Annotated in this window: 82 protein-coding genes, 3 tRNA genes, 3 rRNA genes and 24 pseudogenes (2 of these 112 only partly in view); 38 read left to right on the top strand and 74 right to left on the bottom strand. The window is 73.0% G+C overall.

Going from position 1 to position 115,343, the window contains the following annotated elements; all coding sequences use genetic code 11:
* Nucleotides 1–463, top strand: the 3' end of a protein-coding gene (locus tag QQK45_RS15320) for an N-acetylglucosamine kinase (protein ID WP_284294026.1). 491 nt of this gene lie to the left of the window's left edge; only the last 463 of its 954 coding nucleotides appear in the window; its start codon lies beyond the left edge, outside the window; its stop codon occupies nt 461–463.
* 30 nt (nt 464–493) lie between these two features.
* Here the strand turns inward: QQK45_RS15320 and QQK45_RS15315 are convergent.
* The 16 genes and pseudogenes from QQK45_RS15315 to QQK45_RS15240 form a co-directional block, all read right to left on the bottom strand.
* Nucleotides 494–2,111: pseudogene (locus QQK45_RS15315) on the bottom strand (ABC-F family ATP-binding cassette domain-containing protein).
* 105 nt (nt 2,112–2,216) lie between these two features.
* Complete coding sequence (gene arfB / locus QQK45_RS15310) at nt 2,217–2,663, bottom strand: alternative ribosome rescue aminoacyl-tRNA hydrolase ArfB (protein WP_284294025.1); 447 nt, start codon at nt 2,661–2,663, stop codon at nt 2,217–2,219.
* 104 nt (nt 2,664–2,767) lie between these two features.
* A tRNA-Ala gene (locus tag QQK45_RS15305) sits at nt 2,768–2,840 on the bottom strand.
* 44 nt (nt 2,841–2,884) lie between these two features.
* Nucleotides 2,885–3,586, bottom strand: a complete 702-nt coding sequence (locus QQK45_RS15300) for a histidine phosphatase family protein (protein ID WP_284294024.1) — start codon at nt 3,584–3,586, stop codon at nt 2,885–2,887.
* Nucleotides 3,587–3,593: 7 nt separating this feature from the next.
* Nucleotides 3,594–3,976, bottom strand: a pseudogene (gene rsfS / locus QQK45_RS23600) (ribosome silencing factor).
* Nucleotides 3,973–5,154: a hypothetical protein gene (locus tag QQK45_RS15290; RefSeq protein WP_284294023.1), complete on the bottom strand. Its 1,182-nt coding sequence runs from the start codon at nt 5,152–5,154 to the stop codon at nt 3,973–3,975. The pseudogene rsfS and the gene QQK45_RS15290 overlap by 4 nt, the downstream one beginning before the upstream one ends.
* Nucleotides 5,151–5,722, bottom strand: a pseudogene (gene nadD / locus QQK45_RS15285) (nicotinate-nucleotide adenylyltransferase). The gene QQK45_RS15290 and the pseudogene nadD overlap by 4 nt, the downstream one beginning before the upstream one ends.
* A gap of 98 nt (nt 5,723–5,820) precedes the next feature.
* Entirely contained in the window at nt 5,821–5,964 is a 144-nt protein-coding gene (locus tag QQK45_RS15280; protein ID WP_284294022.1) for a hypothetical protein, read from the bottom strand.
* Nucleotides 5,965–6,107: 143 nt separating this feature from the next.
* Nucleotides 6,108–7,451 (bottom strand): glutamate-5-semialdehyde dehydrogenase, encoded by a 1,344-nt coding sequence (locus QQK45_RS15275; RefSeq protein ID WP_284294021.1) that lies wholly within the window; start codon nt 7,449–7,451, stop codon nt 6,108–6,110.
* 9 nt (nt 7,452–7,460) lie between these two features.
* On the bottom strand, nt 7,461–8,543 hold the full coding sequence (locus QQK45_RS15270) for an LLM class flavin-dependent oxidoreductase (RefSeq protein WP_284294020.1): 1,083 nt from the start codon (nt 8,541–8,543) through the stop codon (nt 7,461–7,463).
* Between the two features lie 80 nt (nt 8,544–8,623).
* Complete coding sequence (locus QQK45_RS15265; RefSeq protein WP_284294019.1) at nt 8,624–9,178, bottom strand: dihydrofolate reductase family protein; 555 nt, start codon at nt 9,176–9,178, stop codon at nt 8,624–8,626.
* Nucleotides 9,179–9,263: 85 nt separating this feature from the next.
* Nucleotides 9,264–10,426, bottom strand: a pseudogene (proB, locus tag QQK45_RS15260) (glutamate 5-kinase).
* Nucleotides 10,423–11,993, bottom strand: a pseudogene (obgE, locus tag QQK45_RS15255) (GTPase ObgE). Before obgE ends, proB begins: the two co-directional pseudogenes overlap by 4 nt.
* Before the next feature lie 94 nt (nt 11,994–12,087).
* Complete coding sequence (rpmA, locus tag QQK45_RS15250) at nt 12,088–12,345, bottom strand: 50S ribosomal protein L27 (RefSeq protein WP_036949482.1); 258 nt, start codon at nt 12,343–12,345, stop codon at nt 12,088–12,090.
* Between the two features lie 73 nt (nt 12,346–12,418).
* Nucleotides 12,419–12,727, bottom strand: coding sequence for a 50S ribosomal protein L21 (gene rplU / locus QQK45_RS15245; protein WP_227994653.1), 309 nt, complete (start codon nt 12,725–12,727; stop codon nt 12,419–12,421).
* Between the two features lie 205 nt (nt 12,728–12,932).
* Entirely contained in the window at nt 12,933–13,139 is a 207-nt protein-coding gene (locus tag QQK45_RS15240; RefSeq protein ID WP_284294018.1) for a dodecin family protein, read from the bottom strand.
* A gap of 264 nt (nt 13,140–13,403) precedes the next feature.
* Here QQK45_RS15240 and QQK45_RS15235 point away from each other — a divergent pair, with 264 nt between their 5' ends.
* Nucleotides 13,404–13,835: a protein-L-isoaspartate O-methyltransferase family protein gene (locus QQK45_RS15235; protein ID WP_348525254.1), complete on the top strand. Its 432-nt coding sequence runs from the start codon at nt 13,404–13,406 to the stop codon at nt 13,833–13,835.
* Nucleotides 13,836–14,618: 783 nt separating this feature from the next.
* On the opposite strand, the gene QQK45_RS15230 is transcribed toward QQK45_RS15235, so the two are convergent.
* From QQK45_RS15230 to QQK45_RS15215, 5 genes are all read right to left on the bottom strand, one after another.
* Nucleotides 14,619–15,197 (bottom strand): thymidine kinase, encoded by a 579-nt coding sequence (locus tag QQK45_RS15230; RefSeq protein ID WP_284294017.1) that lies wholly within the window; start codon nt 15,195–15,197, stop codon nt 14,619–14,621.
* A gap of 116 nt (nt 15,198–15,313) precedes the next feature.
* Nucleotides 15,314–15,934 carry an alpha/beta hydrolase family protein gene (locus tag QQK45_RS22450; RefSeq protein ID WP_348525253.1) on the bottom strand — a complete coding sequence of 207 codons (621 nt, stop codon included), beginning with the start codon at nt 15,932–15,934 and terminating at the stop codon, nt 15,314–15,316.
* Nucleotides 15,895–16,770, bottom strand: a complete 876-nt coding sequence (locus QQK45_RS22445; RefSeq protein WP_348525252.1) for a hypothetical protein — start codon at nt 16,768–16,770, stop codon at nt 15,895–15,897. Before QQK45_RS22445 ends, QQK45_RS22450 begins: the two co-directional genes overlap by 40 nt.
* 537 nt (nt 16,771–17,307) lie before the next feature.
* Nucleotides 17,308–17,454 carry a hypothetical protein gene (locus tag QQK45_RS15220; RefSeq protein ID WP_284294016.1) on the bottom strand — a complete coding sequence of 49 codons (147 nt, stop codon included), beginning with the start codon at nt 17,452–17,454 and terminating at the stop codon, nt 17,308–17,310.
* Between the two features lie 54 nt (nt 17,455–17,508).
* On the bottom strand, nt 17,509–19,623 hold the full coding sequence (locus QQK45_RS15215) for an Rne/Rng family ribonuclease (RefSeq protein ID WP_284294015.1): 2,115 nt from the start codon (nt 19,621–19,623) through the stop codon (nt 17,509–17,511).
* 216 nt (nt 19,624–19,839) lie between these two features.
* On the opposite strand from QQK45_RS15215, the gene QQK45_RS15210 reads away from it, so the two are divergent.
* The 11 genes and pseudogenes from QQK45_RS15210 to QQK45_RS15160 all read left to right on the top strand — a co-directional run bounded on the left by QQK45_RS15210 (nt 19,840) and on the right by QQK45_RS15160 (nt 36,842).
* Nucleotides 19,840–20,031: a hypothetical protein gene (locus QQK45_RS15210; protein WP_284294014.1), complete on the top strand. Its 192-nt coding sequence runs from the start codon at nt 19,840–19,842 to the stop codon at nt 20,029–20,031.
* A 1,279-nt stretch (nt 20,032–21,310) separates the two neighbouring features.
* Nucleotides 21,311–22,800 (top strand): annotated as a pseudogene (locus QQK45_RS15205) (cytochrome ubiquinol oxidase subunit I).
* Between the two features lie 24 nt (nt 22,801–22,824).
* Nucleotides 22,825–23,910 (top strand): cytochrome d ubiquinol oxidase subunit II, encoded by a 1,086-nt coding sequence (gene cydB / locus QQK45_RS15200; protein ID WP_284294013.1) that lies wholly within the window; start codon nt 22,825–22,827, stop codon nt 23,908–23,910.
* Nucleotides 23,911–23,983: 73 nt separating this feature from the next.
* Complete coding sequence (cydD, locus tag QQK45_RS15195; RefSeq protein WP_348525251.1) at nt 23,984–25,615, top strand: thiol reductant ABC exporter subunit CydD; 1,632 nt, start codon at nt 23,984–23,986, stop codon at nt 25,613–25,615.
* Nucleotides 25,612–27,264, top strand: a complete 1,653-nt coding sequence (cydC, locus tag QQK45_RS15190) for a thiol reductant ABC exporter subunit CydC (protein ID WP_284294012.1) — start codon at nt 25,612–25,614, stop codon at nt 27,262–27,264. Before cydD ends, cydC begins: the two co-directional genes overlap by 4 nt.
* A gap of 102 nt (nt 27,265–27,366) precedes the next feature.
* Nucleotides 27,367–30,786 (top strand): GH92 family glycosyl hydrolase, encoded by a 3,420-nt coding sequence (locus QQK45_RS15185; RefSeq protein WP_284294011.1) that lies wholly within the window; start codon nt 27,367–27,369, stop codon nt 30,784–30,786.
* Nucleotides 30,787–31,159: 373 nt separating this feature from the next.
* Nucleotides 31,160–31,933: a DeoR/GlpR family DNA-binding transcription regulator gene (locus tag QQK45_RS15180; protein WP_284294010.1), complete on the top strand. Its 774-nt coding sequence runs from the start codon at nt 31,160–31,162 to the stop codon at nt 31,931–31,933.
* 128 nt (nt 31,934–32,061) lie between these two features.
* The gene (locus tag QQK45_RS15175) at nt 32,062–33,417 is read left to right on the top strand and encodes an ABC transporter substrate-binding protein (protein ID WP_284294009.1); all 1,356 of its coding nucleotides are present in this window, start codon (nt 32,062–32,064) and stop codon (nt 33,415–33,417) included.
* Nucleotides 33,418–33,512: 95 nt separating this feature from the next.
* The gene (locus tag QQK45_RS15170) at nt 33,513–34,454 is read left to right on the top strand and encodes a carbohydrate ABC transporter permease (RefSeq protein WP_284294008.1); all 942 of its coding nucleotides are present in this window, start codon (nt 33,513–33,515) and stop codon (nt 34,452–34,454) included.
* Between the two features lie 384 nt (nt 34,455–34,838).
* A complete protein-coding gene (locus QQK45_RS15165) occupies nt 34,839–35,360 on the top strand; it encodes a carbohydrate ABC transporter permease (protein ID WP_284294006.1) in 522 nt (173 codons plus the stop codon).
* 4 nt (nt 35,361–35,364) lie between these two features.
* Nucleotides 35,365–36,842 (top strand): annotated as a pseudogene (locus tag QQK45_RS15160) (mannitol dehydrogenase family protein).
* Nucleotides 36,843–36,927: 85 nt separating this feature from the next.
* Here the strand turns inward: QQK45_RS15160 and QQK45_RS15155 are convergent.
* From QQK45_RS15155 to gadC, 3 genes and pseudogenes are all read right to left on the bottom strand, one after another.
* Nucleotides 36,928–38,316 carry a dipeptidase gene (locus QQK45_RS15155; RefSeq protein ID WP_284294005.1) on the bottom strand — a complete coding sequence of 463 codons (1,389 nt, stop codon included), beginning with the start codon at nt 38,314–38,316 and terminating at the stop codon, nt 36,928–36,930.
* A gap of 6 nt (nt 38,317–38,322) precedes the next feature.
* Nucleotides 38,323–38,811 carry a hypothetical protein gene (locus tag QQK45_RS15150; RefSeq protein WP_284294004.1) on the bottom strand — a complete coding sequence of 163 codons (489 nt, stop codon included), beginning with the start codon at nt 38,809–38,811 and terminating at the stop codon, nt 38,323–38,325.
* Between the two features lie 97 nt (nt 38,812–38,908).
* Nucleotides 38,909–40,192, bottom strand: a pseudogene (gadC, locus tag QQK45_RS15145) (glutamate/gamma-aminobutyrate antiporter GadC); the annotation flags it as partial.
* 237 nt (nt 40,193–40,429) lie between these two features.
* On the opposite strand from gadC, the gene QQK45_RS15140 reads away from it, so the two are divergent.
* A complete protein-coding gene (locus tag QQK45_RS15140) occupies nt 40,430–41,371 on the top strand; it encodes an NAD(P)-dependent oxidoreductase (RefSeq protein ID WP_284294003.1) in 942 nt (313 codons plus the stop codon).
* 3 nt (nt 41,372–41,374) lie between these two features.
* Here QQK45_RS15140 and mutM read toward each other — a convergent pair whose 3' ends face one another.
* The 6 genes and pseudogenes from mutM to coaD all read right to left on the bottom strand — a co-directional run bounded on the left by mutM (nt 41,375) and on the right by coaD (nt 45,198).
* Nucleotides 41,375–42,313: a bifunctional DNA-formamidopyrimidine glycosylase/DNA-(apurinic or apyrimidinic site) lyase gene (gene mutM / locus QQK45_RS15135; protein ID WP_284294002.1), complete on the bottom strand. Its 939-nt coding sequence runs from the start codon at nt 42,311–42,313 to the stop codon at nt 41,375–41,377.
* A gap of 3 nt (nt 42,314–42,316) precedes the next feature.
* Nucleotides 42,317–43,093 carry a ribonuclease III gene (gene rnc / locus QQK45_RS15130; RefSeq protein WP_284294001.1) on the bottom strand — a complete coding sequence of 259 codons (777 nt, stop codon included), beginning with the start codon at nt 43,091–43,093 and terminating at the stop codon, nt 42,317–42,319.
* A gap of 7 nt (nt 43,094–43,100) precedes the next feature.
* The gene (gene rpmF, locus QQK45_RS15125; RefSeq protein WP_284294000.1) at nt 43,101–43,292 is read right to left on the bottom strand and encodes a 50S ribosomal protein L32; all 192 of its coding nucleotides are present in this window, start codon (nt 43,290–43,292) and stop codon (nt 43,101–43,103) included.
* A 2-nt stretch (nt 43,293–43,294) separates the two neighbouring features.
* Nucleotides 43,295–43,881, bottom strand: a pseudogene (locus QQK45_RS15120) (YceD family protein).
* Between the two features lie 222 nt (nt 43,882–44,103).
* Nucleotides 44,104–44,517, bottom strand: coding sequence for an ATP synthase subunit B family protein (locus QQK45_RS15115; protein WP_284293999.1), 414 nt, complete (start codon nt 44,515–44,517; stop codon nt 44,104–44,106).
* Between the two features lie 192 nt (nt 44,518–44,709).
* On the bottom strand, nt 44,710–45,198 hold the full coding sequence (coaD, locus tag QQK45_RS15110; RefSeq protein WP_284293998.1) for a pantetheine-phosphate adenylyltransferase: 489 nt from the start codon (nt 45,196–45,198) through the stop codon (nt 44,710–44,712).
* A 77-nt stretch (nt 45,199–45,275) separates the two neighbouring features.
* On the opposite strand from coaD, the gene QQK45_RS15105 reads away from it, so the two are divergent.
* Nucleotides 45,276–46,031, top strand: a complete 756-nt coding sequence (locus QQK45_RS15105; RefSeq protein WP_284293997.1) for a GNAT family N-acetyltransferase — start codon at nt 45,276–45,278, stop codon at nt 46,029–46,031.
* Here QQK45_RS15105 and rsmD read toward each other — a convergent pair.
* From rsmD to QQK45_RS15090, 3 genes are read right to left on the bottom strand one after another with little or no spacing between them, the layout of a single operon-like run.
* Nucleotides 45,956–46,567 carry a 16S rRNA (guanine(966)-N(2))-methyltransferase RsmD gene (gene rsmD / locus QQK45_RS15100; RefSeq protein WP_284293996.1) on the bottom strand — a complete coding sequence of 204 codons (612 nt, stop codon included), beginning with the start codon at nt 46,565–46,567 and terminating at the stop codon, nt 45,956–45,958. The genes QQK45_RS15105 and rsmD overlap by 76 nt on opposite strands.
* A gap of 28 nt (nt 46,568–46,595) precedes the next feature.
* Nucleotides 46,596–48,884 carry an ATP-dependent DNA helicase RecG gene (locus QQK45_RS15095; protein ID WP_284293995.1) on the bottom strand — a complete coding sequence of 763 codons (2,289 nt, stop codon included), beginning with the start codon at nt 48,882–48,884 and terminating at the stop codon, nt 46,596–46,598.
* The gene (locus QQK45_RS15090; protein WP_284293994.1) at nt 48,881–50,542 is read right to left on the bottom strand and encodes a DAK2 domain-containing protein; all 1,662 of its coding nucleotides are present in this window, start codon (nt 50,540–50,542) and stop codon (nt 48,881–48,883) included. Before QQK45_RS15090 ends, QQK45_RS15095 begins: the two co-directional genes overlap by 4 nt.
* 231 nt (nt 50,543–50,773) lie before the next feature.
* Between QQK45_RS15090 and rpmB the strand changes: the two are divergent.
* Nucleotides 50,774–50,964, top strand: a pseudogene (gene rpmB / locus QQK45_RS15085) (50S ribosomal protein L28).
* 165 nt (nt 50,965–51,129) lie between these two features.
* Entirely contained in the window at nt 51,130–51,654 is a 525-nt protein-coding gene (locus QQK45_RS15080) for a GNAT family N-acetyltransferase (RefSeq protein WP_284293993.1), read from the top strand.
* Between the two features lie 41 nt (nt 51,655–51,695).
* On the opposite strand, the pseudogene QQK45_RS15075 reads toward QQK45_RS15080, so the two are convergent.
* Nucleotides 51,696–52,732: pseudogene (locus QQK45_RS15075) on the bottom strand (thiamine-phosphate kinase).
* Between the two features lie 201 nt (nt 52,733–52,933).
* Here QQK45_RS15075 and QQK45_RS15070 point away from each other — a divergent pair.
* Nucleotides 52,934–53,290 carry a DUF3515 family protein gene (locus QQK45_RS15070; protein ID WP_284293992.1) on the top strand — a complete coding sequence of 119 codons (357 nt, stop codon included), beginning with the start codon at nt 52,934–52,936 and terminating at the stop codon, nt 53,288–53,290.
* A gap of 6 nt (nt 53,291–53,296) precedes the next feature.
* Here the strand turns inward: QQK45_RS15070 and QQK45_RS15065 are convergent.
* Nucleotides 53,297–54,438, bottom strand: a pseudogene (locus QQK45_RS15065) (D-alanine--D-alanine ligase family protein).
* A 74-nt stretch (nt 54,439–54,512) separates the two neighbouring features.
* Between QQK45_RS15065 and QQK45_RS15060 the strand changes: the two are divergent.
* Nucleotides 54,513–55,671, top strand: a pseudogene (locus tag QQK45_RS15060) (trans-sulfuration enzyme family protein).
* A 17-nt stretch (nt 55,672–55,688) separates the two neighbouring features.
* Here the strand turns inward: QQK45_RS15060 and QQK45_RS15055 are convergent.
* The 3 genes from QQK45_RS15055 to murA are packed head-to-tail and all read right to left on the bottom strand — an operon-like array spanning nt 55,689 to nt 58,850.
* The gene (locus QQK45_RS15055; protein ID WP_284293991.1) at nt 55,689–56,744 is read right to left on the bottom strand and encodes an NAD(P)H-dependent glycerol-3-phosphate dehydrogenase; all 1,056 of its coding nucleotides are present in this window, start codon (nt 56,742–56,744) and stop codon (nt 55,689–55,691) included.
* Nucleotides 56,741–57,502, bottom strand: coding sequence for a lysophospholipid acyltransferase family protein (locus tag QQK45_RS15050; RefSeq protein ID WP_284293990.1), 762 nt, complete (start codon nt 57,500–57,502; stop codon nt 56,741–56,743). Before QQK45_RS15050 ends, QQK45_RS15055 begins: the two co-directional genes overlap by 4 nt.
* Nucleotides 57,503–57,533: 31 nt before the next feature.
* Complete coding sequence (murA, locus tag QQK45_RS15045) at nt 57,534–58,850, bottom strand: UDP-N-acetylglucosamine 1-carboxyvinyltransferase (protein WP_284293989.1); 1,317 nt, start codon at nt 58,848–58,850, stop codon at nt 57,534–57,536.
* A gap of 280 nt (nt 58,851–59,130) precedes the next feature.
* Here murA and QQK45_RS15040 point away from each other — a divergent pair, with 280 nt between their 5' ends.
* The gene (locus tag QQK45_RS15040) at nt 59,131–60,036 is read left to right on the top strand and encodes an LLM class flavin-dependent oxidoreductase (RefSeq protein WP_348525250.1); all 906 of its coding nucleotides are present in this window, start codon (nt 59,131–59,133) and stop codon (nt 60,034–60,036) included.
* Between the two features lie 42 nt (nt 60,037–60,078).
* On the opposite strand, the gene leuD is transcribed toward QQK45_RS15040, so the two are convergent.
* Together leuD and leuC are read right to left on the bottom strand one after the other, a co-directional pair.
* A complete protein-coding gene (gene leuD / locus QQK45_RS15035) occupies nt 60,079–60,717 on the bottom strand; it encodes a 3-isopropylmalate dehydratase small subunit (protein WP_284293988.1) in 639 nt (212 codons plus the stop codon).
* Nucleotides 60,718–60,743: 26 nt separating this feature from the next.
* Nucleotides 60,744–62,278 (bottom strand): annotated as a pseudogene (leuC, locus tag QQK45_RS15030) (3-isopropylmalate dehydratase large subunit).
* Nucleotides 62,279–62,416: 138 nt separating this feature from the next.
* Between leuC and QQK45_RS15025 the strand changes: the two are divergent.
* The gene (locus QQK45_RS15025; protein ID WP_284293987.1) at nt 62,417–63,136 is read left to right on the top strand and encodes an IclR family transcriptional regulator; all 720 of its coding nucleotides are present in this window, start codon (nt 62,417–62,419) and stop codon (nt 63,134–63,136) included.
* Here QQK45_RS15025 and QQK45_RS15020 read toward each other — a convergent pair.
* The 4 genes from QQK45_RS15020 to QQK45_RS15005 all read right to left on the bottom strand — a co-directional run bounded on the left by QQK45_RS15020 (nt 63,029) and on the right by QQK45_RS15005 (nt 64,705).
* Entirely contained in the window at nt 63,029–64,036 is a 1,008-nt protein-coding gene (locus QQK45_RS15020; RefSeq protein WP_284293986.1) for a PH domain-containing protein, read from the bottom strand. The genes QQK45_RS15025 and QQK45_RS15020 overlap by 108 nt on opposite strands.
* Before the next feature lie 69 nt (nt 64,037–64,105).
* Nucleotides 64,106–64,276, bottom strand: a complete 171-nt coding sequence (locus QQK45_RS15015; RefSeq protein WP_194174195.1) for a hypothetical protein — start codon at nt 64,274–64,276, stop codon at nt 64,106–64,108.
* Nucleotides 64,277–64,466: 190 nt separating this feature from the next.
* Nucleotides 64,467–64,539: transfer RNA gene (locus QQK45_RS15010), tRNA-Glu, on the bottom strand.
* 94 nt (nt 64,540–64,633) lie between these two features.
* Nucleotides 64,634–64,705: transfer RNA gene (locus QQK45_RS15005), tRNA-Gln, on the bottom strand.
* Nucleotides 64,706–64,834: 129 nt separating this feature from the next.
* Here QQK45_RS15005 and QQK45_RS15000 point away from each other — a divergent pair.
* A complete protein-coding gene (locus tag QQK45_RS15000; RefSeq protein WP_284293985.1) occupies nt 64,835–65,608 on the top strand; it encodes a class I SAM-dependent methyltransferase in 774 nt (257 codons plus the stop codon).
* Nucleotides 65,609–65,612: 4 nt separating this feature from the next.
* On the opposite strand, the gene QQK45_RS14995 is transcribed toward QQK45_RS15000, so the two are convergent.
* Entirely contained in the window at nt 65,613–66,740 is a 1,128-nt protein-coding gene (locus QQK45_RS14995; RefSeq protein WP_284293984.1) for a YeiH family protein, read from the bottom strand.
* A 70-nt stretch (nt 66,741–66,810) separates the two neighbouring features.
* Here QQK45_RS14995 and QQK45_RS14990 point away from each other — a divergent pair, with 70 nt between their 5' ends.
* Nucleotides 66,811–67,734 carry a LysR family transcriptional regulator gene (locus QQK45_RS14990; protein WP_284293983.1) on the top strand — a complete coding sequence of 308 codons (924 nt, stop codon included), beginning with the start codon at nt 66,811–66,813 and terminating at the stop codon, nt 67,732–67,734.
* Between the two features lie 163 nt (nt 67,735–67,897).
* On the opposite strand, the pseudogene QQK45_RS14985 reads toward QQK45_RS14990, so the two are convergent.
* From QQK45_RS14985 to QQK45_RS14975, 3 genes and pseudogenes are all read right to left on the bottom strand, one after another.
* Nucleotides 67,898–68,398 (bottom strand): annotated as a pseudogene (locus QQK45_RS14985) (HAD family hydrolase); the annotation flags it as partial.
* 80 nt (nt 68,399–68,478) lie between these two features.
* The gene (gene gltX, locus QQK45_RS14980) at nt 68,479–69,933 is read right to left on the bottom strand and encodes a glutamate--tRNA ligase (RefSeq protein ID WP_284293982.1); all 1,455 of its coding nucleotides are present in this window, start codon (nt 69,931–69,933) and stop codon (nt 68,479–68,481) included.
* A gap of 151 nt (nt 69,934–70,084) precedes the next feature.
* Nucleotides 70,085–70,606: pseudogene (locus QQK45_RS14975) on the bottom strand (GntR family transcriptional regulator); the annotation flags it as partial.
* Nucleotides 70,607–70,691: 85 nt separating this feature from the next.
* On the opposite strand from QQK45_RS14975, the gene QQK45_RS14970 reads away from it, so the two are divergent.
* A complete protein-coding gene (locus tag QQK45_RS14970) occupies nt 70,692–71,909 on the top strand; it encodes an amidohydrolase (RefSeq protein ID WP_284293981.1) in 1,218 nt (405 codons plus the stop codon).
* A gap of 22 nt (nt 71,910–71,931) precedes the next feature.
* On the opposite strand, the pseudogene QQK45_RS14965 reads toward QQK45_RS14970, so the two are convergent.
* Nucleotides 71,932–72,722, bottom strand: a pseudogene (locus QQK45_RS14965) (fumarylacetoacetate hydrolase family protein).
* Nucleotides 72,723–72,760: 38 nt separating this feature from the next.
* Here QQK45_RS14965 and QQK45_RS14960 point away from each other — a divergent pair.
* Nucleotides 72,761–73,228, top strand: coding sequence for a GNAT family N-acetyltransferase (locus QQK45_RS14960; RefSeq protein WP_284293980.1), 468 nt, complete (start codon nt 72,761–72,763; stop codon nt 73,226–73,228).
* A 15-nt stretch (nt 73,229–73,243) separates the two neighbouring features.
* Here QQK45_RS14960 and QQK45_RS14955 read toward each other — a convergent pair whose 3' ends face one another.
* Nucleotides 73,244–74,155: a methyltransferase domain-containing protein gene (locus QQK45_RS14955; RefSeq protein WP_284293979.1), complete on the bottom strand. Its 912-nt coding sequence runs from the start codon at nt 74,153–74,155 to the stop codon at nt 73,244–73,246.
* 95 nt (nt 74,156–74,250) lie between these two features.
* On the opposite strand from QQK45_RS14955, the gene QQK45_RS14950 reads away from it, so the two are divergent.
* Both QQK45_RS14950 and QQK45_RS14945 read left to right on the top strand, forming a co-directional pair.
* Nucleotides 74,251–74,400 carry a hypothetical protein gene (locus QQK45_RS14950; RefSeq protein ID WP_284295152.1) on the top strand — a complete coding sequence of 50 codons (150 nt, stop codon included), beginning with the start codon at nt 74,251–74,253 and terminating at the stop codon, nt 74,398–74,400.
* Nucleotides 74,343–75,286 (top strand): annotated as a pseudogene (locus QQK45_RS14945) (aldo/keto reductase). Before QQK45_RS14950 ends, QQK45_RS14945 begins: the two are co-directional and overlap by 58 nt.
* Nucleotides 75,287–75,295: 9 nt before the next feature.
* Here the strand turns inward: QQK45_RS14945 and QQK45_RS14940 are convergent.
* Entirely contained in the window at nt 75,296–75,922 is a 627-nt protein-coding gene (locus QQK45_RS14940; RefSeq protein ID WP_284293978.1) for a hypothetical protein, read from the bottom strand.
* A 285-nt stretch (nt 75,923–76,207) separates the two neighbouring features.
* Here QQK45_RS14940 and QQK45_RS14935 point away from each other — a divergent pair, with 285 nt between their 5' ends.
* The 3 genes and pseudogenes from QQK45_RS14935 (at nt 76,208) to ybaK (ending at nt 80,566) form a co-directional block, all read left to right on the top strand.
* The gene (locus QQK45_RS14935) at nt 76,208–77,161 is read left to right on the top strand and encodes a 3-methyladenine DNA glycosylase (protein ID WP_431310284.1); all 954 of its coding nucleotides are present in this window, start codon (nt 76,208–76,210) and stop codon (nt 77,159–77,161) included.
* A 196-nt stretch (nt 77,162–77,357) separates the two neighbouring features.
* Nucleotides 77,358–80,023: pseudogene (locus QQK45_RS14930) on the top strand (DEAD/DEAH box helicase).
* 39 nt (nt 80,024–80,062) lie between these two features.
* The gene (ybaK, locus tag QQK45_RS14925; RefSeq protein ID WP_284293977.1) at nt 80,063–80,566 is read left to right on the top strand and encodes a Cys-tRNA(Pro) deacylase; all 504 of its coding nucleotides are present in this window, start codon (nt 80,063–80,065) and stop codon (nt 80,564–80,566) included.
* A gap of 6 nt (nt 80,567–80,572) precedes the next feature.
* Here ybaK and QQK45_RS14920 read toward each other — a convergent pair whose 3' ends face one another.
* Nucleotides 80,573–80,995, bottom strand: a complete 423-nt coding sequence (locus tag QQK45_RS14920) for a YccF domain-containing protein (protein WP_284293976.1) — start codon at nt 80,993–80,995, stop codon at nt 80,573–80,575.
* On the opposite strand from QQK45_RS14920, the pseudogene QQK45_RS22440 reads away from it, so the two are divergent.
* A pseudogene (locus tag QQK45_RS22440) lies at nt 80,994–81,820 on the top strand (YggS family pyridoxal phosphate-dependent enzyme). The gene QQK45_RS14920 and the pseudogene QQK45_RS22440 overlap by 2 nt on opposite strands.
* 10 nt (nt 81,821–81,830) lie before the next feature.
* Here QQK45_RS22440 and QQK45_RS14910 read toward each other — a convergent pair.
* Nucleotides 81,831–82,565 (bottom strand): MIP/aquaporin family protein, encoded by a 735-nt coding sequence (locus tag QQK45_RS14910; RefSeq protein ID WP_284293975.1) that lies wholly within the window; start codon nt 82,563–82,565, stop codon nt 81,831–81,833.
* A gap of 74 nt (nt 82,566–82,639) precedes the next feature.
* On the bottom strand, nt 82,640–83,710 hold the full coding sequence (gene lplAB, locus QQK45_RS14905; RefSeq protein WP_284293974.1) for a lipoate-protein ligase LplAB: 1,071 nt from the start codon (nt 83,708–83,710) through the stop codon (nt 82,640–82,642).
* A 106-nt stretch (nt 83,711–83,816) separates the two neighbouring features.
* Between lplAB and QQK45_RS14900 the strand changes: the two genes are divergently transcribed.
* A complete protein-coding gene (locus tag QQK45_RS14900) occupies nt 83,817–84,497 on the top strand; it encodes a hypothetical protein (protein ID WP_284293973.1) in 681 nt (226 codons plus the stop codon).
* Here the strand turns inward: QQK45_RS14900 and cimA are convergent.
* Nucleotides 84,481–86,178: a citramalate synthase gene (cimA, locus tag QQK45_RS14895; protein ID WP_284293972.1), complete on the bottom strand. Its 1,698-nt coding sequence runs from the start codon at nt 86,176–86,178 to the stop codon at nt 84,481–84,483. The genes QQK45_RS14900 and cimA overlap by 17 nt on opposite strands.
* Before the next feature lie 612 nt (nt 86,179–86,790).
* On the opposite strand from cimA, the gene QQK45_RS14890 reads away from it, so the two are divergent.
* The 6 genes from QQK45_RS14890 (at nt 86,791) to QQK45_RS14865 (ending at nt 91,689) form a co-directional block, all read left to right on the top strand.
* Nucleotides 86,791–87,231: a hypothetical protein gene (locus QQK45_RS14890; protein WP_284293971.1), complete on the top strand. Its 441-nt coding sequence runs from the start codon at nt 86,791–86,793 to the stop codon at nt 87,229–87,231.
* 109 nt (nt 87,232–87,340) lie between these two features.
* Nucleotides 87,341–87,973 (top strand): PadR family transcriptional regulator, encoded by a 633-nt coding sequence (locus tag QQK45_RS14885; protein WP_284293970.1) that lies wholly within the window; start codon nt 87,341–87,343, stop codon nt 87,971–87,973.
* Nucleotides 87,970–88,767, top strand: coding sequence for an ABC transporter ATP-binding protein (locus QQK45_RS14880; RefSeq protein ID WP_284293969.1), 798 nt, complete (start codon nt 87,970–87,972; stop codon nt 88,765–88,767). The genes QQK45_RS14885 and QQK45_RS14880 overlap by 4 nt, the downstream gene beginning before the upstream one ends.
* Nucleotides 88,764–89,411: a hypothetical protein gene (locus QQK45_RS14875; RefSeq protein ID WP_284293968.1), complete on the top strand. Its 648-nt coding sequence runs from the start codon at nt 88,764–88,766 to the stop codon at nt 89,409–89,411. Before QQK45_RS14880 ends, QQK45_RS14875 begins: the two co-directional genes overlap by 4 nt.
* Entirely contained in the window at nt 89,408–91,231 is a 1,824-nt protein-coding gene (locus QQK45_RS14870; protein WP_284293967.1) for an FtsX-like permease family protein, read from the top strand. Before QQK45_RS14875 ends, QQK45_RS14870 begins: the two co-directional genes overlap by 4 nt.
* Before the next feature lie 23 nt (nt 91,232–91,254).
* The gene (locus QQK45_RS14865; protein WP_284293966.1) at nt 91,255–91,689 is read left to right on the top strand and encodes an FtsX-like permease family protein; all 435 of its coding nucleotides are present in this window, start codon (nt 91,255–91,257) and stop codon (nt 91,687–91,689) included.
* 70 nt (nt 91,690–91,759) lie between these two features.
* Here the strand turns inward: QQK45_RS14865 and QQK45_RS14860 are convergent, their stop codons facing one another.
* The 19 genes and pseudogenes from QQK45_RS14860 to QQK45_RS14775 all read right to left on the bottom strand — a co-directional run.
* A complete protein-coding gene (locus QQK45_RS14860; protein ID WP_284293965.1) occupies nt 91,760–92,860 on the bottom strand; it encodes a branched-chain amino acid aminotransferase in 1,101 nt (366 codons plus the stop codon).
* 77 nt (nt 92,861–92,937) lie between these two features.
* The gene (locus QQK45_RS14855; RefSeq protein WP_284293964.1) at nt 92,938–94,008 is read right to left on the bottom strand and encodes a 3-isopropylmalate dehydrogenase; all 1,071 of its coding nucleotides are present in this window, start codon (nt 94,006–94,008) and stop codon (nt 92,938–92,940) included.
* A 58-nt stretch (nt 94,009–94,066) separates the two neighbouring features.
* Nucleotides 94,067–95,245, bottom strand: coding sequence for an isochorismatase family protein (locus QQK45_RS14850; protein ID WP_284293963.1), 1,179 nt, complete (start codon nt 95,243–95,245; stop codon nt 94,067–94,069).
* A gap of 248 nt (nt 95,246–95,493) precedes the next feature.
* Nucleotides 95,494–96,522 (bottom strand): ketol-acid reductoisomerase, encoded by a 1,029-nt coding sequence (gene ilvC, locus QQK45_RS14845; protein WP_284293962.1) that lies wholly within the window; start codon nt 96,520–96,522, stop codon nt 95,494–95,496.
* Between the two features lie 48 nt (nt 96,523–96,570).
* Nucleotides 96,571–97,095, bottom strand: coding sequence for an acetolactate synthase small subunit (ilvN, locus tag QQK45_RS14840; protein WP_036949314.1), 525 nt, complete (start codon nt 97,093–97,095; stop codon nt 96,571–96,573).
* Nucleotides 97,096–97,118: 23 nt separating this feature from the next.
* A pseudogene (locus QQK45_RS14835) lies at nt 97,119–99,028 on the bottom strand (acetolactate synthase large subunit).
* A gap of 249 nt (nt 99,029–99,277) precedes the next feature.
* The gene (locus tag QQK45_RS14830) at nt 99,278–99,739 is read right to left on the bottom strand and encodes a hypothetical protein (RefSeq protein WP_284293961.1); all 462 of its coding nucleotides are present in this window, start codon (nt 99,737–99,739) and stop codon (nt 99,278–99,280) included.
* Nucleotides 99,740–100,262: 523 nt separating this feature from the next.
* Nucleotides 100,263–101,255, bottom strand: a complete 993-nt coding sequence (locus QQK45_RS14825) for an ABC transporter ATP-binding protein (protein WP_284293960.1) — start codon at nt 101,253–101,255, stop codon at nt 100,263–100,265.
* Nucleotides 101,256–101,365: 110 nt separating this feature from the next.
* Nucleotides 101,366–103,059, bottom strand: a pseudogene (ilvD, locus tag QQK45_RS14820) (dihydroxy-acid dehydratase).
* A gap of 38 nt (nt 103,060–103,097) precedes the next feature.
* Complete coding sequence (locus QQK45_RS14815) at nt 103,098–104,642, bottom strand: peptide MFS transporter (RefSeq protein ID WP_284293959.1); 1,545 nt, start codon at nt 104,640–104,642, stop codon at nt 103,098–103,100.
* Between the two features lie 56 nt (nt 104,643–104,698).
* Nucleotides 104,699–105,280 carry a GNAT family N-acetyltransferase gene (locus QQK45_RS14810; protein WP_284293958.1) on the bottom strand — a complete coding sequence of 194 codons (582 nt, stop codon included), beginning with the start codon at nt 105,278–105,280 and terminating at the stop codon, nt 104,699–104,701.
* 13 nt (nt 105,281–105,293) lie between these two features.
* Nucleotides 105,294–106,798: pseudogene (gene gatB / locus QQK45_RS14805) on the bottom strand (Asp-tRNA(Asn)/Glu-tRNA(Gln) amidotransferase subunit GatB).
* Nucleotides 106,795–108,310 (bottom strand): annotated as a pseudogene (gatA, locus tag QQK45_RS14800) (Asp-tRNA(Asn)/Glu-tRNA(Gln) amidotransferase subunit GatA). The pseudogenes gatB and gatA overlap by 4 nt, the downstream one beginning before the upstream one ends.
* 1 nt (nt 108,311) lies before the next feature.
* Nucleotides 108,312–108,608, bottom strand: coding sequence for an Asp-tRNA(Asn)/Glu-tRNA(Gln) amidotransferase subunit GatC (gatC, locus tag QQK45_RS14795; protein WP_284293957.1), 297 nt, complete (start codon nt 108,606–108,608; stop codon nt 108,312–108,314).
* Between the two features lie 149 nt (nt 108,609–108,757).
* A 5S ribosomal RNA gene (rrf, locus tag QQK45_RS14790) occupies nt 108,758–108,874 on the bottom strand.
* Nucleotides 108,875–108,959: 85 nt separating this feature from the next.
* Nucleotides 108,960–112,069, bottom strand: a 23S ribosomal RNA gene (locus tag QQK45_RS14785).
* A gap of 534 nt (nt 112,070–112,603) precedes the next feature.
* Nucleotides 112,604–114,122, bottom strand: a 16S ribosomal RNA gene (locus QQK45_RS14780).
* Together the 16S, 23S and 5S rRNA genes form the textbook arrangement of a ribosomal RNA operon.
* A 552-nt stretch (nt 114,123–114,674) precedes the next feature.
* A complete protein-coding gene (locus tag QQK45_RS22430) occupies nt 114,675–114,866 on the bottom strand; it encodes a hypothetical protein (RefSeq protein ID WP_348525247.1) in 192 nt (63 codons plus the stop codon).
* Nucleotides 114,800–115,343 carry the 3' portion of a 5-oxoprolinase subunit C family protein gene (locus tag QQK45_RS14775; protein WP_348525246.1) on the bottom strand. 254 nt of this gene lie beyond the right edge of the window, so the window shows 544 of its 798 coding nt (coding positions 255–798); its start codon lies beyond the right edge, outside the window; it ends in the stop codon at nt 114,800–114,802. The genes QQK45_RS22430 and QQK45_RS14775 overlap by 67 nt, the downstream gene beginning before the upstream one ends.

Genomic DNA, 115,343 nt, shown 5'->3' with positions numbered 1-115,343 from the left:
CCCCCGGTACTTCGGGGAGCACGACCTCACCGCCGTCGTCGAGGGGCTGCACTTCGGCCGGATCGCGCATGACGACCTCACCGGCCTCGCGCCGGTCGTCCTCGCCGCAGCCCGCGACGGCGACCCGGTGGCGCGGTCCATCGTCGACCGCCTCGGCGACGAGATCGGGCTCCTCGCTCGGGTCGCGCTCGACCGGCTCGATCTGCACGACGCCCGCGTCCCGGTCGTCCTGGGCGGTGGCGTGCTCGCGGCCGAGGACCCCGGCCTGCTCGCGCGCGTGCACGACGCCCTGACGCCTACGTTCCCGCGCGCCGAGCTGCGGCCCACGCGGGAACGGCCGATCGTCGGCGCGGCCGCCCTCACGCTCGCCGACGCCGGCGCGGACCCCGGCGCGGTCGCCCGCGCCCGGGCCCGGGTCGCCGCGGTCGCGAGCACACCCGTGGGGGACGCGCCGGTCCGCTGACCGGGTCGGGGCCGGGCGCCTGCGCGCGCCTCAGCGCACGCGCTCGACGCGCCGCTCGTCCCAGACCGGCTCGTCGGACTCCCGCACCACGCCGTCCGCCCCGAAGACGAGGAACCGGTCGAAGGACTTCGCGAACCAGCGGTCGTGCGTGACGGCGACGACCGTCCCGTCGAACGCCTCGAGCCCCTCCTGGAGCGCGTCCGCGGACTCGAGGTCGAGGTTGTCGGTCGGCTCGTCGAGCAGCAGCGCGGTGCAGCCGCTGAGCTCGAGGAGCAGGATCTGGAACCGCGCCTGCTGACCGCCCGAGAGCTTCTCGAACGGGCGGTCCGCGGCGACGATCAGCTCGTACCGCCCGAGGACCGGCATGGCGCGGCCCTTGTCGTGGGCGTGGTCCTCCCACAGGATCTCGAGCAGCGTGCGGCCGACGAGCTCGGGGTGCGCGTGGGTCTGCGCGAACGAGCCCGGCACCACGCGGGCGCCCAGCCGCCACGACCCGCTGTGCGCGACGTCACCGCCGCCCAGCAGCCGCAGGAAGTGGGACTTGCCCGACCCGTTGGAGCCGAGCACCGCGACCCGTTCGCCGTAGAAGACCTCGAGGTCGAACGGCTGCATCAGGCCGGTGAGCTCGAGCCCTCGCACGTGATCGCCCGCACGCCCGTCCGGCCGCCGCGCAGGCGCATCGTGATGTCCTGCTCGCGCGGCGGCTCGGGCGGCGGGCCCGCCTCCTCGAACTTCCGCAGCCGCGTCTGCGCGGCACGGTAGCGCGACGCCATGTCCGGGCTGTTCGCGGCGGCCTGGCGCAGGTCCCGCACGAGGCGCACGAGCTGCGCGTGCTTCTCCTCCCAGCGTCGACGCAGCTCCTCGAACCGCGCGAACCGCTGGCGGCGGGCGGCGTGGAACGTCGCGAACGAGCCGCCGTGCACCCACGCGTCCGCGCCGCCCGGCCCCGGCTCGAGCGCCACGACCCGGTCCGCGACCCGGGCCAGCAGCTCGCGGTCGTGGCTCACGAACAGCACGGTCTTGCGGGTGCCCCGGAGCGCGTCCTCGAGCCAGCGCTTGCCGGGGACGTCGAGGTAGTTGTCCGGCTCGTCGAGGAGCAGCACCTCGTCCGGGCCGCGGAGCAGCGCCTCGAGCACCAGCCGCTTCTGCTCACCACCGGACAGCGTCCGGACCTCCCGCCACTGCGCGCGCTCGTACGGGACGCCGAGCGCCGCCGTCGTGCACTCGTCCCACAGGGTCTCCGCCTCGTAGCCCCGGGCATCGGCCCAGTCCGCGAGCGCCTGCGCGTACGCCATCTGGGCGGCCTCGTCGTCGACCTCTATGACCGCGAGCTCGGCCCGGTCCACGGCCCGCGCCGCGTCGCGGACGCGGTCCGGTGCGACCGACACGAGCAGGTCGCGGACCGTGGTCTCGTCCCGCACGGAGCCCACGAACTGAGGCATCACACCGAGCCCGCCGCTCCGCGTGACCGTGCCCGACGACGGCGCGAGCTCCCCGTGAGCAGCCGCAGGAGGGTGGTCTTCCCGGCGCCGTTGGGGCCCACGAGAGCCGTCGCGCTGCCGTCGCCGACACGGAACGACACGTCGTCGAGAAGGATCCGGCCGTCGGGCAGCACGTACTCGACGTGCCCGACCTCGAGGTGGCCCACGGTGGTTCCTTTCGGCAGAGCTGACGGCCAAGGATCGCACGACGCGGCGGGTCGGGTCGCCCGGATTTCCGCCGCCGCGGACTCGCCGCGGGAGCGGGCGCGTCGTCAGTCCTCGCGTCGAGGCCTCGCCGAACGGAGGCTCTTGGTCGCCGAGCGCTGCTTCTTGGCGGCCAGGCGTCGCTCCTGGGAGCCGCGGGTCGGGCGCGTGGGGCGCCGGCTCCTCGCCGGGGCGGCGAGCGCGGCGGCGACGAGGGCGACGAGCCGCCGGGCCGCGGCGTCCCGGTTGCGGAGCTGCTCGCGGTGCTCGGAGGCGACCACGGTCAGGACGCCGTCGACGAGCCGCGCACCGAGCCGCGTCTCGAGCCGGTCCCGCTGCGCCTGAGTCAGGACGGCGGACCGGCCGACGTCCCAGGACAGCTCGACGCGCGAGTCCGTGGTGTTCACGCCCTGCCCGCCCGGTCCCGACGAGCGCGAGAACCGTTCGGTCAGCTCGGCCCGCGGGATGGTGAGCGCGGGGCTCACCGGAAGACCGGGGCGGGCACGAGCGGGCATCGTCCCATCGTGCCGCATGCGGGTGCACCGGCCCACCAAGACACCGGCCCACCAAGACGACGAGAGCCCGGCCGTTCGGCCGGGCTCTCGTGCATTTCTCTCGGTGGAGCTGAGGGGACTCGAACCCCTGACCCCCTGCATGCCATGCAGGTGCGCTACCAGCTGCGCCACAGCCCCGAGACGTCCCGCCTGACGTTTCCGTCCTGCGGAGCGTCGTCAGTCTAGGCGGAACTCGGGGCGGAAATCCAATCCGCGTCGTCGCCCAGGTCGGCCGGTCCGGCGTTCCACTCGTCGAGCGGGTAGTCCGGCCCCGCGTTGTGCGTCACGAGGCGCCAGTCGGGGGTCGCGCCGGCTGCCGCACGGCTCAGCTGGGACCAGTGCACGTTGTTGAGACCGGCGATCCCCCGCCAGTACGACGCGTCCTGCCCGAGCAGCTTCGCGATCGCGAGCGAGATGGCGGCGCCGTGTGAGACCACGGCGAGCGTCTGCCCGGCGTCGAGGTCGTCCGCGTAGCCGCGGATCGCCTCGACCATGCGGTCCGCCACGGTGGCCTTGCTCTCGGCACCGATCCCGACGGGCTCCTCGCCGCGACGCCAGGCCCCGTACTGCTCGGGCCAGCCGTCGACGAGCTCGTCCTGGGTCAGCCCCTCCCACTGCCCGAACCCGCGTTCGCGGAGCCGTGGGTCGAGCACGACGCGAACGCCCGCGGCGTCGGCGTACGCCTGGGCGGTCTGCGCGGCGCGCTTGAGGTCCGACGCCACGACGAGCGCGGCCTGGTGCCGACGGAAGAGCGTCTGGGCGCCGCGCCGGGCCTGCCAGCGCCCGACGTCGTCGAGCGCGACGTCCGCGTGGCCCTGCAGGCGTCCGGTGGCGTTCCACTCGGTCCGGCCGTGCCGGACGAGGACGAGGGTGCGCGCGCTCACCGGCGCGTCACTCGGCGGCCGTGGCCGCGACGACGTCCGCGGGCAGCTCGACCAGGGGGCAGTCCTTCCACAGCCGCTCGAGCGCGTAGTACACGCGGTCCTCGGCGTGCTGCACGTGCACGACGACGTCGCCGAAGTCGATCAGGACCCAGCGCCCCTCCCCTTGCCCTCGCGGCGCAGCGGCTTGGCGCCGAGCTTGTGCAGGGCCTCCTCGACGGCGTCGACGATGGCCCCGACCTGCCGCTCGTTCGTCCCGGACGCGATGAGGAACACGTCCGTGAGGACGAGCTGCTCGCTCACGTCGAGGGCGATGATCTCCTCGGCCTTGAGGTCGGCGGCAGCGCGGGCTGCGGCGACGGTGAGCTCGACGGCACGGGCGGATGCGGTCACAGGGATCCCTCGGGGTCGTGGCGCACGGTGTCGTGCGGGGTGGTGTGCAGGACGGTGACGGCCGAGGCGGCGGCGCCGGGCGCCGTCGACGACGGCTTCCCGATGAGCTGCCAGATCAGCAGGCCGAGCACGAACGCGACCACGACGAGGATGAGGTAGTGCAGCCACGTGTAGGCGTGGCGGGGCTCCTCGATCTCGTCGTCGTCGTAGTCGTCGACGTCCTCGCCGAACGCGGACGTGGCGCCGGGCACGGGGGCGGGAGCGCCGCTCGTGGGCGCGAACGCCATCGCCGAGGCCTGCTGCTCGGCGCCGACCGCGCCCCACGGGGCGACGACCGTCGCCGCCGGGTCGTAGCCCGCGGACGGGTCGGGCGTGTCGGACGGGCCCGGGACCGTGGCCGGGAAGGCTTGCGGTGCGGCGTCCGCCGCCCAGGCGGACTCCGCCGCCCAGGCGGGAGCAGCCGGCGTCGGGGCGGCCGGGCCCGCGGGCGTCGCACCGCTCGTCGACGCCCAGGGCGCCGCGGCCGGCCCACCGGTGGTCGCGCCGAACGCGGGTGCGGGCGCCGGGCCACCGCTCGTCGGACCGAACGCCGGAGAGGCGGGAACCGGAGCGGCGGGAGCCACGGGGGCGGCCGACGGCCCGGGCCGCATCGAGGTCCGCGTCGGAGCGGCGGACGGCTGCGCCGACGGGGGCGTCGTGGGCGGTGCGGCCGTCGGAGCCACGGGCTGCACCGGCATGAGGCGGCCCGTCGCGTCGACGGCACGCGTGCTCGCCACGCCCGCGGGCGGGCGGACCACGGGGGCGGGCTGGCCGCCGTCTCGCATGGAACGCCGGGCGGGCGGCGCCGCGGGAGCGGGCGGTGGCGAACCGGCGGCGGGACCCCACGGCGCGCTCACGCCGGACGCCTGGTAGCCGGCGCCCGGCGCCGGGTAGGACGTCGGTGCCGGGCTCGGCGCGGGGGCGGCAGGCGCGGCCGCCGGACGCGCCGGCGGGGCGGGGCGAGGCGTCGGCGGCGACTGCTGCGCGGCTCGCTCACGAGCGAGCCGCTCGAGCGTGGCGCGGCGTTCCGCGGCACGCTGCTGCTCCTCGCGGGCCGCCGCGAGCGCCTGCTCGCGCTCCCGGAGCTCCCGGCGCGTCAGCGGCGCGCCACCCGGCATGGATCCACCCTGATCGCTCATGCGTGAGGACCTTCGTACAGACCGTATTTGTTGATGTACTGGACGACGCCGTCGGGCACCAGGTACCAGACGGGCAGACCGGACGCGGCGCGCTCGCGCACGCCGGTCGAGGAGATGGCGAGGGCAGGGACCTCGAGCATGGTCACCCGGTCGGCGGGGAGGCCCTCGAGCGACAGCTGGTGACCGGGGCGCGTCACCGCCACGAAGTGAGCGAGCTCGAAGAGCTGCTCGGCGTCCTTCCAGCGCACGATCTGCTCGATCGCGTCGGCGCCGGTGATGAAGAAGAGCTCGGCCGCCGGGCGCTGTGCCTTGAGGTCGCGCAGGGTGTCGATCGTGTAGGTCAGGCCACCCCGGTCGACGTCGACCCGGCTCACGGTGAACCGGGGTTCGACGCGGTCGCGACGACCGTCATGAGATAGCGGTGCTCGGCGGCGGTGACGCGCTGGTGCTGCTTGAAGGTCGGCTGCCCCGTGGGGACGAACACGACCTCGTCGAGCGCGAACCGCGCGGCGACCTCGCTGGCCGCCACGAGGTGCCCGTGGTGGATGGGGTCGAACGTCCCGCCCATGACGCCCAGGCGCACGGGCGCGTCGCTCATCGGTACCACGGGTGACATGCCTGCAGCGGCGTCCAAGAGTGCACTCGCACCCTGTGCCTCAGCGCCTCTCAGTGACGCGTGCCGACGCTGCGGAACGCGAACGTCACCGCGAGGAGGGCGACCAGCACCGCCAGGGCCGTCCCGCCGTAGACGTACGGGGAGACCGGGAGCTCGTTGACGACCTTCTCAGCGACCAGAACAGCTGCGGACACGAGTCCTCCTACGCTCTCGCGACGCCGCCGCGTCGCGCCTGACAGTTTGTCGCCCACCACCGACCCGGAGGCCACGGACTGGCGGGCGGCACAAGTGTCTCACGTCCGCTGGGTCGGGCGACCCACTGGTTCCCGCGGCCGCGTCAGGGGCGCACGTGGCCGTCGCCGTGGACGACCCACTTGGTCGTCGTGAGCTCCGCGAGCCCCATCGGGCCGCGCGCGTGCAGCTTCTGGGTCGAGATCCCGATCTCGGCGCCGAGGCCGAGCTGGCCGCCGTCGGTGAACCGCGTCGAGGCGTTGACCATGATCGCGGCGGAGTCGAGCTCGGCGACGAACCGCTCGGACGCCTGCAGGTCCCGCGTCACGATCGCCTCGGTGTGCCCCGACGTCCACGTCCGGATGTGCTCGATGGCCGCGTCGAGGTCCGGCACGACGCGCACCGCGATCTCGAGCGCGAGGTACTCGGTCGCCCAGTCCCGGTCGGTCGCAGCCAGCACGTCGACGCCTTCGGGCGCGAGCCGAGCCGTCTCGTCGTCCCCGTGCACGACGACGCCCGCACCGGCGAGCGCGGCGAGCGCGGCGGGGAGGAACGTGGGCGCGGCGTCCGCGTGGACGAGCAGGGTCTCGGCGGCGTTGCAGACCCCGACGCGCTGCGTCTTGGAGTTGAGCAGGATCTCCAGGGCCATCGCCTCGTCCGCGCCCGCGTCGACGTACACGTGGCAGTTGCCCACGCCGGTCTCGATCACGGGCACCGTCGACTCGCGGACCACCGTCTGGATGAGGTCCGCCCCGCCGCGGGGCACGAGCACGTCCACGAGCCCGCGCGCGTGCATGAGCGCGACCCCGCCCGGACGGCCGTGCTCGTCGACGGACTGGACGAGGTCGGCCGGCAGCCCGACGCCCTCGAGCGCCCGCCCGAGCACGCCCACGATCACGCGGTTGGACTCGGCCGCGGCGGACCCTCCGCGCAGCACGACGGCGTTGCCGCTCTTGAGCGCGAGACCCGCGGCGTCGACGGTCACGTTGGGCCGCGCCTCGTAGATCATCCCGACGACGCCCATGGGCACGCGCACCTGGCGCAGCCGCAGCCCGTTGGGCAGGGTCTGGCCACGCACGACCTCGCCCACCGGGTCGGGGAGCCCCGCGAGCTCGCGCAGCGCGTCGGCGATGCCGACGATGCGTTCGGGCGTGAGCGCGAGCCGGTCCAGCAGCCCGTCGGGGAGCCCGTTCGCCCGGCCGCGATCGAGGTCGAGCGCGTTGGCCGCGACGATCTCGTCGGTGGCCCCGACGAGCGCGTCGGCGAGAGCCTCGAGGGCCGCGTCCTTGGCCGCGCGCGTCGCGGTCGCGAGCGCCCGCGACGCGACCTTGGCGCGTCGCGCGACGCCCCGCACGGCCTCCTCGACGTCGACCGCGGGCGCGCCGCCCGGCGCGGGGGCCGGAGTCGTCGTCGTGCCGGGGGTCGGGGCGTCGTGGGCGAGCGTCGTCATGGGTCCAGCCTACGGGCGGGAGACGACGTCCGGGGAGGCCGGTGTCAGCACGCGAGACGCGGGTGCCGCATCCTCGGGGCGCCAGCCCAGCGCGGGGGCGATCGCGGTCGCGACGTCCGTGAGGATCTGCTCGTAGTCGTCGCGCTCGAGCTCGTAGGGCAGCTCGAGGCGCAGCTCGCCTGCCTCGCGCAGCGCGACGTCCGCGGCGAGCGCCTCGAGGATCTGCTCGGACGTGCCGACGAGGTCGCGGGCGAACAGCGTCCGACGCTCGCCCTGCGGGCCGAGCGTGCGCGCCCGCCGGCTCTCCTCGTACGCGAGGTACCGCCGACGGGTCGCGCGGTCGGCGCCGTCGAGCGGGAGGACGACGCGCCCGAGCGCGACGCGGGGCGTCCGGCCGCCCACGAACTGCTCGCGGTAGCGCCGCACGTTGAGGCGCTGCTGGGTCGCGAAGTCGTCGCTGTCCTCGCCCGCGACGATGTTCCCGCTCAGCAGGTTGAGGCCGGTACGCGCGGCCCACGCGGTCGAGCGCCACGACCCGGCCCCGTACCAGAGCCGGTCCACGATGCCGTCGGCCCGCGGCTGGAGCCGCGGACGCTGGACGTTGCCGGGCGAGCGCACGACCGTGTCCTCGTCCCCCAGGTACTCCGAGCGCAGGTTCTCCGCGAGCCGTTCGATCCGGGCGTGGGAGAAGTCCTGGCCGGACCAGTCGCCGTCGAACACCCGCTCGCCGATGAGCTCGACGTGGGGCGGCGTGCCCGCCGAGAGCCCCACCTGGAGCCGCCGGCCGGACAGCACGTCCGCGGTCGCGACGTCCTCGGCGAGCCGCCACGGGCTCTCGTACCCGACGGGGATGACGGCGGTCCCCAGCTCGACGCGGGTCGTACGCTGCGACGCCGCGGCGAGGAACACCACGGCCGACGACACCCCGTGCTCGAGGTGCCGCTGGCGCACCCACGCGCCGCCGTAGCCGAGCCGCTCCCCCGCCTCGAACACCTGGAGCGTGTGCTCGAGGCCCGTGGCCGGGTCGTCGTCGGGGAAGTTGCCGGGAGTGAGGAAGGCGAGGCGCGTGATGCGGGGGAGGTCGGTGGTCACGCCGCGCAGTCGAGCCGCGACCGGGGCTCCGCGTCAACGCGCGCGGCGTTCGTCTCGCGCTCCGGACGGTTGTGACGCCGTCAGGCGCGGCCGTACCGCAGCAGCGCGACACCACCCTCGAACGTCCGGGCCTCGAGGAGCCGGAGGGCCGGGATCCGTGTCCCCTCGGGGAACAGGCGCCGGCCGCGTCCCTGGACGACCGGGTAGACGAAGAACCGGTACTCGTCGACGAGGTCGGCGGCCACGAGCGCATGGCACAGCGTGATGCTGCCGGTCACCACGACGTCCTGTCCCGGCGCCTGTAGGAGGGCCCGGACCTGCTCGACAGGGTCGCCGTCGAGCACGGTCGTGTGCTCCCAGGCGGGCTCGGAGAGGGTCGACGAGACGACGTACTTCGCGACCTCGTCGAGGTAGGCGCCGATGCCGGTCGGGTCGTCGTCACGGTGGCGCCAGTAGCCCCGGAAGTCCTCGAACGTCCGGCGGCCGACGACCATCGCGTCGGCCGTCTCGTCCTGGCGCAGCAGCTCCGCGAGCAGATCGGACTGGTCCGCCTGGGCGGTGGGCTCGAACCAGTCGTCGAGCATCTCGACGGCGCCGTCGAGGGTGAGGTTCTGGGTGATCACGAGCGAGCGCACGCTGGGTCTCCGGTCGGTCGGGGAAGCTGTCACCCGGGTAGGCCGTCGTGGTGCGCCGGAGTCATCGCCGCGGCGCGCCCGGGACTCAGGAGGCGGCGCGCCGCCCGCGCACGAGCACCAGGTCGTCGCGGTGGACGAGCTCCCGGTCGTACCCCTCGCCCAGGTCGGCGCGCAGGTCGTGCGTCGAGCGGCCCAGGAGCTGCGGCAGCTCGGACGCGTCGAACGCGACGATCCCCCGCGCGACGACGCGCTCGTCCTCGGTCACGAGGTCGACGACGTCGCCCGTGTCGAACTCGCCCTCGACGCGCACCACGCCCGCGGGCAGCAGCGACGCCCGGCCGCCCTGGACGGCGCGGACGGCACCGGCGTCGAGCACGAGGCGCCCCTGGGAGCGCGCGGCGTACCCGATCCAGAGCCGGCGCCGGCTCGAGCGCTTGCCGAGGATCGCGAAGAACGTCCCGACGTCCTCGCCCGCGAGCGCGTCGGCGACCTGGTCGGAGCGCGCGAGCACCACGGCGACCCCCGACGCCGACGCGATCCGCGCGGCGTCCAGCTTGGTGATCATCCCGCCCGTCCCGACGGACGAGCCCCGCCCCGTGACCTCGACGCCGTCCAGGTCGTCGGGCGAGCGCACCTCGCGGATGCGCTGCGCCCCGGGCTGGCTGGGCGGCGCGTCGTAGAGGCCGTCGACGTCGGTCAGCAGGACCATCGCGTCGGCGCGCACCAGGTGCGAGACGAGCGCGGCGAGGCGGTCGTTGTCGCCGAACCGGATCTCGTGGGTCGCGACGGTGTCGTTCTCGTTGACGATGGGCACGATGCCGAGGTCGAGCAGCGTCTCGAGCGTGCGCTGGGCGTTGCGGTAGTGCCCGCGCCGGACGGTGTCCTCGACGGTCAGCAACACCTGGCCGACGCGCAGGTCGTGCGCTCCGAACGCCTGGGTGTACCGCGCGACGAGCAGACCCTGCCCCACGCTCGCCGCGGCCTGGGCGGTCGCGAGGTCCTTGGGGCGCCCCGACAGCCCGAGGGCCCGACGCCGGCCGCGATCGCGCCCGACGTCACGAGGACCACCTGGGTGCCGTCGGCGCGGCGCGCGGCGAGCACCTCGACGAGCCGGTGCAGCGCGTCGACGTCGAGCAGACCGTCGGCGCCCGTGAGGGACGACGAGCCGATCTTCACGACGACGCGGCGCGCCCCCGCGACGTCGGCGCGCGAACCCGTGCCCACCACGGGCGCGACGGTCGCCGTCATGCCCGGTCGTCCCCGGCGTCGTCGGACGCGGCGCGGGCCTCGTCGGCCGGGTCGGACCAGTGACCGGAGGACCGCTCGGTCCACAGCTCCTCGCGCGCGGCCGCCTTGGCGTCCATGCGCTCGTGGAACTCGGCGCGCTTCTCCTTGCGCGACGGCCGCAGGCGGTCGTCGAGACGCAGGTCGGTCCCGCGCGGGCCGCCGAGCAGCTCGGAGCCGGTGAGCAGCGTGGGCTCCCAGTCGAAGACGACGGCGCCGTTGCCGGACCCGATCCGCACCTCGTCGCCGGCGACGGCACCCGTCGCGAAGAGCTTCTCCTCGACGCCGAGCCGCGCGAGGCGGTCCGCGAGGTAGCCGACGGCCTCGTCGTTCGAGAAGTCGGTCTGGCGCACCCAGCGCTCGGGCTTGGCGCCGAGCACCTCGAAGTAGACGCCGTCGGCGTCCTGACGGCGGGTGACGGTGAAGCCCTTCTCGTCGACCGCGTGGGGTCGCAGCACGATCCGGGCAGGCTCGGGCGCGGGTGCCTCGGCACGCGCCTGGTCGACGATCTCCGCGAGGGCGAACGTCAGAGGGCGCAGGCCCTCGTGGCTCGCGGTCGAGATCTCGAACACGCGCAGCCCACGCGCCTCGAGCTCCGGGCGGACGAAGTCCGCGAGCTCGCGGGCCTCGGGCACGTCGATCTTGTTGAGCACGACGACGCGCGGACGCTCCATGAGCGGGACGCGCCCCCGGCGACCCCGGCTTCCTCGTCCAGGTCCCCCGCGTAGGCGGCGAGCTCGCTCTCGATGACGTCGAGGTCGCTGATCGGGTCGCGGCCCGGCTCGAGCGTCGCGCAATCGAGCACGTGCACGATGACGGCGCAGCGCTCGATGTGCCGCAGGAACTCCAGGCCGAGACCCTTGCCCTCGCTCGCGCCGGGGATGAGCCCGGGGACGTCGGCGACGGTGAACCGCGCCTGCCCGGCCTGCACGACGCCGAGGTTCGGCACGAGCGTGGTGAAGGGGTAGTCCGCGATCTTGGGGCGGGCCGCGGAGATCGCGGCGACGAGGCTCGACTTGCCGGCGCTCGGGTAGCCGACGAGCGCGACGTCGGCGATGGTCTTGAGCTCGAGGACGACGTCCCGCTCGTCGCCCGGCTCACCGAGGAGCGCGAAGCCGGGCGCCTTGCGCCGCTGGCTCGCGAGCGCCGCGTTGCCGAGCCCGCCACGGCCGCCCTCGGCCACCATGAACTCCGCACCGGCGCCCACGAGGTCCGCGAGGATCTCGCCGTCGGTCGAGGTCACGACCGTGCCGTCGGGGACGCCGAGGACGAGGTCGGCGCCGGTCGCGCCCGCACGGTGGTCGCCCATCCCCTGGGTGCCCGACGGCGCGTGCCGGTGCGGCCCGTGGTGGTACTCGAGCAGGGTGGTGGTCTGCGGGTCGACGCGGAGGATCACGGACCCGCCGTTGCCACCGTTGCCCCCGTCGGGGCCGGCGAGCGGCTTGAACTTCTCCCGGCGGATGGACGCGCAACCGTTGCCGCCGTCACCGCCGTGAGCGTGGAGCACCACGCGATCGACGAACGTCGCCATGGGAAGAGTCCTCTCGAGCAGGGGGAAGAAACGAACCGAGGGGCGCACCGCCGAAACGGTGCGCCCCTCGGGTCAAGCCGGCTGGTCGGCCCGATCAGGCCTCGGCCGGGACGATGTCGATGACCTTGCGGTCACGGCGCGTACCGAACTGGACGGCGCCCGCGGTCAGCGCGAACAGCGTGTCGTCGCCGCCACGGCCGACGTTGTTGCCGGGGTGGAAGTGCGTGCCGCGCTGGCGCACGATGATCTCGCCCGCCTTGACCTGCTCGCCGCCGAAGCGCTTGACGCCGAGGCGCTGCGCGTTGGAGTCACGACCGTTGCGCGAGGAGCTCGCGCCCTTCTTGTGTGCCATGTCTGATGACCTGCTCTCGTGCCGAGGGAGAAGTGGGAGGAGTGAGGCCCCGTCGCGGTGCGACGGGAGTGACTCACTTGATGCCGGTGACCTTGAGGCGGGTCAGCTGCTGACGGTGACCCTGGCGACGGCGGTAGCCGGTCTTGTTCTTGTACCGGAGGATCGCGATCTTCGGACCCTTCTCGTCCCGAACGACCTCGGCGGTGACCTTGACCTTCGCGAGCTTCGCCGCGTCGGTGGTGACCTTCTCCCCGTCGACGAGCAGGAGCGCGGGCAGCTCGACCGAGTCGCCGACCCCTGCGGACAGACGGTCCACGACGACGACGTCGCCGACCGCGACCTTCTCCTGGCGGCCGCCAGCCTTCACGATCGCGTACACCACGTTGCTGCTCATCTCTACTCGTCTGGGCGTGCTCGTCATGGTCGATCGTCTTGGAGACTGCGACACGCCGCGGCGTGCGAGTGCGACCGCCCCATGGGCACACGGGACCAGCGCGTATGACACGCGCCGACGTTCAAGGGTACGGGGCGGGGCTGTCCCGGGTCAAACCGCCCGACGGCGGGGATGCGCCGCGAAGCGCCCGCCGTCACTCGAGCACGAACGAGACCTCGAGCACGACCTGCCAGGAGACGATACGCCCGTCCTCGACCTTGACCTTCTGGTCCTTGACCCACGCCCCCGACACGTTCCGCAGCGTCTGCGCGGCCCGCTCGACCCCGATCCTCACGGCGTCGTCGAAGCTCGTGTCCGAGCGTGCCGAGATGTGCGTGATGCGTGCGACCGACGTGCTCATGGTGACCTCCTCGTCGAACCGTCCGGAGCTTCCAGCGTGCGCCGCCCGATCAGGCCGCGCACGCCGGCGCTACGGTCGGACCATGAGGTCACGGTCCGGCCGGCCCGTCGGGGCCGGCCGCCTGGACGACGCGGTGACCGACGCGTTCCGCGCGGTGCCGCGGCGCGACTTCCTGCCGGGCGCCGTCCGCGGGCGTGCCGACGACGACGTCGCCCTCCCCTGGTTCGCGGCCAGACGGGCTCGCAGCCGTCGACGGTCGCGGCCATGCTCCGGCTGCTCGACGCCCGATCGGCGCAGCACGTGCTGGACGTCGGTTCGGGATCGGGCTGGACGACGGCGCTGCTCGCGCACCTCGTCGGGCCGGACGGGGAGGTGCTCGGGCTCGAGCTCGAGCCGGCGCTCGTGGCGTTCGGCCGCGCGAACGTCGGAGCCCAAGGGACGCCGTGGGCGCGCGTGGAGGCCGCCGACCCCACGCAGCTGGGCCGGCCGCGTCCGGGCGGCTGGGGCCGGATCCTCGTCTCGGCGTCCCCCGACGAGCTCCCGCGGGCGCTCGTGCGCCAGCTCGCACCCGGCGGCCGCCTCGTCGTCCCGGTGCGCACGACGATGGTCCTCGTCGAGGTCGACCCCGCCGGCCGAGCGCAGGTGAGCGAGCACGGCTCCTACTCGTTCGTCCCCCTGCATGGCCCGCTCGCGTGACACCCGCCCGCCGACGGCGACGCTCGCGTGGTCGGGTGGGGCGGGTGGGGTGCGCGCGGTCTTCCATCCGCCTCGCTCGTTCCTCGCTTCGGCTCCCGCCAGACCCGCCACGACCGCGCGCACCCCACCCGCCCCACCCTTCGCCGTCGGGCCACGTCCACAACCGGTCGCCCACCCACGGCCCGCTCCGGCGACGAGTTCGCCGTCAGTCCGCCGTCGGCGACCCCGCGGCTCCCAGCTTCCAAGCGCCGCCGACCATGCGATCAGCCACCCCAGGGCTCGCCGACCATGACGTTGCCCACCACCTCAGCGTTGAAGAGGGACACAACCCCATGCTCGGCCCGAGGGAACGTGCACAACCGCATGGCCGGTGGTCGGACCTGCACCGACGACGGCGTCATCCCAGCCCGAGAGGTCAGGACCGGCGGCCTCCGAGCGGGCCCGATGCCGGTCGTGACCGCTCACGTCCCAGCACCGAGGGACCCAGACGCCGCCGAGTCAGCGCGAATCACCCGAGTCAGCGCGAACTTCGCGCTGACCCGAACGAAACGCGCTGACTCGCGACGAAGGCGGAAGGCGAGACGACGGCCGCGCGGATGCCGGGACACGGGGAAGGTGAGACGACGGCCGAGCGGGTGGGTGCGGGGAGGTGGTGAAGGGCGTAAGAGAGTGCGCACGGCCCCCGGGCCGAAGCACGACAGCCCGAACCGGCTCGCCGTGCCCGCCCGCGAACCCGACCACAGACACGTCACCACGTCACCGTCGGCGAACCGAACGTCACCGTCAGCGCCAGGGCGGGGCGTCGAGGTGCGCGCGGCACCGCGCCTGGTACTTCTCGGAGCCGCCGACGTGCTCGGCGGTCGGTTCCGCCGCGTCGTCCGCGGGGCCTGACGGCGGTGCCACGACCCGGACGTGGAACGGCGCGTCCTCCCCGCACACCGCGCACACGGCGAGCAGCCGGTCGGTGCGCTCGGCGAGCGTCGCGAGCGTGGCCATCGGCTCGAACGGCCGCTGGTCGTAGGTCACGTCGAGGCCGGCGACCACGACGACGACACCCTCGTCCGCGAGCCGCTCGACGACGTCGACGAGCTCGGGCCCGAAGAACTGCGCCTCGTCCACCGCGAGCAGCTCGGTGGACGAGGCGCGCGCTTCCCCGAGCTCGGCGGCGTGCGACGCGACCCGCGACGGTACCGCGAGCCCGAAGTGGGTGCTCACCCGCCCGGCCCCGCGGCGCACGTCGAGCGCGTGGCTCACGACCTCCACGGCCCGCCCGGCGACCTGGGCCCGGCGCACCCGTCGGAGCAGCTCCTCGGTCTTGCCGGCGAACATCGGCCCGACGACGACCTCGACTCGTCCCGTCATGCTCCCATCCAACCCGCCGGAACCGCTGTGGGCAGGTCAGACGGGCAGGTAGCGGCTGAACCAGTCGAGGATCGCGTCGAAGCGCTGCACCCGGTGGCGCGGCCTGCCCGCCCGGCTCAGCTCGTGGTTCTCCCCGGGAACACGAGGAGCTCGGCGTCGACCCCGCCCCGGCGCAGCGCCGCGTAGTAGCGCTCCGCCTGGGACAGCGGGCAGCGCAGGTCCTGCTCGGAGTGCACGACGAGCGTCGGGGTGCGGACCTGGTCGACCACGGCCTGCGGGCTCTGCGTCACCCGGTGCGCGGGGTCGGCGCCCGTGTACTCCTGCGAGAAGAACGAGCCGATGTCGCTCGTCCCGATGAACACCTCGGGGTCGAGGAACCCGCGCTCGACGACGGCCGCGGCGAAGCGGTGGTCGTGCGCGATCGTCCACGCGGTGAGGTACCCGCCGTACGAGCCGCCGAGGATCCCGACGCGGTCGGCGTCGAGCTCGGGGTGGCTCGCGAGCACGCCGTCGAGGAAGCCGAGCACGTCGTCGAGGTCGACCGTGCCCATGCGCTCCTTGATCGCGAGGCCGTGCTCGCGCCCGTACCCGGCCGAGCCGCGCGGGTTGCAGTACACGACGGCGTACCCGGCGGACGTGTAGACCTGCGTCTCGTCGAACAGCCCGACCGTGTACTGCGCGAACGGGCCGCCGTGGATCATGAGCAGGACGGGGTGGGGGCCGGCGCCGTCGGGCACGGACACCCACCCGTGCACGGGCGTGCCGTCCTTGCTGGGGGCTCCTCCTCGACGGGCACGACGACGCCGCTCGCCCGGGCGGGGCCGCCCAGGTCCGTGAGGGGCTGCGGCTTGCCCGCGGGCCGGTGCTCGGCGTCGAGCGGGACCGCGACGACGTCGCCCGCGCTGCCCGGGGTCACGACCGCGACCACGAGCGCGTCGCCGCCGACGGCGAGCGCGGTGGCCTCGAGGTCGCCCTCGAGCACGGTCGTGACGTCGCCGTCCACCCCGACGCGCAGGACGGGACCGCGCCCGCGCGTCCGGCCGACGACGAACAGGGCGCCCGGCACGGCCTCGAGGCCCGCGTCGGCGACGTCGTGCTCGGCCGGGTCGGTGACCCGGCGCGGTGTGCCGAACCCGTTCGCGGTCGGCACGGCCACGTAGACGGCCGCGGTGCGCGCGACGAAGTCCCGCCCGTCGGCACCGAGCTCGCCGGCGGCGAACCAGACGAGGCCGTCCGGGCCGACGGTGAGCGCGCCGACGTCGAGGTTCTCGTCGCCCGTGACGCGCACGGGCTCCCGGGCGGGCTCGTCCTCGGCGTCGGTCGAGGGCACGGGGAACGACCACACGTCGCTGCGCAGGTCGGTGTCGCGGCCGTCGTGCAGGGCCGCGATCACGAGCAGGCGCCGACCGTCGGACGTGAAGACCGGGGAACCGTGGTCGGTGTCGACGTGCGTGACGAGGCGCGCGGCGGGGACCGCGGACGGTGCGTCGGCGGCGTCGCCCTCGGCCGGGAGGTCGGGTGCCGGCTCGTAGACGGGTTCCGCGGCGACGTCGGGCACGTCGACCACGAACACGTGCGTGCGCTTGTCGATCGTGTACCCGCGGCCGTTGCCGGAGTAGCGGACCGTCGTGATCCGGCGGGCCGGCTCGGCGTCCGGGCCGAGCCCGTCGACCGTGCCGTACCGGCCGGGCTCGGGGACGGCCGCGACGAACGCGATCCGGGTCGAGTCCGGCGACCAGGTGAAGCCCCCACGCCGAGCGGCTGGTCGGTGACCGCGAGCGGCTCACCGCCGCGCGCGTCGACGACGTGGACCTGCGGCTTGCCGCCGGGGACGGCACGCAGGAAGGCGAGGAGACGCCCGTCCGGGGAGAACCGGGGCGCGAGGTCGCGGCGGCCGCGGGTGAGGCGGCGTGCACGGTCCGGGCCCGCGTCGTCGCCGAGGGGAAGCTCCCAGAGCTGTCCCACGGTCGCGTCCGCGGCGAGCGACGCGTGCGACAGGGCGGCGACCGCGCGGCTCCCGTCCGGGTCCACGGTGAGCGAACCCACCTGGACGAAGGTCTCGATGTCGGTCGGCCTCACGCCGGCTCCTTCCGTCGCTGTTCCCCCTGGCTCAGCTCTGCCCGCTCCTCGCGTACGGGCCGTCCCAGAGGTGCCACTCGTGCTGCGGCCGGAGCCACTCGCGCAGGGCCGCGCGGTCCGGCGCGTTCCAGCCGCGCAGGACGACGCGCGGCCCGCGCGCGAGGACGTCCGGGGACACGCGGTCAGTCGTCCTGCGCGTCCGCGGGCCCGGAGTCGAGCGGCGCCTCGGGGCTCACGGCCGACTCCTCGACGGGCGCGGCCTCCACGTCCGGTGCCGTCGCCTCGACCGCGTGCTCCTCGCCCTCGTCCAGACCCTCGTCGCCCCTGCCCTCGTGGACCTGAGCCAGGACGGCGTCCTGGTCGGCGGCGTCGTGGGCCTCGTGCTCGTGCGGGTGGTCGTGCGCGTGCGCCGCCGCGGCGGCGATGGTCGCGAGCGTCGCCTTGACGGCGTCGCGCGACTCGGGCAGCACGGGCACGCCGTGCCCGGCGGCCGGGCCCGCGGGCGCCGCCTCGGCGCCCTTGCCCCGACGACGGCGCGAGCCGCGGCGCGACTCGTCCGCACCCGACCCGTCGGCGCCGTGGGTGTGGGCCTCGCCGCCGCCCTGGCCGTTCTGGCCCCCGACCGCTCGATCGGCTCGGAGTGCACGATGAAGCCGCGCCCGTGGCAGTGCTCGCACGTCTCGGAGAAGGCCTCCACGAGGCCCTGCCCCACGCGCTTGCGCGTCATCTGCACAAGGCCCAGCGACGTGACCTCGGCGACCTGGTGCTTGGTCCGGTCGCGCCCCAGGCACTCGACGAGCCGGCGCAGCACGAGGTCGCGGTTCGACTCGAGGACCATGTCGATGAAGTCGATGACGATGATGCCGCCGATGTCGCGCAGCCGGAGCTGGCGGACGATCTCCTCGGCGGCCTCGAGGTTGTTCCGGGTCACGGTCTCCTCGAGCGTGCCGCCCGAGCCCGTGAACTTGCCCGTGTTGACGTCGATGACCGTCATGGCCTCGGTGCGGTCGATGACCAGCGACCCGCCGGACGGGAGCCAGACCTTGCGGTCCATGCCCTTGGCGAGCTGCTCGTCGATGCGGTGCACCGCGAACACGTCGGTGTTCTCGACCCACTTCGTCGCACGCTCGGCGAGGTCGGGCGCGAGCTCGCCCAGGTACGACGAGATCTCCTGCCACGCCCCGTCGCCCTCGACCACGAGCGAGCCGAAGTCGTCGTTGAAGATGTCGCGCACGACGCGGATCGCGAGGTCCGGCTCGCCCTGGAGCAAGGCGGGCGCCGACGACGCCTTCTTCGACTTGGTCTCGATCGACTCCCACTGCGCCTGCAGGCGGGCGACGTCGGCGCGCAGCTCCTCCTCGCTCGCGCCCTCCGCGGCGGTGCGCACGATGACGCCCGCGCCGTCGGGCACGATCTCGCGGAGGATCTTCTTGAGCCGCGACCGCTCGGTGTCGGGGAGCTTGCGGCTGATGCCGGTCATGCCGCCGCCCGGGACGAGCACGAGGTACCGGCCCGCGAGCGTGACCTGCGACGTGAGCCGCGCGCCCTTGTGGCCGATCGGGTCCTTCGTCACCTGGACGAGCACCGGGTCACCCGACTTGAGGGCCTCCTCGATGCGGCGCGGCTGGCCCTCGAGGCCGGCGGCGTCCCAGTTGACCTCGCCCGCGTACAGCACGGCGTTGCGGCCCTTGCCGATGTCGACGAACGCGGCCTCCATGCTGGGCAGCACGTTCTGCACGCGACCGAGGTAGACGTTCCCGACCATCGAGGCCTGCGCCTGCTGGGACACGTAGTGCTCGACGAGCACACCGTCCTCGAGCACGGCGATCTGGGTGCGTCCGGCGCGCTCGCGCACGACCATCGACCGCTGCACCGCCTCACGGCGCGCCAGGAACTCTGCCTCGGTGATGATCTGGCGACGGCGGCCGGCATCGCGGCCCTCGCGGCGGCGCTGGCGCTTCGCCTCGAGCCGCGTCGAGCCCTTGAGCGCGGTGACCTCGTCGCTCGCGCGGCCCTGGCGGGTGCCCTCCGCGGCGGCGCCGCGACGACGACGGCGACGACGACGGCTCGAGCCGGCCTCGGTCTCCTCGTCGGTCTCGGCCGCCTCGTCACGAGCTGGCTCGGAAGCGACCACGTCGTCGTCGGTGCGCTCGGGCTCGCCCTCGTCCTCGTCGGCGCCGTTCTCGCCCGTGCCTCGGTTGCGGCGGCCGCGGCCACCCCGGCGACGACGACGGCGGGGCGCGGCGGCGTCACGCTCGCCCGCGTCCTCGTCCTCGTCCGCCTCGTCCTCGGAGAGGTCCTCCGCGGGGGCGGACTCGCGCGCGTCGGCGTCCTCGCCCTCGAGCACGAAGTCGACGTCGTCGAACTCGACCAGCTCGGCCTCGAGGCCCTCGGCGACGAGCTCGGCCTCGATGATCTCGACCTCGTCGATCGCGTCGCGCTCCTCGCGGGAGAGGCGGTCGACGGAGAACCGCGGCGCCGCGGGTGTCTCGGGAGCCGCCTCGCGCTCGGGCGCGGAGGACGTCCTGGACGCCCGTGACCTCTTCGCGCGGGGGCGGGCGCAGTGGTCGCTGCCTCCGTCGTCACGGTCTCCGCCTCCACGGCCGGCGGCTGCGTGGTCGACGTCTCGGTGGTCGCCGGCTCCGTGGCCGGGCGCGGCGGGCCCGCGGGGGCCTGCGCGCGCCGGCCGCGGCGGGACGCCGTCGTCGGGTCGGGCGCCTGGAACAGCAGCGCGGTGGTCGCGAGGCGCGGCTGACCACCCGGCGTGGTGGGCACGGTCGTCGGCGCGGGCGCGGGCGCGGTGCCCTCGTCCGACGACTGCCCTTCCGCGTCGGGCTCGGGCGCGGGAGCCTCGGCCTTCGACGTCGTGCCGGCGGCCTTGCGCGTGCGGCTGCTGCGCTTCTTGGGCGCCGGGGCCTCGGCTGCGGGTTCGTCCGCGGGGGCGGCGTCCGCTGCGACGGGCTCGGCCACGACGGCGTCGGCGCCCGCGGGCTCGGCAGCCTTGCGTGCCCGGCTCCGGCGCGCCGGGGCCTTCGGGGCCTCGTCGGCGGGCTCGGCGGGAGCGGTGGACGCGGGGACCTCGGCCTCGGGCGCGGCGGCGGGCCGCGTGGCCTTGCGGCGCGCGCGCGACGGACGCTCGGCGTCGGGCAGGGCGATGTCGGACAGCCCGACCTCGGCGCGCGGGGCGTCCTCGGCCGGGGCGGGGGCCTCCGAGGCCGAGGCGCTGCGACGGCTGCGCGAGGCGGTGGCGGGGCGGGCGCCGAGCTCGGCGAGGACGTCGAGCGCCGGGGCCGGCTCGCCCACGGGCTCCTGGCGAGCCTCGGCGACGGCGGCCGCCCGCTCGGCCGCGGGCTGCGGCAGGGTGATCTCGAGGGGGCCGCCGGCGTGGGTGCCGGCACCCTCGGGGACCACGACGACGTCGCTCGGGGCGCCGACGGTGCGCGTGGCGCGGCGGCGGGGCCGCTTGCGGGGCGCCTCGGCTCCGGTCTCGCCGGTCGTGGTGGGTTCGGGTGCAGTGGTGTCGTCGCGGGTCACGCGTCGCTCCTACCCCGGAGGGCCAAGCCCGTAGCTGCTGGCCCTGCGGGCGGTCGGTCGTCGCTCGCCGACGGTGCACCCGGGGTGCGTGCCGCCGACCGCGACGGAAGTCGTCGGTGGCGGTCCGTAGCTGCGCGGACGACGGGGGCGCCTGCCGTCACGCTGCGTCTGATGCAGCGGCGGCGGCCGCTCCGCGAGTCGTGGGTCGCGTGCTGCGGGCCGTGCGTCGGGGGCGTACGGGCACCCCCGAAGTCACGAGAAGTATCGCACACCAGGTCACGACACGGTCACGACGACGCGCCGCCGTGGGACACCGCGCGCCATGCCCGCCCCCGACCCGAACGTTGCCCGACGCACACGTAAGGGTGACCTGCGTCGTCGGACGAGTGGCATGTCTCACGACACGCTCCGTTCGACCGACGCCGCCGGTCATCCGGGCCTACGGTGCTCGTATCGCGTGCCGAAGGGTCACGCACGGACCGGCCGGGAGCCCCACAACGATGGACGTCCTCGATCTGGCGCGGTGGCAGTTCGCCATCACGACCGTCTACCACTTCATCTTCGTCCCGCTCACGATCGGGCTCGGCCCGATCGTCGCGATCATGCAGACCGCGTGGGTGATCACCAAGAAGGACCGCTGGCTCAAGCTGACGAAGTTCTTCGGGAAGCTCTTCCTCATCAACTTCGCGATCGGCGTCGTGACCGGGATCGTCCAGGAGTTCCAGTTCGGGATGACCTGGAGCGCGTACTCACGGTTCGTGGGCGACGTGTTCGGCGCGCCGCTCGCGATGGAGGCCCTCGCCGCGTTCTTCGTCGAGTCGACGTTCCTGGGCCTGTGGATCTTCGGCTGGGACAAGCTCAACAAGAAGCTCCACCTGGCGATGATCTGGCTCGTCGCGATCTCCACCAACCTGTCGGCGTTCTTCATCCTCGCGGCGAACTCGTGGATGCAGCACCCGGTCGGGACGACGTACAACCCCGAGACCGGCCGCGCCGAGATGACGAGCATCGGCGACGTGCTCGGCAACTCGACGCTCTGGGCCGCGTTCCCGCACACGGTGACGGCGTCGTTCCTCACCGCGGGCACGGTCGTCACCGCGATCGCCACCTGGTGGATGGTCCGCCTCGCACGCACCAAGAAGGCCGACGACCTGGAGAAGGCCCGGAACGTCTACCGGCCGGCCGTGCGCCTCGGCGTGCTCGTCATGGTCGTGGCGGGCGCGGGCGTGATCTACAGCGGCGACGTGCAGGGCCAGCTCATGTTCCAGCAGCAGCCCATGAAGATGGCGTCCGCGGAGGCGCTCTGCGAGCCCTCCCCGAACGGCGCGGCGTTCTCGATCCTGTCCATCGGCGACCTGAACAACGACTGCGAGGGCGTCACGCGCCTCATCTCGATCCCCGGCGCGACGTCGTTCCTCGCCGACCGCTCGTTCACGGCGCCCATCAAGTCGGTGCCCGAGCTGCAGGCCGAGTACGAGCAGAAGTTCGGCGACACCGACGCCGACGGCCACCCCATCGACTACTCCCCGAACCTGGCGCTCACCTACTGGAGCTTCCGCCTCATGATCGGCTGGGCGGCGTTCTCGCTCGCGCTCGCGGTCTTCGCGTTCTGGGCCACGCGCAAGGGCCGGGTCAGCGACTCCCTGTGGCTCAGCCGGCTGGGGCTCGTGTCGCTCGCGACCCCGTTCCTCGCGTGCTCGTTCGGGTGGATCTTCACCGAGGCAGGGCGCCAGCCGTGGGTCGTCGCGCCCAATCCCACGGGGCTCGACGACGTCCGCCTCCTCACCGCGCGGGGTGTCTCCGACATCTCCCCGGGCTCGTGCTCACCTCGATGATCGCGTTCACCGTCGTCTACGGGGTGCTGGCCGTCGTCTGGTACCGCCTCATGCACCGGTACACGATCGAGGGCGCGCCCGACGAGGTGCACGACGACTCACCCGAGGCGCGCAGCGACGACGACGCCGACCGTCCCCTGTCCTTCGCCTACTGACCCGCCCACGGGAAGGAGCCAGCCATGGAGCTCACCACGCTGTGGTTCGTCATCATCGCGGTCCTGTGGACCGGGTACCTCGTGCTCGAGGGCTTCGACTTCGGGGTCGGGATGCTGCTGCCGATCGTCGGCCGCGGCTCCGATGCGAAGGAGAGGGACCGGAACCGCCGTCTCGTCATCAACACCATCGGCCCGGTCTGGGACGGGAACGAGGTGTGGCTCATCACCGCGGGCGGCGCGACGTTCGCCGCGTTCCCCGAGTGGTACGCGTCCCTGTTCTCGGGCTTCTACCTGCCCCTCCTGCTGATCCTCCTCGCCCTGATCGTCCGCGGGGTCGCGTTCGAGTACCGCGGCAAGGTCTCCGACCCGGGCTGGGCGCGCTGGTGGGACCGCGCGATCGTCGTCGGCTCGTGGCTGCCCGCGATCCTGTGGGGCGTGGCGTTCGCCAACCTGGTGCGCGGCGTCGACCTCGACGCGCAGCACAACTACGTGGGCGGCTTCTGGGCCCTGCTCAACCCGTTCGCGCTCCTCGGCGGCCTGACGACGCTGGCCCTGTTCCTCACGCACGGCGCGGTGTTCCTCGGGCTCAAGTCGACCGGCGTCGTGCGCGAGCGGGCGATGCGCCTGGCGAAGCCGTTCTCGGTCGGGGCGCTCGTGGTCGCCGGGGCGTGGGCGGTGTGGGCCCAGGTCGCCTACGGCACCGGCTGGACGTGGGCGGCCGTCACGGTGGCCGCCGCGGCGCTGCTGGGGGTCGTGGCCGCGGCCTGGCGCGAGCGCGAGGGCTGGGCGTTCACGTTCTCGGCCGTCGCGATCGTCGCGGCGGTGGTCCTGATCTTCGGCTCGATGTATCCCGACGTCATGCCCGCGACGGACCCGGCGCACTCGCTCACCGTGACCAACGCGAGCTCGACGCACTACACGCTCGTCATCATGTCGTGGGTCGCCGTGGTGCTGACCCCTGTCGTCCTGCTCTACCAGGGCTGGACCTACTGGGTGTTCCGCAAGCGGCTCACGGCGTCCGCGCTCCCCGACCCGATCGGCCTCAGCCTGCGGCGCTCCGCGCGTCCTGCGGCCCCGGCCGCGGCGGACGACGGCACCGCCCGGCCGTGAGGCCCCTCGACCCACGCCTGCTCCGCCACGCGCGCGCGGCGCGGGGTACCTCGCGCTGACCACCGTCCTCGGGGTGCTGGCCGGGGTCCTCGTGGTCGCGCAGGCCGTCCTGATCGGCGAGACGCTCGGCCGGGCGGTGCACGACGGCGCCCGGCTGGGCGAGCTGGGACCGCGCGTCGCGTGGCTCGCGGCCGTGGTCGCGGCGCGCGCGGTCGTGTCGTGGTGCCAGGAGCGCTACGCGGTGCGCGCGGCGGCCAGCACGGTCGCCGAGCTGCGGGAGGCGCTCGTCATCCGCGCGACGGCCCTCGGCCCGCGCTGGCGCGGCTCGGCGAGGGGCACCCGTCTCACGACGCTCGCGACGACCGGGCTCGACGCGCTCGAGCCGTATTTCGTGCGCTACGTGCCGCAGCTCCTCCTGACGGCCGTCGTGACTCCCCTGCTGGTGGTCGTCGTGCTCGGGCTGGACTGGGTCTCCGGGCTGGTCGTGATCGTGACGCTGCCGCTCGTCCCGCTGTTCATGGTGCTGGTCGGGCGGCTGACGCAGGGCGTCGCGGAGCGCCGGCTCGCGTCGCTGCAGCGGCTCGGCGCGCAGCTCCTCGACCTGGTCGCGGGGCTGCCGACGCTCCGTGCGTTCGGCCGCGCCGAGGGCCCGCGCGAGCGGGTCCGGGCGCTCGGCGACGCGAACCGCCGCGCGACCATGGGCACGCTGCGGATCGCGTTCCTGTCCGGCATGGTCCTCGAGCTGCTCACGACGCTGTCGGTCGCGATCGTGGCGGTCGGCATCGGGCTGCGCCTCGTCGATGGCCGGATGGACCTCGTGACCGGGCTCACCGTCCTGGTCCTCGCCCCCGAGGTGTACCTGCCGCTGCGCCAGGTCGGCGCCCAGTTCCACGCCTCGACCGACGGCATCGCCGCCGCGAGCGCCGCGTTCGAGGTCCTCGAGGAGCCGCTGCCGGAGCACGGGGCCGCCACGGTCGACCTGGCGCGCGCGCGGCTCGTGCTCGACGACGTCGGGGTGGCCGCGCCCGGTCGGGCTGTGCTGGCCCCGGCGCACATCTCGCTCGCACTCGGGCCGGGCGAGGCCGTGGCGCTCGTCGGGCCGAACGGCGCCGGCAAGTCCACGGCCGTCCAGGTGGTGCTCGGGCTCGTGCGTCCCACGCGCGGACGCGCCGTCGTCGTCCCGACGGGCGACCGGGACGCGGAGCCGGTCGACGTCGGCGCGCTCGACCCCGAAGCGTTCTGGGCGCAGGTCGCCTGGGTCCCGCAGCGCCCGGACCTCGGCGCGGGGACGGTCCGGGAGGCGGTGCTGGGCGCCTCGCCGTCCGCCGACGACGACGCGCGCCTGGCCGAGGCGGCCCGGCTCGCCGCCCTCGACGAGGTCGTGGCGTCGCTGCCGGGTGGCTGGGACACGCGGGTCGGACGAGGCGGCCTCGGGCTGTCCGTCGGGCAGCGGCAGCGCGTCGCGCTCGCGGCGGCGCTCGTCTCGCGGCGACCGGTCGTGGTGCTCGACGAGCCCACCGCCCACCTGGACGACGCGAGCGAGGAGGCGGTCGTCCGGACCGTGCGCGCGCTGCGCGACGAGGGTCGGACCGTCCTCGTCGTCGCCCACCGGCCCGCGCTCGTCGCGGCCTGCGACCGCACGGTCGAGGTCCGCTCGGCGCTACTGCCCCAGGCTGCTGACGCCCCGGCGGGGGTGCCGGCATGAGCCGCCCCGGCCGCTCCCGGGACCCCCTGCGACGCGCGGTCCCGCTGCTCGAGGTCCCGTGGCGCCGGGTCGTGGGCGCGGTGACGCTCGGCACGCTCGCGCTCGGCTGCGCCGTCGGGCTCGCCGCGGTCGCGGCCTGGCTCATCGCGCGCGCCTCGCAGCAGCCGCCCGTGCTCGTGCTCTCGGTCGCGACCGTGACGGTGCGCGCGTTCGGCGTGGGCCGCGGGACCCTGCGATACGTCGAGCGGCTCGTCTCGCACGACGTGGCGCTGCGCGGCGTCGTGTCCCTGCGCACCACGCTCTACGCGCGCCTCGCGGCCGGGCGGCCCGAGGCCGTCGCCGCGCTGCGCGAGGGCGACCTGCTCGCCCGGACGGGTGCCGACGCGGACGCCGTCGGGGACGTCGTCGTGCGGGCGTTCGTGCCGGTGGGGGTCGCCGCGTGCGTGTCGCTCGTGGCGGTCGCGATCGTCGGCGCCCTGCTGCCCGAGGCGGGGCTCGCGCTGCTCCTCCTCCTGCTCGTGGTCGGGGTCGGGGCGCCCTGGCTGGCGGACCGTGCGGCCCGGGAGACCGAGCGGCGCTCGCTCCAGGCGCGTGCCGACATGACGGCCGCGACGCTCGACGTCCTGGGCGACGACGGCGCCCTCGCCGTCTCCGGCGCGCTCGGCTCCCGCCTCGACGACCTGCGCCGGTCGGACCGCGAGCTGACCGCGGCGACCGACGTCGGCGCCCGCACGTCCGCGACGTCGGAGGCGATCCAGACGGCCGCGACGGGCCTCGCCGTCGTCGTCGCTCTCCTGCTGGGCGTCCCGGCCGTCGCGTCGGGGCGGCTGTCGCCCGAGGACCTGGCCGTCGTCGTGCTCACGCCGCTCGCGGCGTTCGAGGGCGTGGGGGCACTGCCGGCGGCGGCCGTCCAGCTCCGGCGCTCGCGCGCCGCGGCGGCGCGCATCATGGCGCTGCTCGACGGCGCGGCACCGGACCCCGCGGCGCCCCAGCCGGTCGCGGTCACACCCGCGGCGCCCGGCGCCCCGGTGCTGGTGGCGCGTGCCCTGGCCTGCGGCTGGCCCTCGCGCCCCGACCCCGCCGTGACGGGGCTCGACCTCGAGCTCCACGAGGGCCGGTCGCTCGCCGTCGTCGGGCCGAGCGGCGTCGGCAAGACGACGCTCCTGCTCACGCTCGCGGGGCTGCTCGCCCCCGCGGGCGGCCGGCTCGAGCGGCACGCCGAGGCGTCGTGGACCGCCGAGGACGCGCACCTGTTCGACACGACCGTCCTCGAGAACCTGCGCGTCGCGCGGGGCGACGTGACCGAGGACGAGGCGCTCGAGGCGCTCGCCGCCGTCGGGCTGGGACCGTGGCAGGCGGCGCTGCCGGACGGCCTCGACACGGTCGTCGGGCCGGGCGGCGACGCCGTGTCCGGGGGCGAGCGGCGCCGGCTGCTGATCGCACGCGCGCTCGTCTCGCGCGCCCCGGTGCTCGTGCTCGACGAGCCCGCCGAGCACCTCGACCCCGCCGGGGCCGACGCGCTCGTCAGGATGGTGCTCGGGCTCACGGCACGCGGGCGGACGGTCGTGCTGGCCACCCATCACCGCGGCGCGCTCGACGCGGCGGACGCCGTGCTCACGCTCCAGGGCGTCGCCGTGGCGGCGCACTAGCGCCCGCCTCCTTCTCCGCCGTGTCCTCTTGACGGGCGCACGCTTTCCTGACAACGATGTCAGCGTTCGAAGCTTCACCCGCTCGACGAAGGAGTCCACGCGATGAGACGCACCACCCCGCCCGACCGCCGCAGAACCCGGTCGCGACGCGCGCTCGCGGCCGGCACGCTCGCCCTCGCCGCCACGACGGCCGCGACGGCCGCGACGCTCACCCTCGCCGTCCCGGCCGACGCGCACGGGGACACGCACGGCGGCGGGCACGCCACCCGCTACGTGACCGACCCCGCCTCGACCGTCAGCACGCTCGCCGGCACCGGCACGGGCGGCGACACGGTCGGGTCGATCAACAACTTCCCCGGCCCGTCGGTGCCGTTCGGGATGGTGCAGTTCTCCCCCGACAACCCCGGCACCGGCCAGGGCTACTACTACGGCAACAGCACGCTGCGCGGCTTCGGCCTCGACCACGCGTCGCAGGGCTGCGGCGCGCTCGGCGACTTCCCCGTCCTCCCGACGACGACGAGCATGGCCGCGAGCGCCCAGCCGTGGACCAGGACCGAGTCCTACACGCACGACGGCGAGAAGGGCTCGCCCGGGTACTACACGCTGGTCTCGAAGGATGCCGACGGTTCGAGCATCACGTCCGCGCTCACCGCGACCACGCGGACCGGCGTCGCCACGTTCACCTTCCCCGAGGGCACGACGCCGTCGATCACGTTCCGCTCGGGCGTCTCGAACAGCTCGACGCGCTCGGGCTCGCTCAACGTCAACCCGAAGACCGGGATCATCACGGGCTGGACGAAGTCCGGGAACTTCTGCGGCAAGAACAACAGCTACACCGCGTTCTTCGCGGCGAAGGTCGACCAGGACTTCACGTCGTACGGCGCGTGGGACGAGTCGAAGGGCACCGTCACGGTCGGCGACGGGTCGCACGACGCCGAGGTCGCGAACGCGAAGGCCGGCGGCTACGTGTCGTTCCCCGCGGGCACGAAGACCGTCCACCTCAAGATCGCCCTGTCCTACGTCAGCACCGACAACGCGATCCTCAACATGAACACCGAGGTCCCGACGCCCGGGGCGGCGGCCACGGGCACGAAGCCCTACGCCTCGTGGGGCGCGGCGTTCGACGGCGTCCGCAAGGCTGCCCACGACACCTGGAACGGCGCCCTCGGCAAGGTCCAGGTGAGCGACACCGCGACCGCGGACGAGACGAGCACCTTCTACCACTCGCTCTACCGCTCGCTGCTGCACCCCAACACGTTCGACGACGTGAACGGCCAGTACATCGGGTTCGAGAAGGACCCGGTCGTGCACAACGTCTCCGAGCATCCGGGGGCGAAGGGCCGGGCGCGCCACCAGTACGCGTACTTCTCCGACTGGGACACCTACCGCACGCTGGCCCCGCTGCAGGCGATGCTCTTCCCCGACGAGGCGTCCGACATGGCGCAGTCGCTCGTGAACGACGCCGAGCAGAGCGGGTCGTACCCGCGCTGGGCGTTCGCGAACGCCGGCACCAACCAGATGAGCGGTGACAACCCGGCGGCGCTCATCGCGCAGACGTACGCGTTCGGTGCGAAGGACTTCGACGTCCGCACCGCGCTTTCCTCCATGGTCGAGGGTGCGGTCGGGCCCGACGCCGGGAAGAACACGGGCGGCACGAACGACCAGGCGGTCGAGCGGTTCGGCGCCGAGGTCTACAACGAGCGGCACTACGCGCCGCAGACCAAGGAGTTCCAGACGGACCACGCGGTCACGGGCGGGTCGATCACCGAGGAGTACTCGATCGACGACTTCGCGATCGGGCAGCTCGCCGGTGCGCTCGGGCAGAAGTCCGTCGCGAAGACCTTCCAGGCGCGGTCGAGCTACTGGCAGAACCTCTTCAACCCGACCACACGCTACGTCTCGCTGCGCGACGCGTCGGGCGCCTTCCCGACGGGCGACGGCCTGACCATCCCGTCGGACTTCGGGTATCGCGGCCGCATCACGGGCTTCGGCTCGGTCGGCTACGACGAGGGCAACGCCGAGCAGTACGTCTGGCTCGTCCCGCAGAACGTGAACGGTCTCGTCACCGCGCTCGGCGGCAAGGACGTGTTCGCCGACCGGCTCGACGCCTTCATGACGAACGGCCTCAACGTCGGCGCGAACGAGCCGTACATGTGGGCGGGCAACGAGCCCGACTTCAACGTGCCCTGGTACTACAACTACGTCGGGCAGCCGTGGCGCACGTCCGAGGTCGTGGACGAGATCCGCACGACGCTCTTCGGCACGCAGCCCGACAAGGCCGAACCCGGCAACGACGACCTCGGCGCGCAGTCGAGCTGGTACGCGTGGGCGGCCCTCGGGCTGTTCCCGGCGACGCCCGGCACCGACGTCCTGACGGTGAACGCCCCCGCGTTCGACGCCGCCCGGATCCATCTCGCCTCGGGCCGGACCATCGACGTCACGGCCGCCGGCGCGAACGAGGGCAAGCGGTACGTGGCGGGTCTCGCCGTCGGCGGGCACCGGACCGACGCGACGTGGACCGACCTCGCGTCGCTGACGCGCGGCCACGGCTCGTCGACGGTCGCCTTCACGCTCGCGTCGAAGGCCAGCCGGACGTGGGGCACGGGCAGCAAGGACGCCCCGCCGTCGTACAGGACCGGCTCCGCGGCCGTGGCCGTGCACGCCACGCCCGACAACCCGGCCGTGACGCCCGGCTCCGCGACGACGATGAAGGTCGACGTGCAGCGCCTCGAGCAGACGTCGTCCCAGGTCCGCCTGAGCGCGACGAGCAAGACCCGGGGCATCACGGTGAGCTCGGGCTCCGCGCACCTCGACGCCACGGGCGCAGGGCACGCGACGCTCACCCTCACGGTGAGCTCGAACGTCGCGGACGGCTACTACCCGGTGCAGCTCGTGGCCCGGGTGGGCTCCGAGACGGTACGCAGCGACCTCACGGTGCGCGTCGCGAAGGCGGGCGGCCTGCTGGCCGCCACGACGCTCGTCGGGACCTCGTCGGAGCACTCGGTGAACGGGAACTTCGACAACGCCGAGAACACGTTCTCGCGCGACTCGCTCGCCTCGGTGGGCCTGAAGCCGGGCCGGGCGACGAAGCTGGCGAACGGCACGACGCTCACCTGGCCGTCGGCGCCCGAGGGCTTCCCGGACACGATCGTGCCGTCCGGGCAGACCGTCACGCTCACGAAGCCCGCTCGGACGATCTCGTTCGTCGGGTCGGGCATCAACGGCGGCGGCAAGAACACGGCGACGGTCACGCTGAGCGACGGGTCCACGGCGACGGCGGACTTCTCGTTCGGCGACTGGGTGCTGCCGTCGAGCACCGGTGACGTGAACGCCGGCACCCTCGAGCCGGTCTACGGCAACTCGGTCGTGGCCTGGACGCCGGTGCGCAACGCGTCGTCGTCGCTCCCGGGCGCGTACGTGTTCGCGACGACGCCGTACACGGCGCCGTCGGGCACGACGATCGTGTCGGTGACCCTGCCGACGACCAACCAGGCCCGGGTGTTCTCGATCGCCCAGGGCTGACGGGGCACGACGGACGGCCGGTTCCCGCTGGGGAGCTGGCCGTCCATCGTGCCGACCGCGCGTCCGTACCGCGCGTCGGCCCGGGTCCGGGCAGTGCCTGTCCGGCCCCGGGCGACGGACACCCCCGTTCGGGCATCGTGAGGTGGGGAAACGGGCGCACCCCTGCGGAGCGGCGGGCCGGGAGCGAGCCCTGTGAGCGCGAACAAGCACGTCGCCGCCCGGAGCAGCCGTCGCAGACCGAGATCCCCGAACGGGCAAAAACCGGCCACCCCGACGCCCGGGTTCCCACTGGACCCCGGCGCGGGTCGGGGGTGTGATGGGGCACTGACGGGGTGACCCGGGTGTCGACGGCGACCAAGGAGGCGATGACGCGATGGGACGGCTGACGGGCGACGAACGACGACGCCTCATCCTCGAGACGCTCCGCAGCGCCGGCCACACGCCGGCGACGCGGCTGGCCGAGGACCTCGGCGTCGCACCCGAGACCGTCCGACGCGACCTGACCACGCTCGAGGGCCACGGGCTCGTGCGCCGCACGCACGGCGGCGCGTACCCGGTCGAGGGTGCGGCGTTCGAGACCAACCTCGCCGCACGGTCCACCGCCTGGGTCGCGGAGAAGCAGCGCATCGCCGCCGCGACCGTCGAGCACCTCGGTCCTACCGAGTCCCTCTTCCTCGACGAGGGCTACACCCAGCAGCTCATCGCCGAGGAGCTGGTCCGCTCGGGCCGCGCGCTCACGGTCGTGACCGCGTCCCTGCCGGCCGCGGCCGCCCTCGCCGCGTCGCCGACCATCGAGGTCGTGATCCTCGGCGGACGGCTCCGGCCCGGCACCCTCGCGCCCGTCGACCAGTGGACGACCTCGATGCTCGAGCAGTTCGTCATCGACCTCGCCATCCTCGGCGCCAACGGCATCACCCGGGACAAGGGCCTCACCGTCCCCAACGGCGCCGTCGCCGCCGTGAAGTCGACGGCGATGCGCGTCTCCCGGCGTCGCGTGTTCGTGGGCGCGCACCACAAGTTCGGGATCACGAGCTTCTGCCGCTTCGCCCAGGTCACCGACTTCGAGGCGCTCATCACCGACACGGGCCTGCCCAGCAGCGAGGCCCACCGTTACGCCGCGCTCGGACCGCAGGTGCTCCGAGCCTGACCTCCACGGCGCACGCCGCCGCACACGACACAGCACCCCTTCCTGGACGTGGCACCGCCACGCCCCTCCCCCGCGCACCCCGAGACCGCCAGGACCGGCCCGGGAGCGCACGACGAAAGGACCACACCATGCGTCGGACCTCGCTCGTGGCGACCGCAGGCCTCGCCGCCGCCCTCGCCCTCACGACGACCGCCTGCGGGGCGGGCGGAAGCCACGGGGGCGGCGGAGGCGGCCACTCCATCAAGGTGCTCATGGTCAACAACCCGCAGATGCTCGCCCTGCAGAAGCACGTGGGCGACTTCGAGAAGAAGACCGGCATCACGGTGAACTTCACCGTCAAGCCCGAGAACGAGATGCGCAACCAGGCGGCGCAGGACTTCCAGAACCAGTCCGGCCAGTTCGACGTGGCGACCCTGTCGAACTTCGAGATCCCGATCTACGCCAAGAACGGCTGGCTCTGGTCGATGGACGACATCAAGGCGTACCAGGACGACTCCTCGTTCGACCAGGACGACATCTTCCCGTCCATGACGAAGGCGCTCAGCAGCGACGGCAAGCTCTACGGCGAGCCGTTCTACGGCGAGTCCTCGTTCCTCATGTACCGCAAGGACGTCCTCGCGGACGCCGGCGTCACGATGCCGGAGCACCCGACCTGGGACCAGGTCGCGGCCGCGGCCGCCAAGGTCGACGGCGCGCAGAAGGGCATGAAGGGGATCTGCCTGCGCGGCCTCGCGGGCTGGGGCGAGAACGTCGCCCCGTTCACGACGGTCGTCAACACGTTCGGCGGCACCTGGTTCGACAAGGACTGGAACGCGCAGGTCGACGCCCCGCAGTTCAAGGACGCCGCGACGTTCTACACGAACCTCGTGAAGCAGCACGGCGAGGCCGGCGCCGCCCAGGCCGGGTTCGCGGAGTGCCTCACCGCGATCACGCAGAGCAAGGTCGCCATGTGGTACGACGCGACGTCGGCGGCCGGCAGCCTCGAGGCCCCCGACTCGCCCGTCAAGGGGAAGATCGGCTACGCGCAGGCGCCCGTCAAGGACACGAAGGCGTCCGGCTGGCTCTACACCTGGGCGTGGGCGGTCCAGAAGAAGTCGAGCAAGCAGGACGACGCCTGGAAGTTCATCTCGTGGGCCTCCGGAACCGACTACCTGAAGACGGTCGGAGAGTCCGACGGCTGGTCGACGGTGCCCGCCGGCGCGCGCGAGTCGCTGTACAAGAACGAGGACTACCTCAAGGCGGCCGGGCCGTTCGCCGACGCCACGCTCACGGCTCTCGAGGCGGCCGACCCGACCGACCCGGGCGTCCAGCCGCGCCCCGCGCCCGGCATCCAGTTCGTCGACGTCCCCGAGTTCACCGACCTCGGCACGTCGTTCGGGCAGGACCTGTCCGCCACGATCGCCGGCCAGAAGAGCATCGACGACCTGCTCGCCGCGGGACAGAAGGCGGCGACGGCCGTCGGGAAGAAGTACCAGGGCAGCTGACCTGTCCACACCGCCCGGGGCGGCCCCCACCGGCCGCCCCGGGCACGGCCCGCACCGCGCACGGTGCACCCGAACCTCGTGAAGGAGTGCGTGACATGGCCGTCACGACCGTCGACCCACCCGTGTTCCCCGCCCCGCCCCGGCTGACCTTCCGCGACAAGTGGCTCGCGAAGGACGGCTGGGCACGCCGCGGCCCACTGCTGCCCGCGCTCGTGTTCGTCATCGTCCTGACCCAGCTCCCGTTCGTCGCGACGCTGGTCATCTCGCTCATGCGCTGGAACTCGAACTACCCCGACGACATCGGGTTCACCGGGCTGAGCAACTTCAAGACCGTGTTCACCGACGCGGACCTGCGCTCCGCGGTGTTCGTCACGATCGAGATGACGGTCGTCGTGGTGCTCGTCTCGCTCGTCCTCGGCCTGGGTGTCGCCCTGCTGCTGAACAGGCAGTTCTTCGGCCGCGGCATCGTCCGGACGCTCATGATCGCGCCGTTCCTGATCGTGCCCGTGGCGGCCGCACTGTTCTGGAAGCACGGCATCTACAACCCCGTGTACGGGCTCCTCAACGGGCTGCTCACGCTCGTGCACGGCCCGCAGGTCGACTGGATCACGCAGTACCCACGGCTCGCCGTCGACGTCCAGCTCATCTGGCAGTGGACGCCGTTCATGATGCTCATCCTGCTCGCGGGGCTGCAGTCCCGGCCGCCCGAGGTCCTCGAGGCCGCGGCGGTCGACGGCGCGTCGCCGTGGAAGGTGTTCCGGTTCATCACGCTGCCGCACATGCGCCGGTACCTCGAGCTAGGGGCGCTGCTCGGCTCGATCTACATCGTCCAGAACTTCGACAGCGTCTACACGCTCACCGCGGGCGCGCTCGGCACCGCGAACCTGCCCTACCAGGTGTACGAGACCCTCTACTCCGCGAACGACTACGGCCTCGCGTCCGCGCAGGGCGTGATCGTCGTCGTCGGGTCGATCGTCATCGCGACGTTCGCCCTGCGCACGGTCTCGACGCTCTTCTCCGAGGAGGTATCCCGATGACCACGCTCACGGTGCCGTCGGCACCCGAGACGCGCCGCGCGCGCGACGCCGGGGCGGGCGACCGCTCGGCCACGAGACCCGGCTCGAAGGCGACCCGCCGCGGCAACACCGCCGCCGGGATCGTCGCGTGGGTCGTGGCGCTGCTGTTCTTCTTCCCCGTGCTGTGGATGGTGCTCACGAGCCTGCACTCCGAGCCGGACGCGGCAGGCAACCCCGAAGTTCTTCGCGCCGCTCACGCTCGACGGCTACCGGACGTTCTTCGGCTCGGCGTCGGGCGCGAGCCCGTGGCCGCCGCTGATCAACTCGGCCGAGGCCTCGGTCGTCTCGACGCTGCTGGTCCTGTGCCTCGCGATCCCCGCCGCCTACGCCCTCGCAGTCAAGCCGGTGCGGCGCTGGACCGACGTCATGTTCTTCTTCCTGTCGACCAAGATGCTCCCGGTCGTCGCGGGGCTCCTGCCGCTCTACATCATCGCCAAGCAGATCGGCGCGCTCGACTCCATGGGGTACCTCATCGTGCTGTACACGGCGATGAACCTGCCCATCGCGGTGTGGATGATGCGCTCGTTCCTCGCCGAGGTCCCGCCGGCGCTCTTCGAGGCCGCGTCCCTCGACGGTGCCGGCATCGTCCGGACGCTGCGGAGCGTGATCATCCCGATCGCGAGCCCGGGCATCGCCGCGACCGCGCTGATCTGCTTCATCTTCAGCTGGAACGAGCTGCTGCTCGCCAACACGCTGACGAGCACGGTCGCGCAGACGGCACCGGTGTTCCTCACGAGCTTCGTCACGTCGCAGGGCCTGTTCCTCGCGAAGGTGAGCGCGGCGGCCACGGCGATCTCGCTGCCCGTGCTGATCGCGGGGTTCGCGGCGCAGGACAAGCTCGTGCAGGGCCTCTCCTCGGGGCGGTGAAGTGATGACGACGCTCGCTCCCGACCTGCTGACCCGCCTCGACGTCCCCACGCCCGCCTACGACCGCACCGCCGTCAGCACCGGCATCGTCCACTTCGGCGTCGGCGGGTTCCACCGCGCCCACCAGGCGATGTACCTCGACCGGCTCATGGGCGAGGGCAAGGCCCTCGACTGGGGGATCTGCGGCGTCGGGGTCCTGCCGTCGGACGCGCGCATGGCCGGGGTCATGGCCGCCCAGGACGGGCTCTACACGCTCGTGCTCAAGCACCCCGACGGCACGTGGGAGCCCCGGGTGATCGGCTCGATCGTCGAGTACCTCTACGCGCCCGACGATCCTGAGGCCGTCGTCGAGAAGCTCGCCGACCCGGCGACACGGATCGTCTCCCTGACGGTGACCGAGGGCGGCTACAACTTCAACCAGGTGACCGGCGAGTTCGACGCGTCCAACCCGGACGTCGTGGCCGACCTCGCTCCCGGTGCCACGCCGCGCACCGTCTTCGGCCTGGTGGTCGAGGGCCTCGCCCGACGGCGGGCGCGCGGCGTCGCGCCCTTCACCGTCATGTCGTGCGACAACATCCAGGGCAACGGGCAGATGGCGCGCCGCACGTTCGGGGCGTTCGCGCGGCTGCGCGACCCCGGGCTCGCGGACTGGATCGATGCGAACGTCTCGTTCCCGAGCTGCATGGTCGACCGGATCACACCCGTGACCACCGACGACGACCGCCGGGAGATCGCGGAGCGGTTCGGCGTCGAGGACGCGTGGCCCGTCGTGTGCGAGCCGTTCACGCAGTGGGTCCTCGAGGACCGCTTCCCGCTCGGCCGCCCACCCTACGGGGACGTCGGCGTCCAGCTCGTCGACGACGTCGAGCCCTACGAGCTGATGAAGCTGCGGCTCCTCAACGCCAGCCACCAGGCCCTGTGCTACCTCGGCTACCTGGCCGGGTACCGCCTGGCGCACGACGCCGCGCAGGACCCCTGTTCGCGCGGTTCCTGCTCGCCTACATGGAGCGGGAGGGCACCCCGACGCTCGAGCCGGTTCCCGGGATCGACCTCGACGCCTACCGGCACGAGCTCGTCGCGCGCTTCTCGAACGCGGAGGTCCGCGACACGATCGCCCGGCTCTGCGCCGAGAGCTCGGACCGCATCCCCAAGTGGCTCGTCCCCGTGATCCGGGCGAACCTTGCGGCGAATCGCGACGTCACCCTGTCCGCGGCCGTCGTCGCCGCCTGGGCCCGCTACGCGGAGGGCGTCGACGAGCACGGCGAGCCCATCGAGGTCGTCGACCGGCTCGCCGACCGGCTGACGGCGGTCGCGCGCACCCAGCGCGACGACCCGCTCGCGTTCGTGCGGGCCGACGACCTCTTCGGCGACCTGGCCGCCGACCCGCGGTTCACGACGCCCTACCTCGAGGCGCTCGGAGACCTGCACACGGTCGGGGCGCGCGCCCTGCTCGAGCGGCTCGTGCCGGACGCGCAGAGCTGACCGCCACCGTGCACGACGACGCACGCCCGGGCTCCCCGCGCGGGGAGCCCGGGCGTGCGTCGTCGTCGCACAGGGGGCGGGCGGCTCAGGCGGTCGCGGCCCCGAGCCGCGCGAGGAACAGCGCCTCCCCGACGGCGATCCGCTCGATCTCGTGCGGGTCGACGCTCTCGTTGGGCGCGTGGATGAGGCAGGCGGGCTCCTCGACGCCCAGCAGGACGATCTCCGCGGCGGGGTACGCGTCCTGCAGCACGTTGCACAGCGGGATCGAGCCGCCCTGGCCCGCGGTCGTGGTGGCCTCGGCGTCGAAGGCGTCCGCGAGCGCCCGGCTCAGCGTGTCGAACACGGCCCCCTCGGTGCGCGCCTGGAACGGCTGCCCGGGCGTGTCGTGCTCGAGGGTCACGTGGACGCCCCACGGCGCGACGGCACGCAGGTGGTCCTCGAGGGCCGCGACCGCGTCGGCGGTGTCGAGGCCCGGGGGCACGCGCAGGTTGAGCCGCGCGGCGGCCCGCGGCTGGATCGCGGCCGACGACCCGACGACCTTGGGCGCGTCGATCCCCAGGATCGTCACGGCCGGGCGGGCCCAGAGCTGGTCGGCGACGCTGCCGCTGCCGAGCAGCCCGACGCCGTCGAGCACGCCCGCGTCGCGCCGGAACGCGTCGGGCTCGTACTGGACGCCGTCCCAGGTCTGCGTGGCGTCGAGGCCACGGATCGTCGTGTCGCCCTTCTCGTCCCGCAGGGTCGCGAGCATCGCGACGAGCGCCGCGAGCGCGTCGGGGGCGGCCCCGCCGAACATGCCCGAGTGGACCTCGCTGCGCATCGACTCGACCGTCACGACGACGTTCGACGCGCCGCGGAGCGCGACCGTGAGCGTCGGGACGCCGAGCTCGGCGTTCCCGGTGTCGCCGATGAGGATCGCGTCCGACTCGAGCTCGCCCGGGTGCGCGCGGACCCAGTCGTCGAGGCCGCCCGTGCCCTGCTCCTCCGAGCCCTCGATCACGATCCGCACCCCCACAGGGAACGACCCGTCGCCGAGCGCACGCAGGGCCCGCAGCGCCGTGAGGTGCGCCACGATGTTGCCCTTGCAGTCGGCCGCGCCCCGTCCGTACAGGCGGCCGCCGCGCTCGGTCAGCTCGAACGGCGGGCTCGTCCACGCGTCGTCGTCGAGCGACGGCTGGACGTCGTAGTGCGCGTAGAGGAGGACGGTGGGAGCGCCGTCCGGCCCGGGTACGTGGCCCACGACGACGTCCGACCCGTCGGGCGTCGGCTCGAGCCGCGCGTCCGCGACGCCCTCCGCACGGAACGCGTCCGCGACCCACTGCGCGGCGCGCACGCACTCGCTGTGCGGCTGGACGCGCTCGTCGGCCACCGACGGGATCGCCACGAGCGCCGCGAGATCGTCGAGCGCGCGCGGCATCAGGCCGGAGACGGCCCCGCGGAGGTCGTCGAACGTGGGGGCGGGGACGGGGGCGGGCATGGCGGATCACTCCTGGTCGTCGGTGGTGGTGGTCGTCGAGTCGCCGAGGTTGAGCGAGTCGACGTAGTCGTCGAAGCTGCCGAGCTCGTCGGGACAGTACACCTGCACGACCAGGCGTTCCGCGTCGACGAGGCGCTGCACGACGGGCGCGGGACGCAGGCCCGGACCGGCGGCGCCGCTGACCCCGTTGAGGTCCCGCAGCGACTGCAGGTGCCCGCCCGGGTCGGCGCAGACGGCGCCGCCGTCGGAGCCGAGGACCTGCTTGATCTTGCTCGTGTCGGGGACCGTCATGCCCGCGTCCTTGAGCTGCGTCTGCAGCGTCTGGGCGAGCTGGTCGGCCTTGCGGGCGTCCTGGTTGTCGCGGTGGTTGTCGAAGACGACGAGCATGACGATCAGCACTGCGGCCACGAGCAGGCCGACGGTCGTGTAGAAGACCCAGCCGCGGTGCGCCTGGAGCGGCTCGTGCGCGGGTCCGGGCGCGGGGCGCGCGCTCATGACTCCTCCCCGCGTCGGCGAGGGTGTCGTCGGGCGTCACGGCGTCGGACTGCCGCCAGGTCGGCTTGCGCAGCACGTAGAACAGCCACGGCACGACCAGGCCGACGAGCACGAGCCCGCCGCCGACGATCAGGACGTACAGCCCGACGCTCCCCGACGAGAACTGGGCGGGCGGCACGAACCCGATGAACAGCGCCGCGACGGACGCGAGGAACCCGACGGCGCACAGGAGCGTGAGCCACGGCGCCCGGAACCCGCGTGGATGGTCGGGCTTGATGCGCCTGAGCCGAACGGCGGCCACGAACAGCAGGAGGTACATGATGAGGTACACCTGCGTCGTGATCACCGAGAGGATCCAGTAGGCGCTCGAGACGTCCGGGATGAACGCGTAGAGCAGCGCGATGATCGTCGTGAAGACGCCCTGCGAGACGAGGATGTTCTGCTGCACGCCGTGCTTGTTGAGCCGCTGCAGGTAGGGCGGCAGGTACCCCTGCTCGCGCCCCACGTCGAGCAGGCCCTTGGACGGCCCGGCGAGCCAGGTGAGCATGCCGCCGACGGACGCCGCGATGAGCATCAGCCCGATGACGGGCGTGAGCCAGCTCACGTGGAAGTTCGCGAAGAACGCGTCGAACGCCTGCATGACGCCCGCCGTGAGGCTGAGCTGGTCGGCGGGGATGACCCAGGAGATCGCGAGCGCCGGGAGGATGAAGATCACGAGCACGAGGCCGATCGCGAGGAACATCGCGCGGGGGAACTCGCGCCCGGGCCGGCGCAGGCTCGTGACGTGCACGGCGTTCATCTCCATGCCCGCGTACGACAGGAAGTTGTTGACGATGAGCACGAGCGACGCGATACCGGTCCACTGAGGCAGCAGGTGGCTCGAGTCCATGGGCGCCGCCGACTCGTGGCCCTGGCCGAGGAACACGATGCCGAGGACGACGAGGATCGCGGCCGGGACAAGCGTCCCGATGATCAGCCCGAAGCTCGACAGCCCGGCGACCGTCTTGGTCCCCTGCGACGAGATGTAGACACCGGCCCAGTAGACGACGACGATCACGATCGCGATGTAGAGCCCGTTGTTCGCGAGCGACGGGTCGATCACGTAGGCGAACGTGCTCGCGACGTACCCGAGCAGGCTCGGGTAGTAGAAGATCGTCATCGCGAACTGGCACCAGACGGCGAGGAAGCCGAGCGGCTTCGACAACCCGTCGGCCACCCACCGGTACACGCCCCCGGACCAGCCCGACGCGAGCTCGGCCGAGACGAGCGACGTCGGCAGCAGGAACAGGATCGCCGGCACGACGTAGAGGAACACCGCGGCGAGCCCGTAGACGGCCATCGTCGGCGCGGCCCGCAGGCTCGCGACGGACGACGTGATCATGAACGCGAGCGTGACCCACGTGATGTACGTGCGCGCCGACCGCGGCACCGCCGTGGCCCGGCTTCTCGAGGCGGGAGCGGCGGCGGACCCCGCTCCCCCGGCGACGGCGTCGGACATCAGAACCTCCTGCGAGAGCCCCCGGTTCCGGACCGGCGCCGCGCGCCCGTCCCAGGCCGACGCTAGCGCCGTCGCCGCAGGTCGGCGCGCCGAGCCGGCGTCCCCGTTAGGGTCGGGTGGGTGAAGATCCTCGTCCCCGACACCATCCCCCTCGACCTTCGCGTGGCTCCCGACGACGTCGTCGTGCCGTACGCGGTGCGCGCCGCCTTCCCGGACGGCTCAGACGACGCGGACGTGCTCGTGGCGTGGGGCAACGGCCGGCGCAACCTCGCCGACGCCGCGGCCCGCCTCACCCGCCTGCGTCTCGTCCAGGGGCTCATGGCCGGTCCGGACACGCTCGTCGCGGCGGGGTTCGCGCCCGGAGTGGCGCTGGCGTCGGGGCGCGGCCTGCACGACGGCCCGGTCACCGAGCACACGCTCGCGCTCGTCCTCGCGGCCGCCCGCCGGCTCGACCTGGCCCGGGACGCCCAGCGCGCGGGTCGCTGGGCGGGCGAGCTGGGCGGCGTGCAGTCGGACCGGACGGACACGGTCTTCCGCACGCTCGACGGCGCGCACGTCGTGGTCTGGGGCTTCGGGTCGATCGCGCACCGCCTCGCGCCGCTGCTCGCGGCCCTGGGCGCCCGGGTGACGGGAGTCGCCTCCTCCGCGGGCGAGCGCGCCGGCTTCCCGGTGGTCACCGACGCCGAGCTCCCCGACCTCCTCCCGACGGCGGACGTCCTCGTCTCCTTGCTCCCGGCCCTCCCGACGACGCAGGGGGCGCTCACCGCCGATCTGCTCCGGCGGCTGCCCGCGCACGCGTGGTTCGTCAACGTCGGTCGGGGCGCGACGGTCGACGAGGAGGCGCTCCAGGCCGCGCTGCGCGACGGGACCGTCGCGGGCGCGGCGCTCGACGTCTTCGCCACCGAACCGCTGCCCGAGGACTCACCCTGGTGGGACGTGCCGAACCTCATCCTCACGCCGCACGCCGCGGGCGGGCGTCCTCAGCACGCGGAGGAGCTGATCGAGGCCAACCTCGAGGCTCTGCGGGCCGGTGTGCCGCTGCGCAACCTCGTGACGCGCTGAGCCCTACCAGCGTCCGTTGCGCGGGCGCGGCTGGCAGCGAGGGCACGTGAACGACGACCGGTTCATGAAGGCGTCGCGTCGCACGGGCGTCCCGCAGCGCGGGCACGGGCGCCCCTCCTGCCCGTACACGGCGAGCGAGCGCGAGTAGTACCCCGACGCGCCGTTGACGTTGACGTAGAGCGCGTCGAAGCTCGTGCCGCCCTGCGCGAGGGACTCGCGCATGACCTGCTCGGCGGCCTCCAGGAGCCGCGTGGCCTCGGCGCGACGCAGGGTGTCCGTGGGGCGTGCGAAGTGCAGCCGCGCGCGCCACAGCGCCTCGTCCGCGTAGATGTTCCCAACGCCCGAGACGAGGGTCTGGTCGAGCAGCGCCCGCTTCACCCCCGTCCGACGACGGCGCAGCGCATCCACGAGCGCGGTCTCGTCGAGCGCGGGGTCGAGGAGGTCGCGGGCGATATGCGCGGCCGGCTCCGGGACGAGGGGCCGGTGGGTGCCGAGCCCTCCGGCCGCGCCGTCGGGGGTCGCCACGAGCGGCGCCACCACGAGGCGTCCGAACGTGCGCATGTCCACGAAGTCGAGCGCGGCCTCGGTGCCGTCGGACTGTTCGAGCGCGAGCCGGACGCGCAGGTGGCGGTGCCGGTCGGAGAGGTCTCCGGACCGGACCAGGAGCTGGCCGCTCATGCCGAGGTGCGCGACGAGCGCGCGGGCGGGGACGGCGCTGTCCTCGCCCGCGGCGACGTTCGCGAGCTCGAGCCAGAGAAACTTGCCGCGGCGGGCGGCCGCGTCCAGACGGGCGCCCGTGAGGGCCGCGACGAACGCCTCGGGCCCACCGTCCTGGTGGCGCACCGAGTAGTCGCGGAGCACCTCGACGGAGGCGACCCGCGCGCCCAGGACGTGCCGTGCGAGCCCGTCACGGACGGTCTCGACCTCGGGGAGCTCGGGCAACGCTCAGCCCTGGTCGGCGGGCGCGACGTCCGAGGGGCCGGTCGCCGCGGCCACGCCGTCGACCCGGCCCTTGAGCACGGCGTAAGCGCGCTCGGCGGCCTCCTGCTCGGCATGCTTCTTGGCCGTGCCGGTCCCGGTGCCCAGGACCTCGCCGTCGAGCGCCACGTGCGACGTGAAGACCCGCGCGTGCGCGGGGCCCTCCGCCTCCCAGCGGTACTCGGGCGCGCCCAGGCCGAGCTCGCCCGCGAGCTCCTGGAGCGACGTCTTCCAATCGAGGCCGGCACCCAGGTCGGCAGCCACCTCGAGGGTCGCGTCGACGAGACGGTGCACGAACGCGCGGGCCGCGTCGACCCCGCCGCTCAGGTAGACGGCACCGATGATCGCCTCGACCGTGTCGGAAAGGATCGAGTCCTTGTCGAAGCCACCGGTCCGCAGCTCGCCCTTGCCGAGCAGGATGTAGCGACCGAGGTCGAGCTCACGGGCGATCGCGGCGAGCGAGCGCTGCGACACGGTCGCCGCGCGCATCTTCGCGAGCTCGCCCTCCGGGAGGTCGGCGTGGTCGCGGTACAGGGCGTCCGTGACGACGAAGCCGAGCACGGAGTCACCGAGGAACTCGAGGCGCTCGTTGGTGGGGATGCCGCCGGCCTCGTGCGCGAACGAACGGTGCGTCAGCGCGAGCACGAGAAGCTCGGGGTCCACACGGACCCCGAGCTTCTCGAGGAGCTCATCGGCTCCGCCGGCGCCGGCCGCCTTCTCAGGACGCTCGCGCTGGGCGGACACGGGTCGCTCAGGCGTGCTCGGTGCGCAGCGCCGCCGCGTACTGGCGACCCTTGTAGGTGCCGCACGTCGGGCAGGCGGTGTGCGACAGCTTCTGGCCCTTGCACTGCGGGCACGTCGTGAGGTTCGCGGCGGTGGTCTTCCACTGCGAACGGCGCGCACGGGTGTTGCTGCGCGACATCTTGCGCTTCGGAACAGCCACGGCTAGCTCTCTTTCGTCTCGTCCGGCACGACGTCCGTGCCGAGCATGCTCTTCAGTGCCGACCACCGGGGGTCGACCACGTCATGGTGGTGGCCAGGATCGTCCGCCAGGCGAGCTCCGCACTCGGAGCACAGGCCAGGGCAGTCCGGCTGGCACAACGGTTGGAATGGTAGTGCAGTGACCACCGCATCCCGAAGCGCGGGCTCGATGTCGATCAGGTCGCCCTCGAGCTCGTGCACGTCCTCCTCGTCGTCACCGGACTCCTCCGCGGCACGGGCGCGCTCCGGGTAGACGTACAGCTCCTGGAACGTGGCGTCGACGTCGTCGACCGTCTCCTCCAGGCAGCGCACGCACTCCCCGACCGCCCGGCCCCGGACCTCTCCGGTGACCAGGACCCCTCCATGACGGCCTCGAGGCGCACGTGCAGCTCGAGGTCGTCGCCGGCGGGGATGCCGGTCACGACGGTGCCGAGACCTTCCGGAGCGGCCACGGTGCGGTCGACCTCACGCTGGGACCCGGGGCGTCGGCTGAGCTCGTGGGTGTCGAGCACGAACGGCGACCGCGGGTCGAGGGTGATGTGACGCTCCATGGTTTCTCCGGCCTCGAACGTGAACCATGGACGCGAGTCCGGACCGAAGGGCACGGGCCCGCGCGACAGCGCACGGCGAGAAGATGATCTCGGTCCGCGGAGGCCCCCGACGACCGGGGACCACATGACCAGCAGGACCAACCGTCAACTATACGGCATCGGGTCCCGCGCACCCAAGCCGGCACGGCCGGCCCACCGCCCGCGCCCGCGCGTCGTGCGCCCTCAGTCCGCGCGCTCGGCCGACCGCTCGAGCGCACGCTCGACGAGCCGCTCGCGACCCGCGCGGACCTGCGCCCCCGCCTGCTCCAGGACGTCCTCGAGCATGGCGAGCCGGCGGTCGCAGTAGTCGTCGGCGTCCTGGCGGATGCGTGCCGCGTCGGCCTCGGCCGACGCCAGCATCTGCGACGCGCGCGCCTGCGCCTGGGCGACGACCTGCTCGCGCTGCACGAGCTCGATCGCCCGGGCGCGCGCCGTGGACAGGACGTCCTCGGCCTGGGCCTGGGCCTCGCCGAGCACGCGGTCGGCGTCCTCGAGCACGCGGTCCGCCTCGTCGAGCTGGTGCGGGACCGCCTCGCGCAGTTCGTCGACGAGCGCCACGAGCTGGTCGCGCGGCACCTTGAGGGTGCCGCCGCCCAAGGGCCCGTCCGGGCCCCCGCCACGAGCTCCGTGAGGTCAGCGACGATGGCCGTCAGGGTCGCGACCGGGTCCGCGCCCTGCGCGGGCGGGGCGACGGCGGCCCCGTCACGCCGGTCGTGCCCGTCTGGCCCGCGTCCTCCGCTCGATCCGGTGCTGCTCACGGCTCCTCCTCCATGCTGGGCATTGCTCACCTCAGGCCGTGCGCGCGAGCGCCGCGCGCACGACGTCACCGACGCCGGGCGGCACCAGGTCGTCGACGTCTCCCCCGTGCCGTGCCACGTCCTTCACGAGCGACGAGGCGACGTGCGCGAGCCCGGGGTCCCCGATCACGAAGACCGTCTCGACGGCGGCCAGGTGCCGGTTCATGAGGGCCATGGGCACCTCGGCGTCGAAGTCCGCGCCGCCCCGCAGCCCCTTGACCACGGCGTGCGCCCCGATCTCGCGGCAGAACTCCACGAGGAGCCCGGGGACGCGGGCGACCCGGACGCCGTCGAGCCCCGCGTGCTCGACCGCGGCGCGGGCCAGCTCGAGCCGCTCGTCGACGGTCAGGAGCGCCGACTTGCCGGCGTTCCGCGCGACCCCGACGACGACTTCGTCGAACATCGAGCGCGCACGGCGCACGACGTCCAGGTGCCCGAGCGTCATCGGGTCGAACGAGCCGGGGCAGACGGCGATGGTCACGGCGTCACGCTAGTGCACGGGACCGGTCACGGTGCGGTGCCACTCCGCGGCGGGCACGGGCGACGTACCGTCGGAACATGGTTGCCGCCGCGCCCCGCCCGCTCACCACGCGGGCCGAGATCCTCGCCCTCCACCGGGACGTGCTCTCGCCGTCGTTCCCGCCTGCCGAGCTCACGGGCGCCGAGGAGCTCTGGCGCGACGTCGAGCACGGGTCGCTCGAGGCGTTCGGGACGGTCGAGGAGTCGGACGGCGAGGCGCGGTTGGTCTCGGGCGTCGTCGGGGCATGGTTCCCGACCGAGCGGGTCCTCCTGGTGCTCTATCTCGCGATCGCGCCCGGGCACCGGGGCGGCGGCGTCGGCGGGGCCCTGCTCTCCGCCGCGCTCGACGCGTGGACGTCGGCCCACGACCCGCTCGCGATCGTCGCCGAGGTCGAGCACCCCGACCACCACGCGACGAGCGAGGCCCATGGCGATCCGACCGCCCGCGTCCGCTTCTACGCCCGGCACGGCGGCAAGGCGCTCGCGCTGCCCTACTTCCAGCCCGGCGTGGGGCCCGGTGCCGCGCGCGTACCCGCCCTCATGCTGGTCGTGCTCCGCGCCGACGAGCGCAGCGCGCTGCCGGGCCTGCCCGTGCACGCCTTCCTCACGAACTGGCTGGTGGCGTGCGAGGGCTCGCTCGCGGACGACGCGGCGACCCGGCGGCTCCTCGACGCGGCCGCCGGGGCGGAGGTGCCGCTCGTCGGGCTCGACGCGCTCGATCAGCTCCCCGTGGGGACGCTCTCCGCCGGCGAGGCCTCGGCCCCGCCGGCGCCCGGCGCCGCGGGCTCGAGGTAGAACACCGCCGTCTCGCCGTAGTCCTTGCGCGCGACGAGCTCGAGGCCGTCCGGCCACGCAGGCTCCGCGTCCCGTGCGCGCCGCTCGACGACGACCGTGCCGTCCGGCGCGAGCGCACCCGGCAGGGTGAGGTGCGCGAGGACCTGGACCAGCTCGGAGGCCGTGACGTCGTAGGGCGGGTCGAGGAACACCAGGTCCCACGGCCGGCTCGGGACCTCTCGCACGAACCGCTCGGCGGGCTGCTGCGCGACGCGCACCCGCGTCAGGCCGAGCGCCCGCACGTTGCGTCGGCAGACCTCGACGGCGGCCCGCGCCGCGTCCACGAGGGTCGCGTCGGACGCGCCCCGGCTCATCGCCTCGAGAGCGAGCGCCCCCGACCCCGCGTAGAGGTCGAGCACGCGCGCGCCGTCGACCGCGCCCTCGTGCTCGAGCCGGGAGAACACGGCCTCCCGCACTCGGTCGCTCGTCGGCCGCGTGCCGCGCACGGGCACCTCGAGCACGCGTCCGCCGGCCGTCCCCGCCACGATCCTCGTCACGGCCCGAGCCTATCGAGCGCGGACTCGCTCACGCCCGCTCGAGGAACTCCTCACGTTCCGGGTCGAGCCGTTCCGCGATCGCCGCCGCGAGCGCGGGGTACGTCAGGAGGTCCGGGTCCTGTCCGACGACGGCCGTCGCCTCGGTGCGCGCGTCCGCGATGAGCTCCGCGTCCGTGAGCACCCGCAGGAGCCGCAGCGACGACGCACGGCCCGACTGCGCGGCTCCGAGCACGTCGCCCTCGCGGCGCAGCTCGAGGTCGCGGCGCGCGAGCTCGAAGCCGTCGGACGTCGAGGCGAGGGCGTCGAGCCGCTCGCGCGCCGGCGTGCCGGGCTCCGCGTCGGACACGAGCAGGCACAGGCCGGGCGCGCTCCCGCGTCCCACCCGCCCCCGGAGCTGGTGGAGCTGCGAGATCCCGAACCGGTCGGCGTCGAGCACGACCATGACCGTCGCCTCCGCCACGTCGACGCCCACCTCGACGACCGTCGTGGACACCAGCACGGGCGTGCGGCCGGACGCGAAGTCCGCCATCGCCCGCTCCTTGTCCGCCGGCGGGAGCTGGCCGTGCAGCACGCCGACCGGGACGCCCGCGAGCGCCGGTGTGCCCCTCAGCTCCTCGACCACCTCCAGGACGGCGCGCAGCGGTGCCCGTTCGCCGCCGTCCTCGGGCTCGACGAGGAACTCCAGCACGTCGTCCGTCTCGACGAGCGCAGAGGCCGCGTCCGCCCGGCCGCCCGCGGGCGCGTCGTCGGGATGGATCCGCGGCGCCACGACGTAGGCCCGGTGGCTCGCGTCGACCTCCTCGCGCACGCGCTGCCACGTCCGGGCCACCCATGTCGGGTTGGAGGCAGGCACGACGTGCGTCACGACGCCCGAGCGGCCCGCCGGCACCTCGGTGAGCGTCGACGTCTCGAGGTCGCCGAACACGGTCATGGCGACGGTCCGTGGGATGGGGGTCGCCGTCATGACGAGGACGTGCGCCTGCCGGTCGCCCTTGGCGCGCAGGGCGTCGCGCTGCTCGACGCCGAACCGGTGCTGCTCGTCGACGACGACGAGCCCGAGGTCGGCGAACTGGACGTGCTCGCCGAGGAGCGCGTGCGTCCCGACGACGATCCCGGCGGACCCGCTCGCCGCGTCGAGCAGCGCCTGCTTGCGGGCTGCCGCGCCGAGCGATCCCGTGAGCAGGGCGACCCGGGTCCCGTGCTCGGCACCGCCCAGCAGGCCGCCCTCGGCGAGCGGTCCGAGGAGCGACCGGAGCGACCGGGCGTGCTGGGCCGCCAGGACCTCCGTGGGCGCCAGGAGCGCGGCCTGGCCGCCCGCGTCGACGACCTGGAGCATGGCGCGCAGCGCGACGACGGTCTTGCCCGAGCCGACCTCGCCCTGGAGCAGGCGCTGCATCGGCCGGTCGGCGGCGAGGTCGTGGGCGAGCTGCTCGCCCACCGCACGCTGACCTGCGGTGAGGTCGAACGGGAGCGCCGCGTCGAAGTCGGCGAGCAGGCTGGGCGTGCCGGGAGCCCGGAGCGGGCGGGCCGTCGCGGGCTCCCGGGCCACCGCCGCCCGCCGCTGCGCGAGCGCCGTCTGCAGGACGAAGGCCTCCTCGAACCGCAGCCGGCGCCGCCCCCGCCGCCAGTCCTCGTCCGCGGCGGGCAGGTGGACGTCCCGCAGCGCCTCGAGCCGCGTGGACAGGTGCCGACGCTCGCGCAGCGTGAGCGGCAGCGGGTCGGGCACGTCGTCCTCGCGCAGCGGGCCCAGGACCGTCTGGACGGCCTTGTGGATCTGCCACGAGGGCACCGAGGCGCCGGCCGGGTAGATCGGGATGGGGCGGCTCGCGTCCTCGAGCGCGGCCTCCGCCTCGTCGACCCCGGTGTCCGCGCCGAAGACCTGGTACTGGGGGTGCGTGAGCTGCCGGCGCCCTCGGTAGACGCTGACGGTGCCGGTGAACAGCCCCGTGCGGCCGGCGGCGAGCTGGTGCTCGTGGTGCCGCAGCCCGCCCTGCCCCTTCGCGAAGAAGGTCAGGTCGAGCTCGCCGGCGCCGTCGGTCACGACGGCGTGGAGCATCGCGCCCGCACGCGAGCGCATGCGTGTCACGGTCGCCGAGCGGACCCGCGCGAGCACCGTGACGTGCTCGCCGATCTGCAACGAGCGCAGGTCGGTGAGCCGCCCGGGCTCGTCGTAGCGGCGCGGCACGTGGTCGACGAGGTCGCCGACCGTCTCGAGCCCGAGCTTGGCGAGCGCGTTCGCGGTCCGGGTGCCGAGCGCCTTGCGGAGCGGCTGCCCGAGCGGCCCCTCCGCCCAGGGCTGCCCGTCGTCGACCGTCATGCCGCGCCCGCCGCGCCGCCCGCGTCCGAGGGAGCCGGGGCCTCGCTCGGAGGCGGCTCGACCCCGACGTGCACCACGGCGTCGTCGCGCCCCGACGCCAGGACGAGGACCTCGGCACCGGGGTCCCGTGCCTCGACGTGCTCGACCACGCGGGCGATCAGGTCCTGGTCGGCGTTCTCCCCGGCGACGAGCACGACCGCCCCCGAGGGCCCCGGCGCACCGGCACCGGCCGTCGCCAGCAGCGCCTCGACGACACCCACCGCGCTGCCCCACGCGGTGGGCAGGACGGCGCCCCGGACGCGGTCCACGACGTCGCGCGTCCGGACGGCGGCCGCGACGAGCGCGTCGACGTCCACGACGGCCCCCGCGCCGTCGGCGTCGGCCGCGGGCGGCGGGACGGTGGCCAGCGCGGCGAGCGCCGACACCGTGTGGGCGTCGGTCGGCGTCCACACGTGGACGACGACCGGCGCGTGCTCACCCGAGACGGGCTCCTCGTCGTCGGGCACGGGGGTCCCGGGCGGCGCGACGAGCAGGACGACGTGGGCGCGCGTCTCCTCGAACGCGCGACGGAGGGCCGACGGGCCGGGCGGCGTCCGGCGCCGGCCGTGCGCGAGCACGACGGCGCCGGCACGGGCGAGCTCGGTGACCAGGCCGGGCGCGGACGTCACCGCGACGACGCCGAGCCCGCCCTCGCGGACCTGGGTGAGGTCCTGGACCTGGACGTCGCGCAGCCGCCCTCCCGCGTCGCTCGCGACCTGCGCCGCGGCATCGAGCGCACGGCCCGGGTCGGCGGTGTGGACGTGGCCCCGCCAGGTCCCGTCCCCGCCGACCACGGCGACCGACGTCCCCGTGCCGGACAGCACCGCCCGCATCGCGTCCGCGACGTCGGGTGCCGCGGACGCCGGGTCACCGGCCGCGGGCTCGTCCGGGGTCGGCACGTCGAGCGTGAACATCACCTCGAGCTCGTCCGACGGCGGCGGGGATGGGGGCACGGTCACGGCGTCCAGCCTGCCGTCCGCCACCGACACACCCGGCGCGACCTCCGCCACGACGCGCACGAGCGCGGGGTCCGTCCCACCGCACGCGGCGGCCAGCGCGCCCAGGACGAGGCGCAGCCCCTGCGCGCCGGCGTCGAGCCGCCCCTGCCCGCGAGGGCCGAGGTCGCCGGGGCTGCGCAGGACGGCCTCCGTGGCGCCGTCGCAGGCCGCGACGAGGACGGCGAGCAGCGCTCCGTCCGCGGCCCGTCGTGCCGCGAGCGCGGCCTCGTCCGCTGCGGTGAGCGCGGTGCCGTCCGCCGGGTCGGCGACGGCCGTGCGGGCGGCGCGGGCCGCCTCGGCGAGGGCCGTGACCGGCCCCGAGCCCCACGCGGCCACGAGCGCCCCGACCCACGCCGCGACGATGACGCCCGAGTTGCCGCGGGCGCCGAACAGGCACCCGCGCGCGAACGCGGCGGCCGTCGCGGCCCCGTCCGTGCCGGGCGCGGTCGCGCCGACCGCCGCCGCTCCCTCGCGGACGGTCAGCACGAGGTTGGTCCCGGTGTCGGCGTCGGGCACGGGGAACACGTTCGCCCGGTCGAGCGGTCCGGCCGCGTCCTCGAGCGCGCGCACGGCCAGGCGAGCCCACGCACGGACGGTGGGCGCGGCGATGCCGTCGGTCACGGGACGAGGCCTCCTCGGTACGCTGTTCTCGTGCGCGTCCCGGCAGGGACGACCCGGCAGGGTTTGGGGCGCACGCCGATCGTCGGCTACCATATCGAGGTTGCCTGGCGACGTCGGGCAACGGCCGCACGTGTGGACGACCCCTCCGGGTCCGGTACACCCAGGGTGCGGACATTCGACCACTCATCGCCTGGCCGTGGCTCGGGCGTGCACGACGATCAGGAGCAAACCGTGGCTGCCAACTGCGACGTCTGCGGCAAGGGCCCGGGCTTCGGGCACAGCATCTCGCACTCGCACGTGCGTACCAAGCGCCGCTGGAACCCGAACATCCAGCGCGTCCGCGCCATCGTGGGGGCACCCCCAAGCGCGTGAACGTGTGCACCTCGTGCCTCAAGGCCGGCAAGGTGACCCGCCCGGCCTGAGCCGGCGCACCGCTCGACCTCACGACGCCCGTCGGTCCTCCTGGACCGGCGGGCGTCGGTCGTTTTCTCGGGGTCGTCTCCGGGTGGATCCGGGGTCGACCCGCACCGGCCCGGATGGCACCCTGGAGGGAGTCACCGCTCACGCCGACAAACGAGGGGGCCTTCGTGGACCTGGGTGCCATCGAGCCTGACACCGTCACCATCCGACGCGCGACGGTGGACGACGCCGACGCGATCGCGACCGTCCACATCGCCTCCTGGCGCGGCGCCTACGCGGGCATCGTGCCCGACGCCTATCTCGCCTCGCTCGACGTCGAGCGACGGGCCGAGCTCTGGCGCAAGTCCCTGAGCGAGTCCGTGGCCCACACCTGGATCGCGTCGTCCCAGGGCCGCACGCTCGGCTTCGCGACGCTCGGCCCTGCCCGCGACGAGGACGCCGAGCCGGGCGACCTCGAGCTCTACGCGATCTACCTCGACCCCGAGGCGTGGGGCCGCGGCGTCGCGCGCGACCTCATGCGCACGGTCCTCGGCGAGGTGAGGCCCGGCACCCCGGTCTCGCTGTGGGTGATCGCCGACAACGACCGCGCCCGCCACTTCTACCGGCGCCACGGCTTCCAGACGGACGGCGTCGAGCGCCGCGAGGACATCGGCGGCGCCGACATCACCGAGGTGCGCTTCCGCCGGGGCTGACCCATCCCGAGCCGGCGACCCGGCGGCCCGACGACGGCGCGTCAGGAGCCTGCGGCGAAGTGGTCCCAGCCGGTCGGGACGTCGGGCTCCGCGCCCGCCACGAGCACGCCCGGCGCCTCGCCCGTGCGCGCGGCGCGGACCGCCCCGACGGTGCGGTAGCCGGGCGGGAGCACCGCCCCGGCGGGGAACGTCGCCAGGAGCCCGTGGTCCTCTCCCCGCCCAGCACCCAGGCGCGCACGACGGCGTCCGGGTCACCGTCCGGCGCCACGGCACGGGCCGCGGTCGTCAGCGACGCGTCCGCGTCGAGCAGCTCGGGGTCCAGGTCGACGACGACGCCGCTCGCACGGGCGAGGCGGCCGGCGTCGCGGAGCAGCCCGTCGGAGACGTCGAGCATGGCCGTCGCACCGGCGCGGGCCGCGGCGGGTCCGGCGTCGAGCGGGGGCTCCGGGACGAGGTGCCGGGCTGCGAGCAGCGCGGGCCCCGGATCGCCCGCGGCCGCGTCGGGCACCGCCCCCGCCTCCAGGAGCGCGAACCCGGCGGCACCCCAGCCGAGGACCCCCGTGTGCGCGACGACGTCCCCGGGACGCGCGCCCGACCGGAGGACGGCCTCGCGTCCCTCGAGGTCGCCGTGCACGGTCACCGCGACCACGATCGCGTCACCCCCGGACAGGTCGCCCCCGACGACCGCCGCCCCGACGGGCGAGCACGCCTCCGCGAGCCCGCGCGCGAGGCCGGTCACCCAGGCGACCGGGACGTCCCCCGGCACGACGAGCGACACGACGAGGGCCGTGGGCCGCGCACCCATCGCGGCCACGTCGGCCAGGTTCTGTGCCGCGGCCCGGCGGCCGACGTCGTACCCGGTGGACCGGGCCCGCCGGAAGTGCCGGTCCTCCACGAGGACGTCCGTGGAGACGACGAAGCGGCCGTCCGGCGCCGCGACGACCGCCGCGTCGTCGCCCGGGCCGACCAGGGTCGCGGCGCCCGCGGGCAGGAGAGGGAAGATCGCGGCGAGGAGCTGCTCCTCGGACACGTCCCGGACGAGGGGGCCGCCGAGACCGGGCGCAGGGGACGCAGGCACGGGAGCAACCCTAACGGCGCCCGCTCCCAGGTCCGCTCGCTACGGTGTCGCCGTGCCCCGCTCGTCGCCGCCCTCGCTCCGCGCGCCCCGCCGACGCCGCACCGCCGGCCTGCTCCTCGGCGCCGCCGTCGTGGGTGCCGGCGTCTCGGCCTGCTCGCCCGTCATCACCGTGCCCGTCGCGACGCACGCCACCGACCCCGCGTGCGCGGACGTGATCCTCGACCTGCCCGACCAGGTCGCGGGACAGGACCAGCGAACCACCTCGAGCCAGGCGACGTCGGCCTGGGGCAGCGCGGGGGCGCGATCACGCTGCGCTGCGGCGTCGCGCAGCCCGGTCCGTCCGACCAGTGCCAGTCCATCGCGAACCCGGACGGCACGAGCGTCGACTGGATCACGGCCGAGACCTCGACGGGCTGGACGTTCGTGACCTACGGGCGCGACCCCGCGATCGAGGTCCGGGTGCCCCGGGCGCTCGGCGAGGGCCAGCCCACCGTCGCGCTGGTCGACGTCGCGCCCGCCGTGCTCGACGTCAGGGCCACCACGACCTGCACCGGCTGAGTCAGTTCAGCGCAGCCCTGTCGGTCGCTCGAGGGCGAGCTGCACGAGTTCGTCGACGAGCGCGGGGTAGTCGAGCCCGGACGCCGCCCACATGCGCGGGTACATCGACAGCGGTGTAAAGCCCGGCATGGTGTTGATCTCGTTCACCACGACGTCGCCACCCGTGGTGACGAACACGTCGACACGCGACAGGCCCTCGGCGCCGATGGCCTCGAAGGTGCGTACGGCGAGGTCGCGCACGCGCTGCGTGACGTCGTCGGGCAGGTCGGCGGGGCAGCTCAGCTCGACGCTCGACTCGTCGAGGTACTTGGCCTCGAAGTCGTAGAACGCGTGGGCGTCGCCGGTCACCGCGATCTCGCCCGGGAGCGACGCGCGGGGCGCTCCCCGTCGCGGCTGCCCAGCACCGCGCACTCGATCTCCCGCCCGTCGACGCCGGACTCGACGAGCACCTTCGGGTCGTGCCGCTGCGCCTCCGTGAGCGCCGCGGCCAGGTCGTCGAGGTCGTCGACGCGCGAGATGCCGAGGCTCGACCCGGCCCGCGCGGGCTTGACGAACAGCGGCAGGCCGAGCGGCTCGACGCGCGCACGCACCCCTTCCGGGTCGCGCTCCCACTCCCCCGGCTGCACGACCGTGTACGGGGCGACGGGGATGCCCTGGCCCGCGAGCACGAGCTTCATGTAGTGCTTGTCCATGCCGACCGCGGACGCGAGCACGCCGGCCCCCACGTAGTGCAGGTCCGCGAGCTCGAACAGGCCCTGCAGGGTGCCGTCCTCGCCGAACGGCCCGTGCAGCAGCGGGAACACGACGTCGACCTCGCCGAGCTCGCGGGGCGGCTCGAGCGCGTCGAGGACCCGCAGCCGGCGGTCGCCCACGGACAGCGGCACGACGACCTCGCCGTCGCTCGCGACCACCTCGGGAAGCTGCCCGGCCGTGATCTCCCAGCGTTCCGGCTCGTCGGCCGCGACGACCCAGCGGCCGTCGCGCGTGATCCCGACGGGGACGACGTCGTACCGGTCGCGGTCGATCGCGCGCAGCACACCGGCCGCGGTCGCGCAGGAGATGGCGTGCTCGCCGGAGCGCCCTCCGAAGAGGACCATGACCCGGGGCTTGCGCGAGGAGGCGGGAGTAGCGGGCTGCGTGGAGGCCATAGGCGCTGTAGACATCGCGGTCGAGACTACCCGAGCGCGACGGCACCCTAGGCTTGTCGGGTGACCTCCCCGACCTGCCCGTCCACGGCTCGCGCCCGCTCGACCCGTCCACCGTCGCCGTCACCGCCGGCCGGCCACCGCGGACCCCCGGTGCCCCGCTCAACCCCCGGTGGTGCTGAGCTCGACCTACGTCTCGCAGGGCGAGCCGCCGGCCGGCGACCTGCTCTACGCCCGCATGGGCACCGAGACGTGGTCACCCTTCGAGGAGGCGCTCGCCGCGCTCGAGGGCGCCACCCTCCCGGCGCTCGTCTTCGGGTCGGGCCTCGCCGCGATCGCGGCCGTGTTCGCCCAGGTGCCCGACGACGGCGCGATCGTCGTCCCGCAGCACGCGTACCAGGCCGCCCTGGGCCTCGCGGACGAGCTGGAGCGCCGGCACGGGGTCCGGATCGTGCGGGTCGACGTCGAGGACACGGACGCGGTCGTCGCCGCGCTCGACGACGCCACAGGCGACGGGCGGGGGCTGCTGTGGCTCGAGTCCCCGACCAACCCGATGCTCGAGGTCGCGGACGTCCCCGCGCTGATCGCGGCGGCGCGCGACCGCGGCTGGCTCACCGCCGTCGACAACACCTTCGCGACCCCGCTCGGGCAGAACCCGCTGGCGTGGGGGCGGACGTCGTCGTGCACTCGGTGACGAAGTACCTGGCCGGACACTCGGACGTCGTGCTCGGCGCGGCCGTGACCGACGACCCCGACCTCCGGGCGGCGCTGCACGGCTACCGCGCGCAGCACGGCGCGATCGCGGGCCCGAGCGAGGTCTGGCTCGCGCTGCGCGGGCTGCGCACGCTCGCGCTGCGCGTCGAGCGGTCGCAGGCGACCGCCGCCCTGCTCGCAGGACGTCTGGCCGAGCACCCCGCGGTCGCGCAGGTGCGGCACCCGTCCCTGCCGGGCGACCCGGGTCACGAGCGCGCGAGCCGCCTCATGCGCGGCTACGGCTCGATCGTCGGCCTGCGGCCGGTCGGTGGGTGCGAGGGCGCGGACGCCCTGGTCGCGGCGGTCCGGCTCTGGGTGCCGGCCACGAGCCTCGGCGGCGTGGAGTCGAGCCTCGAACGGCGACGCCGGTTCGCGACCGAGTCTCCGACCGTGCCCGAGGACCTGCTGCGGCTGTCCGTCGGGATCGAGGACCCCGAGGACCTATGGGCCGACCTCGACCAAGCGCTGCGCACCCTGCTCTGAGCCCGCCGTGCGGGCCGTCAGCTCAGCGACTCGGCCTTCTGCGGCCGTCCGAGCAGCGCCCTCGTCACGTCGTCGACGGACCTGCCGTCGTGGATCATGGCGACCGCAGCCCCGGTGATCGGCATCTCGACGTCGTGGCGCCCTGCCAGCTCGAGGATCGACACGCACGACTTCACGCCCTCGGCGGTCCCGCCGGTCGCCCGGACGGCCTCGTCGAGCGACATCCCGCCGCCCACGTACTTGCCGAGCGTGTGGTTGCGGGACAGCGGCGAGGCGCACGTCGCGACGAGGTCGCCCATGCCCGCGAGCCCCGCGAACGTCTCGACCTGGGCGCCGAGCGCGAGCCCGAGGCGCGTGATCTCGACGAGGCCGCGGGTGATGACGGTCGCCATGGTGTTGTAGCCGTAGCCGCGCCCCTGCGCGATGCCGACGACCAGCGCGATGACGTTCTTCGCGGCCCCGCACAGCTCGACGCCGACGACGTCGGTGTTGGTGTAGGGGCGGAAGTAGGGAGTCGTGCAGGCAGCCGCGACGAGCCGCGCGTTGGCCTCGTCGGGGCACGACACGACGGTCCCCGTGGGCTGCTGGGCGGCGATCTCCTTCGCGAGGTTGGGGCCCGAGACCACGGCGACGCGCTCCGCCGGGACGTCGAGCACCTCCGACAGGACCTCGCTCATGCGCCGGTCGGTGCCGAGCTCGACGCCCTTCATGAGCGAGACGACGACGGCGTCCGGCTCGAGCAGCGCCGCGAACGGCGCGAGACCCGTGCGTGCGTGCTGCGACGGGACGGCGACGGCGACGATGCGCGCGCCCCGCACCGCCTCCGCGGCGTCGGTCGTCGCGGTCACGCCGGCCGGCAGCTCGACGCCCGCCAGGTAGGCCTCGTTGCGGTGGTTCTCCCGCACGTCGGAGGCCACGTCCTCACGCCGCGCCCACAGGGTCACGTCGCAGCCCGCGTCCGCCATGACGGCGGCGAACGTGGTGCCCCACGCGCCGCTGCCGAGCACTGCCACCCGGACGCGCTCCTCCGGCCTGTCGGTGGCCGGGCTCGTCGTGGGGGCGGGTTCCGTCATCGTGCGTCCTCCGGGAGGGGCGGGTAGGTCGTCTGCTTCGTGTCGTACTCGGGGTGCCGCCGCAGGTCGAACCGCACCGCCGGCGCCTGCTCTCCCCGGATCTCCTCGAGGAGACGCGTGACGGCGTCGAGCACGCGGTCCGTCGCCTCCCGCAGGACGACGGTGTCGACGGACCGGTCGTACAGGTCCGACAGGTCGACGGGCGGGCCGGCGTGCAGGTGGACAAGCTTGCGCGGGAAGGGGCGGAAGCGCTTGGAGTAGCGCGGGAGGATCTCCTGGGCGCCCCACTGGGCGATCGGGACCACCGGCACGCGGCTCGCGAGCGCGAGCCGCGCCATCCCGGTCTTGCCCGCCATGGGCCACAGGTCCGGGTCACGCGTGAGCGTCCCCTCGGGGAAGATCGCCACGCAGTCGCCCGCCTGCAGCCGCTCGGTCGCGACCCGCAGCGACGCCCCGGCATCCACCGAGCCGCGTGCCACCGGGATCATCCGCGTGGACCGCAGGGCCCACCCGACGACGGGCACCTTCCAGAGCGACGCCTTCGCGAGGATCCGCGGTTCGTAGCCGGCGTCGAACAGGTAGTGCGCGAACGTCAGCGCGTCCAGGTCGGTCGCGTGGTTGGCCGCGGCGATGAACCCGCTGTCCGTCGGGAAGTGCTCCATCCCCTGCCAGTCGCGGCGGGTGATGGCGAACATGAAGCTCCGGACGAGGCGTGCGACGGCACGGAACGCGAAGGAGTCAGGGCGAGCGACAGGCACGGTGCACCAGCCTACCGGGCCCGGGGTCGGGTCAGTCGCGACCGACCTCGGCGCCCAGGGCGGACAGCTTCTCCTGGAAGTGCTCGTAGCCACGGTCGATGAGCGAGATCCCCCGCACCGTCGAGGTGCCCTTCGCCGCGAGCGCGGCGATGAGGTGGCTGAACCCGCCCCGCAGGTCGGGGACCTCGATCTCGGCGGCGGCGAGCGGCGTCGGGCCGGAGATCACGGCGGAGTGGTGGAAGTTGCGCTGGCCGAACCGGCAGGGCCGACCCCCGAGGCACTCCTTGTAGACCTGGATCGTGGCGCCCATCCCGCGCAGCGCGTCCGTGAACCCGAACCGGTTCTCGTAGACGGTCTCGTGGACGATCGACAGCCCCTTGGCCTGCGTGAGGGCGACGACGAGCGGCTGCTGCCAGTCCGTCATGAAGCCGGGGTGGACGTCGGTCTCGAGGACGATCGCGTTGAGGTCGCCGCCCGGGTGGTAGAAGCGGATGCCCTGGTCGTCGACCTCGAACTCGCCGCCGACCTTCCGGAACGTGTTGAGGAACGTCATCATCTCGGGCTGCGTCGCGCCCTTGACGTAGACGTCGCCCGCGGTGGCGAGCGCCGCGGACGCCCACGAGGCGGCCTCGATGCGGTCCGCGAGCGCGGTGTGCCGGAACCCCACGAGCCGGTCGACGCCCTCGACGCGGATCACCCGGTCGGTGTCCACGGAGATGACGGCGCCCATCTTCTGCAGGACGGCGATGAGGTCCATGATCTCGGGCTCGATCGCCGCGTTGGAGAGCTCCGTCACGCCGTCGGCACGGACGGCCGTGAGGAGGAGCTGCTCGGTCGCGCCGACGCTCGGGTACGGGAGCTCGACCTTGGTGCCGTGCAGGCCGCGCGGCGCGCGGATGTGGATGCCCTGCTCGCGCTTGTCCACGACGGCGCCGAACTGGCGCAGGATGTCGAGGTGGTAGTTGATCGGCCGGTCGCCGATGTGGCAGCCGCCGAGGTCGGGGATGAACGCCTCGCCGAGCCGGTGCAGCAGCGGGCCGCAGAACAGGATCGGGATGCGGCTCGAGCCCGCGTGCGCGTCGATGTCGGCGACGTGCGCGGACTCGACGTCGCGCGGGTCCAGCCGCAGCGTGCCCGCCACCGGGTCGGAGTCGACCCGGACGCCGTGCAGCTCGAGCAGGCCGGTGACGACGTTCACGTCGCGGATCTGCGGGACGTTGCGCAGCTCGCTCGGCGTCTCGCCGAGCACCGAGGCGACCATCGCCTTCGAGACGAAGTTCTTCGCACCCCGGACGGTGATGGTCCCCTGGAGCGGGTTGCCGCCGTTGACGTACAGCAGATCTGACATAGGCCTATCGTCACCCACAGCTCGTCGTTCGCGCGCACAGGGGCACCTGACGCGGTGTGGCGCCGGTCTTGCGTTCCCCTCGGCCGGGCCGCGCACCACCGTACGTCACCCGAGGGGCGCTCCCCTACCGGCACGCACGGCACGCACGACGTCGTCGCAGCACCTCCACACGAGGGGACGAACCACCCGAACCGCCCGTTCATTCCCATGTTCCCGCCCACGCCGAGGACCGCCCGCCCCGCGAGGTAGACCGGCGGCCGTACTACCTCGCGGGGTGTGGGTGGGCAGACCTAACGTCGGGGCCATGCGGATCGGGATCGTGGCGAGCAGCACGACGGCGGCGGAGTCGGTCGACCTCGCGGTCGAGGCGGAGCAGCACGGGTGGGACGGCGTCTTCACCTGGGACGGCCTGAGCATCGGCTCGCAGGAGATGGCGGACCCGTGGGCCGTGCTCGCGGCCTCCGCGGCGCGCACCTCGCGCATCACGCTCGGGGCCATGGTCTTCGCGTTCCCGCGGCGGCGGCCGTGGGAGCTCGTCGGGCAGACCGTGACCGTCGACCGCCTCTCCGGCGGGCGCCTCGTCCTCCCGGTCGGCGTCGGCGCGCTCGACGACGCGGGCTTCACCGCAGTCCCCGGCCAGCTCACCGGGCTCCGCGAGCGCGCGGAGCTCCTGGACGACGCGCTCGCCTTCCTCGAGCGTGCGTGGACGGGCGAGCCGTTCGAGTTCACGGGGACGCACACGAGCACGGGCGCGATGCAGTTCCTCCCCCGCCCGGTGACCCGGCCCGGGATCGGGCCCCGCGTGCCCGTGTGGCCCGTGGGCGTGTGGGACGCGGAGCGCCCGCCGACGAGGTCCCTGGACCGTGCTCTGCGGGCGGACGGGATCGTCCTGCAGCTCCGCGGCGAGCGCGCGTTCGAAGAGACCCGGCCCGACGACGTCGCCGCGCTGGTCGCGTGGCTCGACGCCCGCCGGGCCGAGCTCGGCCTGGAGCGCCCCGCCGAGGCGCCCTTCGACGTCGTCGTCCAGGGCGTCCTGCCCGACGACGACCCCGCGGCCGCGCAGGACCGTCTGGATGCGCTCGCCGAGGCGGGGGCGACGTGGTGGGTCGAAGCGCGCTGGGACCCGAAGAGCGCCACGCCTGCGTCACTGTTCGAGCGGGTACGGCAAGGGCCGCCCGGCGCGTGAGACCACGCGTCCGGACGGCCCCGCCCGGGCCGAGGCCCGGCGTCAGACGGTGGGTCGGGCCGCCTCGATCTCGACCGACGGCAGGTGCTTGGCCGGGAGGGTCCGGGGGCGCCACGACGCGCGCGTCGCCTCGAAGGCCGAGATCTCGTCCTGGTGCTGGAGCGTGAGGCCGATGTCGTCGAGGCCCTCGAGCAGGCGCCAGCGGGTGTAGTCGTCCACGTGGAACGGCACGGTGATGTCGTCCGCGTGGACGGTGCGCTCGACGAGGTCGACGGTCACCTCGGTGCCGGGCTTGGTCTCGAGGATCTTCCAGAGGAGCTCGATGTCCTCCTGGGCGACGACGCCCGCCACGAGGCCCTGCTTGCCCGAGTTCCCGCGGAAGATGTCCGCGAAGCGAGACGCGAGCACGACGCGGAACCCGTAGTCCTTGAGCGCCCAGACCGCGTGCTCGCGCGACGAGCCGGTGCCGAAGTCGGGGCCGGCGACGAGCACGGAGCCGGTCCGGTAGGCGTCCTGGTTGAGCACGAACGACGGGTCGTTCCGCCAGGCGGAGAACAGGGCGTCCTCGAAGCCGGTGCGGGTGATCCGCTTGAGGTACACGGCGGGGATGATCTGGTCGGTGTCGACGTTGCTGCGACGCAGCGGAACCCCGACGCCCGTGTGGACGGTGAACTTCTCCATGGGTCTCTTCCTTCCGGGAAGCGGGGTCAGGCCTGCGGGCCGACGGACAGGACGGGCAGCCCCAGGTCGACGACGGCGGGCGCGTCGCCGTCGAACCCGGGCGCGCCGACGCCGTCGAGCGGCGAGCCGTCGAACGTCGTGAGGTCGACGTCGCCCGGCAGGTCGAGGTCGGCGAGCGAGGACAGCGTGCCGCGGATCGCGGTCGCGGCGGCGACGAGCGGCGACACGAGGTGCGTGCGCCCGCCCTTGCCCTGGCGGCCCTCGAAGTTGCGGTTCGACGTCGACGCCGAGCGCTCCCCGGGGGCGAGCTGGTCGGGGTTCATGCCGAGGCACATCGAGCAGCCAGCGTTCCGCCACTCCGCACCGAAGTCCTTGAAGATGGCGTCGAGGCCCTCGGCCTCGGCCTGGAGGCGCACGCGCGCCGAGGCCGGGACCACGAGCACGCGGACGTCCTTCGCCTTCTCGCGGCCCTTGAGCACCTTGGCGACGGAGCGCAGGTCCTCGATGCGGCCGTTGGTGCACGAGCCGATGAAGACCGTGTCGACCTTGACGTCGCGCAGCGGGACGCCGGGCTCGAGGCCCATGTACTCGAGGGCACGCTCGGCCGCGACGCGCTCGTTGGCGTCGGCGATCTCGGCGGGCACGGGCACGTTGGCCGACAGCGGCAGACCCTGCCCGGGGTTGGTGCCCCAGGTCACGAAGGGCTCGAGGTCGGCGGCCCGGAGGACCACCTCGGCGTCGAACTCGGCGTCGTCGTCCGAGCGCAGCGTGCGCCAGTACTCGACAGCGGCGTCCCAGTCCTCGCCCTCGGGCGCGTGCGGACGACCCTTGAGGTAGTCGAACGTGGTGTCGTCGGGCGCGATCATGCCGGCGCGGGCGCCGGCCTCGATCGACATGTTGCAGATCGTCATCCGCGCCTCCATGGAGAGGTTGCGGATCGCTTCGCCGCGGTACTCGAGCACGTAGCCCTGCCCGCCGCCGGTGCCGATCTTCGCGATGATCGCGAGGATGATGTCCTTGCTCGTCGTGCCGGGCGGGAGCTCGCCGTCGACGGTGATCGCCATGGTCTTGAACGGCGCGAGCGGGAGCGTCTGGGTCGCGAGCACGTGCTCGACCTCGGACGTGCCGATGCCGAACGCGAGCGCGCCGAACGCGCCGTGCGTCGAGGTGTGCGAGTCGCCGCAGACCACGGTCAGGCCGGGCTGCGTGAGGCCGAGCTGCGGGCCCACCTGGTGGACGATGCCCTGGTCCGCGTCGCCGAGCGAGTGGATCCGGACGCCGAACTCGGCGGCGTTGGCCCGCAGCGTGTCGATCTGCTTGCGGCTCGTCTCGTCCGCGATGGGCAGGTCGATGTCGAGCGTGGGGGTGTTGTGGTCCTCGGTCGCGAGCGTGAGGTCCGGGCGGCGCACGGGGCGACCGGCGAGCCGGAGGCCCTCGAAGGCCTGGGGCTCGTCACCTCGTGCACGAGGTGGAGGTCGATGTAGAGGAGGTCCGGCGACCCGTCGGTGCCACGGCGCACCAGGTGCGCCTGCCAGACCTTCTCTGCCAGCGTGCCGGCCATGGGGGTGTCCTCTCGTTCCTTCTCGGTGCGCTCTGCCGTCGGCGCCGGGGGCGAGCCCGCGGACGACGGCGCGGCGATACTACGCGCCGAATCCTGGCGCATTTGCATCTCAGCGGCTGAGACGCCAGTATTCGGCCTATGGACAATACTAGCGGAGTCGGCGTGCTCGACAAGGCAGCGTCCGTCCTGAGCGCCCTCGAGGCCGGACCAGCGACGTTGGCCCAGCTCGTGGTGTCGACGGGGCTCGCCCGCCCGACCGCGCACCGGCTCGCGGTCGCCCTCGAGAACCTGCGCTTCGTCTCGCGCGACATGCAGGGCCGGTTCGTGCTCGGCCCGCGGCTCAACGAGCTCGCGACCGCGGCCGGCGAGGACCGGCTGCTCGCCGCGGCGAACCCCGTGCTGACCGCGCTCCGCGACCACACGGGCGAGAGCGCCCAGCTCTACCGACGCCAGGGCGACCTGCGCATCTGCGTCGCGACCGCCGAGCGGCCCGTCGGCCTGCGCGACTCGATCCCGGTCGGCGCCACGCTGACGATGGGGGCGGGCTCCGCAGCGCAGATCCTCCTCGCGTGGGAGGAGCCCGATCGGCTCCACCGCGGTCTGCGGGACGCGAAGTTCACCGCGACGATCCTGTCGGGCGTGCGACGCCGCGGCTGGGCGCAGTCCGTCGGCGAGCGCGAGCTCGGGGTCGCGTCGGTGTCCGCACCCGTCCGCAACCAGGCCGGCCGCGTGGTCGCCGCGGTGTCCATCTCAGGACCCGTCGAGCGCCTGTCGCGTCAGCCCGGGCGCCTCCACGCGCCCGCGGTCGTCGCGGCCGCGAACCGTCTCACCGAGGTCCTCGCCCGCGCCGGCGAGTGAGGTCGAGGCCGAACCTGCCCCGGCGGGACAGGTTCGGGGGAGCATCCCTGCGGGCATGCTGTCCGACGCCGGCCACGACGGCGGCTCGACGGGCACTCCCCGCTGGGGCGCGGCGGGCCTGGACGGAGCCTCCGACGACGGTCCTGAGGCCTCGCGGCGTCCGGCGCGCGGCCTGGGTGGCGCGTCCACGGGGGCCGCGGGAGCCGGCGCGGCGGGCGGCCGTGACGGGACTGCACGGGACCCCGTGCCGGACGCGGCCGTGGGAGCGAACGACGGGGGCGGTGGCGGGGGGACCACGGGAAGCTCGCCCGTCGGCGCGGCCGAGAAGCCCGCGGCGGGCGCGGATCGCGCCTCTGCCACCGGGGCCGCGACGGGACCGGTCCGTCCACCCGTGCCGGGGCGCGACCCGGTACCGCGCCCGGGGACGTCCCCGCCGAACAGCGTGTCGCAGATGCTGCGGTACGTGGCGTCGGGGTGCGCGACCCAGTCGATCCGTCGCATCGCCTGGTCCTGGCCCGCGGACTCGAGGACGAACCGGCCGTAGCCGAGCAACCGTCCGAGCGGTGTGCGCGTGTAGCTCATGTCGGTGACCTTGACGATGGGCATCATCGCGACCTTGCGCGAGATGAATCCCGACGTGAGCAGCAGACGCTTGTCGGTCGCCACGAACCACTCGAGGCGCCACTCGAAGACCCGGTACACGGCACGGCCGATCGGGATGAGCGCCAGCCACCACAGCAGGCCGGCGTCGACCTGGAAGCCGCGCTCGGCGACCGTGACGAGGACCGCGGCGACCACGAGCCCCAGCACGGCCGTGGCCGCCGGCTCGGCGACGGACGCCCAGTGGCGGTGGCTCGCGACGACGACGCGCTCCGCCGGCAGGACGATCTGCCGGAGCACCGCGGTGGCCCGGGGTCGTGCCGGGCGGCGCCCTCGGCGTCGCGCGGGGTCATGCGACCACGCTCCGGGTCACTTCCCGACGAGCGCCGAGAAGAAGTTGCCGATGCCCTCGAACGCCTGGACGATCACGTCGCCGATGCCCTTGATGACGTCGGCCGCCTTGTCGGGGCTCTTGACGATCGCGTAGACCAGGAACGCCACGACGAACCAGATCAGGACCGTCTTCGCCTTGCCGGGCATCGCAGCTCCTCGGGATCGCGCGGTCGTCGGATGGGTCGGGCAGGTAGGGACGCGTGCGGCAGTTTACCCATCGAGGCCGATTCCGGGGCTTTCGACACGCCCCGGGCGCGCCGCCCCACGCACCCCACGCCCCGTCGTCGGGAAAGGAAGAGGCCCGGTCATCCTGAGTCGGATGACCGGGCCTCGCTTGTACCCCCAACGGGATTTGAACCCGTGTTACCGCCGTGAGAGGGCGACGTCCTAGGCCGCTAGACGATGGGGGCCTGTGGCTGACGAGCGCTGCGCGTTCATCTGCCGGATGAGAACTCTACCGCATGTTTCCCGTGGTCATGACCGCGGGAGGCGGAGCGTTCTCCGCTGGGGTACCAGGACTCGAACCTAGACTAAGTGAACCAGAATCACTCGTGCTGCCAATTACACCATACCCCATGGGGGTAATCATCCGGCGCCGAGACCTCTCTCCGAGAGGCGGTCCGCGGGACTCCTACCGACCGAGAACACTACCGGACGGGACCGGGCAGCGCCAAAACGCCTGCGGCGCTGTGCTGGGATGAGCACGTGACCGACGACGAGCGCTCCCAACGCGCGGCCCGAGCCGCCTCCTTCGAGCAGGGCGCTGCGGGATACGCCCGCGCCCGGCCGGGCTATCCGGCCGCGGCCGTCGACTGGCTGCTCGACGGCGTCGGCGCCGCCCCGGCCCCGGCGCGCGTCCTCGACCTGGCCGCAGGGACCGGTCTGCTGACCGAACGGCTCGTGGCACGCGGTCTCGACGTCGTCGCCGTGGACGCCTCCCCGGCCATGCTGGCCGAGCTCACGGCACGTCTGCCGACCGTCGAGGCGCACGTCGGGACGGCGGAGTCCGTCCCGCTGGACGACGGGTCCGTCGACGCCGTCCTGGTCGCGACTGCGTGGCACTGGTTCGACGAGGCCGTCGCGGGTCGCGAGATCGCCCGCGTCCTCCGGCCGGGCGGCCGACTCGGCATCGTCCGCAACGACCGCGACACCTCGGTCGACTGGGTCGCCGCGTTCGGCGACCTGCTGCACCGCGGTGACAGCCTGCAGCGGCCCGAGGAGAGCTTCGACCCGCACCCGGGCGCTGCGTTCGGCCCGGTCGAACGGGCGGTCTTCCCGTGGACGGACACCATCGCCCCCTCGGGGCTCCGCGCCCTCGCCGGCACCCGCAGCCACCTGCTCACGGTGCCGGACGTCGAGCGCGAGGCGATCCTCGACGAGGTCGACCGGCTCGCGGCCACGCACCCCGACCTCGCCGGTCGCGAGGCCGTGGCGCTCCCCTACGTCGCGCGCTGCGTCCGTACCGACCGAGCCGCCTGACGACTCACCCGAGCAGGAGCGCCGCGCCGAGCGCGACCGCCGTCGCGACCGCGGCGCTCGCCGCGCCCAGCACCACGACGCGGCCGCCGGTGCGGACGAGCCCGCGCACGTCGACCGCGAGACCCATCGCGAACAGCGCGGCCGCGAACAGCACGTTCGAGGTCTGCGTCGCCACGTGGACGACGCCGTCGGGCACGACGCCGAGCGAACGCACCACGACGGCGGCCAGGAAGCCGACGACGAAGAGCGGCACCGGTGCGGCCCGGCGGCCTGTCGTCACGGCGCCGCTCCGTCCCGCCGCGACCGCCGCGCGTCGTCGCGACCGGGTGACGGCCACGCCCGCACAGGCCACGAGCGGGGCGAGCAGCACGACGCGCGCAAGCTTCGTCACGGTCGCGACGGCGAGCGCGGCCGGTGAGACGGCTCCGGCCGCCGCGACGACCTGCGCGACCTCCTGGACGCTCGCGCCGATCCAGAGCCCGGCACGGTGGTCGCCGAGCCCGAGGATCCCCGTGAGCCACGGCAGCACGACGATCGCCAGCGAGCCGAAGATCGTGACCAGGGCGAGGGCGGCGGCCGCGTCGTCGTCGTGGTCCTCGTCGGGGTCGACGGCACCCTTCATCGCGCTGACGGCCGCGGCACCGCAGATCGCGAAGCCCGTGCCCACGAGGAGGCTCGTGGCGCGAGGGAGGCGCAGCGCGCGGCCGAGGAGGACGGTCCCGCCGAGCGTCGCCGCGACGGTCACCGCGACGACCGTCAGCCCCCGCCAGCCGAGGGCGAGGACCTGCGGCAGCGAGAGCTGGAGACCGAGCAGCACGACGCCGGTCCGCAGGCCGTGCTTGGCCACCCAGGCGCCGCCCAGGTGGGTCCGGGCGAGGGTGCGAGCCCCGGCGGGACGCACCCGGAGGACCGTGCTCACGACGATCCCGAGGACGAGAGCCAGCACGGGCACGGAGAGCATGGGGACGAGCGCGTGCGCGCCGATCACGAGCGCCGCCGCCGCTGCGCACAGGGTCAGACCACGCCACGGCCCGACGACGTCCGAGGACACCGACGAGCCCGCCGGTACGGGCGCCGCCGCGACGGGCGGGGTGGTCGGGCGGGCGAGTCGGGGCGCGGTCGGGCCGTTCATGTCTCCACGCTCCCGGGGGCGACCCGTCGCCAGAACCCCGCACCTGGCGTCCGGGTCATAGCATCGGGCTATGACCGATCTCCCGGCCCCCTCGACGCTCGAGCTGCTCGTCGCCGCCGACTCGCACGGCTCGATCTCCGCCGCCGCGCGCACGCTGGGCATCACGCAGCCGTCGGCGTCGGCGGCGCTGCGGCGGCTCGAGCGCGGGCTCGGGCTCGAGCTCCTCGTCCGGACCCCTCGTGGCACGCGACTCACGGACGCGGGCCGCGTCGCTGCCGAGTGCGCCCGCGGGGTCCTCGACGCCTACGCGACGCTCGGCTCGACCCTCGCGGCGCTGCGGGAGGTCCCGGGCACTCGGGTGCGGGTCGCGGCGAGCCTCACGATCGCCGAGTACCTCGCGCCGCGCTGGCTCGCGACGCTGAGCCGCGAGCCACGCAGCCCGCGCGAGGGCGCCGCACCGGACGTCGAGCTCGTCGTGTGCAACTCGGCCGACGTGACGCGCCGCGTGCTCGACGACGACGTCGCCCTCGGGTTCGTCGAGTCGCCCGAGCTCGCGCGTGGCCTGCGGTGGGCGCTGGTCGCCGAGGACGAGCTCGTCGTCGTCGTCGCGAAGGACCATCGGTGGGCCACCCGCAGGGCGCTCGGGTTCGACGAGCTGCTCCGCGGTGGGCTCGTCGTCCGCGAGGAGGGCTCGGGCACCCGCGCGAGCCTCGAGCGCGCCTTGGCGCGCGTGCGACGCACCCTCCCCGCGCACCTCCCCCAGCTCGGCAGCACGCAGGCGGTGCGGACCGCCGTCCTGCACGCAGGCGCGGTCGCGGTCCTGTCACGACTCGCCGTCGAGGACGACCTGGCGCGCGGCGCGCTCGTGGCGCTCCCCGTCCCGGACCTCGACCTGGCGCGGCCGCTGCGCGCCGTCTGGAAGGACGGCGAGGCCCTGTCAGCGGGCGCCCGACGGCTCGTGGCCGTCGCGCAGGGTCAGAGCGCGGCGGTCTGACCGACCGCCTCGGCGACGGCCGCGAGGAGGGCACGACCGCGACGCCGGCCTCGGCGGCGACCGCCGGGTCCTCGAGGTGGCCGTCGCCCCGCCGCGCGCCGGGCCGGTCGAGCCAGACGCCGTGGAGGCCGGCACGCACGGCTCCGAGCGCGTCGACGTCGAGCTCGTCGCCGACGTACACCGTGCGCGCCGGGTCCGTGCCGAGCAGGCGAGCACCCTCCTGGAACACGCGCGGGTCAGGCTTCCCGACGCCGAGGGTCTCGACCGTGACGAGCACGGGCACGTCGGCCAGCCCGGTCGCGGCGAGCTTGCGGTCCTGGATCACCCGCGCGGCATTCGTCACCGCACCGACCCGCAGGCCCGCCGCACGGAGCGCGTCCACCGTGGCGCGGGAGTCGTCGTACGCGCGCCACGAGCGCTCGAACGTGCCCCAGAAGACCTCGACCCACGCGGGGTAGGCGGCCTCGTCGACGGGCGGGCCGCCGAACGTCCGGTGCAGCTCGTCGGCGCGCAGGCGCCGCTGCTGGTCGAACGTGAGCTCGCCGCGCGTGTAGGCGCGGTAGTAGCCGTGCGGGTCCCCGCGCCACAGCGCGACCATCTCCGGTACCCGCTCCGCGGGCACGTGCGGCAGGTAGACGCGCCAGACGGCCTCGACGGACTTCACGAACGCGTCACGGGTGTCGACGAGGGTGTCGTCGACGTCGAGCAGGACGCCCTCGACGCCGTCGGGCAGGATCGCCGCGCTCACGGCTGAGCGGGCGCGACGGGCGCGGAGGCGAGGCGGGCGATCGCCGCGTCGACCCGGGCGAGCGTGCGCTCGCGCCCGAGCACGGCGAGCGACTCGAAGAGCGGCAGGCCGATCGTGCGGCCCGTGACGGCGACGCGTACCGGTGCCTGGGCCTTGCCGAGCTTGAGCCCGTGCGCCTCGCCGACCGTCGTCACGGTCTCCTTGAGCGGCTCGGCCTCCCACGGCTCGAGCGCCGCGAACGCCTCCCGGACCTCGGCGAGCAGCTCCGCGGCCGGGGGCTTCATCGCCTTGGCCCAGGACGCCTCGTCGTCGACGGGCGCGTCGAGGAAAAGGAAGTCCACGTTCTTCGTGATCTCCGAGAGCAGCGCGACACGTGTCTGGGCGAGCGGCGCGACGGCGTCGAACGTGGCCTGGTCGAACGCCTCGGGTGCCCATGGCGCGGCCGGAGCCACGAGCCAAGGGGCGCACGCCGCGGCGAACTCGCCGACCGGCAGCGCGCGGATGTACTCGCCGTTGAAGGCCGTGAGCTTCTTGATGTCGAAGAACGCCGGCGCCGAGTTGACCTCGTCGAGGCGGAACCGCGAGACCAGCTCGTCGAACGGCAGGATCTCCTCGTCGTTGCCCGGCGCCCAGCCGAGCAGCATGAGGTAGTTGACCATCGCCTCGGGCAGGATCCCCTCGGCGAAGAAGTCCTCGAGGGCCACCTTGTCGCGCCGCTTCGACAGCTTCTGGCGCTTCTCGTTGACGAGGACGGGCAGGTGCGCCCACACGGGCGGCTCCGCGCCGAGCGCCTCCCACAGGAGCTGCTGCTTGGGCGTGTTCGGCAGGTGCTCCTCGCCGCGGATCACGTGCGTGATGCGCTCGTCGAGGTCGTCGACCACGTTTGCGAGCAGGAAGACGGGCGAGCCGTCGCCGCGCGCGATCACGAAGTCCTCGATCGCGGAGTTCGGGAAGGTCGGGTTGCCGCGGATCACGTCGACGACGGCGGTCTCGCCCTCGTCGGGGGTCCGGAACCGCAGGGCGCGGCCCGGCTCGTACGCGAGCCCGCGGTCGCGGCAGAAGCCGTCGTAGCCGGCGTGCTGCGAGCCCGTGCGCGCGATCACGTCGTCGCGGGTGCAGTCACAGTAGTACGCGCGACCGGCGGCGAACAGGCGGGCCGCGGCCTCCTCGTGCAGGCCCCGGTTCGCGGACTGGAAGTACGGGCCCTCGAACGTCGGGTCGCCCTCGTGCACGCCCAGCGACGCCATCGCGCTGAGGATCCCGTCGGTCCACTCCGGGCGGTTGCGCGCGGCGTCGGTGTCCTCGACGCGCAGCACGAAGATCCCGCCGGACTGCTTGGCGACGGCCCAGTTGAAGAGGGTCGATCGTGCGGAGCCGACGTGGAACATGCCCGTCGGGGACGGGGCGAAACGGACACGGATCGGCGACGAGCCGGGGGCGGGGAAGGTCACCGCACCAGGGTATCGGGCGCACCGCCCGTGGAGCGGCGCGCGGCGAGCGCCGCTCGCGAGGTCCGCAGGTGCGCGGCGACGGTCCGGGCTGCCCCTCGACGTCGCCAGTTCGGATCGCGTCGAGCAGGATGCGGTGCTCGCCGGCCATCTGCGCGAGGTCCTCGTGCTGGCCGAGGAGCCAGCGCGCGCGGCTCGCGGTCACAGCCGTCACCTCGTCGAGGACCGTGCTGCCCGCGGCGGCGAGCAGGGCCTCGTGGAAGTCGGCCGCGGCGCGGCGTGCGGCCGTCGCGTCGCCGCGACCCGCAGCCTCGTCCTCCCGGGCGAGGGCGTCGGCGAGCGCCCCGAGGTGCTCGGCATCCCGACGCTCGGCGGCCCGGCGGACGGCGAGCCCCTCGAGGGCGGCGCGGACGTCGAGCAGCTCCTCGACGTCGTCGTCGGTGAAGGTCCGCACGACCGCCCACGTGCGCGGACGAGGCGTGACGAGCCCCTCGGCGACGAGGAGGCGCAACGCCTCGCGCACGGGCACGCGGCTCACGCCGAGCTCGGCGGCGAGGTCGCGCTCGACGAGCCTGCTGCCGGACGGTCGGTCGCCGTCGACGATCTGGTCCCGCAGCACGCGCGCGACGCGCTGCGCCTCGGGCTCGAAGGCGGCCGTGGCCTCGGGACCTCCCATGGTTCCTCCCTCTCGAACCTCGTTGTCGAAATGGTATACCGTTTCTTGTCGACCGGGTCATCCCGCCGGCGAAAGGAACGTCCCGATGACCGCACCCTCCTCCCCCGAGACCGTGACCGTCCTGCGCGACGTGCGCCCCTGGGGCGGCGAGGCCGTCGACCTGCACGTCGCGGACGGCCGCATCACGGCGCTCGTCCCGCACGACCCGGCGGCGGGCGCCCCCGCCACGGAGGGCGTCGTCGACGGGCGCGGCCTCCTCGCCCTGCCGGGCCTCGTCAACGCGCACGCGCACGTCGACAAGAGCTGGTGGGGCGAGCCGTGGGTGAGCTACGGCGGCGAGGCCACCACGCAGGGCCGGATCGCCCACGAGCGGGCGCACCGCGACGAGCTCGGGATCCCCGGCGTCGGCGTCACGCTCGCTGTGCTGCGCGAGTTCCTCCGGCACGGGACGACGGCGATCCGCACCCACGTCGACGTGGACCTCGGCCTCGGGCTCCGGGGCATCGAGATCGTCCGCGAGGCGCTCGACGCCGTCGGCGGCGCGGTGCACGCCGAGATCGTCGCCTTCCCGCAGGACGGCGTCCTGCGGCGCCCCGGCGTGCTCGACCTCCTCGACCAGGCGGCCGCCGCGGGCGCCGAGCACGTCGGCGGCCTCGACCCGGCGTCGATCGACCGCGACCCGGTCGGCCAGCTCGACGGCCTCTTCGCGATCGCGGAGCGCCGCGGCGTAGGCATCGACGTGCACCTGCACGACGGCGGCCCGCTCGGCGCGTTCCAGATCGAGCTCATGATCGAGCGCACGCTGCGCGCCGGCCTCCAGGGCAAGGTCAACGTCGCGCACGGGTTCGCGGTCGGCGAGCTGCCGGCGTCGCGCCAGGCGGACCTCGTCGCCGCGATGGGCGAGGCCGGCATCACCATGACGACGGTCGCCCCGATCGGCTCCGCTCCCCTGCCGCTGCACGCACTGCGCGAGGCCGGCGTCGCCGTCGGGCTCGGGACGGACGGGATCCGCGACCTGTGGTCGCCCTACGGCACGGGCGACCTGCTCGCGCTCACGACCCAGCTCGCGCGTCTCTCGCGGTTCCGCCACGACGACGAGCTCGTCACCGCGGCACGGGTCGCGTCGTCGGACGCTGCCCGGTTCGTCGGCCGCGACACGCACGACCTGGCCGTGGGCGCGCCCGCGGACGTCGTGCTCGTCGACGCGGAGAACGTGCCCGACGCCGTCGTGCGGGCGCCGGGTCGCGCGCTCGTCGTCGCCGGCGGGCGGGTCGTCGCGCGCGACGGCGACGTGCTCGTCTGAGCCCGCGCCGGCGCCGCGACGATCAGAGGGACGGGTCGCGCCGCACCACGGGGTTCGACAGCACCCCGATGCCCTCGACCTCGCACTCGACCCGGTCCCCGTGGTCGATCAGCCCGACGCCGGCCGGGGTGCCCGTGAGGATCACGTCGCCGGGCAGCAGCGTGAACGCCTCGGAGATGTAGGAGACGAGGAACGGGATGTCGAAGACGAGGTCGCGCGTGCGCCCGTCCTGGCGGGGCTCGCCGTTGACGCGCGAGCGGACCCCGACGTCCTCGGCGTCGAGCTCGGTCTCGATCCACGGGCCGAGCGGGCACGAGCTGTCGAAGCCCTTGGCGCGCGCCCACTGCCCGTCGGTGCGCTGCGCGTCCCGGGCGGTGACGTCGTTCGCGACCGTGTATCCGAGGATGTGGTCGAGCGCGCGCTCCGGGCTCACGTCCTTGGTGACCCGTCCGACGACGAGCGCCAGCTCGGCCTCGTAGCTGACCTCCTGGCTGAAGTCGGGCAGGACGATCGGGTCGTCCGGACCGCAGACCGCCGTGTTGGGCTTGAAGAACAGCAGGGGTTGCTCGGCACGTCGCCGCCCATCTCGGCCGCGTGGTCGGCGTAGTTCTTGCCGACCGCGACGACCTTGGACCGCGGGATCACGGGCGCGAGCAGCCGGACCCCGTCGCCGAGCTCGAGGCGCTCGCCCGTGGGCGTCGTCGGCATGTAGAGCGGGTCGCCGGTGAGGACGGCCAGGAAGGTGCGGTCACCCTCCTGCTGGACGATGGCGTAGCGGGGCTCGTCCCCGGTCGTGAATCTCGCGATGCGCACGGGCCCAGCCTAGCGACGCGCCCGACTACGCTCCCTCCGTGGAGATCCGCCTGCGCACCGACGACGACGCCCCCGCCCTGGTCGCGATCCTCACCGACGTCCACGAGCGCGACGGGTACCCGGTGCGGCGCACCAACGTGCGCCGGGAGTGGCTCTGGGACGACTCCTTCGTCGGGGCCTGGGTCGCGACCTGCGACGGCGCCGTCGTCGGCCACGTGGCGCTCGCCGACGGCTTCGCCGGGCCGGGCGTGCCGGACGGCGCGCTCGGGATCTCGCGGCTCTTCGTCGCGCCGCGGGCGAACGGTCGAGGCGCGGGGGCGGCGCTCCTCGACGCCGCCCGGACCGCCGTCGGCGACCGTCCGCTCGGGCTCGAGGTGACCGACACGCCGACCGCCGCCCGCGCGCTGTACGAGCGGCTCGGCTGGCGCCGCGTGGGCGAGGCGGAGGCGGGGTGGGCCGACCTCGACGGCCGGCACCCCCACCTCACCTACTTCATGGCTCCCTGAGCAGCGCCGCGCGGGTCAGGCGCGCGCGAGCACCTCGCCGTGCAGGACGGCGAACCACCCCTCGGGCGACGCGGCCCACGCCTTCCACTCGTGCGCGAGCTGCTCGAGCGCGACGTCGTCGGCCAGCCCGGAGTCCTTCGCCTGGACGGCGAAGTTGGACTCGAGGCACCGCTCGGCCCACAGCTCGCCCCACCACTCGCGGTCGGTCGGGGTGGCGTAGCACCACACCCCCGCCGACGGGACGATCCCGGCCGGCGCGAAGCCCGACTCCTGGACCCACGCGAGGAGGCGGCGCCCGGCGTCGGCCTGGTAGCCGTACGCCGAAGTGACCTCGTGGTAGAGCTCGTTCCACTCGGTGAGCCCCGCATTCTCGGGGTACCAGGTCATGGCCGAGTAGTCGGCGTCGCGGACCGCGACGAGCCCGCCCGGCTTGGCGACGCGGTGCATCTCGCGCAGGGCGGCCACCGGGTCCGACAGATGCTGCAGGAGCTGGTGCGCGTGAACGACGTCGAAGGTGTCGTCGTCGAACGGGAGCTCGTACGCATTCGCGTGCGCGAACTCGACGTTCTCGAGGCCGCTGTTCTCCCCGAGCGCGCGGGCCGCCTCGAGGACCTTCTCCGAGGCGTCGACGCCGACGACCCGGCCGGGCGCGACGTAGCGCGCGAGATCCACGGTGAGCGTGGCGGGGCCGCAGCCCACGTCGAGCAGGCTGTTGCCCCGCGCGAGGTGCGGCACGAGGTACGCCGCCGAGTTGGCGGCCGTCCGCCACCGGTGCGAACGGAGCACGGACTCGTGGTGGCCGTGCGTGTAGGACTCGGACTCCGCGGACAGGGGGTGGTGCTGCGGGGTGCTGGGCGCCTCGACGTCCTCTTCGGCGAGGGGCGACCCGGACAGGGATCCGGCGGGTTGGCCGGTAGCTTCGGTCATGGATCCACGGTAGGCGCGGGTGGCGCAGGTCACGACCCGCTTCTCACATGCTGACCCACCCCCGCGTGCGATCGGCCGCGCCCTAGGCTCGGACCATGAGCGACGAGCTACAGGTCCCCGAGCCCGAACCGGTCCGCGCCACCGAGCACGCGGGCCCCCGCCCCAGCGCCGACTGGGCCGGTCCGGCCTGGTCGTCTCGGCGATCGGGCTCGGCTGCAACAACCTGGGCCGCTCGAACACGGTGACGTCGACGATCGAGGGCTCGCAGGCGCTCGTCGACGCCGCGCTCGACGCCGGGATCACGTTCTTCGACGTCGCCGACAACTACGGGGTGCGCCCCGGCCTCGCGGAGGAGCTGCTGGGCCGCACGCTCGGGAGCCGGCGCGAGGACGTCGTCGTCGCCACGAAGTTCGGCATGAGCGTCGGCGACCTCAACGGCCGTGACTTCGGCGCGCGCGGGTCGCGCCGCTACATCGTCAAGGCGGTCGAGGGCTCGCTGCGCCGGCTCGGGACGAACTGGATCGACCTGTACCAGTTCCACACCCCCGACCCCCTGACCCCGATCGACGAGACGCTCGCCGCGCTCGACGACGTCGTGCGGGCCGGGAAGGTGCGTTACGTGGGGCACGCGAACCGCGCGGGCTGGCAGATCGCCGACGCCGAGCACGTCGCGCGCTCGCTCGGGACGACGCACTTCGTCTCGGCGCAGAACGAGTACAACCTGCTCGCCCGCAAGGCCGAGCTCGAGGTGCTGCCGGCCGCCGAGGCCTACGGGCTCGGCTTCCTGCCGTACTACCCGCTCGCGAACGGCCTCCTGACCGGCAAGTACGCGCACGGCTCGCGGCCCGACGACGGCCGCCTCGTCCACTCGAAGCCCGAGCTCCTCGAGCACGCGCCCTGGGAGCAGCTGGCCCGCCTGCACGCGTTCGCGGAGGTCCGGGGCTGACCGACCTGGAGGTCGCCGTCGGCTGGCTGCTCTCCCGGCCGCAGGTCGCGAGCGTCATCGCGGGTGCCACCCGCCCGGACCAGATCCGACAGAACGCCGCGGCCGCGTCGTGGACGCCCACGTCGGACGACCTCGCCGAGCTCGACGCGATCTTCCCGGCCCCGCGCAAGGTGGCGCCCTTCTGACGGGGGCTGTCAGACCGCCTCGACCGAGCTGACGCTGACGGTGGCGTCGTGGAGCGCCTGGACGGTCAGCCCGGAGTCCTGGAACGCCCAGACCGTCGTGACGTCGCCGGTCCCGAGGTCGTCGACGGCGACCTGGTCGGTCGCGACGACCGAGCCGTCGGCGTCGCGCGCCTCGAGCGCGATCCGGAACGCCGCGCCCGCCGCCGAGACGTTGGTGACCGACACGGGCACGCCGGAGAACTCGAGCGCCGCGGTCGCCGTCGCACGCGCGCCCACGTCGATGGCGAGGCCGTCGGTCAGCACCTCGTCGGTCGCTGCGCCGTCGACGTCGTCGACGGTCGCGGTGGGGCTGGGCGTGCCCACGGCGCTCGTCGACGCCGACTGCGAGGCCCCCACGGCGATCCCGGCGACGATCGCGAGCACGACGCCCCAGATGGCGAGCCGGCGCCCGGTCCGGTCGGCGCGGTCGGTGCGGGCCCAGGCGACCCCCGCGCACGCGAGGGACGCGACCCCGAGGACGAGGGCGACCCGGGGGTAGGGGACGCCCGCGGCGAGGGCGAGCGCGGCAAGCACGATCGCGACGGCGCCAAGCACGCGCGCGGCACGGTCGCCGCGCGTCCGAGTCGTCGTCGTCATCCCTCTCCTCTCGGTCCCGTCCTGGACAGTCGTCCCACTAGTGTGCGCAGCTTCGCTGAGTAAAGCCTGAGCAATAAGAGGGGTTGGCCTGAGCGCCTTCCGTGGGCGGGCGATGCCGCGCAAGCGGGCGTGAGCCCTGACCAGCGCTACGACATCAAAGGCGGCGTGCGAGAACTCGAAGATCTCGCTCCCCATTCGTCTCTAAGTAAAGCATGAATAAAGACTCGACCTGTGGAGAGTGTGTCAAGGGGTCGTTGTGATCTCACGTCGGTGAAGGGGGCGCGCGTGCCGACCTATCCTGGGACGGTGTCCCCGGTCGCCGTCTCCGCCGCAGCAACAGTGCTGCCGTACGCGCGGTGGGCCGAGCGGGCGACCACCCACGCGACGCGCGCCGACGCGCTCACCGCCGGCTGGCGCGAGCGACGAGCCGCGGGGACGACCCACGCGATCGAGGACTTCCTCTTCACCTACTACCCCACCCGCCCGGCACAGCTGCGGCGCTGGCACCCGGGCTCGGGCGTCGTCGTCGGGCGGCCGGACGACGGCGCGGAGCCCGGCGTGCTCGCCGCCTACGCCGAGCGCGCCACGTGGCGCTGGTACCGGACCACGCCCGACGGCGGCGTCACGCTCGACGCCGAGGCCTTCCTCGCCGAGCGCGGCGACACCGTCCGGTACGTGCGCGACCTGCTGGCGGCGACCGCCTCTCGGCCGGCCCGGTTCGGCTGCCTCGGGCTGCACGAGTGGGCCATGGTCTACCGCGACCACGCCGCCGGCCGCGCGAGCCGCCACCCGCTCCCTCTGCGCCTCGGCGGGGACGGCACGGACGCCGTCGTCGAGGGGCACCGGATCCGGTGCACCCACGTCGACGCCTACCGCTTCTTCACGCCCGAGGCGTCCGGCCTCAACACCGAGCGCCCGACGCGCGAGACCCAGCCCGCCCTCGAGCAGCCAGGGTGTCTGCACGCGAACATGGACTTGTACAAGTGGTCGCTCAAGCTCGGGCCCGTCGTCCCCGGCGAGCTGCTGCTCGACACGTTCGAGCTTGCCCGCGACGTGCGCGTGCTCGACATGCAGGCCAGCCCCTACGACGTGTCGTCCTACGGGCTCGCCCCCGTCGCGATCGAGACCCCCGACGGGCGCGCGGAGTACGTCCGCCGGCAGCAGGAGTTCGCCGAGCGCTCGGCCGACCTGCGGACGCGCCTCCTCGACGCCTGCGAAGCCCTCCTCGCCGCGGACTGAGCCCGCTCTCGAGGTCACAAGACGTCCGAAAAGCCTCGGCACGGTTCGCACGTGCGCCGAGACGGGTCTACCTGTTCTTCAACCCGGTCCTGAAGAACAGGTAGGCCCGTCTCGGCGCACCGCTGGTCGCGGGTATCCAGACATCGTCATCAGGTGGGCCGTCGGCACCGCCCCGAGCGCCTGGGAGGATGGACCGGTGACCACGCTCGCGGATCTCCTGCCCGACGTCGCGCCGTCCGGGGAGGCCCCGGACGCCGACGCGCTCTACGACGCGTTCGCGACGTGGGCGTCGGACCAGGGCCTGAACCTGTACGACCACCAGAGCGAGGCGCTGATCGAGCTGGCGTCGGAGTCGCACGTCATCCTCGCGACGCCGACGGGTTCCGGGAAGTCGCTGGTGGCCCTGGGCGCGCAGTTCTTCGCGCTGGCCGACCGGCACGCGGGCGTCGCGAGCGGCCGCACCTACTACACGGCGCCGCTCAAGGCGCTGGTCAGCGAAAAGTTCTTCGCGCTGGTCGCGGCGTTCGGCTCGGCGAACGTCGGCATGATGACGGGCGACACGGCCGTGAACCCGGGCGCGCCGATCATCTGCTGCACCGCGGAGATCCTCGCGAACATCGCCCTGCGCGACGGCGCGGGCGACCCGGACGACCCGGCCGTCGCGCAGGTCGTCATGGACGAGTTCCACTACTACGCGGACCCGCAGCGCGGGTGGGCGTGGCAGGTCCCGCTCCTCGAGCTCCCGCACACGCAGTTCGTGCTGATGTCGGCGACGCTCGGCGACACGTCGCGCTTCACGGACGAGCTCGAGCACCGCAGCGGCCGCGACGTCGCGGTCGTGACGAGCGTCGAGCGTCCCGTCCCGCTGACCTACTCGTACGTCGTCGAGCCGCTCACCGAGGTCGTCGACGAGCTCGTCCACACCCACCGCGCCCCGGTGTACGTGGTGCACTTCACGCAGGCGTCTGCCGTCGAGCGCGCACAGGCTCTGCTGTCGATGAATCTCGCGACGCGCGAGGAGAAGGCGGCGATCGCCGACGAGCTCGGCGACTTCCGGTTCACGAGCGGCTTCGGGCGCACGCTGTCGCGCCTGCTGCGGCACGGCGTCGGCGTGCACCATGCGGGGATGCTGCCCAAGTACCGCCGCGTCGTCGAGCGGCTCACGCAGCGCGGCCTCCTCAAGGTCGTGTGCGGCACGGACACCCTGGGCGTGGGGATCAACGTGCCCATCCGCACGGTCCTGCTGACGAGCCTCGTGAAGTTCGACGGCGAGCGCATGCGGCACCTCACGGCGCGCGAGTTCCACCAGATCGCGGGGCGGGCCGGGCGCGCGGGCTACGACACCGTCGGCGAGGTGCTGGTCATGGCACCCGAGCACGTCATCGAGAACCGCAAGGCGCTCGAGAAGGCCGGCGACGACCCGAAGAAGCTCAAGAAGATCGTCCGCAAGAAGGCCCCCGAGGGCTCGGTCAACTGGACGGACAAGACCTTCGAGCGCCTGCGCGACGCCGATCCCGAGCCCCTGACCAGCCACTTCAGGGTGTCGCACGGGATGGTGCTCAACGTCCTCGCGCGTTCCGAGCACCCGCACGCCCCGGGGACCGCGGACGCCCACGACCCGGTCCTCGCGATGCGCCACCTGCTGCTCGCGAACCACGACACCGACGCACAGCGCGCCGAGCACGTCCGCCAGGTCTTCCGCATCTACCGGTCGCTCCGCGTCGCGGGGATCGTCGAGCGCGTGCGCGTCCCGGACCGGGCCGACCCGCGCGGCTGGCGGCCGAGCGTCCGGCTCACCGTCGACGTGCCGCGCGACTTCGCGCTCGACCAGCCGCTGTCGCCGTTCGCGCTCGCGGCCATGGACCTCCTGAACCCCGAGGCGCCGGAGTACCCGCTCGACGTCGTCTCCGTCATCGAGGCCACTCTCGACGACCCGCGCCAGGTCCTCGTCGCGCAGCAGTTCAAGGCGCGCGGCGAGGCCGTCGCGGCCATGAAGGCGGAGGGCTACGACTACGACGAGCGCATGGCCGCCCTCGAGGACGTCACCTGGCCGCAGCCGCTCGCCGAGCTCCTCGAGCCCGCGTTCGAGACGTACCGTCGGGCCAACCCGTGGGTGTCCGACGCGCGGCTCTCCCCAAGTCGGTCGTCCGCGACATGCTTGAGCGCGCCATGACGTTCGCCGAGCTCGTGTCGACGTACCAGCTCGACCGGACCGAGGGCGTCGTCCTGCGCTATCTCGCCGACGCGTACCGGGCGATCCGACGCACCGTCCCCGAGGAGCACCGCACCGAGGAGGTCCTCGAGATCACCGAGTGGCTCGGCGAGCTCGTGCGCGGGGTGGACTCGAGCCTGCTCGACGAGTGGGAGCGCCTCGCGCGCCCGGTCGACGACGACGCGGACGACGAGACGGGCGACACGCCCCTGGCGGGCACGGGCGAGACCGGGTCCGCACGCCCGCTGACGGCAACCCCTCGGGCCCTGCGCGTCCTGGTCCGCAACGCGCTCTTCCGCCGCGTCGAGCTCGCCGCCCGGGAGGACTGGGACGCGCTCGGCTCGCTCGACGGCGCCTCGGGATGGACCGCGAGCGCCTGGCACGACGCGCTGGACCCGATGTTCGAGGAGTACGGCGACGACGCGATCGGCATCGACGCGCGCGCCCGCTCCACGGCCCTGGTGACGCTCGTCGAGTCGGGCGAGACGCCGTCGGGCGAGGACCTGGCGCCAGGGACGTGGTTCGTCCGACAGGTGCTCGGCGACCCCGACGGCGACCACGACTGGGTGCTCGACGCCGTCGTCGACCTGGCGGCGAGCGACGAGGCCGGCGAGGTGGTCCTCGAGGTCGTGCGCGCCGGGCAGCTCTGATCTCGGCGTGGCGGACGGCCGCCCTGGCACGATAGGGCCATGGCGAAGAAGTCCAAGAGCGCTGGTCACGGCGGCACGCCCGCGGTCGTGGCTCTCGAGCGTGCGGGCGTGGCCTTCACGCAGCACCCGTACGAGCACGACCCGGCCACGGACCTCGGCTACGGGCTGGAGGCCGCGGCGGCGATCGGCGTCGAGCCCGCGCGCGTCTTCAAGACGCTCGTGAGCGACGTCGACGGGCGCCTCGTCGTCGGGATCGTTCCCGTCGACCGCAGGCTCGACCTCAAGGCCCTCGCCAAGGCGGCGGGCGGCAAGAAGGCGTCGCTGGCCGAGCAGGCGGCGGCCGAGCGCGCCACGGGCTACGTCGTCGGAGGGATCTCGCCGCTCGGGCAGAAGCAGCGCCTCACCACGGTGCTCGACGACTCGGCGCTCGCGTTCGAGACCGTGTACGTGTCGGGCGGTCGCCGGGGGTTCGACGTCGGGCTGACCCCGGCGGACCTCGTGCGCCTCACCGGCGCGACCACGGCGCCGATCGCCCGCGACTGACGCCGGTCACCGCTGCGGCGGGTACGGGTACCCGGCGGGGTACGGCTGACGCAGCGCGTCGGTGCTGACGATGTCCTTGCCGAGCGGGACGAGCGAGATCGGGACCATCTTGAAGTTCGCGATCCCCAGCGGGATGCCGATGATCGTGACGCACAGCGCGATCCCGCTGGCGATGTGGGCGAGCGCGAGCCAGAAACCCGCGAAGACGATCCAGATGACGTTCCCGATCACCGATCCCGCACCGGCACCCGGCTTGTCGACGATGGTCCGGCCGAAGGGCCACAGCGCGTAGCCGGCGATCCGGAACGACGCGATCCCGAACGGGATCGTCACGATGAGGATGCAGCAGACGATCCCGGCCGCGACGTAGCCGAGCGCGAGCCAGAACCCGCTCAGCACGAGCCAGATCACGTTGAGCACGGTCTTCATGCCTCCAGTGTCCCCGACGGTCCGCGCATCCGGCGTCCGGCTCCTAGACTCGCCCCATGCCCGACGACGTCCGCGCCCCTGCTCCGACGGGTGCGCCGGGCCTCGTCCCCCTCCGGAGCTGGTCGCCCGCGTCGCGGCGAACGTCGAGCGGGTCCGCGAGCGCATCGCGCGCGCCGCGTCCGACGCCGGCCGTGACCCCGCCTCGGTCCGGCTCCTCGTGGCGACCAAGACGCAGCCGGCGGACGCCGTCCTCGCGGCCGTCGCCGCGGGCGTGGACCTCGTCGGGGAGAACCGGGTCCAGGAGCTCGTCACCAAGGCCCCCGCGCTGCAGGACGACGTCGCCGCAGGCCGGCTGCGGACCCACCTGATCGGGCACCTGCAGTCCAACAAGGTCAACGCGGTCGTCGGGCTGGCGTCGTGCGTCGAGACGGTGGACTCGCTCGGGCTCGCGCAGCGCCTGTCTCGGCGCGCCGTCGCCGTGGGCGCCGATCTCGACGTCATGGTCCAGGTCAACGTGTCGGGCGAGGCGTCGAAGTCGGGGATCGGGCCGGACCGAGCCGCGGACCTCGCGCTCGCGGTCGCCGCGCTCCCCGGATCCACCTGGTCGGCTTCATGACCATCGGGGCGCGCACCACCGACGACACGACCGTGCGCCGGGGCTTCGCGTGCCTGCGGGACCTGCGCGACGACGTCCGCGGGCAGGCTGCGGGGACGTCCGGGGCCGTCGAGCTCTCCATGGGGATGAGCGGCGACCTCGAGCTGGCCGTCACCGAGGGCGCGACCGTCGTGCGGGTCGGCACCGCGATCTTCGGCGCGCGCGCGTGAGCCGCCGCGCTCAGCCCAGCAGCCAGGTGTAGCCGGCGACGCCGACGAGCCCACCCGCGAGCGGCGCGACGACCGGCACCCAGGCGTAGTCCCACTCGGAGCCGCCCTTGTTCTTGAGCGGCAGCAGCGCGTGCACGAGACGAGGCCCGAGGTCGCGCGCGGGGTTGAGGGCCGGGCCGGTCGGGCCGCCGAGGCCCGCGACGAGACCCCAGACGAGGAAGCCGACGCCGATCGACGCCGCCCCGGGCTCGTGGTCGAAGCCCGGGCTGTTGAGGATCGACAGCGCCGCCGAGGTGAGGATCATCGTGCCGAGGAACTCGTTCGCGAGGCCGTTCCAGCGGGAGTGCGCGGCGTTGATCGTCGAGAAGGTCGCGAGGATGTCCTCGGGGTCCTCGGTGCGGTCGTAGTAGGGCTTGTGCGTCGTGACGATGGCGACCTGACCGGCCATCGCGCCGAGCATCTGGGCCGCCACGTACCCGGGGACGACGGACCACGCCTGGTGCCCGAGCGCCGCGAGCCCGATGGTCATCGCGGGGTTGATCTGGGCGCCGGACACGCCCGCGAACATCATGACCGGGATCATCACGCCGAGCCCGTAGCCCATGGCGATGAGGCTCCAGCCGGCGTGGTACCCCTTCGACCCGCGCAGGTGGACGTTGGCCACGGTGCCGTTGCCGAGGATGACGAGGATCGCCGTGCCGATGAACTCGCACGTCAGCTTGACGGCGAACGAGTACTCGTCCACGCGCGCCACCCCGTCCGGCCGGGGGCCTCCCGGCTCTCAGCCCGACGGTAGCGGCGCCCGCGCCGGACCGCAGATCAGGGCACGCGCGCGGTCCACTCCGGGGTGTCGAACTTGGTCCGGACGAGCTCCTCGGCCCGCTCGCGCTCCTTGGGCGTGACCTCACCGGGAACCGTGCGGTACCGGCCCGCGAAGTGCTTCTTGAACGCCTCGATGACCTCCTCACGCGGCAGGCCGGTCTGCGAGCGCACCGGGTCGACGCGCTTGTTCGCGCTCTTGGTGCCCTTGTCGGACAGCTTCTCGCGTCCGATCCGCAGCACCTCGACCATCTTGTCGGCGTCGATGTCGTAGGACATCGTCACGTGGTGCAGGACGGTGCCGTCGGCCATCCGCTTCTGGGCGGCGCCGCCGATCTTGCCCTTGGTCGACGCGATGTCGTTGAGGGGCTGGTAGGTGGCCTCGACGCCCACATCGGCGAGCGCGCCGAGCACCCAGTCGTCGAGGAACGCGTAGGACCGTTCGAAGCTCAGGCCCTCGACCAGGGACGCGGGCACGGTGAGCGAGTAGGTGATCGTGTTGCCGGGCTCGATGAACATCGCACCGCCGCCGGAGATCCGCCGCACGACGGTCACGCCGTGACGCTCGGCACCCTCCGCGTCGACCTCGTTGCGCAGCGACTGGAACGAGCCGATGACGACGGCCGGGCGCTCCCACTCCCAGATCCGCAGCGTCGGCCCGCGGTCGCCCCGCCCGACGGACTCGGCGAGCGCCTGGTCGAGCGCCATGTGCATGGCGGGCGTCTGCGCGACCTCGTGCACGACCTCGAACACGTGGTCCTGCCAGCCGGTCGCGTGCCCGAGGGCGCGGCGGACGGCGATCGCCACGGACTCGGCGTCGAAGCCGACGAGGGCCACGTCGTAGGGCGCGGTGTCGAGCGCCGCCTGGACGGCGCGCGCGAGATCGGCGACGCTCGCGTCCGTGGGGCGCCCGACGAGCGCCGCGTCGATGAGCTCGAGCGCGTCGTCGGGCTCGAGGAAGAAGTCGCCGCTCACGGCCGCCGAGGCGATCACGTCCCCGGACGACCCCGTGTGGGTCTCGACGTCGACCGCCACCAGCTTGCCCCCGGGGACCTTGTACTCGCCGCGCACGTCACGCTCCGCTCTCGTCGTCCTGCCTCGACACTCCTTGGGCGACAACCGCCGAGGTGGGCCGCCGATTCCGGGCGGAGGGGTGGCGTGTGCCACCCTGGTCCGCATGAAGAACCCCTTCGGCCGCCGCGAGGCCGCGCCCGCCGAGCTCCCGCCCGTGCCCGACGACGTCACCGAGACCTGGCGCGGGTCGACGAACGAGGTCGTCCTGCGCACCTCGCTCCAGGCCGTGCCCGACGACGACCGGGAGACCGCGGAGGCGCTCGGCACGCTCGTGCTCGGCGTCGTGCGGGGCGTGCGCGAGGGCGAGTTCGGGCACTCCATGCCGCAGGGCGCCAAGGGCGCGTCGGTGCGTCTCGAGGTCGCGGTCTGCGAGGACGACTACGGCCCGTACACGCGCCACGAGGCGGAGGACCTGGTGGGACGCCTCGCGGGGGTTGCGCCGCTCGCGGTGGTCGCGTACCCGCGCGGCGGCAGCGCCCCGGTCTGGGACGACGGCGCCGGTCTGCTGCGTGTCGACCTCGCGACGGAGGCGGGGTCCGACGACGCCTCGACCCGAGGCGAGCTCCGCGCGCTCGTGCAGGCGACGCTCACGTCCGTCACGACCGACAAGGTCAAGGGCATCGTCCCCGAGGCCGCCGGCGCGTCCTACTCCGTACGCATCCACCTGACGGTCCGCGGCACCGGCGGCGACGGCTTCGGCGAGCGGTCCGCCGCGCTGCTCGACGACATGGTCGCCCGCCTCGCCGGCACCCGCGTTCAGCTCGAGGTCACGCGCGAACCCTGACCCGGACCCGCGAAGGCGGCCTCCGCGCGGGGTACCTCGCGAGAGAGAAGGGCCGCCGGCATACCTTCGTGGGCTCAGCGGGGGCGACGCCCGCGTGGATGAGGCCGTAGACCGTCGAGCTGGTCAGCGCCTCCCACGCCGCCTCGATGAGGTTCGGCCCGACGCCGACGGTGGACCACGACGTGGTGCCGTCGGTCGTCTCGATGAGCACGCGCGTGACCGCGTCCGTGCCGTGCGACTGGTCGAGGATGCGCACCTTGAAGTCGATGAGCTCGAACTCCTCTAGCTCGGGGTACACCCGCACGAGCGCCTGCCGCAGCGCGTGGTCGAGCGCGTTGACAGGACCGTTGCCCTCGCCGGTGGAGACGATCCGCTCGGAACCCGTGTGGAGCTTGACGGTCGCCTCGGCGGTCGCGACGACGCCGTCGACGTGCTCCGCACCGCCGGCCTCGGGCCGCGTCTCGACGATCGTGCGCCAGCTCTCGATCCGGAAGTACGAGGGCAGCTGCCCGTCGATCTCCTCGCGCAGGAGCAGCTCGAACGACGCGTCCGCTGCGTCGTAGGTGTAGCCGCGCGCCTCGGAGTCCTTGACCCGGTTGGTCACGCGCGCCAGGACGTCGCCCTGGCCGGTGAGGTCGAACCCGAGCTCGCGGCCCTTGAGCTCGATCGACGCCCGCCCGGCCATGTCGGAGATGAGCATCCGCATGTCGTTCCCGACGAGCGTGGGGTCGATGTGCTGGTAGAGGTCGGGGTCCACCTTGATGGCGGACGCGTGCAATCCCGCCTTGTGGGCGAACGCGCTCGCGCCCACGTACGGCTGGCGTCCGTAGGGCGTGATGTTGGTGAGCTCGCTGACCGCGTGGGCGATCCGGGTGGCCTCGCGCAGCCCGCCGTCGGCGAGGAGCTCGCGTCCGAGCTTGAGCTCGAGGTTGGCGACGATCGCGAGGAGGTCCGCGTTCCCGGTCCGCTCCCCGTAGCCGTTGACGGTCCCCTGGACGTGGGTGGCGCCGGCGCCGACGGCGGCGAGCGAGTTCGCAACGGCGCAGCCCGAGTCGTTGTGGGCGTGGATGCCGAGGATCGCGTCACCGGTGTGCTCACGGACCTCGGAGACGATCTCGGTGACCCAGTCCGGGATCATGCCGCCGTTGGTGTCGCAGAGCGCGACGACCTCGGCGCCCGCCTCGAACGCGGCGAGGACCGCGGAGCGCGTGTACGCCGCGTCGAAGCGGTAGCCGTCGAAGAAGTGCTCGGCGTCCACGACGACGCGACGCCCCTCGCGCACGAGGAACGACACGGTGTCGGCGATCATCGCGAGGTTCTCCTCGCCCGTAGTGCGCAGGGCGCGCTCCGCGTGACGCAGGTCGGACTTGGCGACGAGCGCGACGACCGGGGCGTCCGAGTCGACCAGCGCTCGCACCTGGGGGTCGCGGGCGGCGCGGGTGCCGGCCTTGCGGGTCGCGCCGAACGCCGCGAGCACCGCGTTCTTGAGGTTCAGCTCCTTGGCGGCCCGCCGGAAGAACTCCGTGTCCTTCGGTACCGCGCCCGGCCAGCCGCCTTCGATGAAGCCGACGCCCAGCTCGTCCAGCAGCGGCGCGATCGCGAGCTTGTCCGCGACGGAGAGGTTCATCCCCTCCTGCTGCGCGCCGTCGCGCAGGGTCGTGTCGTAGACGTGGAAGGTCATCGGGGGCTCTCTTCCTGCGGTCCCGGCGCCGCCCGGTCGGGCGGCGGCAGGCGTGGGGTCCGGTTGTTCGTCGCCGGGCCCCGCTCCGGGTGGAGCGGGGCGCCGGCGAGCGTGGCCCACGGCGGTCGTCCGGGGCGGCATGCCGCCTCGGTGCGGCCCGGGATGGGGGCCGGGAGCTCTTTCCGTCGTCGCCGGGCGGTGGTGGGTCCGGCAACAAAAAAACCCCCGGGGTGCGGGAGGTCTGCGCGTTCGACGTGTGTGTCGAACGCGCTAGGTGAGAATGAGCTGCGCAACCAGGTGAGTCACGTGGGTGATGCTGCCACACGACCGGCCCGATGTCACTCTCGTCCCAGCAGGCGGACGGCCGCCCCGCGCGTCGCGACGTGCCCACCGGGGTCGGCCGGGGCACGATGGTCGGGACCGGCACCGCCGACCGAAGGAGCGCGACGTATCCCAGCCGTACCCGCCCTCCCCTCGCCCCAGGGACCGTCCGGCCCGTCCGCGGGCGACCCGACGTCCGACTTCACGACGGGCGCACCCCAGGCGCCGTACGACCCGAAGCTCACGCTCGAGGGCGGACGCTACGTCGCGGGCGCACTCGCGACGGCGCTGGTGGCGGCGCTGATCGGCCTCGTCGGGGTCGTCGTGATCGAGGGCATCTTCGACCAGGACATGGTCCCGCCGCCCGACCTCTTCAGCACCGGGTCGCACACCGCGGCCTTCGCGATCGACGGCGCGATCTTCGCGATCCTCGCGGCCGCGGTGCTCGCGCTGCTCGTCGTGACCACGCCGCGCCCCAAGCGCTTCTTCGGCTGGCTCATGGTCCTCGCGACGGCGCTCGTGACCGTGCTGCCGTTCGCGTGGACCAGCCACCTCGACCGGGCGGTCCTGTCCGCCGTCGTCGATCTCGCGATCGGCATCGCGACCTGGTCGCTGCTCGCGGGGGTGGCCACGCGCACCATCCGACCGGCGCCTCGTGCACCGCAGAGCCGGCCGTCGGGACCCGGGCAGCCCGGCCCGACGACACCGCCCAGCTACCCGCCCCGCGGCTGACGTCCCCACGCGCCGCCCAGGCGCGCTCTTGACACACGAGCAGTTACTCCGTAACCATGGCGCCGTCGTCCGGATAGTTATCCGGTAAGCACGAAGGACGGGGCCCTCGATGTCGATCCGCCACGCCATGCTCGCGCTGCTCCAGGAGCAGCCCAGGCACGGCTACCAGCTCCGCCAGGAGTTCGAGACCCGCACGGGCGGCACCTGGCCGCTCAACATCGGCCAGGCGTACACGACGCTCCAGCGGCTGCAGCGCGACGGGCTCGTCGAACCCGTGCCCGACGCCGAGGGCGAGCCCGAGCGGTTCCGGCTCACCGCCGCCGGCCGGGAGCAGGCCGGGTCCTGGTGGTCCACACCCGTCGAGCGCGGCGCCCCCGCGCGCGACGAGCTCGCGATCAAGCTCGCGCTCGCCGTGACGCTCCCGGGCGTGGACGTCGACGCCGTCGTCCGTACGCAGCGCACCGAGACGATGCGCTCCCTCCAGGACTACGCGCGCCTCAAACGACGCATCCCCGCCGACGTCGCCGGCGCCGACCTTGCGTGGTCCCTGGTCCTCGACTCGCTCGTCTTCCAGGCCGAGGCGGAGATGCGCTGGCTCGACCACGTCGAGGGCCGGGTCCTCGCGCAGCGCCGCTCCCCGCGCCCACCCGACGACGCCGCCACAGCCCACCCGACGCCGTCGTCGTCCGCGACCGAGGACGCGCCCGCCGGCACCACCCGCCACAGGAAGGCACGCCGATGAGCGCCCTGACCACCCGTCCGTCGTCGCCGGGCGCCTCCGCCTCGGGGGCCGAGGCCGTGCCCGTGCTGCTGCGCCTCGACCGGGTCACCCGCGTCCACGGCACGGGTGCCGGTGAGGTCCGTGCGCTCGACGACGTCAGCCTCGAGGTCGGGCCCGGCGAGCTCGTCGCCGTCATGGGACCGTCCGGCTCCGGGAAGTCCACCCTGCTCAACCTCGCCGGCTGCCTCGACACCGCGACCGACGGGACCGTCGTCGTGGGCGGCGTCGACGTCGCGTCGCTCGACGCGCGGGGACGCGCCGCGCTGCGACGTCGGCACGTCGGGTTCGTCTTCCAGGACTTCAACCTCGTGCCCGCTCTCACGGCCGCCGAGAACGTCTCGCTCCCCCGCGAGCTCGACGGCGTCCCGGTGCGCACCGCCCGCGCCGAGGCGACCGCCGCGCTCGCCGCCGTCGGGCTCGACGACCTCGCCGACCGGTTCCCCGACGACATGTCGGGCGGCCAGCGCCAGCGCGTCGCGATCGCCCGCGCGATCGTGGGACCGCGTCGTCTCCTGCTCGCCGACGAGCCCACCGGAGCGCTCGACTCCGTGACCGGCGAGGCCGTCATGCGGGTCCTGCGCGAGCGCGTCGACGCCGGTGCAGCGGGACTCCTCGTCACGCACGACGCGCGGCACGCCGCCTGGGCCGACCGGACCGTGTTCCTCAAGGACGGCAGGCTCGTCGACACGACCGGCCGCCGCGCCGAGCCCGCCGACCTGCTCGACGACGGCGACGACACGGACGCACCCCGGTGAGCGGCGCCGACCTGCCCGAGGGGCGTCGTCGGCCGCGGCGTGGCCGGTGGCGCGTCGCGCTGCGGTACGCGTCACGCGACGCACGCCGCCACAAGGGCCGCATCGCGCTCGTCGCGATCATGGTCGCGCTGCCCGCCGGCCTCGGTTCGGCGTCCGCGGTGCTCCTGAGCTCGACGTGGGACGACAGCCCCGCCACCACCGTCGCGTCGGCGCTCGGAACGGACTCCCGGGTGCAGGCGGAGGTCATGCTCGCGACGCCCGTCGCAGTCACCCAGGGCATCGACGGACTCGGCGGCTACGGTCCGCCGAACGACGACGCCACGCTCCCGGCGGCGCTGTTCACCGGCCCCGTGCCCGACGGCGGCGACTGGTCGACGTATCCTCGCCTCGATGGGCACCGCTACGAGGCGGCCCTCGCTGACGCTCTGCCAGCGGGCGACACGCTGGTGCGGGTCGCGAGCCTCGACGGAATCACCCTGCGGGGGCCCGCCCCGGCCTGCACGCGACGACCGACGGCTACCAGCTCGATACGTCGTCACCAGCCCGCTCCGCCTACGGGATCCCGGACACGCTCGGCGCGGGCGAGATCGCGCTGGGCCGTGACGTCGCCCACGACCTGCACCTCCGGGTCGGTGACGAGGTGACCGTCGCGCTTCCCCAGGCGGGCACCGGCAGCATCGCGGTCTACGACGGCTCGGGCAGCTTCCTGGACGTGTCGCCCGCAGCAGCGAGCCCCGCCGGCACGTACCGGGTCGGCGCGCTGCTCGAGCCCCGCGCGGACGAGTCGAGCGTCGTCTTCGGCCCCGACGGCCCGCTGGTCGCGCCGGCGAGCTACGCCGCCTGGGGCGAGTCCGACGTGACTGCCTTCGGCACCTCGACCGGCCCGGCGGTCGCCTGGCTCGCGGTGGGCCCCACCCCGGTCACCTGGTCCGACGTACGCGCCGTGAACACGCTCGGCGCGACCGTGCTCAGCAGGCAGGTCGTCCTGCACCCGTCGGCCGAGGCGAAGGCAGCCGAGACCGCCTTCTCGTACGACGGCGGCACGTCCGTCTCGACCGACGTCGCCGCGGTCGTGGGCGGAGCCGTCGCGCTCGGGCTGCTGCAGGCGATCCTCATGATCGGCCCGGCGTTCCAGGTCGGCGCGCGCCGCGCGAGCCGCGACCTGGCCCTGCTCGCCGCTGCCGGCGCGGACGCCCGCACGATCCGTCGGACGGTCCTTGCGGGCGGCCTCGTCGTCGGGGCGACCACGTCCGCCGCCGCGGCGACGGTCGGCACCCTCGCGGCCGCGGTCTCGCTCCGGTCGTGGACCTCGGCGCAGGTGGCGATCCCGTGGCCGTGGCTCTTCGCGTTCAGCGCGGTCGGGACGTTCATCGCCGTCGCCGCTGCCTGGTTGCCCGCTCGACGCGCCTCGCGGCTCGACCCGGTCCTCGTCCTTGCCGGGCGGCGGGCCGACCCAGCACCGCGGCGGTGGCCCGCCGTCGTGGGCGGTGCCCTCGCCGCGGCCGGCACCGTCACGGCTCTCGTGGGAGCCACGACGAACCAGGGCGTCCTCGTCCTTGTCGCCGGGATCATGCTCGCCGAGGTCGGGCTCGTCCTGGCCGCCGGCTCGATCGTGGGAGGTCTCTCGCGGCTCGCGGGAAGCCTCCGGGGCACGCCCCGGCTCGCCCTGCGCGACGCGGCACGCCACCGCGCCCGGACCGCGCCCGCGGTCGCCGCGGTGCTCGCGGCGTGCGCCGCCGCCACCGCGGGACTCGTCTTCGCCGGGTCGCAGGCCCAGCACGACCGCCTCAGCTACGTGCCCGACGCAGCGACCGGGACGTTCCTCGTGGGCGCGCTCGGCGACCCGGCGCACGGTCTGACCGACGCCGAGATCGCGACGATCACCGGACGGGTCGACGACGCCGGGGTGACGCGCGGCAACCTCGTGGCCGTGACCTCCGTCCTCGGCAGCGCCGCCAACTCGACACCCGTGTGGGTCGCGCCGCAGGACCGAGGCACGCCCGACGGTACCGGTGTCGTGACCGCGAGCGCCGTCGGCATCGCGTCACCGGCCTCGACCGCGGTCGGCACGGTCGTCGACGACGGCTCGTCGCTCGAGCGACTCCGGCTCCTGGGGGTCCCCGAGCCCGACAAGGCAGCTGCGGCTCTCCGGGCCGGCCGGGTCGTGGTCTCGGCGGACGATCTCGGAGTTGACGGCACGGCCGCGCTCATCGCGGAGGACTCCACAGGCGCGATCGATGGACACACCGTGCGCGTCCCCGCGGTGGCTGTGGGCGGGCCCATCGACCCGCCCACGAACCTGCCGGTCCTTCCGCCGTCGATCGCGAAGGATCTCGGTCTGCGTGTCCGGACTTCGGCGCTCGTCGCCAAGGTGCGCTCCGGGGCGTGGAACCACGCCGTCCGGACGACGCTCGACGACGCGCTCATCGCCGCGCTGCCCCTCGCAAGGCGAAAGCCGGGCTGAACTACGCCCCGGCGTCGGCGTACGTGGAGCCTGGGCACGCCTCATGGTCGGGAAGCCAAGGCCTCGCGGAGCTCCTGATCGTCGCGGGCGCCCTGATCGTGGCGCTCGCTGCCGCGTGGATCGCGACGGCGCTCGCCGGCACGGAGTCGCTGCCCGACCTCGCGACGCTCCAGGCGGTCGGGGCTCCTCCGCGCACGCGGCGGAGGTTCGCGGCGGCCCAGTCCGCCGTGATCACCGTGACCGGCGCGGTGCTCGGCACGGCGACAGGGCTGGTGATCGGGGCGACGCTCGTCCTGTCGCAGCGGGAGCAGGGCGGAGTCGTCGACCCGCGCTGGATGGTCGACGTGCCGTGGGCGTGGGTCGCCGCGCTCGTCGTCGCGATCCCGCTGCTCGGGGCTGCGGCCGCGTGGCTGGTCACGCGCTCGCGTCTGCCCCTCGCCCGGCGGCTCGACGGTTGAGCCGAGAGAACGACCGAACGGCCGGCGCCCGCAGCAGAGGGGGCGGGCGCCGGCCGTTCGGTGAGCTGGCTCAGACGAGCCGGTGCAGCCAGCCGTACCGGTCATCGGCGCGGCCGTACTGGATGTCCGTGAGCTCGTCGCGGATCGCGGTCGTGACATCGCCCGCGGCTCCACCGCCGATCGTCACGTCGAAGCCGTCCCCCGCGAGCCGGCCGATCGGCGTGATGACAGCGGCCGTGCCGCAGGCGAACACCTCGGAGACCGAACCGTCCGCGAGCCCCGCGAGGAGCTCGTCGAGCAGGATGCGCTTCTCGACGACGGCGTGACCGCGGTCGGTGAGGAGCTGCAGGATCGACGACCGGGTCACGCCCTCGAGGATCGACCCGGTGAGCTCGGGCGTCTCGACCGTCCCGTCGGCACGCACGACGAACACGTTCATGCCGCCGAGCTCCTCGACGGCGGTGTTCGTCGTCGCGTCGAGGAAGCAGACCTGCTCGCAGCCCTTCTCGTACGCCTCCTGCTGCGGGAGCAGGCTCGCGGCGTAGTTGCCCCCGCACTTCGCGGCGCCGGTGCCGCCGGCGCCCGCGCGGTGGTAGTCCTGGGCGACCCAGATCGAGACCGGCTTGACCCCACCCGCGAAGTAGGGGCCGACGGGGCTCGCGATGACGAGGTACTCGACCTCGAGCGACGGCCGTACGCCGAGGAACGCCTCGGACGCGTACATGAACGGGCGCAGGTAGAGACTCGTCTCCTCGCCGCCGGGGATCCAGTCGACGTCGGTGCGCACGAGCGCCTCGATCGACCCCACGAAGTCCTCGGTCGACAGCTGCGGCAGCGCGAGCCGGTGCGCGGACCGCTGGAAGCGCTCCGCGTTGGCCTCGGGCCGGAACGTCCAGACCGAGCCGTCCGCGTGCCGGTACGCCTTGAGACCCTCGAAGATCTCCTGCGCGTAGTGCAGCACCGCGGTCGCGGGGTCGAGCTGGAGCGGGCCGTACTTCTCGACGCGCCGGTCGTGCCACCCGTCGGCGGCGGTCCAGCTGACGCGCGCCATGTGGTCGCTGAAGACCGTGCCGAACTTCGGCGCGGCGAGCGCGGCCTCACGGTCGGCGTCGGGCGTGGGCGTGTCGGTCAGGCGGATGTCGAACGCGCTGACGGCAGTGGTGATGCTCATGGTTCCAGGCCTTTCACTGGCTGAGAAGAATCTACCGGTGAAGACGGCCGAGGGGCAGGGCCTCGCGAGACGGCAGGTCAGCCGGCGACGCGTGCGGCGAGGTCGCCGCCCACCTCGGCCGTCGACCGTACTCGGTCGCCGCGCTCGGCCAGGTCGGCCGCGACCGCGGCCTCGACGGCCCGCGACTGCTCGCCGAACCCGAGGTGGTCGAGGAGGAGCGCGACCGAGGCGACGGTGGCCGTCGGGTCCGCCTTGCCCTGGCCCGCGATGTCGGGCGCCGAGCCGTGCACAGGCTCGAACATCGACGGCGCGACGAAGCTACCGTCGGCCTCACGGTCGGGGTTGATGTTCGCGGAGGCCGCGAGCCCGATACCACCGATGATCGCGGCGGCCTGGTCCGTGATGATGTCGCCGAACAGGTTGTCGGTGACGATCACGTCGAAGCGCGACGGCTTCGTGGTGAGGAAGATCGTGGCCGCGTCGACGTGCAGGTAGTCCGTGGTGACGTCGGGGAACTCGGCGTTGACGGCCTCGACGGTCCGGCGCCACAGGTGCCCGGCGTGCACGAGCACGTTGTGCTTGTGCACGAGGGTCAGGTGCTTGCGGGGGCGCGCCTGCGCGCGCTCGAAGGCGTTGCGCACGACGCGCTCGATCCCGAACGCGGTGTTGACCGAGACCTCGGTCGCGACCTCGTGCGGCGTCCCGACGCGCAGCGCGCCACCGTTGCCGGTGTACGGGCCCTCGGTGCCCTCACGGACGACGACGAAGTCGATCTCGCCCGGGTCGGCGAGCGGCGAGCGGACGCCCTGGTAGAGCTTGGACGGCCGGAGGTTGACGTAGTGGTCGAGGCTGAAGCGCAGCTTGAGCAGCAGCCCGCGCTCGAGGACGCCCGACGGCACGCTCGGGTCGCCGATGGCGCCGAGGAGGATCGCGTCGTGCTCGCGGATGCTCGCGAGGTCGGCGTCGCTCAGCGTCTCGCCGGTGGCGTGCCAGCGGCGGGCGCCGAGGTCGAACTCGGTGGTCTGCACGGTCACGTCGGTGCCGGCGAGGGCCGCGTCGAGGACCCGCAGGCCCTGCTCGACGACCTCGGTGCCGATCCCGTCCCCGGCCACGACGGCCAGGCGGATCGAGTCAGGAGTGCGCGTCATGCCGGTCAGGGTACGTCGTCCGGGTCGCGTACCGGACGGTCGTCTCAGAGTCTGGCCGTCAGGGGGTCGTGAGGGTGCGTTCGAGCGACCACGTGGGGTCGAGGAGCTCGAACCGCTCGCACACGACGGGCGTCGCGTCGTCGAAGCGCTCGGTGCCGAGCGCGCGCCGGAAGGAACGGCGGTGCTCCTCCTGCCAGGACTGCAGGGACCGGTCGCCCTCGCCCTCGGCGGCCGCGAAGTCGGCCGTGACCTGGGCGAACGGCACGGTCTCGACGTGCGTGGTCCGGATCAGCGCGCGCGGTCGCCCCGCGCCGTCGAGCAGGATGGACAGCTCCCCGACCCGCGGCAGCGGCTCGCCGCCGGCCTCGTACTCGGGCAACGACGACGACGTCGCGGTCTTGCGCCCGGCGAGGACGAGCGCGAGCAGCTCGTCGGCGAGGCGGGGGCTGTCGCCGAACGACCAGGCGGGTGGCGGCACGGCCGACGCGACGGTCTTGCCCGTGACGACGTCGAGCTGCCCGACGCGCGCCCGCAGCCGCGCGCGCTCCCAGTACGCGAGCACGGCCTCGGCCTGCGCCCGGTCGTGCTCGGGCACGACCGGGGCGACGGGCGCGACGGCGCCGACGACCTCCTTGGTCGAGCCGACGACGACCCCGAGCGCGCCGACCCGCCGCAGACCCTCGTCCGTCACCTGGGAGATCGCGTCGCCCACGACGACGACCCGCAGGTCTCGCTGCGAGGCGTCGATCACGGTGGCCCGGGGACAGTTGGGGAAGTTGCACCCGGCCACGACGACGGTGTCGACGTCCCAGCCGCGCAGCAGCTCGTCGAGCGGCGTCCGGTGGAACGCCGACCAGCGCGGCTTCCACAGCGCGACCTCCCGCGGCCCGAGCTCCTGCGCCTCGCCGCCCAGCAGCAGGGCAGGATCCAGCTCCCCGGCGCCGTCGGGCAGCAGCTCACGAAGAAGCTGCGACCCACCGGTCCCCGGCCGGACGACCTGCGCCCCCGCGGCGATCGACTCCCGCCGCACGAGGTCCACGTCGTCGCCGTCGTACAGCCGCACGACGTGCACGACGGGCAGCCCGGCCGCCCGGTACGCCTCGACGAGCCGCACGAGCGCGGGCACCACGGCCCGCGTCCCGTCGACGGGCATGGCCCCGCCCTCGACGAAGTCCACCTGCACGTCGACGACGACCAGCGCCGACGACCCCCAGTGCGGTTCGGTCCACGAATCCACCAGCCACCTCCGAAGCGCGCACCTACGACCGACACGGACGACGACGAGACCGCGGCGGGGCGCCGTCGTCGGGCAAGCGACGCCCGAAGGCGAGAGAACAGAAGAGGCAGGCGAGGGGGAAACCCTTCGCGCGATCGTGGCGGGCCTGGCGGGAGGCCGCGAGGCACGAGCGGCCGGATGGTAGATCGCGCGAAGGGTTTCCCCTCGCCTGCCGGACGTCACCCGTCACCGGGCGACGCGACCGAGGATCAGCGCGCGGCCGAGCCCTCGACGTAGTCCGAGTCGGACGGCTTGACCCAGGCGAACATCTTGCGCAGCTCGCGGCCGGTCGCCTCGATGGGGTGCGCCTCGCCCTTGGCGCGGAGCGCCTTGAACTCGGGGGCGCCGGCGTCCTGGTCGGCGATGAAGCGCTCGGCGAACGCGCCGGACTGGATGTCGGCGAGGACGGCCTTCATGTTCTCCTTGACGTGCGGGTCGATGACGCGCGGGCCGGAGACGTAGTCGCCGTACTCGGCGGTGTCGGAGACGGACCACCGCTGCTTGGCGATGCCGCCCTCGATCATGAGGTCGACGATGAGCTTGAGCTCGTGGAGGACCTCGAAGTAGGCGACCTCGGGCTGGTAGCCGGCCTCGGTGAGGGTCTCGAACCCGTACTGGACGAGCTGCGAGGCACCGCCGCAGAGGACGGCCTGCTCGCCGAAGAGGTCGGACTCGGTCTCCTCGGTGAAGGTCGTCTTGATGCCGGCGGCACGGAGCCCGCCGATGGCCTTCGCGTAGGACAGGGCGAGGGCCCAGGCGGAGCCGGAGGCGTCCTGCTCGACGGCGACGATCACGGGGACGCCGCGGCCGTCGACGTACTCGCGGCGCACGAGGTGGCCGGGGCCCTTGGGGGCGACCATGGCGACGTCGTGGCCGGCGCCGGGCTTGATGTAACCGAACCGGATGTTGAAGCCGTGCGCGAAGAAGAGCGCGGCGTCGGCCTTGAGGTTGGGCTCGATCTCGCTGGCGTACAGGCCGCGCTGGGCCTGGTCGGGCGCGAGGATCATGACGACGTCGGCCTGCTTGACGGCCTCGGCGACGGTGAGGACCTTGAGGCCCTCGTTCTCGGCCTTCTCACGCGAGGACGAGCCCTCGCGCAGGCCGATGGTGACGTCGACGCCGGAGTCACGGAGGTTGAGCGCGTGGGCGTGCCCCTGGCTGCCGTAACCGATGACGGCGACCTTCTTGCTCTGGATGATGGACAGGTCGGCGTCGTCGTCGTAGAACAGCTCAGCCACGGTGGTTCTCCTTGGTGGGATTCTTCGTTGGGTCGGGGAAGGGAAGGGTCAGGCGGTGCGGGCCACGCGCTCGAGCGCGCGGTCGGTGATGGACCGGGGGCCGCGGCCGATGGCGACGGCGCCGGACTGCACGATCTCACGGATGCCGTACGGCTCGAGAGCGGTGAGGAGCGCCTCGAGCTTGTCGGAGGTGCCGGTGGCCTCGACGACGACGGCCTCGGGGTGCACGTCGACGATCTTGGCACGGAAGAGCTGGACGACCTCGAGGACGGCGGTGCGGGTGCCGGCGTCGGCGCGGACCTTGACGAGCAGCAGCTCGCGCTGCACGGAGGCCACCGACTCGAGCTCGACGATCTTGATGACGTTGACGAGCTTGTTGAGCTGCTTGGTGACCTGCTCGAGGGGGTGGTCCTCGACGTCGACGACGACGGTGACGCGGGAGATGTCGTCGTGCTCGGTCGGGCCGACGGCGAGCGAGTGGATGTTGAACGCGCGGCGTGCGAAGAGGCCGGCGACGCGCGTGAGCACGCCGGGCTTGTTCTCGACGAGCACCGAGAGGGTGTGCCTGCTCATGTCTTCTGTCTCCTCGGGCTCTGTCAGTCCTCGTCGCGGTCCCACGACGGCGAGATGCCGCGGGCGTACTGGATGTCGTCGTTGGAGATGCCGGCGGGGACCATGGGCCAGACCATGGCGTCCCGCGACACGGTGAAGTCGACGACGACGGGCTGGTCGTCGATCTCGAGCGCCCGCTTGATGGTGGCGTCGACGTCGGCCCTGGTCTCGCACCGCAGCCCGACGCAGCCGTAGGCGTTGGCCATCTTGACGAAGTCGGGGACGCGGCGGGTGCCGTGACCGGTGTGGAGGTCGGTGTTGGAGTAGCGCTCGTTGTAGAAGAGCGTCTGCCACTGCCGGACCATGCCGAGCGACGAGTTGTTGACGATCGCGACCTTGATGGGGATCTCGTTGATGACGCAGGTCGCGAGCTCCTGGTTGGTCATCTGGAAGCAGCCGTCGCCGTCGATCGCCCACACGGTGGCGTCGGGACGCGCGACCTTGGCGCCCATGGCGGCGGGCACCGAGTAGCCCATGGTGCCGAGGCCGCCCGAGTTGATCCACGTGCGCGGGTGCTCGTAGCGGATGAACTGCGCGGCCCACATCTGGTGCTGGCCGACGCCGCCGACGTACACGGACTCCGGTCCGGACAGTGCCCCGAGACGCTCGATGACGTACTGGGGGCGAGGAGTCCGTCCGCGGGCTCGGTGTAGCCGAGCGGGTAGGTCTCGCGCCACCCGTCGATGAGCTGCCACCAGGCCTCGACGTCGGGCTTGCCGTGCGTCTCCTGCTCGCGCGCGAGCTCGGGCAGGAGGTCCGCGAGGACCTCGCGCAGGTCGCCGACGATCGGCACGTCGACGACGCGGTTCTTGCCGATCTCCGCGGGGTCGATGTCCGCGTGGACGATGACGGCGTTCGGCGCGAACGAGTCGAGCCGGCCGGTGACGCGGTCGTCGAAGCGCGCGCCGAGGGCGACGACGAGGTCCGCCTGCTGGAGCGCCGCCACCGCGGGCACCGTCCCGTGCATGCCGGGCATGCCGAGGTTCTGCGGGTGCGAGTCGGGCAGGGCGCCGCGGGCCATGAGCGTCGTGACGGCCGGTGCGCCCGAGAGGTCCACGAGCCGGCGCAGCTCGGCCGACGCGTCCGCGCGGACGACGCCGCCGCCCACGTAGAGCACGGGCTTGCGCGCGGTGGCCAGGAGCTTCGCGGCCTCGCGGATCTGCTTGGAGTGGGGCTTGGTGACCGGGTGGTAGCCGGGCAGGTCGAGCTCCTGGGGCCACGAGAACGTGGTGGTCGCCTGCATCGCGGACTTCGCGATGTCGACGAGCACCGGGCCGGGACGACCCGTCCGCGCGATGTGGAACGCCTCGGCGATGGTGCGCGGGATGTCGGCCGGGTCCGTCACGAGGTAGTTGTGCTTCGTGACGGGCATCGTGATGCCGACGATGTCGGCCTCCTGGAACGCGTCCGTGCCGATCGACGACGCGGCGACCTGGCCCGTGATCGCCACCATGGGGATCGAGTCGATGTTGGCGTCCGCGATGGGGGTCACGAGGTTCGTGGCGCCCGGACCGGACGTCGCCATGCACACGCCGACCTTTCCGGACGCGTGGGCGTAGCCGGAGGCCGCGTGGCCGCCGCCCTGCTCGTGGCGCACGAGGATGTGACGGAGCTTCTGGGAGTCCATGAGCGGGTCGTACAGCGGCAGGATCGCACCGCCGGGGATGCCGAACACGGTGTCGACGCCGACCGCCTCGAGGGACTTCACGATCGACTCCGCGCCTGTGACCTCGACGGGCCCGACGCGCGGGCCGTCGACGACGGGGCCGACACCCTCGCCGGCTACCTTGCGGGCCGCCGGGCGGGCGGGCTTCGCCGTGGCGGGGCGAGCGGAGGGGCGCACGGGCGACGGTGTCGCCTGGCGCGGCGGTGCCGGGATGGGGCCCTGGACCATCGTGTCTCCTGTGATCGGCGGGGTACGGCGGCATGAAAAAACCCCTCGGCCCGAGTCCACGGGTGCTTCGAGGGGTGCGCGCTGACGAGACCTGTGCGGTGGCCTCAGCCGGCGCGCTCAGGAAGTACTACGAGGAGGTTCGTCTGCACGGAGTTCACCGTACGCCGATCCCCTGCGGATGTCACACGCCGGGTGCGGACGTCTCACGTGCTGGACGTCCGCACCCGGGTGCGGGCAGCCGGGGAGGCCTCAGGCGACGTCGCGCCGCCGGAACACGAGCCAGCCGAGCACCACCACGACGACGGTCACGCCGGCCAGGACGAGCCCGCCGTGCGTCATCGAGACCACGTGCTCGACGTAGTCGCATGTCATGCCGCCGCCCGAGGGCGTGCACTTCTCGACCGTGTACGTGCCGTGGGCGGTGATCCATGCGTCCGACGAGACGGCGAGGGTCCAGCGTGGCTGCCCGAGCGCGGCCCGGACGACGGCCGCGTCGACGAGGGCGAAGTACGCCGCGACGACGCCGAGCACGGCCGTCGTGTGCCGGAGGAGGAACCCGAGCCCCGCGCCGATCGCGGCGACCGCCGCCGCGAGCACGACGATCCTCCCGCCCTCGGCCGCGACCTGGGTCCACAGGTGCCCGGTCGCCGACGCCCGGTCACGGAGCGCGAACGCGAGCCACTGCCCACCCAGCGTGACCGAGAAGCCCACGGCCGCGACGACCGCACCCCCAGCGCGGCAGCGGCCGCCTTCGTCCCGTAGACGCGCGTCCGCCGCGGCTCGAACGTGAGCCACGTGGACAGTGCGCCCGAGACGGACTCGGCGCAGACGAAGCTCGCGCCGAGCAGCAGCACCAGCCCCAGCAGCAGGTAGGCGTCGGTCTGGAGCGCCGCGACGCCTTCCTCGGCGAACGTCCCGCGGGACGGGAGGAAGTCGCTGAGCGTCAGCGACGGCTCCATGTCCTTCGCGCAGTCGTAGTCGGCCGGGTAGTTCGACGGGTTGGCCGCCTGGTCGTCCTGGCAGTCCTTGACGTACTGGGCGCCGTTGGCCGCCCAGTCCTCCTGCTGCTGCGTCAGGAACTCCTGCGCCTGCGCGACCTGCGAGGCGCTCGGCGGACGAGCCTGCCACCACGACGACGCACCGAGCAGCAGGCCGACGCCGATCGCGAGCACGGTCGCCCACCGGACCAGGCGCCGCGACCGGAACCGGTCGAGCTCCACACGTGCGAGCCTCATCACGCCACCTCCCCAGCACCGACGGGCACCTGTGGGGTCGCCGCGTGGACCTCGCCGCCCGCCGAGTCGACACCCGCGGTCAGCTCGAGGAACACCTGTTCCAGGTCCGGGGCCATCGTGACGAGCTCGCGGACGTAGAGCCGCTCGTCCGCGAGCGCCCGCGTGATCCGGGCGGCGTCCTCGACGCCGTCGACGACGAGGCGCTCGCCGTCGACGCGGACCTCCCAGCCGCCCGCCCGCAGCACGCCGGCGGCGCGCTCCGGCTCGTCGACCCCGACGCGCACGGGCGCCGTCCCGCCGCCGACGAGGTCGGCGACCCGTCCGCTCGCGAGCAGCCGGCCGTGCCCGATGATCGAGACCGTGTCGGCGACCTGCTGGACCTCGGCGAGGATGTGGCTGGACACGACGACCGTCTTACCCTGGGCACCGAGCGAGCGCATCGTGTCGCGGATCTCGCGGATCCCCGCCGGGTCGAGGCCGTTGGTCGGCTCGTCGAAGATGAGCAGCTCGGGGTCCTTGAGGAGCGTCGCGGCGATGGCCAGGCGCTGCTTCATGCCGAGCGAGTAGGAACGGAACCGCTCGTCCGCCCGCTCCCCCAGCCCGACGTCGTGCAGCACGCGGTCGACGGCGTCGTCGGGCGAGCCGATGCCACGCGCGAGCAGGGCGAGGTTCTTGCGGCCGGTGAACGCGGGGAAGAACTTGGGCTGCTCGACGATGGCACCGATCCGCGCGACGACGTCGGGCAGGTGGCGGGGCACCGTGGTCCCGAAGATCTCCATGGTCCCCGCGTCGGCGCGCGAGAGCCCGAGCAGCATCCGGATGGACGTCGTCTTGCCCGACCCGTTCGGTCCGAGGAAGCCGTGGACCCCACCGCGGGGGACCTCGAGGTCCAGGCCCTCGACGGCGACACGTCTGCGTCCACGGCGTGTGCGGTACGTCTTGCGCAAGCCGTGCGTGCGCACGGCGAGCTCGGTTCCTGCAGGGAACGGCATCGGACCCCCTGGGTGTCGGCTGTGACGGGTGCGCGCACTGTAGCGCACTTCGTCCCGAACACCACCGGGTCGTCCGGTTCCACCCGAGTCCACCGCGGCTCGGCCGCGGACTACTCGAGGATCGCGCCCCGCGACGCCGACTGGACCAGCTTCGTGTACTTGGCGAGCACGCCCCGCGTGTACCCGTGCGGGACCGGAGCCCAGCCCTCCCGCCGGGCGGCGAGCTCGTCGTCGTCCACGAGCAGGTCGAGCGTCTTGCTCGCGACGTCGAGCCGGATCCGGTCGCCGTCGCGCACGAGCCCGATCGGACCGCCGTCGACCGCCTCGGGCGCGATGTGGCCCACGCAGAGCCCGGTGGTGCCGCCGGAGAACCGGCCGTCCGTGATCAGCAGCACGTCCTTGCCGAGCCCCGCCCCTTGATCGCCCCGGTGATGGCGAGCATCTCGCGCATCCCCGGCCCGCCCTTGGGACCCTCGTACCGGATCACCACGACGTCCCCGGCCTGGATCGTGCCGTCCTCCAGCGCGTCGAGCGCCGCGCGCTCGCGCTCGAACACGCGCGCCGTCCCCTCGAACACGTCCGAGTCGAAGCCGGCGGACTTCACCACGGCGCCGTCGGGCGCAAGCGAGCCGCCGAGGATCGTGATGCCGCCCGTGTGGTGGATCGGGTCGTCGACCGCGCGCAGGACCTTGCCGTCCGGGTCGGGCGGGTCGATGGCCTCGAGGTTCTCGGCGACCGTCCGACCGGTCACGGTGAGCGCGTCGCCGTGGATCAGCCCGGCGTCGAGCAGGGCCTTCATGACGACGGGGACGCCGCCGATCCGGTCGACGTCGTTCATGACGTAGCGCCCGAACGGCTTGACGTCCGACAGGTGCGGCACCCGCGAGCCGATCCGGTCGAAGTCCGCGAGCGTGAGGTCGACGTCGGCCTCGTGGGCGATCGCGAGCAGATGCAGCACGGCGTTGGTCGAGCCGCCGAACGCCATGACCACCGCGATCGCGTTCTCGAACGCGTCCTTGGTCATGATGTCGCGCGCCGTGATCCCCTGCCGCAGCAGCTCGACGACCGCCTCGCCCGAGCGGTGCGCGAACTGGTCGCGCCGGCGGTCCGCCGACGGCGGCGCGGCCGATCCCGGCAGCGACATCCCCATGGCCTCCGCGACGGACGCCATGGTGTTCGCCGTGTACATGCCGCCGCACGCGCCCTCGCCGGGACAGATGGCACGCTCGATCGCGTCGAGGTCGCGCTCGCTCAGCAGCCCCCGCGCGCACGCGCCGACCGCCTCGAACGCGTCGATCAGCGTGACCTGCTTCTCGCTGCCGTCCTCGAGCTTGACCCAGCCGGGCGCGATCGTGCCCGCGTACAGGAACACGCTCGCGAGGTCGAGCCGCGCGGCCGCCATGAGCATGCCGGGCAGCGACTTGTCGCAGCCCGCGAGCAGCACCGACCCGTCGAGCCGCTCCGCCGACATCACGGTCTCCACGGAGTCGGCGATGATGTCGCGGCTCACGAGGGAGAAGTGCATGCCCTCGTGGCCCATCGAGATGCCGTCCGAGACGGAGATCGTGCCGAACTCGAGCGGGTACCCGCCCGCGGCGTGCACGCCCTCCTTGGCGCCCTGCGCCAGCCGGTCGAGCGACAGGTTGCACGGCGTGATCTCGTTCCACGACGACGCGACGCCGATTTGCGGCTTCGCGAAGTCGTCGTCGCCCATGCCGACGGCCCGCAGCATCCCGCGCGCGGCCGTCGCCTCGATCCCGTCCGTGACCTGGCGCGAGCGGGGCTTGATGTCGATGTCCGCCATGCTCGCCAGCCTAGGGACGAGGCCCTCGTCTGTCCCCGCTACGCGGCATGCTTTACCGCGGCCAGGATGTCGGCGCTGCGGATGTGCCGGGTCACCCACGGCGCGAACGCGAACAGCACCCCGGCGAGCACGAGCGTCACGACGCCGATCCCGCCGAAGTACGCCGTGTCCGGAACGTCGGGCGTCGCCTTGACGAGCTGGGCGGTGATCGCCTGCCCCGCCGACGGCGCGAGGAACCACAGGGCCATCGCCTGGCTCCGGAACGCCGCCGGGGCGAGCAGCGTGGTCGCCGCGAGGCCGACGGGCGACAGGCACAGCTCGCCGACGGTCTGGATGACGTAGACCGTGACCAGCACCCAGGAGCCGGCCTTGCCGTCGCCGACGGCGGCCGACGCGACCGCGAGGAAGACGAACGAGAGCGCCGCGAACGTCAGGCCGATCCCGAACTTGTACGCGGTCGGCGGACGGTCACCCGTCCGCACCCAGATCCACGCGAACACCGGCGCGAGCACGATGATCGCCGCCGGGTTGACCGACTGGAAGAACTCGGGGCTGATCGAGACCCCGAGGAAGTGCAGGTCGGTGCGGTCCTGCGCGAAGTCCGACAGCGTCGTCGCGGCCTGCTCGAAGATCATCCAGAACAGCATCGCCGCCACGAACAGCGGGATGTAGGCGATCACCCGTCGCTGTTCGACGCGGCTGACCCGCGGCGACCGGTACATCACCGTGATGTAGGCGACCGGCGCGACGAACGCGAGGTAGGACATCGTGTTGATGAACGTGTCGAGGGCCCCGGTCCGCGTGGTGGCCGCCGCGACGCCCGCGACCACGACGATGCCGGCGAGGATCACGAGACCGTGCCGAACGAGCGTGGGCCGCTCCTCGGGACGGATCGGGTTGGGCACGTCGTCGCCGGCGCCGCCCAGGTACTTGCGGCCTGCGACGAAGAAGACGAGCGCGGCGCCCATCCCCACGGCGGCCACCAGGAAGCCCGCGTGGTACCCGCCCCAGTCGCGTGCGAGCCCGACGAGGAACGGTGCCGCGAGGGAGCCGATGTTGATGCCCATGTAGAAGATCGAGAACGCCGAGTCGCGGCGGTCGTCGTCGCGGTCGTACAGGTCGCCGACCATGGACGAGACGTTGGGCTTGAGCAGGCCGGTCCCGAGCGCGACGAGGGACACGCCCGCCGCGGAGAAGCCGACGCCGGGGATCGAGAGACCGACGTGACCCGCCGCGATGACGATGCCACCGTACAGCGTCGATCGCCGCGAGCCGATCACACGGTCCGCGAGCCACCCGCCGATCACCGACAGCAGGTAGACGCTCGTGCCGTAGATCGAGACGAGCGCGAGCCCGGTCGTACGCTCCACCCCGAGGCCGCCGTTCGCGACCGTGTCCGTGAGGTAGTAGAGCAGGATCGCCCGCATGCCGTAGTAGCTGAACCGCTCCCACAGCTCGGTCGTGAACAGGGTCATGAGGCCCAGCGGGTGCCCGAAGAACGCGTGGTCCTGGGGCACACGGGGACGCCCGCTCGTCACGGTGGTCGCGTCGCCGTCGTCGGCCCTGGCCTCCCCCTGGCCCATGAGGCCGACTCTCCCACCGGGCGCGCGGAGACGCACCCGGTGGGCTCACAGGGGGCTCACACGGAGGCGCGGAACTCGTCCTCGAGGATGCTCATGACGATCGCGTCCGACCATCCGTCGCCGTCGGGCCGGACGTCGCGCAGACGTCCCTCCTCGCGGAAGCCGAGCGACTCGTAGAGGGCACGGGCGCGCGGGTTGATGCTGAGCACCTCGAGCCCGACCCGGTGCAGGTGCGGGCCGCTCCCGTCGGGCCCGCCGTCGAACGCGTAGCGCAGCACCTCGAACACCGCCTCGCGCCCGTACCCGCGCCCCCGGTAGTTCGGGAGCAGCGCGAGGCGGACGCTCGCCGACCGCGCGAGGTCGTCGACGTCGTCGAGCATGATCTGCCCGATCAGGTCGTCGCTGACGAGCTGGCCGTCGCGCACCGCCGCCGGTGTGATGGCCCAGTCGTAGCGTCCCGGGCTGTCGGCGACGCCGGCGGCCCACGCGTCGACGGCCTCGCGCGTGGGCGCGGACGGCGTGCCCATCAGACGTCGCGCCTCGACGTCCTGCGCGAACTCCCACAGCCGCGCCGCGTCGCGGTGCTCCACGGGGCGGAGCCGAACCATCTCCCCGTGGAGCACGGGCGCCCGAGTCATGCGGCCTCCCCCGTCAGCTGACCCGCTCGAGCACCAGCTCGCGCACGCGACCGGCGTCCGCCTGGCCCCGGGTGGCCTTCATGACCGCGCCGATGATCGCGCCGACAGGCCCGAGGTTGCCGCCGCGGATCTTATCCGCGATGTCGGGCTGGGCGGCGAGCGCGTCGTCGATCGCGGCGAGCAGCGGCCCGTCGTCGGACACGACCTCGAGCCCCCGCGCGACGACGACCGCCTCCGGGTCGCCCTCGCCCGCGAGGACGCCGTCGAGCACCTGGCGCGCGAGCTTGTCGTTGATGCGTCCGGCGTCGACGAGGCCCTGGAGCTCGGCGACCTGGGCCGGCGTCACGGGCAGCTGCTCGAGCTCGACCTCCTGCTCCTTCGCGCGACGTCCCAGCTCCGCCATCCACCACTTGCGGGCGCCCGCGGGGCTCGCGCCCGCTGCGACGGTCGCCTCGATGATGTCGACGGCGCCGGCGTTCACGACGTCGCGCATCTCCAGGTCGGTGTACCCCCACTCGCCCTGCAGCCGCCGACGACGCGCGGCCGGGAGCTCCGGGAGCGACGCCCGGATCTCCTCGACCCAGTCGCGGCTCGGTGCGACGGGCACCAGGTCGGGCTCCGGGAAGTAGCGGTAGTCCTCGGCGTCGGACTTCACGCGGCCCGAGGTCGTGATCCCGGTGTCCTCGTGCCAGTGGCGCGTCTCCTGGATCACGGTGCCGCCGGCGTCGAGCACCCCGGCCTGCCGGGAGACCTCGTACCGCACGGCACGCTCGACGGCGCGGAACGAGTTGACGTTTTTGGTCTCGGTGCGCGTCCCGAGCGGGCTGTCGGGCGTCGGGCGCAGCGACAGGTTGACGTCGGCGCGGACGTTGCCGCGCTCCATCCGGGCTTCCGAGACGTCCAGCGCACGGAAGATGTCGCGCAGCGTCTGGACGTAGGCGCGCGCGACCTCCGGGGCGCGCGCGCCCGCGCCCTCGATCGGGCGCGTCACGATCTCCACGAGCGGGATGCCGGCCCGGTTGTAGTCGACGAGCGAGTACTCCGCTCCTGGATCCGACCGGTTGAGCCGCCGACATGCGTGTTCTTGCCGGCGTCCTCCTCCATGTGGGCGCGCTCGATCTCGACGCGGAACACCGCGCCGTCCTCGAGCTCGACGTCGAGCCAGCCGTCGTGGGCGATGGGCTCGTCGTACTGGGACGTCTGGAAGTTCTTCGGCACGTCCGGGTAGAAGTAGTTCTTGCGCGCGAACCGGCACGTCTCGGCGATCTCGCAGTTGAGCGCGAGCCCGATCCGGATCGCGTACTCGACGGCCTTCCCGTTCACCACGGGGAGCGCACCGGGGAGGCCGAGCGACACGGGCGTCGTCTGCGTGTTCGGCTCGCCGCCGAACTCCACCTCGGCCGCGCAGAACATCTTGGTCAGGGTTCCCAGCTCGACGTGGACCTCGATGCCGAGCACCGGGTCGTACCGCTCGACGGCGTCCGTGTAGTCGACGAGCGCCTCGTACGTCGTGGTCATCGCGCCACCTCCAGCTCGGGGGCCTGCGCGAGCAGCGGCCCGCCCCAGACGTTCTCGAGCGCGGCCTCGAGAGCCGCGCCCACGCGGTACATGCGGTCGTCCGCCTTGGCGGGCGCCAGCACCTGGAAGCCGACCGGCAGGCCGTCGTCCGACAGGCCCGACGGGACCGACATCCCTGGAACCCCGGCGAGGTTCGCCGGGATGGTCGCGACGTCGTTGAGGTACATCGCCAGCGGGTCGTCGAGCTTCTCGCCGAGCTTGAACGCCGTGGTCGGCGCCGTGGGCGAGACGAGGACGTCCGCCTGGGCGAACGCCGCCGCGAAGTCGCGCTGGATCAGCGTGCGCACCTTCTGCGCGCTGCCGTAGTAGGCGTCGTAGTAGCCCGCGGACAGCGCGTAGGTCCCGAGGATCACGCGGCGCTTGACCTCGTCGCCGAACCCGGCCCCGCGCGTCGCGGACATCACGCGCTCAGCCGTGACGGGACCCTCGAAGGGCTCCACGCGCAGGCCGAAGCGCATGCCGTCGAACTTCGCGAGGTTGCTCGACGCCTCGCTCGGCATGATCAGGTAGTACGCGCCCAGCGCGTACACGAAGTGCGGGCACGAGACCTCGACGATCTCGGCGCCGGCCGCGCGCAGCAGGTCGAGGCCCTCCTCGAAGCGGGCACGCACGCCGGCCTGGTAGCCCTCGCCACCCAGCTCGGTGACGACGCCCACACGGACGCCCGTCAGGTCACCCAGAGCGCCCTGGCGCGCTGCGTCCGCCAACGGGGCCAAGGGCTCCGCGATCGAGGTCGAGTCGCGGCGGTCGTGCCCGCCGATCAGCTCGTGCAGCAACGCAGCGTCGAGCACGGAACGGGTGACGGGGCCCGCCTGGTCGAGCGAGGACGCCATGGCGATGAGCCCGTAGCGCGACACCCCCGTAGGTGGGCTTGGACCCGACCGTGCCGGTGACCGCGCCGGGCTGGCGGATGGAACCGCCGGTGTCGGTGCCGATCGCGAGCGGCGCCTCGAACGCCGCGACGGCCGCAGCCGAGCCACCGCCCGAGCCGCCCGGGATCCGCTCGAGGTCCCAGGGGTTGTGCGTCTGGCCGTATGCCGAGTGCTCGGTCGACGAACCCATCGCGAACTCGTCCATGTTGGTCTTGCCGAGGATCGGCAGCCCTGCCGCCTTGAGCCGCTCGACGAGCGTCGCGTCGTACGGCGGTACCCAGCCCTCGAGGATGCGCGAGCCCGCGGTCGTCGGGATGCCCTTGGTCACGACGACGTCCTTGACCGCGATCGGCACCCCGGCCAGCGGGTGGAGGTCTTCACCCACGGAGCGGCGGGAGTCGACGTCCCGCGCCGCGGCGAGAGCCTCGTCCGTGCTCACGTGAAGGAACGCGTGCACCGCTCCGTCGACGGCCGCGATGCGGTCCAGGTGGGCCTGTGTCGCTTCGACGCTCGACACCTCACGGGCCGTGAGACGCGCGGCGAGGTCCGCGGCAGTGAGCCGCGTCAGGTCGTCCGTCATCTCACTCCTCCCCGAGGATCTGCGGAACCATGAACCGGCCGTCCTCCGACGCCGGAGCGCCCGCAAGCACGTCCTCGACCGGCAGGGGCGGCTCCGGGACGTCGTCGCGGAACACGTTGACGAGCGGGAGCGGATGGCTGGTCGCCGGCACGTCCGGCGTCGCGACCTCGCTGACCTGGGCGATGGCGTCGACGATCACGTCGAGCTCGCCCGCGAGACGGTCGAGCTCCGCCTCCGACAGGTCGATGCGGGCGAGCGACGCGACGCGCGCGACCTCGTCACGGGAGATGGTGGACATGCCGACATTCTACGGGGCACACTCGCAGGCTCCCGAGCCTCGCGGACCCGGGCCCCGCCGCGCTCGTGTCCTCCCGGTGGGTGGTCCGCACCTGTGTCCGGGTATGCCGAAAGCCACCCCGGATCGGGGTGGCCTTCGGTTGAATGGGTGTTCGGCGGCGTCCTACTCTCCCACCCCGTCACCAGGGCAGTACCATCGGCGCTGAAGGGCTTAGCTTCCGGGTTCGGAATGGGACCGGGCGTTTCCCCTTCGCTATGACCGCCGTAACTCTATGAACCTGTTCGGGACCCTTTTCGGGGGTGTGCCGGTGGCTCTAGAACCGCACAGTGGACGCGAAACACGGAAAGTGTTGTTGGTAAGTTGTCGGCTGATTAGTACCGGTCAGCTCCACGGGTCTTTCGTCCCCGCTTCCACATCCGGCCTATCTACCCAGTGGTCTAGCTGGGTGCCTCTCACCCCGAAGGGTCTGGAAACCTCATCTTGAAGCAGGCTTCCCGCTTAGATGCTTTCAGCGGTTATCCCTTCCGAACGTAGCTAACCAGCGGTGCTCCTGGCGGAACAACTGGCACACCAGAGGTTCGTCCGTCCCGGTCCTCTCGTACTAGGGACAGCCCTTCTCAAGTTTCCTGCGCGCGCAGCGGATAGGGACCGAACTGTCTCACGACGTTCTAAACCCAGCTCGCGTACCGCTTTAATGGGCGAACAGCCCAACCCTTGGGACCTACTCCAGCCCCAGGATGCGACGAGCCGACATCGAGGTGCCAAACCATGCCGTCGATATGGACTCTTGGGCAAGATCAGCCTGTTATCCCCGGGGTACCTTTTATCCGTTGAGCGACGGCGCTTCCACAAGCCACCGCCGGATCACTAGTTCCGACTTTCGTCCCTGCTCGACCTGTCAGTCTCACAGTCAAGCTCCCTTGTGCACTTGCACTCGCCACCTGATTGCCAACCAGGCTGAGGGAACCTTTGAGCGCCTCCGTTACATTTTAGGAGGCAACCGCCCCAGTTAAACTACCCACCAGGCACTGTCCCTGATCCGGATCACGGACCGAGGTTAGGAGTCCAGAGCGACCAGAGTGGTATTTCAACGTTGACTCCACACACGCTGGCGCGTGCGCTTCACAGTCTCCCACCTATCCTACACAAGCCGCACCGAACACCAATACCAAGCTATAGTAAAGGTCCCGGGGTCTTTCCGTCCTGCTGCGCGTAACGAGCATCTTTACTCGTAGTGCAATTTCGCCGAGTTCGCGGTTGAGACAGCGGAGAAGTCGTTACGCCATTCGTGCAGGTCGGAACTTACCCGACAAGGAATTTCGCTACCTTAGGATGGTTATAGTTACCACCGCCGTTTACTGGGGCTTAAATTCTGAGCTTCGCTCCCAAGGGAGCTGACCCGTCCTCTTAACCTTCCAGCACCGGGCAGGCGTCAGTCCGTATACATCGTCTTGCGACTTCGCACGGACCTGTGTTTTTAGTAAACAGTCGCTTCTCCCTGGTCTCTGCGGCCCTCCACGCTAGCCGGCAAGCGGCTTCACGCTTGGGGCCCCCTTCTCCCGAAGTTACGGGGGCATTTTGCCGAGTTCCTTAACCACGATTCACTCGATCGCCTTAGTATTCTCTACCTGACCACCTGAGTCGGTTTGGGGTACGGGCGGCTAGAACCTCGCGCCGAGGCTTTTCTTGGCAGCATAGGATCACCCTGTTATCCCGCTGATGCGGTCACCATCGGCCCTCGGGCTTCACGAGCAGCGGATTTGCCTGCTGCTCACCCTGCGACCTTGGACGTGGACAACCATCGCCACGCCGGGCTACCTTCCTGCGTCACCCCTGTTAATACGCTTACCTACTACCAGGTCGGGTCGCGCGCTAGGCCCACCCAGTGTTCCCGAAGGAACGGCGGGGGATTCGGGCGCTTAGCATCACCGGGCTCGGTATGGGCGGTTCTTCGCCGGTAGGAGAATCTCAACTCCTTGTCCATCGACTACGCCTGTCGGCCTCGCCTTAGGTCCCGACTTACCCAGGGCGGATTAGCCTGGCCCTGGAACCCTTGGTCATTCGGCGGACGGGTTTCTCACCCGTCTTTCGCTACTCATGCCTGCATTCTCACTCGTGTAGGCTCCACCACTGGGTTACCCCGCAGCTTCACTGCCCACACGACGCTCCCCTACCCATCCACACGCCTGGACCACGAAGGCCTAGCAATATGTGAATGCCACAGCTTCGGCGGTGTACTTGAGCCCCGCTACATTGTCGGCGCGGAATCACTTGACCAGTGAGCTATTACGCACTCTTTCAAGGGTGGCTGCTTCTAAGCCAACCTCCTGGTTGTCTGTGCAACTCCACATCCTTTCCCACTTAGCACACGCTTAGGGGCCTTAGCTGGTGGTCTGGGCTGTTTCCCTCTCGACTACGGAGCTTATCCCCCGCAGTCTCACTGCCACGCTCTCACTTACCGGCATTCGGAGTTTGGCTGACGTCAGTAACCTTGTAGGGCCCATCGGCCATCCAGTAGCTCTACCTCCGGCAAGAAACACGTGACGCTGCACCTAAATGCATTTCGGGGAGAACCAGCTATCACGAAGTTTGATTGGCCTTTCACCCCTAACCACAGGTCATCCCCCAGGTTTTCAACCCTGGTGGGTTCGGCCCTCCACGCGGTCTTACCCGCGCTTCAGCCTGCCCATGGCTAGATCACTTCGCTTCGGGTCTAGACCCAGCGACTACAGACGCCCTGTTCGGACTCGCTTTCGCTACGGCTTCCCCACACGGGTTAACCTCGCCACTGAGCACTAACTCGCAGGCTCATTCTTCAAAAGGCACGCTGTCACCCCTGCCAAGGAGGCTCCAACGGATTGTAGGCACACGGTTTCAGGTACTATTTCACTCCCCTCCCGGGGTACTTTTCACCTTTCCCTCACGGTACTAGTCCGCTATCGGTCACCAGGTAGTATTTAGGCTTAGCAAGTGGTCTTGCCAGATTCACACGAGATTTCTCGGGCCCCGTGCTACTTGGGATCCCCTTCGGGAGGCCACGCCATTTCGTCTACGGGGGTCGCACCCTCTGTGCCGGGCCTTTCAATGCCCTTCGACTATGACGAAGCTTTCTGACTCCCCGGACCCGTGTCAGCAGATCCAGAAGGGTCCCACAACCCCGCACACGCAACGCCTGACAGCTTTCACACGTGCACGGTTTGGCCTGTTCCGCTTTCGCTCGCCACTACTCACGGAATATCTCTTCCTGCCGGTACTGAGATGTTTCACTTCCCGGCGTTCCCTCCACACACCCTATATATTCAGGTGCAGGTGACCACACATGACTGTGGCCGGGTTTCCCCATTCGGACATCCTCGGATCACGGTTCGTTTGCCAACTCCCCGAGGCTTATCGCAGGCTACGACGTCCTTCTTCGGCTCCTGGTGCCAAGGCATCCACCCTGTGCCCTTAAAAACTTAACTCAACAACAAAATTGCAGAAACCACGGACACACACCCTCTCGGCCACCCACGAAAGGCGACCGGCGGGCATGCCATCTGTGATTCACAAAGATGCTCGCGTCCACTGTACAGTTCTCAAGCAACCGACGATCCCGCAACTCACCCACGCCCTACGGCACGAGATCCCCGCGGCCCGCATCAGAAGCAACAACCACCACCCACCACCCACCCCGCACGAAGCTCGACCAACCCTCACAGGCTGACCGACCCTCACACGCAGTGGTCCGGGCGGCTCACGGCCGTTCCCTCAGGACCCAACAGTGTGCTCATCGCCCACCCCACCAGCCGGCCACCACCTTCCACACCCAGGCCCCCGAAGGAACCCCAGCAGTACTAGCAGCGACCAACCCGACAGGGCCAGCTCGTCAATGTTCCACCCACGAGCAACCACCCGGCACACGTTCGGCACCGGCATGAACCACAGACCAACCACCCACCCCAACAAGAGGCAGACCAGCCGGCCCACGGCGCTCGACAGAAGCAAAAGCTCCTTAGAAAGGAGGTGATCCAGCCGCACCTTCCGGTACGGCTACCTTGTTACGACTTAGTCCCAATCGCCAGTCCCACCTTCGACCACTCCCCCACAAGGGTTGGGCCATGGGCTTCGGGTGTTACCGACTTTCGTGACTTGACGGGCGGTGTGTACAAGGCCCGGGAACGTATTCACCGCAGCGTTGCTGATCTGCGATTACTAGCGACTCCGACTTCATGGGGTCGAGTTGCAGACCCCAATCCGAACTGAGACCGGCTTTTTGGGATTCGCTCCACCTTACGGTATCGCAGCCCTTTGTACCGGCCATTGTAGCATGCGTGAAGCCCAAGACATAAGGGGCATGATGATTTGACGTCATCCCCACCTTCCTCCGAGTTGACCCCGGCAGTCTCCCATGAGTCCCCGGCATAACCCGCTGGCAACATGGGACGAGGGTTGCGCTCGTTGCGGGACTTAACCCAACATCTCACGACACGAGCTGACGACAACCATGCACCACCTGTACACCGACCTTACGGGGCGACCATCTCTGGCCGTTTCCGGTGTATGTCAAGCCTTGGTAAGGTTCTTCGCGTTGCATCGAATTAATCCGCATGCTCCGCCGCTTGTGCGGGCCCCCGTCAATTCCTTTGAGTTTTAGCCTTGCGGCCGTACTCCCCAGGCGGGGCACTTAATGCGTTAGCTGCGGCACGGAACTCGTGGAATGAGCCCCACACCTAGTGCCCAACGTTTACGGCATGGACTACCAGGGTATCTAATCCTGTTCGCTCCCCATGCTTTCGCTCCTCAGCGTCAGTTGCGGCCCAGAGACCTGCCTTCGCCATCGGTGTTCCTCCTGATATCTGCGCATTCCACCGCTACACCAGGAATTCCAGTCTCCCCTACCGCACTCTAGTCTGCCCGTACCCACTGCAAGCCCGAGGTTGAGCCTCGGGATTTCACAGCAGACGCGACAAACCGCCTACGAGCTCTTTACGCCCAATAATTCCGGACAACGCTTGCGCCCTACGTATTACCGCGGCTGCTGGCACGTAGTTAGCCGGCGCTTCTTCTGCAGGTACCGTCACTTGCGCTTCTTCCCTGCTGAAAGAGGTTTACAACCCGAAGGCCGTCATCCCTCACGCGGCGTCGCTGCATCAGGCTTGCGCCCATTGTGCAATATTCCCCACTGCTGCCTCCCGTAGGAGTCTGGGCCGTGTCTCAGTCCCAGTGTGGCCGGTCGCCCTCTCAGGCCGGCTACCCGTCGTCGCCTTGGTAGGCCATCACCCCACCAACAAGCTGATAGGCCGCGAGCCCATCCCCAACCGATAAATCTTTCCAGACACACCCATGCAGGCACGCCTCATATCCGGTATTAGCCCCGGTTTCCCGGAGTTATCCCAAAGTCAGGGGCAGGTTACTCACGTGTTACTCACCCGTTCGCCACTGATCCACCCAGCAAGCTGGGCTTCACCGTTCGACTTGCATGTGTTAAGCACGCCGCCAGCGTTCGTCCTGAGCCAGGATCAAACTCTCCGTAAATGTTTCAACGCCAACCACACCCACCCCACCAGACCAAAGCCCAGCAGAACAGACACAGTCAACAAACCATACGAAGAACACCCCCACAAAAAAGGGGGCGATCAATCAAACTGGCCAGAACCAAACCATCCGGCAAAAAACCATCAGATTCGATCCATGTCCAAAGGAATCCCAACCAGGCCACCAACAACCAACCCCAAGGCCAGCCACCAGCAACCCGACGAGAGTTAAATTGGCATTGACTATCAAGCACACTGTTGAGTTCTCAAGAAACGGACGCTCACCCGCTCAAACCCTCCCGGGCTCTCACTGGGGCAACTTCTCCATCTTACCCGACCCTCGACCCACCGGCAAACCCGGTCGGAGCGAGAGTCAGAGTTCCCGAGGACGCCCACGCTCAACCAGAACGAAGGACAACCGCATCGGGGGTGTTGCCCGCGGGGACCAGCCTCACCGACCGAAGTCAGCTTGTCCGTTCCTCCCTGCCGGGCGACATCGAGAACACTACGGGGCACCCGGCGGCTCGTGCAAGCCCGTCCCTGGTGACCGTCGTCACCATGGCCCGACGGACTCCGACGACGTCGGGTGGGGACGGGTGCCGGCGGGCCGGAACCTCAGCTCGTCACCCGGTCGGAGCTGGGCGAGCGCGTCGGCGCCGGCGGGCGTCACGACCCCGATCACCGGGTAGCCGCCCGTGACCGGATGGTCGGCCAGGAAGACGACCGGACGCCCGGACGGCGGCACCTGGACTGCTCCCCGCACCAGCCCTTCGGAGGCGTACTCCCCCGCTCCGTGCGCGGCACTGTCGGGCCGTCGAGCCGGAGCGCCACCCGGTTGCTGTCCTGCGTGACGCGGTAGGGCCGTCGAAGGAGCGACTCCGAGGCTCCACCGGCGAACCAGTCGCCCCGGAGGCCGGGCACGACCTCGACGACGGCCGGCACCTCGTCGGCGTCGCTCTCGGCGAGCTCGAGCTCGCGACCGACCGGGATCGAGCGGTCGGCCACGGGACCCGCCCCGTGCGGCCGAGCCACCGCGAGGACGTCGCCGGCCCGGAGCGGTGCCGGGCCGAGACTCGCCAGCACGTCCCAGGAGCGCGACCCGAGGACGGGCGGCACGTCGACACCACCGCGGACCGCGAGATAGGTACGCAGGCCGCGCCGCGGAAGGCCGAGCTCGAGCACGTCCCCTGGCCTCGCACGCAGCAGCGCGTCGGTCGTGACG

The organism is Luteimicrobium album (assembly GCF_030161555.1).
Taxonomy (GTDB): domain Bacteria; phylum Actinomycetota; class Actinomycetes; order Actinomycetales; family Cellulomonadaceae; genus Luteimicrobium; species Luteimicrobium album.
Note: the sequence above shows the minus strand (reverse complement) of the source record. Positions and strands in the feature narration are given on the sequence as shown.

Excerpts from the sequence above, each read along its gene's own strand:
- arfB (WP_284294025.1), bottom strand. The coding sequence starts at position 2,663 with ATGCCCGCTCGTGCCCGCCCCGGTCTTCCGGTGAGCCCCGCGCTCACC.
- QQK45_RS15290 (WP_284294023.1), bottom strand. The coding sequence starts at position 5,154 with ATGAGCGATCAGGGTGGATCCATGCCGGGTGGCGCGCCGCTGACGCGC.
- QQK45_RS15275 (WP_284294021.1), bottom strand. The coding sequence starts at position 7,451 with ATGACGACGCTCGCCCACGACGCCCCGACCCCCGGCACGACGACGACT.
- rpmA (WP_036949482.1), bottom strand. The coding sequence starts at position 12,345 with ATGGCACACAAGAAGGGCGCGAGCTCCTCGCGCAACGGTCGTGACTCC.
- QQK45_RS15240 (WP_284294018.1), bottom strand. The coding sequence starts at position 13,139 with ATGAGCACGTCGGTCGCACGCATCACGCACATCTCGGCACGCTCGGAC.
- QQK45_RS15235 (WP_348525254.1), top strand. The coding sequence starts at position 13,404 with ATGCTCCGGCTGCTCGACGCCCGATCGGCGCAGCACGTGCTGGACGTC.
- QQK45_RS15230 (WP_284294017.1), bottom strand. The coding sequence starts at position 15,197 with ATGACGGGACGAGTCGAGGTCGTCGTCGGGCCGATGTTCGCCGGCAAG.
- cydB (WP_284294013.1), top strand. The coding sequence starts at position 22,825 with ATGGAGCTCACCACGCTGTGGTTCGTCATCATCGCGGTCCTGTGGACC.
- cydC (WP_284294012.1), top strand. The coding sequence starts at position 25,612 with ATGAGCCGCCCCGGCCGCTCCCGGGACCCCCTGCGACGCGCGGTCCCG.
- QQK45_RS15185 (WP_284294011.1), top strand. The coding sequence starts at position 27,367 with ATGAGACGCACCACCCCGCCCGACCGCCGCAGAACCCGGTCGCGACGC.
- QQK45_RS15180 (WP_284294010.1), top strand. The coding sequence starts at position 31,160 with ATGGGACGGCTGACGGGCGACGAACGACGACGCCTCATCCTCGAGACG.
- QQK45_RS15175 (WP_284294009.1), top strand. The coding sequence starts at position 32,062 with ATGCGTCGGACCTCGCTCGTGGCGACCGCAGGCCTCGCCGCCGCCCTC.
- QQK45_RS15170 (WP_284294008.1), top strand. The coding sequence starts at position 33,513 with ATGGCCGTCACGACCGTCGACCCACCCGTGTTCCCCGCCCCGCCCCGG.
- QQK45_RS15155 (WP_284294005.1), bottom strand. The coding sequence starts at position 38,316 with ATGCCCGCCCCCGTCCCCGCCCCCACGTTCGACGACCTCCGCGGGGCC.
- QQK45_RS15150 (WP_284294004.1), bottom strand. The coding sequence starts at position 38,811 with ATGAGCGCGCGCCCCGCGCCCGGACCCGCGCACGAGCCGCTCCAGGCG.
- QQK45_RS15105 (WP_284293997.1), top strand. The coding sequence starts at position 45,276 with ATGGTTGCCGCCGCGCCCCGCCCGCTCACCACGCGGGCCGAGATCCTC.
- QQK45_RS15095 (WP_284293995.1), bottom strand. The coding sequence starts at position 48,884 with ATGACGGTCGACGACGGGCAGCCCTGGGCGGAGGGGCCGCTCGGGCAG.
- QQK45_RS15055 (WP_284293991.1), bottom strand. The coding sequence starts at position 56,744 with ATGACGGAACCCGCCCCCACGACGAGCCCGGCCACCGACAGGCCGGAG.
- murA (WP_284293989.1), bottom strand. The coding sequence starts at position 58,850 with ATGTCAGATCTGCTGTACGTCAACGGCGGCAACCCGCTCCAGGGGACC.
- leuD (WP_284293988.1), bottom strand. The coding sequence starts at position 60,717 with ATGGAGAAGTTCACCGTCCACACGGGCGTCGGGGTTCCGCTGCGTCGC.
- QQK45_RS15025 (WP_284293987.1), top strand. The coding sequence starts at position 62,417 with ATGGACAATACTAGCGGAGTCGGCGTGCTCGACAAGGCAGCGTCCGTC.
- QQK45_RS15015 (WP_194174195.1), bottom strand. The coding sequence starts at position 64,276 with ATGCCCGGCAAGGCGAAGACGGTCCTGATCTGGTTCGTCGTGGCGTTC.
- QQK45_RS14995 (WP_284293984.1), bottom strand. The coding sequence starts at position 66,740 with ATGAACGGCCCGACCGCGCCCCGACTCGCCCGCCCGACCACCCCGCCC.
- QQK45_RS14990 (WP_284293983.1), top strand. The coding sequence starts at position 66,811 with ATGACCGATCTCCCGGCCCCCTCGACGCTCGAGCTGCTCGTCGCCGCC.
- QQK45_RS14970 (WP_284293981.1), top strand. The coding sequence starts at position 70,692 with ATGACCGCACCCTCCTCCCCCGAGACCGTGACCGTCCTGCGCGACGTG.
- QQK45_RS14955 (WP_284293979.1), bottom strand. The coding sequence starts at position 74,155 with ATGACCGAAGCTACCGGCCAACCCGCCGGATCCCTGTCCGGGTCGCCC.
- QQK45_RS14950 (WP_284295152.1), top strand. The coding sequence starts at position 74,251 with ATGAGCGACGAGCTACAGGTCCCCGAGCCCGAACCGGTCCGCGCCACC.
- QQK45_RS14940 (WP_284293978.1), bottom strand. The coding sequence starts at position 75,922 with ATGACGACGACGACTCGGACGCGCGGCGACCGTGCCGCGCGCGTGCTT.
- ybaK (WP_284293977.1), top strand. The coding sequence starts at position 80,063 with ATGGCGAAGAAGTCCAAGAGCGCTGGTCACGGCGGCACGCCCGCGGTC.
- QQK45_RS14920 (WP_284293976.1), bottom strand. The coding sequence starts at position 80,995 with ATGAAGACCGTGCTCAACGTGATCTGGCTCGTGCTGAGCGGGTTCTGG.
- QQK45_RS14900 (WP_284293973.1), top strand. The coding sequence starts at position 83,817 with ATGAAGAACCCCTTCGGCCGCCGCGAGGCCGCGCCCGCCGAGCTCCCG.
- cimA (WP_284293972.1), bottom strand. The coding sequence starts at position 86,178 with ATGACCTTCCACGTCTACGACACGACCCTGCGCGACGGCGCGCAGCAG.
- QQK45_RS14885 (WP_284293970.1), top strand. The coding sequence starts at position 87,341 with ATGTCGATCCGCCACGCCATGCTCGCGCTGCTCCAGGAGCAGCCCAGG.
- QQK45_RS14880 (WP_284293969.1), top strand. The coding sequence starts at position 87,970 with ATGAGCGCCCTGACCACCCGTCCGTCGTCGCCGGGCGCCTCCGCCTCG.
- QQK45_RS14860 (WP_284293965.1), bottom strand. The coding sequence starts at position 92,860 with ATGAGCATCACCACTGCCGTCAGCGCGTTCGACATCCGCCTGACCGAC.
- QQK45_RS14855 (WP_284293964.1), bottom strand. The coding sequence starts at position 94,008 with ATGACGCGCACTCCTGACTCGATCCGCCTGGCCGTCGTGGCCGGGGAC.
- ilvN (WP_036949314.1), bottom strand. The coding sequence starts at position 97,095 with ATGAGCAGGCACACCCTCTCGGTGCTCGTCGAGAACAAGCCCGGCGTG.
- QQK45_RS14825 (WP_284293960.1), bottom strand. The coding sequence starts at position 101,255 with ATGCCGTTCCCTGCAGGAACCGAGCTCGCCGTGCGCACGCACGGCTTG.
- QQK45_RS14815 (WP_284293959.1), bottom strand. The coding sequence starts at position 104,642 with ATGGGCCAGGGGGAGGCCAGGGCCGACGACGGCGACGCGACCACCGTG.
- QQK45_RS14810 (WP_284293958.1), bottom strand. The coding sequence starts at position 105,280 with ATGACTCGGGCGCCCGTGCTCCACGGGGAGATGGTTCGGCTCCGCCCC.
- gatC (WP_284293957.1), bottom strand. The coding sequence starts at position 108,608 with ATGTCCACCATCTCCCGTGACGAGGTCGCGCGCGTCGCGTCGCTCGCC.